The sequence below is a fragment of the Methylocaldum sp. 14B genome, from assembly GCF_002005105.1.
GTDB lineage: Bacteria > Pseudomonadota > Gammaproteobacteria > Methylococcales > Methylococcaceae > Methylocaldum.
Genome location: NZ_MSCV01000003.1, coordinates 115,344 through 225,282 on the forward strand (window position 1 = coordinate 115,344; position 109,939 = coordinate 225,282).

The 109,939-nt window shown below is 55.4% G+C and carries 114 protein-coding genes, 1 tRNA gene and 2 pseudogenes (1 of these 117 running past the window's edge); 42 read left to right on the forward strand and 75 right to left on the reverse strand.

Annotated features, from left to right (window positions below; translation table 11 throughout):
* From B2A78_RS02980 to rpsU, 9 genes are all read right to left on the reverse strand, one after another.
* Positions 1–91, reverse strand: partial view of a 4'-phosphopantetheinyl transferase superfamily protein gene (locus B2A78_RS02980; RefSeq protein ID WP_077728424.1) — the 5' end (the start) only. 896 nt of this gene lie to the left of the window's left edge; 91 of the gene's 987 nt are visible here — the first part of the coding sequence; it begins with the start codon at positions 89–91; its stop codon lies beyond the left edge, outside the window.
* A 54-nt stretch (positions 92–145) separates the two neighbouring features.
* The gene (locus B2A78_RS02985; RefSeq protein ID WP_077728541.1) at positions 146–391 is read right to left on the reverse strand and encodes an MbtH family NRPS accessory protein; all 246 of its coding nucleotides are present in this window, start codon (positions 389–391) and stop codon (positions 146–148) included.
* Positions 392–757: 366 nt separating this feature from the next.
* On the reverse strand, positions 758–1,762 hold the full coding sequence (locus B2A78_RS02990) for a FecR family protein (protein ID WP_077728425.1): 1,005 nt from the start codon (positions 1,760–1,762) through the stop codon (positions 758–760).
* A gap of 234 nt (positions 1,763–1,996) precedes the next feature.
* Positions 1,997–2,500 carry a sigma-70 family RNA polymerase sigma factor gene (locus B2A78_RS02995; RefSeq protein ID WP_077728426.1) on the reverse strand — a complete coding sequence of 168 codons (504 nt, stop codon included), beginning with the start codon at positions 2,498–2,500 and terminating at the stop codon, positions 1,997–1,999.
* Positions 2,501–2,928: 428 nt separating this feature from the next.
* Positions 2,929–3,005 (reverse strand) — tRNA-Ile (locus B2A78_RS03000).
* Between the two features lie 12 nt (positions 3,006–3,017).
* Positions 3,018–4,811, reverse strand: coding sequence for an RNA polymerase sigma factor RpoD (gene rpoD, locus B2A78_RS03005; RefSeq protein ID WP_077728427.1), 1,794 nt, complete (start codon positions 4,809–4,811; stop codon positions 3,018–3,020).
* Between the two features lie 84 nt (positions 4,812–4,895).
* On the reverse strand, positions 4,896–6,623 hold the full coding sequence (gene dnaG / locus B2A78_RS03010; RefSeq protein ID WP_077728428.1) for a DNA primase: 1,728 nt from the start codon (positions 6,621–6,623) through the stop codon (positions 4,896–4,898).
* A gap of 63 nt (positions 6,624–6,686) precedes the next feature.
* Entirely contained in the window at positions 6,687–7,136 is a 450-nt protein-coding gene (locus B2A78_RS03015; RefSeq protein WP_077728429.1) for a GatB/YqeY domain-containing protein, read from the reverse strand.
* Between the two features lie 12 nt (positions 7,137–7,148).
* A complete protein-coding gene (gene rpsU / locus B2A78_RS03020; protein WP_026609693.1) occupies positions 7,149–7,382 on the reverse strand; it encodes a 30S ribosomal protein S21 in 234 nt (77 codons plus the stop codon).
* 114 nt (positions 7,383–7,496) lie between these two features.
* Between rpsU and tsaD the strand changes: the two genes are divergently transcribed.
* The gene (tsaD, locus tag B2A78_RS03025; RefSeq protein WP_077728430.1) at positions 7,497–8,534 is read left to right on the forward strand and encodes a tRNA (adenosine(37)-N6)-threonylcarbamoyltransferase complex transferase subunit TsaD; all 1,038 of its coding nucleotides are present in this window, start codon (positions 7,497–7,499) and stop codon (positions 8,532–8,534) included.
* Between the two features lie 22 nt (positions 8,535–8,556).
* Here tsaD and plsY read toward each other — a convergent pair whose 3' ends face one another.
* Positions 8,557–9,147 (reverse strand): glycerol-3-phosphate 1-O-acyltransferase PlsY, encoded by a 591-nt coding sequence (gene plsY, locus B2A78_RS03030; protein ID WP_077728431.1) that lies wholly within the window; start codon positions 9,145–9,147, stop codon positions 8,557–8,559.
* A gap of 83 nt (positions 9,148–9,230) precedes the next feature.
* Here plsY and folB point away from each other — a divergent pair, with 83 nt between their 5' ends.
* A complete protein-coding gene (gene folB, locus B2A78_RS03035) occupies positions 9,231–9,596 on the forward strand; it encodes a dihydroneopterin aldolase (protein ID WP_077728432.1) in 366 nt (121 codons plus the stop codon).
* On the forward strand, positions 9,589–10,086 hold the full coding sequence (gene folK / locus B2A78_RS03040; RefSeq protein ID WP_077728433.1) for a 2-amino-4-hydroxy-6-hydroxymethyldihydropteridine diphosphokinase: 498 nt from the start codon (positions 9,589–9,591) through the stop codon (positions 10,084–10,086). Before folB ends, folK (B2A78_RS03040) begins: the two co-directional genes overlap by 8 nt.
* Here folK (B2A78_RS03040) and B2A78_RS03045 read toward each other — a convergent pair.
* The gene (locus B2A78_RS03045) at positions 10,079–10,810 is read right to left on the reverse strand and encodes a pteridine reductase (RefSeq protein WP_077728434.1); all 732 of its coding nucleotides are present in this window, start codon (positions 10,808–10,810) and stop codon (positions 10,079–10,081) included. The genes folK (B2A78_RS03040) and B2A78_RS03045 overlap by 8 nt on opposite strands.
* Before the next feature lie 26 nt (positions 10,811–10,836).
* On the reverse strand, positions 10,837–11,670 hold the full coding sequence (locus tag B2A78_RS03050; protein WP_077728435.1) for a dihydrofolate reductase family protein: 834 nt from the start codon (positions 11,668–11,670) through the stop codon (positions 10,837–10,839).
* 413 nt (positions 11,671–12,083) lie between these two features.
* Between B2A78_RS03050 and B2A78_RS03060 the strand changes: the two genes are divergently transcribed.
* From B2A78_RS03060 to B2A78_RS03120, 13 genes are all read left to right on the forward strand, one after another.
* Entirely contained in the window at positions 12,084–12,425 is a 342-nt protein-coding gene (locus tag B2A78_RS03060) for a hypothetical protein (RefSeq protein ID WP_077728437.1), read from the forward strand.
* 170 nt (positions 12,426–12,595) lie between these two features.
* Positions 12,596–13,624 carry a MoxR family ATPase gene (locus B2A78_RS03065; protein WP_077728438.1) on the forward strand — a complete coding sequence of 343 codons (1,029 nt, stop codon included), beginning with the start codon at positions 12,596–12,598 and terminating at the stop codon, positions 13,622–13,624.
* Positions 13,621–14,463, forward strand: coding sequence for a DUF58 domain-containing protein (locus tag B2A78_RS03070; RefSeq protein WP_077728439.1), 843 nt, complete (start codon positions 13,621–13,623; stop codon positions 14,461–14,463). Before B2A78_RS03065 ends, B2A78_RS03070 begins: the two co-directional genes overlap by 4 nt.
* 12 nt (positions 14,464–14,475) lie before the next feature.
* Positions 14,476–15,387: a hypothetical protein gene (locus B2A78_RS03075; RefSeq protein ID WP_077728440.1), complete on the forward strand. Its 912-nt coding sequence runs from the start codon at positions 14,476–14,478 to the stop codon at positions 15,385–15,387.
* The gene (locus B2A78_RS03080) at positions 15,384–16,367 is read left to right on the forward strand and encodes a vWA domain-containing protein (protein WP_077728441.1); all 984 of its coding nucleotides are present in this window, start codon (positions 15,384–15,386) and stop codon (positions 16,365–16,367) included. Before B2A78_RS03075 ends, B2A78_RS03080 begins: the two co-directional genes overlap by 4 nt.
* Positions 16,355–16,915 carry an MxaK protein gene (locus B2A78_RS03085; protein ID WP_143735051.1) on the forward strand — a complete coding sequence of 187 codons (561 nt, stop codon included), beginning with the start codon at positions 16,355–16,357 and terminating at the stop codon, positions 16,913–16,915. Before B2A78_RS03080 ends, B2A78_RS03085 begins: the two co-directional genes overlap by 13 nt.
* Before the next feature lie 2 nt (positions 16,916–16,917).
* The gene (locus B2A78_RS03090; protein WP_077728443.1) at positions 16,918–17,838 is read left to right on the forward strand and encodes a VWA domain-containing protein; all 921 of its coding nucleotides are present in this window, start codon (positions 16,918–16,920) and stop codon (positions 17,836–17,838) included.
* Between the two features lie 3 nt (positions 17,839–17,841).
* On the forward strand, positions 17,842–18,057 hold the full coding sequence (locus B2A78_RS03095; RefSeq protein ID WP_077728444.1) for a DUF2905 domain-containing protein: 216 nt from the start codon (positions 17,842–17,844) through the stop codon (positions 18,055–18,057).
* Positions 18,058–18,411: 354 nt separating this feature from the next.
* A complete protein-coding gene (locus B2A78_RS03100) occupies positions 18,412–18,732 on the forward strand; it encodes a c-type cytochrome (RefSeq protein ID WP_077728445.1) in 321 nt (106 codons plus the stop codon).
* 50 nt (positions 18,733–18,782) lie between these two features.
* Positions 18,783–20,054: an FAD-dependent oxidoreductase gene (locus B2A78_RS03105; protein ID WP_077728446.1), complete on the forward strand. Its 1,272-nt coding sequence runs from the start codon at positions 18,783–18,785 to the stop codon at positions 20,052–20,054.
* 235 nt (positions 20,055–20,289) lie between these two features.
* Entirely contained in the window at positions 20,290–20,580 is a 291-nt protein-coding gene (groES, locus tag B2A78_RS03110) for a co-chaperone GroES (protein WP_077728447.1), read from the forward strand.
* A gap of 42 nt (positions 20,581–20,622) precedes the next feature.
* A complete protein-coding gene (gene groL / locus B2A78_RS03115; protein WP_077728448.1) occupies positions 20,623–22,251 on the forward strand; it encodes a chaperonin GroEL in 1,629 nt (542 codons plus the stop codon).
* A gap of 162 nt (positions 22,252–22,413) precedes the next feature.
* Positions 22,414–23,151: a phosphoadenylyl-sulfate reductase gene (locus B2A78_RS03120; protein ID WP_077728449.1), complete on the forward strand. Its 738-nt coding sequence runs from the start codon at positions 22,414–22,416 to the stop codon at positions 23,149–23,151.
* Between the two features lie 46 nt (positions 23,152–23,197).
* Here B2A78_RS03120 and cysB read toward each other — a convergent pair whose 3' ends face one another.
* Complete coding sequence (gene cysB / locus B2A78_RS03125) at positions 23,198–24,172, reverse strand: HTH-type transcriptional regulator CysB (protein WP_077728450.1); 975 nt, start codon at positions 24,170–24,172, stop codon at positions 23,198–23,200.
* Positions 24,173–24,463: 291 nt separating this feature from the next.
* On the opposite strand from cysB, the gene B2A78_RS03130 reads away from it, so the two are divergent.
* On the forward strand, positions 24,464–24,715 hold the full coding sequence (locus B2A78_RS03130) for a hypothetical protein (protein WP_139841142.1): 252 nt from the start codon (positions 24,464–24,466) through the stop codon (positions 24,713–24,715).
* A gap of 333 nt (positions 24,716–25,048) precedes the next feature.
* On the opposite strand, the gene fdxA is transcribed toward B2A78_RS03130, so the two are convergent.
* Complete coding sequence (gene fdxA, locus B2A78_RS03135; protein ID WP_077728452.1) at positions 25,049–25,372, reverse strand: ferredoxin FdxA; 324 nt, start codon at positions 25,370–25,372, stop codon at positions 25,049–25,051.
* A gap of 218 nt (positions 25,373–25,590) precedes the next feature.
* Positions 25,591–26,091 carry a cytochrome P460 family protein gene (locus B2A78_RS03140; protein WP_240502385.1) on the reverse strand — a complete coding sequence of 167 codons (501 nt, stop codon included), beginning with the start codon at positions 26,089–26,091 and terminating at the stop codon, positions 25,591–25,593.
* A gap of 349 nt (positions 26,092–26,440) precedes the next feature.
* Between B2A78_RS03140 and B2A78_RS03145 the strand changes: the two genes are divergently transcribed.
* Together B2A78_RS03145 and B2A78_RS03150 are read left to right on the forward strand one after the other, a co-directional pair.
* Complete coding sequence (locus B2A78_RS03145; protein WP_077728454.1) at positions 26,441–26,809, forward strand: group 1 truncated hemoglobin; 369 nt, start codon at positions 26,441–26,443, stop codon at positions 26,807–26,809.
* 29 nt (positions 26,810–26,838) lie between these two features.
* Positions 26,839–27,816, forward strand: a complete 978-nt coding sequence (locus B2A78_RS03150; RefSeq protein WP_077728455.1) for an FAD-binding oxidoreductase — start codon at positions 26,839–26,841, stop codon at positions 27,814–27,816.
* A gap of 184 nt (positions 27,817–28,000) precedes the next feature.
* Here the strand turns inward: B2A78_RS03150 and B2A78_RS03155 are convergent, their stop codons facing one another.
* Positions 28,001–28,483 carry a PepSY domain-containing protein gene (locus B2A78_RS03155; protein ID WP_133717645.1) on the reverse strand — a complete coding sequence of 161 codons (483 nt, stop codon included), beginning with the start codon at positions 28,481–28,483 and terminating at the stop codon, positions 28,001–28,003.
* A gap of 296 nt (positions 28,484–28,779) precedes the next feature.
* Between B2A78_RS03155 and B2A78_RS03160 the strand changes: the two genes are divergently transcribed.
* Positions 28,780–30,090 (forward strand): dicarboxylate/amino acid:cation symporter, encoded by a 1,311-nt coding sequence (locus B2A78_RS03160; RefSeq protein WP_077728457.1) that lies wholly within the window; start codon positions 28,780–28,782, stop codon positions 30,088–30,090.
* Positions 30,091–30,124: 34 nt separating this feature from the next.
* On the opposite strand, the gene nhaD is transcribed toward B2A78_RS03160, so the two are convergent.
* Positions 30,125–31,483 carry a sodium:proton antiporter NhaD gene (gene nhaD / locus B2A78_RS03165; RefSeq protein WP_133717643.1) on the reverse strand — a complete coding sequence of 453 codons (1,359 nt, stop codon included), beginning with the start codon at positions 31,481–31,483 and terminating at the stop codon, positions 30,125–30,127.
* Positions 31,484–31,797: 314 nt separating this feature from the next.
* Here nhaD and B2A78_RS03170 point away from each other — a divergent pair, with 314 nt between their 5' ends.
* Both B2A78_RS03170 and B2A78_RS03175 read left to right on the forward strand, forming a co-directional pair.
* Complete coding sequence (locus B2A78_RS03170) at positions 31,798–33,447, forward strand: nitrite/sulfite reductase (RefSeq protein ID WP_077728459.1); 1,650 nt, start codon at positions 31,798–31,800, stop codon at positions 33,445–33,447.
* Complete coding sequence (locus tag B2A78_RS03175) at positions 33,434–33,916, forward strand: DUF934 domain-containing protein (protein WP_077728460.1); 483 nt, start codon at positions 33,434–33,436, stop codon at positions 33,914–33,916. Before B2A78_RS03170 ends, B2A78_RS03175 begins: the two co-directional genes overlap by 14 nt.
* A gap of 84 nt (positions 33,917–34,000) precedes the next feature.
* On the opposite strand, the gene B2A78_RS03180 is transcribed toward B2A78_RS03175, so the two are convergent.
* The 3 genes from B2A78_RS03180 to gpmI form a co-directional block, all read right to left on the reverse strand.
* Positions 34,001–35,323, reverse strand: coding sequence for a S41 family peptidase (locus B2A78_RS03180; RefSeq protein WP_077728461.1), 1,323 nt, complete (start codon positions 35,321–35,323; stop codon positions 34,001–34,003).
* 59 nt (positions 35,324–35,382) lie between these two features.
* Positions 35,383–36,354 (reverse strand): peptidoglycan DD-metalloendopeptidase family protein, encoded by a 972-nt coding sequence (locus B2A78_RS03185; RefSeq protein ID WP_168175330.1) that lies wholly within the window; start codon positions 36,352–36,354, stop codon positions 35,383–35,385.
* Positions 36,355–36,548: 194 nt separating this feature from the next.
* Positions 36,549–38,090 carry a 2,3-bisphosphoglycerate-independent phosphoglycerate mutase gene (gpmI, locus tag B2A78_RS03190; RefSeq protein WP_077728463.1) on the reverse strand — a complete coding sequence of 514 codons (1,542 nt, stop codon included), beginning with the start codon at positions 38,088–38,090 and terminating at the stop codon, positions 36,549–36,551.
* A gap of 283 nt (positions 38,091–38,373) precedes the next feature.
* Between gpmI and B2A78_RS03195 the strand changes: the two genes are divergently transcribed.
* Genes B2A78_RS03195 through B2A78_RS03210 form a run of 4 tightly spaced genes read left to right on the forward strand, consistent with a single transcriptional unit; the run spans position 38,374 to position 40,694 of the window.
* Complete coding sequence (locus tag B2A78_RS03195) at positions 38,374–38,685, forward strand: metalloregulator ArsR/SmtB family transcription factor (protein ID WP_077728464.1); 312 nt, start codon at positions 38,374–38,376, stop codon at positions 38,683–38,685.
* Positions 38,686–38,704: 19 nt separating this feature from the next.
* Entirely contained in the window at positions 38,705–39,154 is a 450-nt protein-coding gene (locus B2A78_RS03200; RefSeq protein ID WP_077728465.1) for a rhodanese-like domain-containing protein, read from the forward strand.
* Between the two features lie 50 nt (positions 39,155–39,204).
* Positions 39,205–39,666 (forward strand): protein-export chaperone SecB, encoded by a 462-nt coding sequence (secB, locus tag B2A78_RS03205; RefSeq protein ID WP_077728466.1) that lies wholly within the window; start codon positions 39,205–39,207, stop codon positions 39,664–39,666.
* A gap of 23 nt (positions 39,667–39,689) precedes the next feature.
* Positions 39,690–40,694, forward strand: a complete 1,005-nt coding sequence (locus B2A78_RS03210) for an NAD(P)H-dependent glycerol-3-phosphate dehydrogenase (RefSeq protein WP_077728467.1) — start codon at positions 39,690–39,692, stop codon at positions 40,692–40,694.
* An 11-nt stretch (positions 40,695–40,705) separates the two neighbouring features.
* On the opposite strand, the gene B2A78_RS03215 is transcribed toward B2A78_RS03210, so the two are convergent.
* The 8 genes from B2A78_RS03215 to secA all read right to left on the reverse strand — a co-directional run bounded on the left by B2A78_RS03215 (position 40,706) and on the right by secA (position 53,227).
* Positions 40,706–41,179: a tRNA (cytidine(34)-2'-O)-methyltransferase gene (locus B2A78_RS03215; protein WP_077728468.1), complete on the reverse strand. Its 474-nt coding sequence runs from the start codon at positions 41,177–41,179 to the stop codon at positions 40,706–40,708.
* Positions 41,180–41,187: 8 nt separating this feature from the next.
* Entirely contained in the window at positions 41,188–43,692 is a 2,505-nt protein-coding gene (locus B2A78_RS03220; protein ID WP_077728469.1) for a glycogen/starch/alpha-glucan phosphorylase, read from the reverse strand.
* 147 nt (positions 43,693–43,839) lie between these two features.
* Positions 43,840–45,249, reverse strand: a complete 1,410-nt coding sequence (ntrC, locus tag B2A78_RS03225) for a nitrogen regulation protein NR(I) (RefSeq protein ID WP_077728470.1) — start codon at positions 45,247–45,249, stop codon at positions 43,840–43,842.
* Complete coding sequence (gene glnL / locus B2A78_RS03230; protein ID WP_077728471.1) at positions 45,242–46,315, reverse strand: nitrogen regulation protein NR(II); 1,074 nt, start codon at positions 46,313–46,315, stop codon at positions 45,242–45,244. The genes ntrC and glnL overlap by 8 nt, the downstream gene beginning before the upstream one ends.
* A gap of 421 nt (positions 46,316–46,736) precedes the next feature.
* On the reverse strand, positions 46,737–48,146 hold the full coding sequence (glnA, locus tag B2A78_RS03235) for a glutamate--ammonia ligase (RefSeq protein WP_077728472.1): 1,410 nt from the start codon (positions 48,144–48,146) through the stop codon (positions 46,737–46,739).
* A gap of 166 nt (positions 48,147–48,312) precedes the next feature.
* A complete protein-coding gene (locus tag B2A78_RS03240) occupies positions 48,313–49,260 on the reverse strand; it encodes a Nudix family hydrolase (RefSeq protein WP_077728473.1) in 948 nt (315 codons plus the stop codon).
* 20 nt (positions 49,261–49,280) lie between these two features.
* Positions 49,281–50,492 (reverse strand): bifunctional glutamate N-acetyltransferase/amino-acid acetyltransferase ArgJ, encoded by a 1,212-nt coding sequence (argJ, locus tag B2A78_RS03245; protein ID WP_077728542.1) that lies wholly within the window; start codon positions 50,490–50,492, stop codon positions 49,281–49,283.
* 11 nt (positions 50,493–50,503) lie between these two features.
* Positions 50,504–53,227 carry a preprotein translocase subunit SecA gene (gene secA / locus B2A78_RS03250; protein WP_077728474.1) on the reverse strand — a complete coding sequence of 908 codons (2,724 nt, stop codon included), beginning with the start codon at positions 53,225–53,227 and terminating at the stop codon, positions 50,504–50,506.
* 177 nt (positions 53,228–53,404) lie between these two features.
* On the opposite strand from secA, the gene B2A78_RS03255 reads away from it, so the two are divergent.
* A complete protein-coding gene (locus B2A78_RS03255) occupies positions 53,405–53,872 on the forward strand; it encodes a DciA family protein (RefSeq protein ID WP_077728475.1) in 468 nt (155 codons plus the stop codon).
* Positions 53,873–54,053: 181 nt separating this feature from the next.
* Here the strand turns inward: B2A78_RS03255 and lpxC are convergent, their stop codons facing one another.
* From lpxC to mraZ, 17 genes are all read right to left on the reverse strand, one after another.
* The gene (gene lpxC / locus B2A78_RS03260) at positions 54,054–54,968 is read right to left on the reverse strand and encodes a UDP-3-O-acyl-N-acetylglucosamine deacetylase (protein WP_077728476.1); all 915 of its coding nucleotides are present in this window, start codon (positions 54,966–54,968) and stop codon (positions 54,054–54,056) included.
* A gap of 132 nt (positions 54,969–55,100) precedes the next feature.
* The gene (ftsZ, locus tag B2A78_RS03265) at positions 55,101–56,246 is read right to left on the reverse strand and encodes a cell division protein FtsZ (RefSeq protein ID WP_077728477.1); all 1,146 of its coding nucleotides are present in this window, start codon (positions 56,244–56,246) and stop codon (positions 55,101–55,103) included.
* A gap of 49 nt (positions 56,247–56,295) precedes the next feature.
* Positions 56,296–57,531 carry a cell division protein FtsA gene (gene ftsA, locus B2A78_RS03270; protein WP_077728478.1) on the reverse strand — a complete coding sequence of 412 codons (1,236 nt, stop codon included), beginning with the start codon at positions 57,529–57,531 and terminating at the stop codon, positions 56,296–56,298.
* A gap of 28 nt (positions 57,532–57,559) precedes the next feature.
* Complete coding sequence (locus B2A78_RS03275; RefSeq protein WP_077728479.1) at positions 57,560–58,342, reverse strand: cell division protein FtsQ/DivIB; 783 nt, start codon at positions 58,340–58,342, stop codon at positions 57,560–57,562.
* The gene (locus B2A78_RS03280; RefSeq protein WP_077728480.1) at positions 58,329–59,285 is read right to left on the reverse strand and encodes a D-alanine--D-alanine ligase; all 957 of its coding nucleotides are present in this window, start codon (positions 59,283–59,285) and stop codon (positions 58,329–58,331) included. Before B2A78_RS03280 ends, B2A78_RS03275 begins: the two co-directional genes overlap by 14 nt.
* Positions 59,286–60,158, reverse strand: coding sequence for a UDP-N-acetylmuramate dehydrogenase (gene murB, locus B2A78_RS03285; protein ID WP_077728481.1), 873 nt, complete (start codon positions 60,156–60,158; stop codon positions 59,286–59,288).
* A gap of 56 nt (positions 60,159–60,214) precedes the next feature.
* Positions 60,215–61,672, reverse strand: a complete 1,458-nt coding sequence (gene murC, locus B2A78_RS03290; RefSeq protein WP_077728482.1) for a UDP-N-acetylmuramate--L-alanine ligase — start codon at positions 61,670–61,672, stop codon at positions 60,215–60,217.
* Positions 61,647–62,723, reverse strand: coding sequence for an undecaprenyldiphospho-muramoylpentapeptide beta-N-acetylglucosaminyltransferase (gene murG, locus B2A78_RS03295; protein ID WP_077728483.1), 1,077 nt, complete (start codon positions 62,721–62,723; stop codon positions 61,647–61,649). The genes murC and murG overlap by 26 nt, the downstream gene beginning before the upstream one ends.
* Positions 62,708–63,907, reverse strand: a complete 1,200-nt coding sequence (ftsW, locus tag B2A78_RS03300) for a putative lipid II flippase FtsW (protein WP_077728484.1) — start codon at positions 63,905–63,907, stop codon at positions 62,708–62,710. The genes murG and ftsW overlap by 16 nt, the downstream gene beginning before the upstream one ends.
* On the reverse strand, positions 63,904–65,289 hold the full coding sequence (gene murD, locus B2A78_RS03305; RefSeq protein WP_077728485.1) for a UDP-N-acetylmuramoyl-L-alanine--D-glutamate ligase: 1,386 nt from the start codon (positions 65,287–65,289) through the stop codon (positions 63,904–63,906). The genes ftsW and murD overlap by 4 nt, the downstream gene beginning before the upstream one ends.
* Before the next feature lie 3 nt (positions 65,290–65,292).
* On the reverse strand, positions 65,293–66,375 hold the full coding sequence (gene mraY / locus B2A78_RS03310; RefSeq protein WP_077728486.1) for a phospho-N-acetylmuramoyl-pentapeptide-transferase: 1,083 nt from the start codon (positions 66,373–66,375) through the stop codon (positions 65,293–65,295).
* Entirely contained in the window at positions 66,366–67,739 is a 1,374-nt protein-coding gene (murF, locus tag B2A78_RS03315; protein WP_077728487.1) for a UDP-N-acetylmuramoyl-tripeptide--D-alanyl-D-alanine ligase, read from the reverse strand. The genes mraY and murF overlap by 10 nt, the downstream gene beginning before the upstream one ends.
* Entirely contained in the window at positions 67,736–69,250 is a 1,515-nt protein-coding gene (locus tag B2A78_RS03320) for a UDP-N-acetylmuramoyl-L-alanyl-D-glutamate--2,6-diaminopimelate ligase (protein ID WP_077728488.1), read from the reverse strand. The genes murF and B2A78_RS03320 overlap by 4 nt, the downstream gene beginning before the upstream one ends.
* Positions 69,247–70,980: a penicillin-binding transpeptidase domain-containing protein gene (locus B2A78_RS03325; protein WP_077728489.1), complete on the reverse strand. Its 1,734-nt coding sequence runs from the start codon at positions 70,978–70,980 to the stop codon at positions 69,247–69,249. The genes B2A78_RS03320 and B2A78_RS03325 overlap by 4 nt, the downstream gene beginning before the upstream one ends.
* Before the next feature lie 15 nt (positions 70,981–70,995).
* Positions 70,996–71,253 (reverse strand): cell division protein FtsL, encoded by a 258-nt coding sequence (gene ftsL / locus B2A78_RS03330; protein ID WP_077728490.1) that lies wholly within the window; start codon positions 71,251–71,253, stop codon positions 70,996–70,998.
* Entirely contained in the window at positions 71,250–72,191 is a 942-nt protein-coding gene (rsmH, locus tag B2A78_RS03335) for a 16S rRNA (cytosine(1402)-N(4))-methyltransferase RsmH (protein WP_077728491.1), read from the reverse strand. Before rsmH ends, ftsL begins: the two co-directional genes overlap by 4 nt.
* Entirely contained in the window at positions 72,188–72,646 is a 459-nt protein-coding gene (gene mraZ / locus B2A78_RS03340; RefSeq protein ID WP_077728492.1) for a division/cell wall cluster transcriptional repressor MraZ, read from the reverse strand. Before mraZ ends, rsmH begins: the two co-directional genes overlap by 4 nt.
* A gap of 440 nt (positions 72,647–73,086) precedes the next feature.
* Here mraZ and B2A78_RS25505 point away from each other — a divergent pair, with 440 nt between their 5' ends.
* Positions 73,087–73,383, forward strand: a complete 297-nt coding sequence (locus tag B2A78_RS25505; RefSeq protein ID WP_133717623.1) for a hypothetical protein — start codon at positions 73,087–73,089, stop codon at positions 73,381–73,383.
* A gap of 1,055 nt (positions 73,384–74,438) precedes the next feature.
* Here B2A78_RS25505 and B2A78_RS03350 read toward each other — a convergent pair.
* A complete protein-coding gene (locus B2A78_RS03350) occupies positions 74,439–74,696 on the reverse strand; it encodes a DUF2892 domain-containing protein (RefSeq protein ID WP_077728494.1) in 258 nt (85 codons plus the stop codon).
* Positions 74,697–74,777: 81 nt separating this feature from the next.
* On the opposite strand from B2A78_RS03350, the gene uvrD reads away from it, so the two are divergent.
* Positions 74,778–76,943, forward strand: a complete 2,166-nt coding sequence (gene uvrD / locus B2A78_RS03355) for a DNA helicase II (protein ID WP_077728495.1) — start codon at positions 74,778–74,780, stop codon at positions 76,941–76,943.
* Positions 76,944–76,974: 31 nt separating this feature from the next.
* Here uvrD and B2A78_RS03360 read toward each other — a convergent pair whose 3' ends face one another.
* Positions 76,975–77,853, reverse strand: coding sequence for a phosphoribulokinase (locus B2A78_RS03360; protein ID WP_077728496.1), 879 nt, complete (start codon positions 77,851–77,853; stop codon positions 76,975–76,977).
* 355 nt (positions 77,854–78,208) lie between these two features.
* Here B2A78_RS03360 and B2A78_RS03365 point away from each other — a divergent pair, with 355 nt between their 5' ends.
* The gene (locus tag B2A78_RS03365) at positions 78,209–79,144 is read left to right on the forward strand and encodes a LysR family transcriptional regulator (protein WP_077728497.1); all 936 of its coding nucleotides are present in this window, start codon (positions 78,209–78,211) and stop codon (positions 79,142–79,144) included.
* Between the two features lie 12 nt (positions 79,145–79,156).
* On the opposite strand, the gene panC is transcribed toward B2A78_RS03365, so the two are convergent.
* From panC to pcnB, 4 genes are read right to left on the reverse strand one after another with little or no spacing between them, the layout of a single operon-like run.
* Positions 79,157–80,008, reverse strand: a complete 852-nt coding sequence (gene panC / locus B2A78_RS03370; RefSeq protein ID WP_077728498.1) for a pantoate--beta-alanine ligase — start codon at positions 80,006–80,008, stop codon at positions 79,157–79,159.
* 32 nt (positions 80,009–80,040) lie between these two features.
* Entirely contained in the window at positions 80,041–80,844 is an 804-nt protein-coding gene (panB, locus tag B2A78_RS03375; RefSeq protein ID WP_077728499.1) for a 3-methyl-2-oxobutanoate hydroxymethyltransferase, read from the reverse strand.
* On the reverse strand, positions 80,837–81,337 hold the full coding sequence (folK, locus tag B2A78_RS03380; protein WP_240502386.1) for a 2-amino-4-hydroxy-6-hydroxymethyldihydropteridine diphosphokinase: 501 nt from the start codon (positions 81,335–81,337) through the stop codon (positions 80,837–80,839). The genes panB and folK (B2A78_RS03380) overlap by 8 nt, the downstream gene beginning before the upstream one ends.
* Before the next feature lie 7 nt (positions 81,338–81,344).
* Positions 81,345–82,646 (reverse strand): polynucleotide adenylyltransferase PcnB, encoded by a 1,302-nt coding sequence (gene pcnB, locus B2A78_RS03385; RefSeq protein ID WP_346425832.1) that lies wholly within the window; start codon positions 82,644–82,646, stop codon positions 81,345–81,347.
* Positions 82,647–82,927: 281 nt separating this feature from the next.
* On the opposite strand from pcnB, the gene B2A78_RS03390 reads away from it, so the two are divergent.
* The gene (locus B2A78_RS03390) at positions 82,928–83,125 is read left to right on the forward strand and encodes a hypothetical protein (RefSeq protein WP_077728502.1); all 198 of its coding nucleotides are present in this window, start codon (positions 82,928–82,930) and stop codon (positions 83,123–83,125) included.
* A gap of 82 nt (positions 83,126–83,207) precedes the next feature.
* Positions 83,208–83,693 carry a peptidylprolyl isomerase gene (locus B2A78_RS03395; RefSeq protein ID WP_077728503.1) on the forward strand — a complete coding sequence of 162 codons (486 nt, stop codon included), beginning with the start codon at positions 83,208–83,210 and terminating at the stop codon, positions 83,691–83,693.
* 55 nt (positions 83,694–83,748) lie between these two features.
* Here the strand turns inward: B2A78_RS03395 and rimO are convergent, their stop codons facing one another.
* Positions 83,749–85,065 (reverse strand): 30S ribosomal protein S12 methylthiotransferase RimO, encoded by a 1,317-nt coding sequence (rimO, locus tag B2A78_RS03400; protein ID WP_077728504.1) that lies wholly within the window; start codon positions 85,063–85,065, stop codon positions 83,749–83,751.
* Between the two features lie 66 nt (positions 85,066–85,131).
* Positions 85,132–86,121 carry a tRNA 5-methoxyuridine(34)/uridine 5-oxyacetic acid(34) synthase CmoB gene (gene cmoB / locus B2A78_RS03405; RefSeq protein WP_077728505.1) on the reverse strand — a complete coding sequence of 330 codons (990 nt, stop codon included), beginning with the start codon at positions 86,119–86,121 and terminating at the stop codon, positions 85,132–85,134.
* 219 nt (positions 86,122–86,340) lie between these two features.
* Here cmoB and hemF point away from each other — a divergent pair, with 219 nt between their 5' ends.
* A complete protein-coding gene (hemF, locus tag B2A78_RS03410; protein WP_077728506.1) occupies positions 86,341–87,249 on the forward strand; it encodes an oxygen-dependent coproporphyrinogen oxidase in 909 nt (302 codons plus the stop codon).
* Here hemF and B2A78_RS03415 read toward each other — a convergent pair.
* Positions 87,244–87,924 carry an ABC transporter substrate-binding protein gene (locus tag B2A78_RS03415; RefSeq protein WP_077728507.1) on the reverse strand — a complete coding sequence of 227 codons (681 nt, stop codon included), beginning with the start codon at positions 87,922–87,924 and terminating at the stop codon, positions 87,244–87,246. The genes hemF and B2A78_RS03415 overlap by 6 nt on opposite strands.
* Positions 87,925–88,023: 99 nt before the next feature.
* Between B2A78_RS03415 and hemB the strand changes: the two genes are divergently transcribed.
* Together hemB and aroE are read left to right on the forward strand one after the other, a co-directional pair.
* A complete protein-coding gene (gene hemB / locus B2A78_RS03420) occupies positions 88,024–89,052 on the forward strand; it encodes a porphobilinogen synthase (RefSeq protein WP_077728508.1) in 1,029 nt (342 codons plus the stop codon).
* A gap of 62 nt (positions 89,053–89,114) precedes the next feature.
* Positions 89,115–89,948: a shikimate dehydrogenase gene (gene aroE / locus B2A78_RS03425; protein WP_077728509.1), complete on the forward strand. Its 834-nt coding sequence runs from the start codon at positions 89,115–89,117 to the stop codon at positions 89,946–89,948.
* 2 nt (positions 89,949–89,950) lie between these two features.
* On the opposite strand, the gene B2A78_RS03430 is transcribed toward aroE, so the two are convergent.
* Positions 89,951–90,499: a gamma carbonic anhydrase family protein gene (locus tag B2A78_RS03430; RefSeq protein ID WP_077728510.1), complete on the reverse strand. Its 549-nt coding sequence runs from the start codon at positions 90,497–90,499 to the stop codon at positions 89,951–89,953.
* 93 nt (positions 90,500–90,592) lie between these two features.
* Between B2A78_RS03430 and B2A78_RS03435 the strand changes: the two genes are divergently transcribed.
* Positions 90,593–91,165, forward strand: coding sequence for a LemA family protein (locus tag B2A78_RS03435; RefSeq protein ID WP_077728511.1), 573 nt, complete (start codon positions 90,593–90,595; stop codon positions 91,163–91,165).
* Positions 91,166–91,175: 10 nt separating this feature from the next.
* The gene (locus B2A78_RS03440; RefSeq protein WP_077728512.1) at positions 91,176–92,120 is read left to right on the forward strand and encodes a GIDE domain-containing protein; all 945 of its coding nucleotides are present in this window, start codon (positions 91,176–91,178) and stop codon (positions 92,118–92,120) included.
* Positions 92,121–92,312: 192 nt separating this feature from the next.
* On the opposite strand, the gene B2A78_RS03445 is transcribed toward B2A78_RS03440, so the two are convergent.
* The 6 genes from B2A78_RS03445 to hisB are packed head-to-tail and all read right to left on the reverse strand — an operon-like array spanning position 92,313 to position 95,848.
* Positions 92,313–92,636 carry a phosphoribosyl-ATP diphosphatase gene (locus tag B2A78_RS03445; RefSeq protein WP_077728513.1) on the reverse strand — a complete coding sequence of 108 codons (324 nt, stop codon included), beginning with the start codon at positions 92,634–92,636 and terminating at the stop codon, positions 92,313–92,315.
* 1 nt (position 92,637) lies between these two features.
* Complete coding sequence (gene hisI / locus B2A78_RS03450) at positions 92,638–93,030, reverse strand: phosphoribosyl-AMP cyclohydrolase (protein ID WP_077728514.1); 393 nt, start codon at positions 93,028–93,030, stop codon at positions 92,638–92,640.
* Positions 93,027–93,791: an imidazole glycerol phosphate synthase subunit HisF gene (hisF, locus tag B2A78_RS03455; RefSeq protein WP_077728515.1), complete on the reverse strand. Its 765-nt coding sequence runs from the start codon at positions 93,789–93,791 to the stop codon at positions 93,027–93,029. The genes hisI and hisF overlap by 4 nt, the downstream gene beginning before the upstream one ends.
* Before the next feature lie 3 nt (positions 93,792–93,794).
* Positions 93,795–94,526 (reverse strand): 1-(5-phosphoribosyl)-5-[(5-phosphoribosylamino)methylideneamino]imidazole-4-carboxamide isomerase, encoded by a 732-nt coding sequence (gene hisA / locus B2A78_RS03460; RefSeq protein ID WP_077728516.1) that lies wholly within the window; start codon positions 94,524–94,526, stop codon positions 93,795–93,797.
* 41 nt (positions 94,527–94,567) lie between these two features.
* Positions 94,568–95,215 (reverse strand): imidazole glycerol phosphate synthase subunit HisH, encoded by a 648-nt coding sequence (gene hisH / locus B2A78_RS03465; protein ID WP_077728517.1) that lies wholly within the window; start codon positions 95,213–95,215, stop codon positions 94,568–94,570.
* A 39-nt stretch (positions 95,216–95,254) separates the two neighbouring features.
* Positions 95,255–95,848 carry an imidazoleglycerol-phosphate dehydratase HisB gene (hisB, locus tag B2A78_RS03470; protein WP_077728518.1) on the reverse strand — a complete coding sequence of 198 codons (594 nt, stop codon included), beginning with the start codon at positions 95,846–95,848 and terminating at the stop codon, positions 95,255–95,257.
* 454 nt (positions 95,849–96,302) lie between these two features.
* Between hisB and B2A78_RS03475 the strand changes: the two genes are divergently transcribed.
* Positions 96,303–96,593 (forward strand): nucleotidyltransferase family protein, encoded by a 291-nt coding sequence (locus B2A78_RS03475; protein WP_077728519.1) that lies wholly within the window; start codon positions 96,303–96,305, stop codon positions 96,591–96,593.
* Between the two features lie 132 nt (positions 96,594–96,725).
* Complete coding sequence (locus tag B2A78_RS03480) at positions 96,726–96,968, forward strand: HepT-like ribonuclease domain-containing protein (RefSeq protein ID WP_240502388.1); 243 nt, start codon at positions 96,726–96,728, stop codon at positions 96,966–96,968.
* Positions 96,969–97,327: 359 nt separating this feature from the next.
* Here B2A78_RS03480 and B2A78_RS26825 read toward each other — a convergent pair whose 3' ends face one another.
* The 3 genes from B2A78_RS26825 to B2A78_RS03495 form a co-directional block, all read right to left on the reverse strand.
* Positions 97,328–97,720: a Uma2 family endonuclease gene (locus tag B2A78_RS26825; protein WP_276205323.1), complete on the reverse strand. Its 393-nt coding sequence runs from the start codon at positions 97,718–97,720 to the stop codon at positions 97,328–97,330.
* Positions 97,721–97,851: 131 nt separating this feature from the next.
* Entirely contained in the window at positions 97,852–98,262 is a 411-nt protein-coding gene (locus B2A78_RS03490; RefSeq protein ID WP_077728521.1) for a type II toxin-antitoxin system VapC family toxin, read from the reverse strand.
* 2 nt (positions 98,263–98,264) lie between these two features.
* Positions 98,265–98,498, reverse strand: a complete 234-nt coding sequence (locus tag B2A78_RS03495; protein WP_077728522.1) for an AbrB/MazE/SpoVT family DNA-binding domain-containing protein — start codon at positions 98,496–98,498, stop codon at positions 98,265–98,267.
* A 573-nt stretch (positions 98,499–99,071) separates the two neighbouring features.
* On the opposite strand from B2A78_RS03495, the pseudogene B2A78_RS03500 reads away from it, so the two are divergent.
* A pseudogene (locus B2A78_RS03500) lies at positions 99,072–99,206 on the forward strand (ATP-binding protein); the annotation flags it as partial.
* A 716-nt stretch (positions 99,207–99,922) separates the two neighbouring features.
* On the opposite strand, the gene B2A78_RS03505 reads toward B2A78_RS03500, so the two are convergent.
* A complete protein-coding gene (locus B2A78_RS03505) occupies positions 99,923–100,435 on the reverse strand; it encodes a pilin (RefSeq protein WP_077728543.1) in 513 nt (170 codons plus the stop codon).
* Positions 100,436–100,801: 366 nt separating this feature from the next.
* Positions 100,802–100,888 (reverse strand): annotated as a pseudogene (locus B2A78_RS03510) (helix-turn-helix domain-containing protein); the annotation flags it as partial.
* A gap of 493 nt (positions 100,889–101,381) precedes the next feature.
* Between B2A78_RS03510 and B2A78_RS03515 the strand changes: the two are divergent.
* Positions 101,382–101,822: a DUF29 domain-containing protein gene (locus B2A78_RS03515; RefSeq protein ID WP_077728523.1), complete on the forward strand. Its 441-nt coding sequence runs from the start codon at positions 101,382–101,384 to the stop codon at positions 101,820–101,822.
* Between the two features lie 390 nt (positions 101,823–102,212).
* On the opposite strand, the gene B2A78_RS03520 is transcribed toward B2A78_RS03515, so the two are convergent.
* The 7 genes from B2A78_RS03520 to msrA form a co-directional block, all read right to left on the reverse strand.
* Complete coding sequence (locus B2A78_RS03520) at positions 102,213–102,467, reverse strand: hypothetical protein (protein WP_205780649.1); 255 nt, start codon at positions 102,465–102,467, stop codon at positions 102,213–102,215.
* Positions 102,448–102,714, reverse strand: coding sequence for an AbrB/MazE/SpoVT family DNA-binding domain-containing protein (locus tag B2A78_RS03525; protein WP_077728524.1), 267 nt, complete (start codon positions 102,712–102,714; stop codon positions 102,448–102,450). Before B2A78_RS03525 ends, B2A78_RS03520 begins: the two co-directional genes overlap by 20 nt.
* Before the next feature lie 167 nt (positions 102,715–102,881).
* Positions 102,882–103,052 carry a hypothetical protein gene (locus tag B2A78_RS25945; protein WP_168175331.1) on the reverse strand — a complete coding sequence of 57 codons (171 nt, stop codon included), beginning with the start codon at positions 103,050–103,052 and terminating at the stop codon, positions 102,882–102,884.
* A 340-nt stretch (positions 103,053–103,392) separates the two neighbouring features.
* On the reverse strand, positions 103,393–103,953 hold the full coding sequence (locus B2A78_RS03535; protein ID WP_077728525.1) for a response regulator transcription factor: 561 nt from the start codon (positions 103,951–103,953) through the stop codon (positions 103,393–103,395).
* A 5-nt stretch (positions 103,954–103,958) separates the two neighbouring features.
* Positions 103,959–105,275, reverse strand: coding sequence for an ATP-binding protein (locus tag B2A78_RS03540; RefSeq protein ID WP_077728526.1), 1,317 nt, complete (start codon positions 105,273–105,275; stop codon positions 103,959–103,961).
* Positions 105,276–105,728: 453 nt separating this feature from the next.
* Positions 105,729–106,508 carry a M48 family metallopeptidase gene (locus tag B2A78_RS03545; protein WP_077728527.1) on the reverse strand — a complete coding sequence of 260 codons (780 nt, stop codon included), beginning with the start codon at positions 106,506–106,508 and terminating at the stop codon, positions 105,729–105,731.
* 54 nt (positions 106,509–106,562) lie between these two features.
* On the reverse strand, positions 106,563–107,225 hold the full coding sequence (gene msrA / locus B2A78_RS03550; protein ID WP_077728528.1) for a peptide-methionine (S)-S-oxide reductase MsrA: 663 nt from the start codon (positions 107,223–107,225) through the stop codon (positions 106,563–106,565).
* Positions 107,226–107,351: 126 nt separating this feature from the next.
* On the opposite strand from msrA, the gene hslO reads away from it, so the two are divergent.
* Positions 107,352–108,221, forward strand: a complete 870-nt coding sequence (gene hslO, locus B2A78_RS03555) for an Hsp33 family molecular chaperone HslO (RefSeq protein WP_077728529.1) — start codon at positions 107,352–107,354, stop codon at positions 108,219–108,221.
* 96 nt (positions 108,222–108,317) lie between these two features.
* Here the strand turns inward: hslO and B2A78_RS03560 are convergent, their stop codons facing one another.
* Complete coding sequence (locus B2A78_RS03560) at positions 108,318–109,184, reverse strand: cytochrome c oxidase subunit 3 (protein ID WP_077728530.1); 867 nt, start codon at positions 109,182–109,184, stop codon at positions 108,318–108,320.
* A 39-nt stretch (positions 109,185–109,223) separates the two neighbouring features.
* Positions 109,224–109,769 (reverse strand): cytochrome c oxidase assembly protein, encoded by a 546-nt coding sequence (locus B2A78_RS03565; protein WP_077728531.1) that lies wholly within the window; start codon positions 109,767–109,769, stop codon positions 109,224–109,226.
* Between the last annotated feature and the right edge of the window lie 170 nt (positions 109,770–109,939).

A 109,939-nucleotide genomic window follows, 5' to 3' on the forward strand; every position in this document is an offset into this window, starting at 1 on the left:
CGAGATCAGAAATCAGCGGCACACACCAGACATGCACTTCGGCCGGCGACAGCCGAGGGAAATTAGGCGTAGAAATCACTGGCCGAGACATCCGTATCGCCTTCTCAGAAAGAGCATCCTCCGAACCGGAGAATTCCCACGCGCATCAAGCCTCCTTCCCCGCCGACGCGGCTTCCTGAAGGGACGCCTCCTCCATGTGTCTGCGTAAACTCAAAGGCCGCATGTCCGTCCACACATCCCTGATATAGTCCAGACACTCCTGCTTCGGACCGCTCTTGCCGACCGTTCGCCATCCTATAGGCACTTCCTTGTATTCCGGCCAAATCGAATACTGCTCCTCATGGTTGACGACCACGTGGTAAATCGTCGTATCGTCTTCATCCCAAGCCATGTTTTCGTCCTCCAGATTCGAGTTCAAGCAACCAGGATCGGTTTTCGTCGCCGAGTTTTTTGCCCCGGATATCCGTATTGACGAAAAGACAAAACCGACCCCGTACTCCGGGACGAAAGTTTTTGAGGGCGATTTGAAGCGAGGTGTGTCCGAGGAATGGATGCGCTGTGCTGCTGGAGCGTTGTCAGGTTTGGTGTAGTGCCTTCAGTAGGTCGGGAATCCTTTCCCGACACCCCAGTTCGGCAAGTGCATTTGTCGGCAAAGGATTGCCGACCTACGACTACGGCTTTGGGATAGGCGTGAGAAAGGAATTCAGGCGGCGAGGGAAGGTGCGCCAGCCCTCGGCCGGATGCGGCGGCTGAGAGCTCAGAGGGTGGGCTGGTAAAGCAAGGTCAGAGCGCCGGAAAGATTTACCGAGCTTAGTCCTAAGGTTTTCTCGATGGCGGTAAGAATATCGCGGGGCCGGGTCAGGTCGAAGGCGCCACTGACGACCCGCTCGCGGATGCGCGGATCGGCGATGATGATCTTGCCGGGGAAATAACGGTTTATCTCGTCGACCACGGCGGCGAGCGGCTGCATGTTGAACACCAAGAGTCCCTCGCGCCAGGCCGACGCCTGCCGGGCATCCACGCGGAGAACAGGGCCTATGCCGTCGATGCTGCCGGTCGCCTGCAATCCGGCGCTCAGTTCTATCGCCCGATCCTCGGCCCCCTCGGTGTAGACGCGCACCCGCCCCTCGGACACGGTGACGGTCATACGGTCATCCCGCTCGTATACGTTGAACGCGGTGCCCGTGACTTTGGCCACGCCATGAGCGGTAAGGACGATGAAGGGACGGTCTGGATCGTGTCTCACCTGGAAATAAGCTTCGCCTTCCAGGAGTTTGATCACGCGTCGTTCCGGGGAGAACTCGACCGATAAGGCTGAGTGGGTATTGAGGGAAACTCGGGAGCCGTCCTCCAGCGTAATCTCCTGCCGTTCGCCCCACTCCGTATGATAATCACTGGTCCAAAAGCGAAAAGCTCCCGGCAACCAAAGGTACATGACAAGCGCAGCAGCCAGAGATAAGCCCACGAAGGCACGGCGCGCCGGTCGCCTAGCGACCCTTTGCCCAGCTTTACGGATGAGAGGGGTCGCATCCGTCTGTTCCGACGCCAAAGTCTCTTCTCGTTCGAAGACCCGTCGGGCCGGCTCGTCCAGCAGCGCCCAAAACATTTCGATATCCGCATAAGCCTTGGCATGCAGGGAGCTACGCTTTCGCCAGTCCTCGAAACGATTGCGATCCTCGGGCGTAACCCGGCCGGAGTGGAGTTTCGAGAACCACTCGATCGCCTCGTCGGAGATCGTCGTCTCCACGGGGTTTGGATGCATAACCGCTCTTTTTATCTTGTTGTCTGCGCGACGAACTGGCGTGGCACTTGCCAGCTTTTTCGATTACAGCCGGTCAACTCCTCCTTGTCAAATGATAACGAGTTCGTTGGGAAAATAACGCTGAAAAGTACTTTGCCAGTTTGAACGCAAGTTGGTCTTACTGGGCACCATCAAGGATAGACACGTCAGAGCGGGATTTGCCGCACCCTATTCTTTCGTAGTAGAACGTCGGCGCTATCTAGTCCGCATTCTATCGCGCAGAATCTTCAACGCTTTACCGACCTGTTTTTCCACAGTACGAGGGGAGATATTCAATCGCTCGGCTATTTCGGCATGACTGAGGTGCTGGACCTTGTGCAGCAGAAAGATACGGCGGCATTGCGGAGGCAGTTCAGCGATCGATTGGCCAAGGAGGTCCAACTCTTGGCCTGCTTCCGTGATCTTGTCGGGAAGCGGTTTCGGACAGATCAGGTCCTCTTCCAGCGGCTCGTGATGAGCCTGCGCCGACGCCACGGCCTGCCGCCCGTAATCGACCACCAAATTGCTGGCGATACGAAACAGGTAAGCAGGCAGATTAACTATTTCGTCGACGGAGTTTTGCTGAATAACCCGCAAATAGGCCTCCTGGACTACATCCTCCGCAGTATCGCTGCAACCGAGACGGCGCTTGAGCAATTGCAGCAAGGGTTTTCGAGTTTCCAAGTAAGTCGACTGAATAAGCGCAACGGACGATTTCATTTATTGTTGTTCCTTAACGGGTCTTGGCGCCATCGAGGAGCAAGTACAGTTTTCAAGCCTCGAGAGGAAGATCGTGGCTGAACTATCCGAGCAAGGTCTGTGCCGAGCGCATTTCCGCGCCTGATTCGAGTGGGAATCTAGATGTAGCCTCGCAAACTAGGGCTTATGACTCACTATATGCGGCATATCACACAGCTCTACCATGCCCGGCGCTTCGCTTCTCAAGCTTTACGGTGCCTTGCAGCCGCCTCCGAGCATCTTTGGGATAGCAGTGAGGGATTAGCCTCGGTTAAACGTTTATCGGATAAGGAACAACCAAAGAGAATGGTCGTTAGAATCAGGCGGGAGCGAAAGTCCAGTCTTGAGCAGAAATTGGGCATTCGCTCAAAATGAAAAAGGCCTGCATCGCTGCAAGCCTTTGTTTTACTTGGTGGGCCCTCAAGGACTTGAACCTTGGACCAAGGGATTATGAGTCCCCTGCTCTAACCAACTGAGCTAAGGGCCCGAGAACTGGTCGTTAATCCATGTCAAGGAAACTGCGTAGTTGCTCGGAACGCGAAGGATGACGGAGTTTGCGCAATGCCTTGGCTTCGATCTGACGAATACGCTCGCGGGTCACGTCGAACTGCTTGCCCACTTCTTCCAAGGTGTGGTCGGTATTCATATCAATTCCGAAACGCATCCGCAAGACTTTCGCTTCTCTAGCCGTCAATCCGGCCAACACTTGCTGAGTCGTTTCGCGCAAGCTTGCGACGGTCGCATGCTCGATCGGAGACATCACCCGAGAATCTTCGATGAAATCACCCAAATGCGAGTCCTCATCATCGCCGATGGGGGTTTCCATGGAAATGGGTTCCTTGGCGATCTTTAGAACCTTGCGAACCTTATCTTCGGGCATATCCATGCGGACCGCCAGTTCTTCCGGCGTCGCTTCCCGTCCCATTTCCTGCAACATCTGACGCGAGATACGGTTCAGTTTATTGATCGTCTCGATCATGTGCACCGGAATTCGGATGGTGCGCGCCTGATCGGCAATCGAACGCGTAATTGCCTGGCGAATCCACCACGTCGCATAGGTGGAAAACTTGTAACCGCGTCGATATTCGAATTTATCGACCGCCTTCATTAGGCCGATGTTTCCTTCCTGGATCAAATCGAGGAACTGCAATCCCCGATTGGTATATTTTTTGGCAATGGAAATGACCAAACGCAAATTGGCTTCGATCATCTCCTTTTTGGCGAGACGTGCCTGGCTCTCGCCAACAGAGACGCGCCGATTGATTTCTTTAATATCGGCGATCGACAGTTGATTATCTTTTTCTATCTGCGCCAGTTTGCTTTGCGCACGCCTCACCTCGTCGGCATAAGAAGCCAATATCTCACCATAGCGCGCCCCCAACAGTTTCTGAAACCAATCGGGATTGCTTTCGTTACCAGCGAAAGAGGCGATGAATTCTGCGCGCGGCATTTTTGCTTTGACGACGCAGATATCCTGAATAATCCGCTCCTGCTCCCGAATCTTCTCGACCGCACTGTGCAACAGATCGGTCAACTCCTTGAAAAACTGGGGCGTTTTCTTGAACTCCATGAAACTTTCCGCAAGAGAGTCGAACGCTTTCTGCGTACGTTCATGGTGATAACCGTGCTTGTGATGTGCATTGACAGCAGCTTTGTGCTGCTTGTTGAAAAGCTCGAGCTTCTCTCTAACGAGTTCCGGGTCAGGCCCACTCTCGGTTTCATCGAGAATTTCGGTGTCGGCCTCTTCATCCAGCAAGACCTCTTCCGACTGGGCTGCCGGATCGAAAAAGTCGGAAATCAAGTCCGACAACCGAGCCTCTCCTTTTTCGACAGCATCGAAGGCCCTGATAAAATGATCCATCGCAGCTGGAAAACGAACCAACTCATTCGCCGCTTGGTTCAGTCCTTCCTCGATGCGCTTGGCGATGCTCAGCTCACCTTCGCGGGTCAGCAGCTCGACCGTTCCCATCTCACGCATGTACATACGTACGGGATCTGTGGTCCTGCCCAATTCGGCATCAACGGAGGAAGCAAGTGCCGCAGCGACTTCCGCCGCTTCGTCCTCATCTTCCTCGGTAACAACGGCAGGTTCGGGAATCAAATCTGCATCCGGCACATCCTCGTGCACCTCAATTCCCATATCATTGATCATGCAGATGATGTCTTCCATCTGCTCCGGATCGACGATATCGCTGGGTAAGTGGTCATTCACCTCGGAAAAAGTGAGGTAACCTTGCATTTTACCTTTGGCGATAAGCTCTTTAAGCTGAGATTGCTGTTGTTCCAGATTCATCAACTGACCCGCGACTGCTGTATGCCCGCAAAACAATACAGTATATTAAAAGTTTGAGAAAACAGGAAACTTAAGTTACCGGCCTCATTGACTCATGAGCACTCGCATTTCCTCCCGCTCTTCGGAACTGAGCTGCATTTTTTTCGATTTCTTGATGAGCTCATCCAAACGCTCCCGCTTGAGCTGATGACTGAAACGCATTAAAGCATCTGAGAACTCAGCTCGTATACCTTCCTTGGGCAACAAAGTATCCCACTCTATGAGGTTGGCGATAAAATTTTCCTCCGGCGCACCGCGAAAATGCTCCAGGATGCCGCCGCTAGTCGAACCCGGATTTTCATCCAGAATCCGGAGCACCTTTTCGATTAAGTATCCATTCTTATTAACCGTACGCAGCTTACTACGCAGGTCAGCCCCAACCATGGCCGCAAGTTCTGGATTCTGGACCAGAAGCGCCAAAAGGATACGTGATGCAGAGGGCTGCACTCGACCTCTTACGGATGCAACCCTTGATTCCGACGGCCCTACAAGCTTAGCCGATTTATCGGATGGTTCGACTACCCCATGCCCCGCAAGTTCCTCCAGACGTTTGTCGATCATCTCACGAAAAACACCAGCAGGTAACTTACCAATCAATGGTTTGGCTTTGTTAATCAAAGCGGCGCGTCCCTCTAAGGTGCCTAAATCAAGCCGACGCACCAAACACCTGAAGAAATAGTCAGAGAAAGGTAACGCGGTATCGAGACGGTTTAGGAAAGCATCCGCACCCTCCGATCGGACCAAGGAATCAGGATCTTGCCCCTCCGGCAAAACCAGAAATCGGATTTGCCGTCCGTCCCGTAAGAACGAAAGGCTTGCTTCGAGCGCTTTCCAGGCAGCCTTCTGTCCCGCAGAATCTCCGTCGAAACAAAAAACCAGTTCATCCGTATAACGGAAAAGCAGCTCGACATGATCAGCGGACGTAGCAGTTCCAAGCGTTGCAACCGAATTGGAAATGCCGTTTTGAGCCAAGGCGATCACATCCATATAGCCCTCGACCACGACGATGCGCTCCGGCCTCGGAGACTGCTTTAACAGCTCGTATAGTCCATATACTTCCTTGTGCTTTTTGAAAACGATAGTCTCGGGCGAATTGAGATATTTCGGCGTTTCGTCGCCCATCACCCGTCCGCCAAAGCCCACCACCCTGCCTCGGCGATCCCGAATGGGAAAGATAATACGATCCCTGAATCTGTCATAAGCCTTATCGTCTTTCATGATCATAAGACCCGCCGCCTCCAGCAGCTCCCGCGAAAACTCCGACGGTAGATTTTGCCACCCCGGAGGAGCATAACCCAAGCGATATCGCTGAGCGAGTTCGCCGCTGACCCCTCTGCGTTTCAAATATGTGATAGCTCGCGACGTTTCGGGATGGACTTTAAACTGGTGTGCATAGAATCGGGAAACAGCATCCTGCAGTTCGTAAATGGCCTTCGCCATCTTAGACTGCGGATCTACCGTCGCACTCTGGGCGTCTACCGGAATTTTCAACCCCGCCGACGCAGCGAGACTTTCCACCGCTTCGACAAAACTCAGATGGTCATAGCCCATCAGAAAATCAATGGCATTACCGTGTGCGCCGCAACCAAAGCAATGGTAAAACTGCTTATCGCGACTTACGGTAAAGCTGGGTGTTTTTTCACTATGAAAAGGACAACGAGCAGTAAAGTTGCTGCCGGCTTGCTTAAGCGGCACGCGCGCATCAACCAGATCGACCAGATCGATACGAGCGATCAGTTCTTGAATGAATTGACGGGGAATCTTGCCGGCCATCGTTTATACCGGCAGCTCAGTTCACGCTACGCCGTTCCTAAAAAACATCAAGACTACCGTGTCCTAGCCGCTTAACAGGCTTTTGACCCGCAAGCTAACCATCGACATATCGGCTCGCCCCTGCATTTTTGGCTTCAGCACGGCCATAACTTTGCCCATATCGCCGACTCCGGAAGCACCCGATTCCGCCAAAGCCTCCTTGATCAGAGACTCCACTTCCTCTTCGCTCAACGCTTGCGGCAAGTATTCCTGAATAACGCCAAGCTCCGCCTGTTCCGCAGCAACCAAATCATCCCGCCCTGCCGATTGAAATTGCGTGATGGATTCACGCCGCTGCTTGACCATCTTGTCCAGAACGGCAAGGACTTGCGCATCATCCAACTGAATCCGCTCGTCCACCTCGCGCTGCTTGATGGCGGCCATTATCAGCCGAATGACGCCCAGCCGATCTTTTTCTCCGGCTTTCATGGCGGCTTTCATATCCGCCTGGAGACGTTCTTTCAATACGCTCATCGAAAGGGGCTATCAGGTTTGCGGACGCCCTTTGCGCAAATTCTGCAGAGCAAACCGTTCGCGGGAAAGCTTTTTCAGATGCCGCTTCACTGCTGCAGCCGCTTTGCGCTTACGTTCCTCGGTCGGTTTCTCGTAGAATTCGCGGCGGCGCACTTCGGAAAGAATACCGGCCTTCTCGCAGGCACGTTTAAAACGACGGATAGCAATTTCAAAGGGCTCGTTTTCTCTAAGCTTAATCGACGGCATGTAGCTTCCCAAGATTGATGACTAAAATGACGAAATTCCCGAGGCAGGATTACCCCGCCAACTTAAAAGTGCTAATTATACTCACTACAGAGCGCAAGGTAAAAGTCAATTTGTATGTACGTACTCGGCATTGAAACATCCTGCGATGAAACGGGCGTGGCGATCTATCACGCCACCAAGGGACTTTTGGCCCATCGCCTGTATAGTCAGGTAAAAACTCATGCGGAGTATGGAGGCGTAGTACCCGAACTGGCCTCCCGTGATCACATCAAAAAACTGGTTCCGCTGATTCGGCAAGTAATCGCAGACGCCCGCATTTCCAAACGGCAAATCGACGGAATCGCTTATACAGCCGGCCCGGGATTGATCGGCGCGCTCCTGGTAGGCGCTTCCGTCGCCCGCAGCCTAGCATGGGCATGGGAAATTCCATCGATAGGGGTACATCACATGGAAGGCCATTTGCTCGCGCCCTTAATGGAGTCCGACCCACCCGATTTTCCGTTTATCGCGCTCCTCGTTTCCGGTGGCCACACCCAGCTCGTCGAGGTAGAAGGCATCGGCCTGTATCACATTTTGGGAGAATCGGTGGATGATGCCGCCGGGGAAGCCTTCGACAAAACCGCCAAGATGCTTGATCTGGGCTATCCAGGAGGTCCCGCGATCGCAGAATTGGCCGAGGAAGGCGACGAGCATCGGTTTGAATTCCCTCGCCCCATGACCGATCGGCCAGGTCTCGATTTCAGCTTCAGCGGCCTTAAAACGCATACGTTACAAACATTCGCATCCACCGCCAAAACTCGACAGGATAAAGCGGACATTGCCAAGGCATTCCAGGATGCGGTGGTCGATACACTGACGATCAAATGCCGGCGGGCGCTCAAGGAAAGCGGGCTCACCCGCTTAGTGGTCGCGGGCGGGGTCAGCGCCAACCGATCTATGCGCGACAAACTTCAGCACATGGCTAGCGAAGAAAACTGCCGGGTTTATTTTCCGCGACTCGAATTTTGCGGCGATAACGGCGCCATGATCGCATTTGCCGGCTGCCAGAGACTGCTCGCCGGCCAAACGGAGCCCCCCGAGATCAACGCTCTTCCGCGGTGGCCCTTAAGCAAGTTAGCACCGCTCGCCCTATCGCAAGAGTCAACAGCCTAAACAAGCGGCAATTCTGAAACCGTCAGGCTTTACGCCCGATCCGCGCTTCCTGTCCATGACGCAAACGCTCGATATTTCCCCGATGCCGCCAAATCAGAAACAAGACCATCACGACCGAGGCGCCAATCAACGCCTCGGAACCGGTCAAAAGCCAAACGTAGACGGGTGCCAGAACGGACGCAGCCAAAGCCGCAAGCGACGAGATACGCGAGACGAAAGCAATCGCAATCCACGTCAATAGAGCAGCCAAGCCTACCATCCATGAAAATCCCAAGAGTACCCCCAAGGCTGTGGCAACGCCTTTGCCGCCCTTAAACTGGAAAAATACCGGGTAAAGATGGCCAAAAAATGCCGCCAACCCCACCAAAGCGATCACAAGCAGGTCAGCGTCAAAAGCCTTGGCCAACAAGATCGGAACCAACCCCTTGGCGGCATCTCCTAACAAGGTAATCGCGGCTGCTTTTTTACCACCCAACCGCAGCACATTGGTCGCACCGGGGTTTTTCGAGCCCTGTTCTCGGGGATCGGGAAGGCGAAACAATCGGCTTACGATTACCGCACTGGATAGCGAGCCTAGGAAATAGGCCAAAGGAACTAAAAACCACACCGCCATGCGCTTATTATGTATCCTGGTTGCCAGTTTTGTAATTTTTATGTTACCAATTCGCGAAATAGCGAAAACCGGTCGGATTGACGATGGACATTATATTTCTACGCGGCCTTGAGATCGAGACGGTGATCGGCATCTACGATTGGGAGAGAAAGATCAAGCAAACCATCCTGATCGATTTGGAAATGGGTACCGACATCCGCGAGGCGGCGGCATCGGACAATATCGAACACACGCTCGACTACAAAGCGGTGTCCAAACGCATCATTTCTTTCGTGGAAGAAAGCGACTTCTTTCTCGTGGAAACTCTAGCCGAGAAGGTCGCTCAAATCGTTATCGATGAATTTGATGTGCCGTGGCTTAGGTTGACGCTAAACAAGAAGGGCGCGATCCGTAAAGCCAGCGATGTCGGAATCATTATCGAAAGAGGAGATAAACGAAAATATGCCTGATGTTTTCCTGAGCATCGGCAGCAATATCGAAAGAGAAAAGCACATTCCTTCCGCTTTGAGAGAGCTGGAAGAGCGTGTCGGCTCGTTGACTGTCTCCGGCGTTTACGAAAGCGAAGCGGTAGGCTTCGAAGGCGCTCGCTTTTACAACTTGGTAGCGGCCTTTTCCACCGAACTCCCGGTATCCGAGATCGCAAAGATCCTGAGCGAGATCGAAAACAATCATGGGCGTACACGAGATTGCAAAAAGTTCTCCTCGCGTACCCTCGATATCGATTTGATTCTTTACGGCGACGAGGTGCTCCAAGAAGGAAAGCTTACATTGCCGCGCGAGGACATCACCCGTTACGCCTTCGTATTGGAGCCGCTCGCGGAGATCGCGCCGAATCGAAAGCATCCGGTGATCGGCGAGACCTACGCCGAGCTGTGGGCCAAATTCGACAAGACTAGCGTCAACCAGTGGCGGGTGGGCTCGGTTTCGGATATCAGCTGAATAAACTCCTCCCGCCATCCACGACCAGCATCTGCCCGGTCACGTACGGCGCATCATCGACCAGAAACAATACCGCTTTCGCGATATCCGAAGCCTCCCCGGCGCGTTTCATAGGAATACGCGCCAAGATTTCAGCTTTCTTCGCGGGATCGGCGTCGTGCTCGGGCCATAGAATGGCGCCCGGCGCGACGCCATTGACTCGAATTTCCGGCGCCAACTCTTTGGCAAGAGCGCGGGTCATCGTCGCCAATCCGGCCTTGGCGAGACTGTAGACCGAATATTTCTCGATAGGATGATCGGCGTAAATGTCGCCGATGTTGATGATGCAACCCTTACGGTCGCGTAGATAGGGAACGGCCGACTGAGCCAGGAAAAACGGCGCCTTGAGGTTGCTGCCCAAGAGGTCGTTCCATTGAACCTCAGTGATCGCTCCAAACGGCGTAGGATAGAAACCGGAAGCGTTATTCACCAACACGTCAAAACCACCCCAAAACGCCGCCGCCTGCCGAACGAGTTCGGTCAGTCTTCCCGTTTCAAGCAGATCGCCCTGCAACAAACGAACCGAGTTCGCTCGCACGGCATTGAGCTCGTTGGCTAAAGCCTCGGCATCGGTCGCCGATCGGTGATAATGCAGCACGATGTTGTATCCGGCCGCATGCAGCCGACGCACGATTTCAGCGCCGATGCGGCGAGCCGCGCCAGTGACGAGCGCCGATTTCACCATACAATTCCCCTTGACTCCCACAGCCTCTACGAGTGATTGCTTTCGAATTGCGCGAACCACTGCCCCGCCCCCAACGGCGAGGTCGGATCGTAATACAAGGACACCAGCTTCAAGTGTCCAAACGGCCCCAATTCCGGTCCCGGCAGCAAAGTACGGAACGCCTCCCCACCCATCAACTGATGGGTGATGGTTTGAAACAGGCGCGCCAGACGTCCGTTCCGCACCATCGTATCCAACATATGGGGTCCGGCGATAAGGTAAATGGTTCGGTAACCTAGCTCGCCCAGCCTGCGCGTTAGCACGTCGCCCTCCACCATTCTGCCCTTTCCCGCCAGAATCACCTCGTAACCTTGCTTGCGCCAATAGTCCAGCTTTGCGGGGTCCGCCTGTTCTCCCGTAGCGATATAACAGGCTTGACGATGTTCTTTGATGGATGCCGGCATCGGAAAATCCAGACTGGCGCTCGCGATAATGATCGCCGGCTGAGGGCTCAGCCCCTGCTCCTCGCGCCACTTCGCGAGATCGCGAGTCGTATCCGTCAAACCGACTTGCAGAATGTTTCCCAAGCGCTTCTGCGCCAGTGAACGGAGATACCCGCCGTGAGTGATTAGGCAATCCGCCTGGCACTCCAGCTCCAGAAACAACCGAAAATCATCCGGCGTGGTCAGGCTTTTCGGAAGGTAAGTCTGACCGCTCGAATCCTCCAGCGCGATCCGCCCGTCCAGGCTGGTAAGGAAATTGGCATAGACGAACGGCGAGTCGGGCGTGCCCTGCCGGTGCAGATTCAGTTGTAGATAAAGTCCTTCTAGAACGACTTCTTCAAAGGGTGGGGGAAACAGACGAAAAACTTTCTTGGTCATTTAAAGAAAGGTGCCGTGTATAGATGCCTCGCACTGAAACGGAAGCAATTTTCGCATGCTCGATACAAAACGTCCGGAATTTCCACATGTCGAATTTCATGACGATCGAAAGTATCGCTATCCTTCGGATAAAGCCGACCGGCCCGTCGCACTCGGCAATACTGGATTGCTGCGGTATCCGTCCGCTTTGAGTCAAGATCCTTCGCCCCGATTAAAGCTGGCCGAGGAGGATTGATATGCTAAAATGCCGCGAAAATTATCACAGTCATATTAATTCAAGCCGGTATTTCGCGGCTTTTGTTTTTTGAAGGGGCTCCCGATCTACCGCGGAGGCTTGGGCGGCAATCACAACTCCCATCGGTCCGGCCCGAAGAAGAGGTTTTTAGCTTTAGCTTGGGAAGGAAAAAATACGCATGAAAATAGATCTTATATTGGCGAAGACGTTCAAGTTCGTCGTATTCGTGTTGTTTACCTTTATGACGCTCGTCTACTTCGGCGTCATGCTGCTGTTGCCGCTGGACATACTGACCCAGATTGTTCGAATTTTCCACGGCATTGGCCTGCCGACCGTTCTCGCCGCCGGACTCGGTATCTCGGCCTTGGGCTACATCGGTTATCTCGTTTCGCGCATGCCGGAACTTTACAGACTCGTCGTCGATATCGGCGTGCAACTGATCTCTTTCGGATACAGCCAAATTCAGCGCTTCGATCCGCTCATCGATTCGGGAAAGCAGACCGAGACCGGTACCGCTTAAGGAACGTCGGTTCGTACGATTACGCCATGCATTTCTAGCAAGCGATCGACCGGCAACCAACCCTGACAAAAACCCCGCAATGCGGGGTTTTTCCTTTGCGCCTTCCGATGCTGTAACCTATTGGGTCAGCTGCTGCACCTCTCCCTACTCCGTTGACCCGTTTCTGCGCTATGTCTCGATACGATAAAGATACCTTGCTCTCAGATTGGCGGCAGCGCGCCCTGAGCTTCCAGCAAGAAATCGGAAACGCCGTAATCGGCCTCGATCACGCCATCCGCCAAATCACGCTAGCGATTTTCTCCCGCGGCCACGTCATGCTGGAAGGCGACGTCGGAGTGGGTAAAACGACTTTACTTAGAGCAGTCGCTAGGGGACTGGGCGGCGCTTACGAACGAATCGAGGGCACAATCGACCTGATGCCCAACGATCTCATTTACCATACCTATATCAACGAGGTAGGCAGGCCGCAGGTCGATCCGGGCCCCATCCTCAAGAACGGCGAGCAGCTTTCCGTTTTCTTCTTCAACGAGGTGAACCGGGCCCGCCCTCAAGTGCATTCATTACTGTTGCGGGTCATGGCCGAACGCAGCATAACGGCCTTCAACCGAGAGTATTTTTTCCCGCACCTCCTGGTTTTCGCCGATCGCAATCGGGTCGAGAAGGAAGAAACCTTCGAAATTCCCTCGGCGGCACGCGATCGTTTCCTGATGGAACTGCACATCGAAACGCCACAGGACCCGGCTATGCAGCGTGCCTTGATGTTTGACCCCCGGTTTCACGACACCGATCGGCTGATAGAGGACGTACAGCCAGGCGTTCTGCCCTACCGCGACATTGCGGATATCGCCCGTGTCATTCAAGTCGAGATCAAGGCCAGCGACGCATTGCAACAATACGCGCTCGATCTCTGGCAGGCGACTCGGCGACCTCAGGATTACGGCATCAAAATGGACGGCGTGGACATGCGGCAATTGGTCCTGGCCGGCGCCAGCCCCAGGGGAATGAGCATGATGATGCGGGCGGCCCGGGTCTCGGCTTGGCTGAATGATCGGACCAGCCTGATCCCCGAGGACATTCGGCAGGTCTTCGTAGACACCACCGCTCACCGGGTCTTCTTCAATCCGGTTTATGAACTTCGCCGAAGCGATCTGGTCGGTGAACTCATGAGCGGTATTCTGCAACGCGTCGCGGCGCCTTGATCCCCGAGTTTCATTATCACGTTAATTGGCGCTCACCGGGTGTCCATCCCGGCCACCACCGTAGCGCACGGCAGGGCGGCGGCTACGAATTCGCCGGTCATACGCTATTAACATCCAATCCGGACCCGCGAAATCTGGATATACGCGCCACACTGCACGATCCTTTCGAGCAGCTCATGGTGCGAACTTTTCGCCAAAGGAGCGCGATTCCCGTTTATGTAGTCGCCGACCTTTCGGCATCGATGGGTTTCCGGGGCACGAGATCGAAGACCGAACTGTTGGCCGAATTCACCGCTTCGGTGGCCTATACCGCCTACCGCACCGGCGACTTCTTCGGCTTTATCGGCTGCGACAGCACGATACTCCAGGACATGCTCCTGCCGCTGCGCTGGCATAAAGGCGCCGCGCCGGAACTGTTGGAGAACCTCAAGAACCTCCGCCCTCGGGGCAGATCCTCCGACGGGCTGAACGAGGTCGTACCGTATCTCGGGAAACGGAAAGCCTTAGTATTTCTCGTTTCGGATTTTCATTTAACCCTGGATCGCCTCGATACACTGCTCAAGGCCCTGGTCCGCCATGATGTGGTGCCGGTGGTTTTATGGAACAGCGCCGAATTCGATCGGCTACCTTCGTGGGGTCTCGTTAATTTCGAAGACCCAGAGACCGGTGCCCGGCGGCGATTGCTCATGCGACCCGCGCTACGAGAGAAGATCAGTGCGTCGTTCGAGAAGCGCCGCGAGGAACTGGGGCAGATTTGCGCGCTTCATGGTCGAGAGCCGTTCTTCCTGATCGACCGTTTCGACCCGGACGAGCTGACCCGTTATTTTTATCGAACCTGAACGATGCGCCCGATGTTTAAACTGCTTTTCGGCTTGAGCCCGGCGCTTCTACTGGCCCCTGCCCTCGCCTGCTCCGCCGAATTGACGCCTCGCATCGAGCCGTCGGCACCGCGGAATTTCGGCTATGTCATGGGAGACCTGATCGATTATCACGTCCTCATCACGGTACCCGAAAGCTATGCTTTGGAGACCGAATATCTGCCCAAGCCCGGCGCGCTCGATGAATGGCTGGATCTCCGCACCGTCAGTTGGACCAAGACTAACGCTAAAGACGTAGCCCATTACCGACTGCGGCTGACCTATCAGGTGTTCAAAGGCGTACGGCAACCGGAAAAATTGACCATCCCGTCACTGCCGGTCCGTTTTCAGGGACAAGCCCCGCTAGAAGCGCGAACGCCGCCGTGGTATATCACGATCGCACCGATCATTCCGCCCGACATTGCAGACGAAAAAGTCGAAATCCGCGAATCCGTGGTACCGGAGCCGCTTCCGATCCTGTCACACCGCCTGAGGCTTATCGCCTATCTCGCCGGAACCCTGGCCGTACTGCCGCTTCTCGCATGGCGTTACGGCAAGCTGCCGTTCTTTACAAAGACAGCCCCGCCGTTTGCGCGCACCATGCGCGATCTCAAGAAGCTCAGCCGTAAACCGGCCGATGCCGATGCGTACCGGACCGCGATCAAGCTCCTGCACCGAGCCTTGGACGACACCGCCGGTTTTCGTCTGTTTGCCGGGGAATTGGAATCCTTCCTGGCAGACCATCCGGCCTTCGCCGAGCTTCGAGACGAGCTTAACCATTTCTTCGCCCTGTCCCGGCAAGTCTTTTTCACCGCCCCCGATGCACCGATACCAGCGGATTCCCTGTTTTCCCGGCTTGAAGCCTTATGCCGCCAGTGTGTCCTTGCTGAACGGAGGAGTGTTTGAGCATCGGGCTTTCCGCACCTTGGGCACTGATTCTCGGCATTACCGCCCTGATTCCTTTATTAAAGCGCGGGCAAGCCGCGATTTCCTATCCCTCCATCTCGATGCTCCCGAGCGATCCGCTGTCGACGATGCTCGATCGACTGCTGCGGTCTAGCGCCGCCGCTGCAGCGCTTAGTCTCAGCCTGGGCATCGCGGGTCCTTACTTGCATGAGCAATGGGTGGAAAGAGTCGGGACCGGGGCCCACATCGTGCTTCTGCTCGATAGGAGCAGCAGCATGAACGAGAATTTCTCCGGCAGCTATATGGGCGGTCGCGCGCAGGAAACCAAAGGCGCCATAGCCCGCAAGCTGCTGGCCGAATTCGTCGCCCGACGGGAGCACGATCTGTTCGCCATGATCGATTTCTCGGCTGCACCAATCTACGTCATGCCTTTCACTCAAGATCGGCCGGCGATCTTAGCGGCTATCGAAGCGACCAGCGGTCGCGGTCACGGAGTAACCAACATCGCGCCCGGATTGGCGATGGCGCTCGATTTTTACAGCGGAAAACCGTTCACCGGGTCCCGAATCGTTCTGCTGGTCTCGGACGGAGCGGCGCGCATCGAAGAGGAAACCCGCGACCAGCTACGGCAATGGTTTCAGGAAACGCAGGCGACCCTTTACTGGATTTACCTCCGAAATCCAAGGAGCGGACGCCTTTCGGAGAAGCCGGTCAATCCGGGCGAAAGCACGACGCCGGAATATTTTCTACATCAATATTTCCAAAACCTTGGCGTCCCCTATCGGGCTTTCGAGGCGGAAAATCCGGAAGCGCTGCAGCGCGCAATTCTAGAGGTCGAGCAGTTGGAAAATCTTCCGCTGCACTACCTGGAAAAACTGCCGCGAAGGGACATCTCCGGCTACTGCTATGCCGCTGCTCTCGCATTTCTGGCACTGCTCCTGAGCGCCAAAGCATTGGAGGTGAAGTCGTGGCCCGTTTGATGCGAATGTGGCGCTCGCCGATGCTGATCTGGGGTCTTCTGGCAGCCCTCCTGGCCGGAGTCGTTTACGAAAGTTATGCCGTTTTCAGAATCGCCCGCCAAAACACTCTAATCTCCCAGCCGGAAAGGGTCGAGGTCGACGACAAAACACCGCCCGTTCTGGTACTCGCCAAAGCCCATCGGCTCGAACGATCGGGCGAGACGCAGGAAGCCCTGCGCCTTTACACCACCATTCTCGAACGCGGCGACGAGCACCTTCGCGAGCAGGTTCATTACAATCTTGGAACACTGTATCTTCGAGAGGCCGCCCAACTGTGGAACGCCAAAGGCGTATTGGAATATGTCCGTGTCAACACGCTGGTCGCCCTGGCCAAGGAACAGTTGCAGAAGACTCTTCGGCTGAATCCGGCTAACTGGGATGCCCGTTTCAATCTCGAATACGCACATAGGATTACCCCGCCGGCCAAGGAGCGGGAAAAGGCGGATTGGCACGGAGCGAAACCCAGTGTATTCGCTACCGTGCCCACGATTCCGGGTGGTGCGCCGTGAGGATGCGGCTCGTTCGCCGGGACTGGCGCACGACGGCGCTGTTCGTTGCCACCGTGCTCGTGGCGCTGACCTTTGCCGATCCGAAACTCCCGCTGCCGCTTCGGGTCTATCGCTATGCCTTCGTCATCGACATCACGCAAAGCATGAATGTCCGCGATTACCATGTCGCAAACATGCCGGCGGACCGGCTCAATTTCGTCAAGGAATCGATCCGGCAGGCGGTGCATGATCTTCCGTGCGGCTCGGAAGTCGGGCTCGGACTTTTCACCACTCAGAGCGTTCAATTACTGTTCGAACCCATAGAAGTGTGCGAACACCTGCGCGTGATCGACGATGTGCTCGGCCATGTCGACTGGCGCATGGCCTGGGCAGCCAACAGCTTTGTCGCTCAAGGCGTTTATGCCGCTATCCGGGACGTAAAAAACCGAGATCCCGGCATTCGGCTGGCGCTCTTCACCGACGGCCAGGAAGCACCGCCGCAAACAATACGACCGACATTTTCCGGAAAACCGGGAGAAATCGCTGGCTTGATCGTGGGTGTGGGCGGATTGCATCCGACCACAGTGCCGAAATACGATCGCGAAAACCGGCTCATCGGTTATTGGGAAAACACCGATATCGCGCAAATGCCGGAATCCAGCACAGCCTACGAAACAACCGAGACCGTACCCCGACCGCCGCGCGAAGGCTATTATCTTTCCTGGCTGGACGAAAACCATCTACGCGAACTGAGCGCGACAACCGGCCTCCGCTATCATCGCCTGGAAACGCCGGAAGGTCTCATGGACGCATTACGCGCCCCGGAATTCGTCGAGCGCCGCACGACCAAAACCGACATTCGGTGGCTGCTAGGCATCGCAGCACTCTTGCTGTTCGCGACGGTCTACTTGATTGATGGTGGCGAAGCGTCAAAGAGGACTTGAGCGATGTCTTTCGGGAAAATTCTCATCTACGTCGGTATCGGCCTGTTTCTGCTCGGATTGGTCCTATCCTACGCCCCGGGACTGTTCGGCTGGTTCGGAAAGCTTCCCGGTGATATCCGGATTCAGGACGAGAACCGGTACATATTCATCCCCATCACCTCCATGATCATCATCAGCCTCGCGCTGACTCTGCTGATCAACCTGTTCTTTCGTCGCTAGCCGGCGTCACAACCGCCGAGCTCGCGTCCATCGTCGCAGCTTCATCTAGCCGCGTGAACACCAGCACGGGTTTCCGCTAATGCCATATCAACTTATTGTTTTATTAGCATATTCTGTAACTCCTTTGGTCACGACCCGGTACGTTAACCCAGTATTCGGGAACAAGAATCCGCCCAGAAAGCGGCCGCGGCATGGAAATTTCAGTACATCCCGTAGGGTTACCGAAACACACCCGAAACCTGCCCCCCACCAAGGGCGACAGAGAAACGTCCCGTCGCGCGGGGAAACTTAAGTGACCGCGCGACGGCAAACGAATTGGCCAAACCTCATTAACGTCACCGAGCGAGGTAACACATGCGTAAATCGTTTTACCCCCTAAGAACGTGTTTCGTATTGATTACTGCCACGGCCACTCCACTAAGCGCCTTTTCCGAGCCTCCCGCCGGACGTCTCCTTGCCGCGCAATGCGCGCAATGTCACGGAACCGACGGTTCGGGCTACGAGTCGCTGGCAGGGGAGTCTGCCGACGAGTTGTATGACGAGCTGATCGAAAGAAAGTACCGCCCGGTCGAGGACATCATGGACAGGCAAGCCCGCGGTTATACCGATGATCAACTACGGTTGATCGCCGACTACCTTGGCTCGCTTCCGCGAGCCTCGTCCTCGGACGACTAGCCTCCTACCGCAGGACCAATGACGCCAACTCCCGACAGGAGAGACTAAATATGACTGCTTTCAACAGACGGCAATTTCTAAAACTCGCCGGCGCAACCTCGCTTGTTGCGGCCATACCCAGAAGTTTGAGCGCCGCGACACCGCTCTCGAATCGAGTCGTCATCATCGGCGGAGGCTTCGCTGGCGCAACGGCCGCCAAATACCTCAAACATTGGGACAATACCATCGATGTCACCCTGGTTGAGCCCAACGCCACACACTACGCCTGTATTTTGTCCAACCTGGTCATCACCGGCGCCATCTCGATGAACCGGATCAACCTAAGCTACGACGGTTTAAGAAATCGAGGCGTCAAGATCGTCCAAGCCATGGCTGCCGCCATCGACCCGGTCGGTAGCAAGGTGGGTCTGTCGAATGGCGCCACACTAGACTACGAGCATCTGATCCTTGCGCCCGGCATCGACTTCATCAACCCGAATCCGGCCGGAGCCGAACGTCTGTACGACCCGAACCTGACGCCCCACGCCTGGAAAGCCGGGCCCCAGACTACCCTGCTCAAGAATCAATTGGCGGCCATGCCGGACGGTGGCGTGTTCGTCATGAACGTCCCCAAAGCGCCCTATCGCTGCCCACCCGGCCCATATGAGCGTGCATGTATCGTCGCCGCTTATCTGAAGCGCAAGAAGCGACGTTCGAAGATCATCGTGCTGGATGCGAACCCAGACATCGTGGCCGAGCCGCATACATTCGGCACGGCATTCAGCCAGACCTATGCAGGAACGCTCGAATACCACGCCAACGTAGGCATTACCCAAGTCAATTCATCGCTCAAGACAATAGACACCACGATCGGCACGTTGTCGGCGGACGTGCTCAACATGATTCCCAACCAGAAAGCCGGACAGATCGTCTTCGACGCCGGCGTGGTCAACGATCCGACGGGCCGATGGGCGACGGTCGATCCGCTGACTTACGGTTCAACCGTCTACGAAAACATCTATGTGATCGGCGATTCTCAGGCAACGGCACAACCGAAGTCCGGCCACATGGCGAACTCCCAGGCCAAAGTTTGCGTCGACTCGATCATCCGCGCGTTCGTCGGCGAAACACCGGACCCGCAGCCGACGACCAATTCGGCCTGCTTCAGCCCCATCACCGAGACCGAAGCGTCGTGGTTGACTGCGGTTTACCAATACGATCCGACAACGCACAGCATGAAGCGCGTCGAGGATTCGTTCGGCGAAGCGGCGGAGCCGTCGTCGGAAAATTACGAGCACATGTTCCATTGGGCCGACAACATCTTCGCGGATTCGTTTAGGTAGGGCGGCGACCCGCTTTCCACAAGACCGGCCACGCGAGGCCATAAAACCGAAGGCCAGCCTAACGCTGGCCTTCACCTTTTCTGAAATGCTAGCTCGATTCGGTAATCAAAATTTCATATTGCGCCCCTTGAAAACTAAATCCGCATCGCTATATTGTTAGCAGCTCTCGACAGAGAGTGCTAACACTACAGTGTTTTTTTGAGGTTCAAACTTCTTCAAGGAGAAAACAGTCATCATGAAAATTCGTCCCTTGCATGACCGTATCGTCGTAAAACGCTGGGAAGAAGAAAAAACATCCCCGGGCGGAATCGTCATTCCCGACACCGCAAAGGAAAAGCCGATCAAAGGCGAAGTGGTTGCTGTAGGAAACGGAAAAGCCCTGGATAACGGTCAAGTGCGCGCACTGGATGTAAAAGTCGGTGACAAAGTCTTGTTCGGCAAGTATGCCGGTACCGAAGTCAAAATCGACGGCACCGAATATCTGATGCTGCGCGAAGACGACATCATGGGCGTATTCGAAGCCTGATCCACGACCTAACGTTCAGACTGATTTTGGAGGAATTAACTGATGGCAGCTAAAGAAGTCCGTTTTTCCGATGACGCCCGTCAGCGCATGCTGGCCGGGGTTAACGTTCTGGCCGACGCAGTGAAGCAGACCCTGGGCCCGAAAGGCCGTAACGTCGTGCTGGAAAAGAGCTTCGGCGCACCGACCGTCACCAAAGACGGCGTTTCGGTCGCAAAAGAGATCGAACTGAAAGACAAGTTCGAGAACATGGGCGCTCAGATGGTGAAGGAAGTCGCCTCGAAGACGTCCGACGTCGCCGGCGACGGCACCACCACGGCAACCGTCCTGGCTCAGGCCATTGTCCGCGAAGGCTTGAAATCCGTAGCGGCGGGTGCAAACCCGATGGATATCAAACGCGGCATCGATCAGGCGGTCGGCGTGGTCATCGAAGAGCTGAAGAAACTCTCCAAGCCCTGCACCGACAGTAAAGCCATCGCCCAGGTCGGCACCATCTCCGCCAACTCCGACGAGAGCATCGGCAAAATCATCGCCGACGCGATGGACAAGGTGGGCAAGGAAGGCGTGATTACCGTTGAGGAAGGTTCCGGTTTGGACAACGAACTGGATGTTGTCGAGGGTATGCAGTTCGACCGCGGCTATCTCTCGCCCTATTTCATCAACAGCCAAGAAACCATGAGCGTCGAGCTCGAAAACCCGTACATCCTGCTGCACGACAAGAAGATCTCCAACATCCGCGACTTGCTGCCGCTGCTCGAAAAAGTGGCGAAATCCGGTCGTTCGCTGTTGATCGTCGCCGAGGATGTCGAAGGCGAAGCGTTGGCGACCCTGGTAGTCAACACCATGCGCGGCATCATCAAGGTTTGCGCCGTTAAGGCGCCGGGCTTCGGCGATCGCCGCAAGGCCATGCTGGAAGACATCGCCATCCTGACCGGTGGCCGCGTCATTTCCGAAGAACTGGGCCTGAGCCTCGAAAAAGTCGACCTGGGCGATCTCGGCAGTGCGAAGAAGATCCAGATCAACAAGGAAAACACCACCATCGTCGACGGCGCCGGCAAAGCGGAAGACATCAAGGCTCGCGTCGAGCAGATCCGCAAGCAGATCGAAGACACCACCTCGGACTACGATCGCGAGAAACTGCAAGAGCGCGTGGCCAAGCTGGCCGGCGGCGTTGCCGTGATCAAAGTCGGCGCAGCCACCGAAGTCGAGATGAAAGAAAAGAAAGCCCGCGTGGAAGACGCGCTGCACGCAACCCGCGCTGCGGTTGAAGAAGGCATCGTTCCGGGCGGCGGCGTCGCTTTCATCCGTGCTCAAAACGCGCTGAAGGATCTGCAGGGCAAGAACCACGACCAGACCGTGGGTATCGCCATCCTGCGCCGTTCGATCGAGGAGCCGCTGCGTCAAATCGTGACCAACGCGGGCGAAGAAGCTTCGGTCGTCCTGAACCGGGTTCAGGGAGGCGAAGGCACCTTCGGCTACAACGCTGCGACCGGTGAATACGGCGACATGATTCAGATGGGTATCCTGGACCCGACCAAGGTCACCCGTTCCGCGCTGCAGAACGCCGCGTCCGTGGCCGGTCTGATGCTCACCACGGAAGCCATGGTGGCCGAACAGCCGAAGAAAGAAAAAGGAGCCGGCATGCCCGGTGCCGGAATGGAAGACATGATGTAATCGGTTGCTTCCACGACCGAGAACACCAAAGCCCCGCCGAAAACGGCGGGGCTTTTTCGTCTGATCTTATCCCGTTTTTCTATATCAAAAGTTGTTTTTAGAATTTTTAGGATTGAATCTCGTGTGTTACCTTATCCGTCACGGTTTCTACCCCGATACGACATGAGTACTCAATTCTTCGATCTCGATCAGCTTAAAGGCGAATTGGCCGGAAAAAATCCCCGCGCGATTCTCAAGGCGGCGCTGACATGGTTCGACAACATCGCCATTTCCTTCAGCGGCGCCGAAGACGTGGTATTGATCGACCTAGCCAGCAAGCTCAAGCCGGGCATTCAGGTCTTCACCTTGGATACCGGTCGCTTGCATCCCGAAACCTACAGATTGATCGAGACCGTTCGGGAGCGCTACCCCATTCGGCTGGACGTTCTTTCGCCGGATCGCGTGCAACTGGAAACTTTAGTCAGAGAAAAAGGCTTATTCAGCTTCTACAAAGACGGCCATCACGAATGTTGCAGCATCCGCAAGGTCGAGCCGCTTCGCCGGAAGCTTAGTCAGCTGGACGCCTGGATTACCGGTCAGCGACGCGACCAAAACCCGACTCGGGAAAATTTGGCCGAGATCGAGCTTGACGAAGCTTTTTCCACGCCCGACCATCGCCTGATCAAATTCAATCCGCTCGCGAACTGGTCGTCGGCGCAGGTGTGGGATTACATCGAAGCCTACGACGTGCCCTTCAACGAACTGCATCGTAAAGGTTTCGTCAGCATAGGCTGCGAACCTTGCACTCGGCCGATTCTGCCCAATCAGCATGAGCGCGAAGGCCGGTGGTGGTGGGAAGATGCCGGGAAGAAGGAATGCGGCCTACATGCCGGGAATCTGAAAACAGCTGAAAAAGCTTGAGGATCAACACCGGCCTTGGCGCATCACCAAGCCGGGCATGCGAAAACTAGCGCACCGGCAGCGCGATATTCTCGAACAAGGCATCGACGTCTTTTTGTTCCCGCTGGGTCATGGCTTGTTCCACCAATTCCCGCGTCAGATGCGGCGCGAATAAGCGGATGAACTCGTAAATGAATCCGCGGATGAACATATCCCGCCGCAGCCCGATCTTCGTCGTGCTCAAACCGAACATATGACTGGCATCGAGCGGAATCAGATCGGCGTCCGCGACAGGGTCGTAAGCCATCTTGGCAACGATTCCGACTCCCAAACCGAGCCTTACATAGGTCTTGATCACGTCCGCATCCACCGCAGTCAAAGCTAACTGGGGATGCAGATTTGCCTTCTCGAACGCCTGATCCAGCTGCGAACGTCCGGTAAATCCGAAGACGTAAGTCACGATGGGATACTCGGCGACATCCTGCAAAGTTAGCTCCGCCTTTTCCGTCAATGGATGCCCCTGCTGTACCAAGACACAGCGATTCCACTGGTAACACGGCAGCATGACGAGATTCTCGAAGAGCTCCATCGCTTCGGTGGCAATCGCCATATCGACAACCCCGCGCGACGCCAATTCGGAAATCTGCATCGGCGTGCCCTGGTTGATATTGAGCTTGATCCCGGGGTAACGACGCATGAACTCCTTTATGGCGGGAGGAAGCGCATAGCGCGCCTGCGTGTGCGTAGTGGCGATGGACAGCGAACCGACCTTATTGTCGCGGTGTTCCTGCGCGATATTCTTTATATCCTGGACCTTGCCCAAAATTTCTCCGGCAATCGCCACAATCTGCTTGCCGGCTGCGGTAATCTCCGTCAGGTGCTTGCCGTTCCGCGCGAAAATCGGAAGCCCCAGTTCATCCTCCAAAAGCCGGACTTGCTTGCTAATTCCGGGCTGCGACGTGTAGAGGCTGTCCGCCGTCGCAGAAACATTCAATTCGTGCTGCGCAACTTCCCAGATATAGCGTAATTGCTGCAATTTCATGGCGTCTTCGGCGTCATCCCGAGTGAACGAGGGAAACAAAAATTATACTCTTTTCAATAGCATCATTTCGCAAAGCTCAACTCTAAGGCTGAATTAATCGCGAAAAGCTACCAACCTCGAGCAGCCCCGAATTTCGGCAAATACTCTATCTCTAGGTAAGATCTGCGAGGACTGCTAAACGCCTGTCGCCGTTGCCGGTATCGTTTCCGACGAACCGGTTCCCGCTCCACCTCAAAACCGACTCGAAACTGCGGAGCGCTTGTATTTCGGGTGCCTCAGGAACAGGAATTCTTGAAAGCATGGGTCGAGTCGGACCTCCGTTGCGGTGAAGCTGGACAAGTGGGATACGATGCCGTGGCAGGCCATCGGAGCATCGAATTCCGATCGGTGACCGTAACCACCGTAAAAGGCGAAGGCAAGGAGTACATCGACCGCGGCCATGCGGTCATTTACCGCGGCACCTACGAAAAGTTTCGCGACGAGGACGGATACATCTTTCCACGCGGGGAGCGGATCGCGGCGTGCGAACGCACTTCCGCATGATTACCGAAGATCCTTATGAAGACGATTTCATCGGGATCGAGCCGTATATCTTACAAGACCCCGCAGCCTGGTGCGCACATCCCGGCACGCGCCGCCCAGTTCAGTTTTCCAAGAGCGGACGACAAATCTTGAGCGATTGTGAAAACAGCAGCGGCAGCTGCTGAAACGTGTTCGGTTCAAGACCGACTGTTCACGACAAAAAGGCGCTGCTGACTTCAACAGCGCCCTCGACAGCGGAGATTGAGACTTTTCAGTTGAGGCGACGAAAAGACGAATTATCGAACCCGATTGAACTCCCCGCCGTATAACTCATCGCTAGCCACGACCTTCCGATTATTTTTCGAGATATTGCATCTTGTCCGGTTTGCCGTTCCACTCGTCCGCATCTTCCAAAGCTGGCTTGACTTCCGTGATGCTTGGCCACACTTTCGAAAGCTCCGCGTTCAATTGGATGAATTGTTCCTGGCCCTCCGGAACTTCATCTTCGGAATAAATCGCGTTCGCGGGGCATTCGGGCTCGCATAAAGTGCAGTCGATACATTCATCAGGATCGATGACTAGAAAATTCGGCCCCTCGTGAAAGCAGTCGACCGGGCAAACATCGACGCAATCGGTAAATTTGCACTTGATGCAGTTTTCGGTTACTACGAAAGTCATTTCAAATTTTCCTGTAAGCTGTATGGGTTACCAGATAACAGCCTGTTTCGCTCGTTATTGGACTCGGCTCTATGCGTGCAGTTTCACCGCCCCGCCAAACCCGTTCCAATCTATCTTGCAAGCAGCAGTGACGGGCAGCCTCTTGAAATTAAGAGGCGCATTTTACATGCACCTGGGGCAATTCCCAAGCAACCCCCGCCGATATCGTCTTTTCCGGTTCAAGGCAAATTGATCGGTCCCGTGAATACCCAATCGTTCTGTTGAACAGTCGTGTGGCAGCCGACGCATTCCTGTGCAAAATTCGCGTCCTTGCCATAAGGTTCCTGCTTCTCTCCCAGCCAGCGGGCAAAACCCCAGCCGCCCGTTGAAGCATACTTGGCTGAATCCTTGATCATGAACTCGGCATGGACGAATTCACCCGGCACCATGGCCGTGGGATATTTGGGATGGTTTTTTTGCTTTACCACCAGCTTGGCCAGCACCGCTCCATCTGGCCAAGGATTGGTATTTCCGGCTCTCGCCGCAGCAATAGCGACATCATTACCTAAAATGGCACGGAGCGTACTGGTTTCCGGACGCTGAGAAACAGCGATTAGCCGCCAATCTTTATAATTCTGCGGGATCGTAATCCCATTCGGAGCCGGTGCTACATTGGACTGTTCCGCCCAAGCAAACGTCGCGATGACCGCGGCCCCCAAGATCATCATAATTCTTTTCACTGCAAAATCTCCTCTGAGAGTCGTAAAACTTGCCCCCTAGCGAAGACGAACACACGTTATCACCGGCACTTCACTCGAATAAGGTAAATCCAGCGCTACCGATCGTCGAACCTTGCCAAGGTGTTGCGTCTAGCGGATGCCGGGGACAAAGGCAGCCGATTTTCGGTCTTTTTGTCCAAGCCTGCAATCCGCAAACCTAGGCCGATTGACAGAGTAGCGTACCGTCTCTTAATATTCATCGAGCACGCATATTAAGTGCAATAAACGCGATTTACGCGTTTTTTTATGCGCGTAAAGATGCATTAATGCTACATGATTGACAGAAACCCATAGTTTTGGAGAACTCTAAATGAGCCAAAGTCTTTTTGAAAAGCTGGGGGGCGAAGCTGCCGTAGACGCTGCCGTCGATATTTTTTACCGCAAGGTCTTGAGCGACGACCGAATCGCCCATTTCTTCGAAAGCGTCGACATGGAGGCACAAGCGGCCAAGCAGAAAGCATTCTTGACCATGGCATTCGGGGGTCCCCATCACTACTCCGGTCTCGACATGCGGCGAGGCCACGCTCATCTTGTCAAGAACGGATTGAACGACGCTCATTTTGATGCGGTGATGGAAAACCTGGCCGCGACCATGCAGGAACTCAAAGTTCCGGAAGAACTTATTGCCGAAGCTGCGGCCATCGCCGAAAGTACTCGGAACGACGTTCTCGGTCGATAACCCGCGGTTTATTCTGGGGAAGGGTCTCGATGCCGAATATCCGCTACGATGGACAAATCTATTCGCTACGCGACGGTCAGTCCGTTCTTGAGTGTTTGACCGAGCACGGCGCATCCGTGCCGTTCGGTTGTCGCGCCGGTATTTGCCAAGCCTGTCTGATGCGGGCGGAGGTCGGGCGTCCACCGGAAGCTTCGCAAAAAGGACTGAAGCCGACGCTAAAAGCCAAGAATTACTTTCTGGCGTGTATTTGCAATCCGGAAGAAACCCTTTCAGTCTCGTTGCCTGGCAACGAGCTTTCCAGGACCCCCGCGACGATTGTGGGCATGGAGCTTCTAAACGCCGAGATCATGCAGGTCAGCCTGAAAGCCCACGAACAGATCGAGTATCGGGCCGGTCAATTCATCAACCTGTATCAGGGCGAGAATCTGGCGCGAAGCTATTCCGTCGCCAGCCTACCGACCGAAGATCCTCATATTCATATCCACGTACGGCGAGTACCACAAGGGAAAGTGAGCAATTGGGTGCACGACGCCTTGCGCCCGGGCGACACGATCGACATTCAAGGTCCAGGCGGCGATTGCTATTACCTACCCGGATCGCCCGAACAAGGCCTGCTGCTGATCGGCACGGGCAGCGGACTGGCGCCGCTGTACGGCGTCGTTCGTGACGCTCTCGCCCAGGGCCATATCGGACCGATCAGGCTCTTTCACGGCAGCCGGACTCCGAACGGTCTCTACCTAACCGATAAACTGCGAGAACTTACCAGAGCCTACTCCAATTTCGAGTACACAGCCTGTCTTTCGGGCAGCCACGTTTCGAAAGAATTCGCAAGCGGAAGGGTTCACCAGATCGCGTTGAATGAGGTGCCCAACTTGACAGGATGGCGAGTTTTTCTGTGCGGACACCCGGAAATGGTGAAAGCCGCTCAAAAGAAAGCCTTCCTGGCAGGCGCATCCATGAAAGACATCGTGTGCGACGCGTTCACGTCACGTGTGATTCCCAGCTGATCGAAAAAACTCGGAGCCTAGCGGGTCCCGGGTTTGGCGTCGGCAGGAACGTGAACCGCCGCGACCATCCCTGCCCCTGATATCGACGGAGACGTGAGATGTGGAGGCTACCTTCAGGCCGCTCCCGTCGAGTAGATGTTGCTCAGGGTGGTGCGAAACCGACCGAGCGTAAAAAATACCTTCCTCAGTCATCATCTTCCTCGATGGTCACCTGAGTGCCATCCGCCGAAACAAAAACCTCGATCTTCTTGTTCCTTTCGTCCCGTCCCTCGAACTCGTATCCGGCGGGGCCAATTCCCTTAGTGACCGATTCGACCTCGTCCGGTTTGAAATTGGGCAGCCTCGCTTTCAATGCTTCACGCGCGACGATGGGGACCTCCTCCAACGGAATCTCGGTCTCGGCCTCGACCAATGTCCCTTCGGGCGTCACCTCAACCTCTACTTTACGATTCGATGAATCACGTCCCTTCAGTTCGTAAATGGCCTGGCCCTTTTCCGTTTCCGTCTCAGCTTTCTCCCATTGGACTCCAGGCACCGCCTTGTCTGCCGTTGCTCTTACGGCTGGCGGCACTTGATCCAAAGGAACCTTCTTCTCGCCTGAACTCCCGGAGCCGTCACAACCGGTAAGACTGACGAGACACAATAAACCGAAGGTGATAAATCTCATGATTCGAACCCTCCTTGTCCGTCCGATGAATAGAAATGCGCCGCTCATCGCCTTGGCTATTTGGGCAGTGAGCAGCCTCTCGTTCGAGTGATGTAAGCAACAAGCGCGAGTACCGTCAATTGGGACAAATCCCTAACGCAGAACGGCCGAAACCACGCCTGAAGACCGCGCCATGCCGAAATGGGCACTAGTCCCAGGCCCCCTGGACTATCGGAAATGTCGCCTTAAGCTACGCCGACCGCCTTAGTCTTGAACGATGCGATAACATCCTCTCTTTCGATCAACAGAAACTGAACATGAAAGCAAAACGATGGCCCCTGTCGATACGCGTACTGATAGGCGTCGCGCTGGGAGCGTTACTCGGCGTCGTCGGTGGCGATGAAGCTTATCTTTGGGGCCTTCGAAACGACCATCTCGGGCAGCTCGGAATGCTCGTGATCCGACTCTTGAAAGCGCTTGCCGTGCCGCTCATTCTATTTGCGATTCTCGATGCATTTGCGCGAACCCATATATCCGCAAGAAGCGGAGGACGGCTGGTGACGATTTGCCTCATCAACGTTTCGGTCGCTTGCATGATCGGCTTGCTGCTGATGAATGCGATAGAACCCGGGCTGGCATGGCAGGACAGGATCGAGCAACTCACCGCCCAACTTTCCGGAAATTCCGCTCTGGCGAGCTCAAACGCGGTCCCGGCGGCAACCCTCAACCCATTGAAGAACCTCGGCGCCTATATCCCTCAAAGCCTGATCGAACCGCTTGCCGGCAATAACGTGATCTCGGTAGTTCTGCTCGCCTTGCTATTCGGCGCCGCCCTACGCTGGCTTAAAGATCGCCAAGGCGAGAGCGATATCGCAGACATTCGACCGTTGGAAGGATTTGTATCCTCGGCCTATCAGATTCTAGCCAAGGTGCTTTCTTGGGTTGTCGAAGCCGTTCCGTTCGCAGTCTTCGGCCTCGTAGCTCAAGTCGTCGGAAAAACCGGTCTGGAAATCTTCGCCGATTTAGGCGGGTTTCTCGGTGTTATAAGCCTTGGCCTGGCTTTGCACGGCCTCGTTTATTATCCCTTGGCGGCATGGCTGGCGGGTGGAAAGCCACCGCACATTTATCTGAAGCAAGGCGCGGATGCCATCATGACCGGCTTATCGGCAAACAGCAGTTTGGCGGCCATGCCCGTTACCTTGCGGTGCCTGAGGACCATCGGCGTCTCGGACTCATCTGCGCGCATCGCGGTTTGCGCCGGAACAAATCTTAATAACGACGGCATCACGCTGTACGAGGCTATGGCGGCACTGTTCCTGGCACAGGCATTGGGTTACGGGCTTGGAGCCGGACAACAAGCCATTATTGTGCTCTCGGCGCTTATGGCGGCTATCGGCGTCGCCGGAATTCCGGAAGCGGGATTGATTATCCTTCCACTGGTGCTGAGTGCGTCAGGTTTGCCGGAGACAATCGTAGCCGCAGCGATACCTCTGATCGCGCCGGTCGACTGGATCCTCGCGAGACTCCGGTCCGGGGTAAACGTGCTCGCCGATATGCTCGTGGCGATCTTGCTCGATGCTTGGGAAGGACGCGGATCAGACCGCGAAAAAAAGCGTAGCCGCGGATAACGGCTACGCCTTGTTTAAATGAGCCGAAGCGGCGTTAGCCGTTGATCCAATAGTGGGTCAAAATGCTCGCGGCATAGCCGGCGATAATGGCCGGCGTCCAGCGCAGATGGCTGAAAAAGGTATACATGCCGCGCGACGTCCCCATGAGGGCCACACCCGCCGCCGAACCGATGGACAGCATGGTTCCGCCCACGCCGGCGGTCAAGGTCACGAGCATCCACTGATAAAGGTCCATATCGGGATTCATGCTCAGCACCGCGAACATGACCGGAATGTTGTCGACGATGGCCGAAAGCACGCCGATCAGAATATTTGCCGTCGTCGCCCCGAGTCCATCGTACATCGCCTCGGAAACCAGTTCCAAATAACCGATGTAGCCCAAACCGCCCACAGCGAATACCACGCCGAAGAAAAACAGCAGGGTATCCCATTCCGCATCGCGAACATTGGCGAATACATCGAACCTCCCATTCTCGGCGCTGTACAACAGTTTCAAGCGGTATCCATAGAACATCAGAAAGGAAAGTCCCACCATCATGCCCAGGAACGGCGGAAGATGCAGAAATTGCTTGAAGCTAACGGCGGTCACGATGGTGAGAGCGAACAAGCCGCAAACGATTAGGGCGCCGTCCTTCATCTTGACCTGCTCCTCATCGGGGAAACTGGGTGCTTCGTCCGGTATGGCGAAGTGCATGAAGGCGGCGGGCACAGCGAAGTTTACCACCGACGGAATGAACAGCTCGAAAAAGTCGAAGAACTCCGCCTTGCCGGCCTGCCAGACCATTAGCGTGGTGATATCGCCGAAGGGGCTGAACGCGCCGCCCGCATTAGCCGCGCTCACCAAATTGACAAAACCCAAAGCTACGAAGCGTGGGCTATTTGCACCGACAGCCATCACCACAGCACCCACCAACAGCGCGGAAGTCAGGTTGTCAGCTACCGAGGACAGGAAGAAAGTGATCACCCCGGTGATCCAGAAAAGCTTGCGATAACCGAATTTACGGCTCACCAGCCAGGAACGCAGGGCCTCGAACACATTTCGGTCGGCCATGGCATTGATGTAGGTCATAGCGACCAACAAGAACAGAAACAGCTCGGCATACTCGCGGAGATCGTGCTCGAAGGCCTTGTGCACCTTCTCCGATGGAACGCTGTTGCTGGCGGCCAGATAAGCCACATGCGCCCAAATGATGCCGGCGGCAAGAATGACCGGCTTGGATTTTCGCAAATGGGTAAACTCTTCGGTCATCACGAACCCGTACGCGATGATGAAGACCAAGACGCAATAAAGGCCCCGTTGGGTACCGGTCAGCCCCAAGACCTCCGATCCTTCGGCCGATGCCAAACCGGGCACAAGAAATAGCAGCGAAAGTAAAACGAATGCGCGTAACAAAGCTAAGCCCTCTTCGGTGTTTTTGAAAAACGTCTGTGCCACTGCCGTCAAGCAGCACGACCCCCCAGTCAAAACAGCCCTGCATTATATATATAGAAGGGCTAGCGAATGAATAACCAAGCACTTTTTCCGCACTTCGGTTCAGGTGCACTTGTGACGGAAGAACGGCGTTTACAGGCAGAGTCGATATGAAGTAAATTCATAGATATATCCAGTTTTATTATTTTTTCCTATTAACGGCTCCATGTTATAGTTTTTCCCTACTGAATTACTCAGGCTTTTCTCTCGCCTAGGCAGACGGATTTCTTCCATATATGTACCAGTACGACAATTACGACCAGACCTTAGTGAATGAGCGCGCCGCTCAATTCAGGGGTCAAACAGAGCGGTTCTTGAAGGGAGAACTCAGCGAAGATCAGTACCGGCCTCTTCGCTTGATGAATGGTTTATACATCCAAAAACACGCGCCGATGCTGCGCATTGCCATTCCTTATGGCCTGCTCTCGTCGCGCCAACTGCGGATGTTGGCTCATATCGCGCGAACCTATGACAAGGGTTACGGCCACTTCACGACGCGACAGAACATTCAGTTCAATTGGCCGAAACTCGAGGACGTGCCGGATGTTCTGAGCGAACTCGCTACGGTACAGATGCATGCGATCCAGACGAGTGGCAACTGCATCCGCAACGTCACCAGCGATCATCTTGCGGGAGTCGGCGGAGACGAACTCGAGGACCCACGCCCTTATTGCGAAATTATCCGGCAGTGGTCCACCCTCCATCCGGAATTCAGCTTTCTGCCGCGCAAGTTCAAGATTGCCGTCAATGGTGCGGCAAAGGATAGAGCCGCAACCCAGCTACACGACATCGGTTTGCAGCTCGTCAAGAACGATCGGGACGAGATAGGTTTCGAAGTTCTGGTAGGCGGCGGCCTCGGGCGCACACCGATCATCGGCGTGACAATCCGCCCGTTTCTCGAGAAAAAGCACCTGCTGTCTTATCTGGAAGCGATTCTCCGCGTTTACAACCGCTTCGGACGTCGCGACAACAAATTCAAGGCGCGAATCAAGATCCTGGTCAAAGAGCTGGGAAAGGAAAAGTTTACCGAAATGGTCGAAGCCGAGTGGGCTGCAATAAAGGACGACCTGCTCCTGGATCTTGAAGAAATCGAGCGGATCAAGACGTTCTTCCAACCACCGCCTTACGTGACGCTAGCCGACAATCCCTTGTTAGCGGAAAAAACCGCCCACGACAGCCAGTTTGCCGCTTGGTTCCGCCATAACACCTTCCCTCATAAAATGCCGGGTTATCGGGTTGTCTTCGTGTCCCTGAAAACGCCGGGAAAACCCCCAGGAGATCTCAGCGCAAGCCAAATGGACGTAATTGCCGATTTAGCCGACCATTACAGCTTTGGCGAAATTCGAGTCACCCACACCCAGAATCTCGTTCTGGCCGACGTTAAACAGGCGGATTTGCACGACTTATGGCAGCGCCTTAAATCTCTTGAACTGGCGACACCCAATATCGGCACGGCGACGGATATCATCTGCTGCCCCGGCCTCGACTTTTGCTCATTGGCAAATGCGACATCGATTCCTATCGCTAACGGCATTCAGCAGATCTTCGACAATTTGGACTATCTCTACGATCTAGGCGATATCCGGATCAATGTCTCGGGTTGCATGAACGGTTGCGGACATCATACCGTCGGTCATATCGGCATTCTGGGCGTCGATAAAAAAGGGGAAGAGTGGTACCAGATTACCCTGGGCGGCTCATCCGGAAAGGATGCTTCCCTCGGTGAACGCCTAGGTCCCTCCGTAGCCAAGGACCAGGTTTGCCATGCGATAGAAGCCATCTTCCAAACTTACCGAGAGCATCGACTGGAAGACGAGGCATTTCTTGAAACGGTTAGACGTATCGGTATGCGACCATTCCAGGGGCGAGTTTATGGAGATAATTAAAGACGGCCATATCGTCGCAAACGACTGGCGGCACTTGAGCGACGACGAAGCCTTGCCGGAACAGGCTGTAACGGTTTCGCTGCTCCGCTGGAAGAACGAAAGGGATCGCCTGCTCGCTTGCAGCGTCCCCTTGGGGCTGCGCCTAAACAGCGACGACAGTCTCGAAGAAATTGCAGATGATCTTAAGTACTTCTCGATAATCGTCTTGGAATTTCGCCAGTTCACAGACGGCCGAAGCTTTTCTCTGGCTCGGCTTTTGCGGGAACGTTACGGTTTTAACGGCGAGCTTCGCGCCCGCGGCGATTTTCTCAGGGATCAGATGTTTTTTCTGAGTCGGGTAGGCGTAAACGCCTTCGAACCGAACGGCTCCGCGAATGCGCAAGAACTGCTGCCCGCATTGCAGGAGTTCACGGTGAAATATCAAGCCGCCGTAGACGTTAAAGAACCACTTTATCGGCGGCGTAAATAGCTGGGAAGCTCGGGCAACTCAAATACGTTCGACAAACAATACCCCCGGTCAAGCCGGGGGTGTGCTTCAATTCTCCGACACGGCCTAGTTCTTTTTATGGCCGTATCTCATGATATTGATACCCTTTAGAAGATTAAGGGCTTCGTTCAGCGGATAATCCTGCAGGGCCAAGGCCTCTTCACTCTTATCCCCTGCTTTGGTTTCGTCCTTCTTGAGCGGTTTCTCGGCTCCATTCTCGAGATGGTTTACCAAATCGGCTTCCTTGATCGGAGAAAACTCCGATTGGGCGGCCATTTCCAACTTCACCTTCGAGATCGGTACGTCCGGCGCGATGCCCTCCGCTTGAATGGAGCGTCCGGAAGGCGTGTAATAGCGCGCCGTGGTCAGTTTGACCGCGCCGCCATTGCTGGTCGGTAAGATTGTCTGCACCGAACCTTTGCCGAAGGTCTTTTCGCCCATGATGATGGCGCGTCCATGATCCTGCAAAGCACCGGCCACAATCTCCGAGGCCGAAGCGGAGCCGGAGTTTATCAGCACTACGATTGGAGCACCGTTCAGAACGTCATTCGGAGTCGCACTGAACCTCATCTTGGCGTCTTCGACACGACCATCGGTATAAACGATCAGGCCACTCTCCAGGAAGGCATCGCTAACCGCCACCGCCGCATTGAGAACTCCGCCGGGGTTATTGCGAAGATCCAGCACAACGCCCTTCAAGTCGCCTTTCTTTTTGAGCTCGCTGATGGCTTCGATGACATTGTCTCCAGTCTTGGACTGAAAGCTCGTAATGCGAACATAGCCGTATCCTTCCTCAAGAAGCCGGCTCTTTACGCTTTTGACCTTGATGACGTCGCGTACGATTTTAACCTTCAGCGGCTGCTCGACACCCTCGCGAACTATGGTCAACACGATCTCGCTACCCGGCTCGCCACGCATCATTTTAACCGCGTCGTTCAGGCTCATGCCTTTTACCGGCTTGTCGTCCAACCGGATAATGAGGTCGCCGGCTTTTATGCCAGCCTTCTGCGCGGGGGTATCGTCGATAGGCGCGATGACCTTCACGAAACCGTTTTCCATTCCGACCTCGATACCCAAGCCGCCGAACTGTCCGGTAGTACCGACCTTCAGCTCGTTATACTGCTCCTGATCCAAATACGCTGAATGCGGATCGAGACCAGCGAGCATTCCGCGAATGGCGTCTTCCAACAATTTCTGGTCCGTTACCGGCTCTACGTAATCCTGGCGTATGCGTCCATAAACCTCCGAAAAGGTTTTCAATCCTTCGAAGGGGATTGCATTTGTATCGCCACTGGCCTCCCGCTCGGCGAGGACGCTACTGCCCGTACTGATCAAAATGCCGAGCAGAACGCCAAAGATAAGAACCAGAAAATTTCTTTGTCGCAACATAGATTTTCCTACAACCAAAAACGCCCTGGATAAGGCCTCATAAATCAATCCGTAAAAAGTCAGTCTTTGTGACTGCACCATAACATAGGATTCACCGGTCTTCCTTTTTCGCGAATGCCAAAATAAAGTCCGGACTCCGCACGACCGCCGCTGGCACCGACTGTAGCGATGATATCACCGCCGTTCACCGAGTCCCCGACATTCTTATACAAACTCTGATTGAAAGCGTAGAGACTCATATATCCCTCGCCGTGATCGATAATGGTCAACAAGCCATAGCCCCGCAACCAATCGGAGTATGCCACCCTCCCCGCCGCAACGGCATGCACCGGCGCGCCCTCCGGTGCTCGTATAACGACACCATCCCAACGGCCACTCGCTCGCGGACTGCCGAACGACTCAAGCAGTGAACCCTTCGTCGGATATGTTAACTGACCATAAAGGGCGGAAAAGGGTCCTTTGCTGGCTGACCGATCTCGCGCCGAGTCGTCCGACAAAGGGCGAATGGCGGCAACCAGATCTTGCAGGCGCTCTTCATCCTCCTGGAGCCGCCTCAGCTGGGTGTCCTTATCCTGAAGGCTATGTTCCAAGTCGGCCAAAACCTCGCGTCGGGATTGTCGGAACTTATCCAACTCGAGGCGATCTTTTGCTACCTGCTCACGAGTGGATTGAAGCTTCGCCGCTTCGGCCGACGCTTGCTGCTGCAATTGCGAAACGGTTGTTAAATCCTTTTGCATCTCCCTCAGCAGCGAGAATCGAGCTTGACTCAGATAATTGTAATAAGCCAGCACGCGACTGAGCTGGCGTGGGTCTTCCTGATCCAACACCAGCTTCAGCCAATCTTGCCGGCCGGCGGCATAGGCCGCACGAGCTTGTCCTGTCAATGTTTTATATTGCGCTTTCACTGCCGCCCGCAACTCACTGCTTTGGCGTTCCAAATCGTTCAAATGCCGCAATTGGGCTTGCGCTTGAATCTCGAGCTCTTTAAGCCGTTTTGCCAGACGTCCGTAGTCCCGCTCGATACCGCTCAATTGCCCGATCAGAGCTCGTCTGCGCGACTCTAGAGCGTCCCTGGACTTCTGGACCGTCTTAATACGCTCCCGAACCGTAGTTAGTTCATCCAAACGATCCTTTGGTTCCGAGACCGCCGCCGCGAAAGGCATTTTGAATGCTAGAGCCAGACAGAAAACTCGCGCGACTCGGTGACAGGACAAAACGGCAAACCTCAAATCAGCAACGATCGCCCCGTCATATCCGCCGGCTTTTCAAGCCCGATAATCGCGAGCAATGTCGGCGCGACATCGGGCAGACCGCCTCCGTCGCTTAACCTACCGGCTTTGCCTTTATACACGAGCGGCACGGGATTAACCGAGTGCGCGGTCTGAACTTCGCCGGTCGAAGGATCGATCATTTGCTCGACATTGCCATGATCTGCCGTAATCAGCATTTCGCCCCCGACCTTGTCGAGAGCCTCGACGACTCGACCCAATGCCTCATCCAAAGCCTCTACCGCCCGAATCGATGCGTCCAGGTTACCAGTATGACCAACCATATCCCCGTTGGCGTAGTTACAGATGATGACGTCGTACTCGCCGGACTCGATCGCCTTGACCAATTCTTCCGTCACTTCAGGAGCACTCATTTCCGGCTTCTGATCGTAGGTCTTGACCTTGGGCGACGGCACCAAGATGCGCGTTTCTCCGGGAAAGGGCGTTTCTACTCCGCCATTAAAGAAAAACGTAACGTGAGCGTACTTTTCAGTCTCGGCCAACCGCAACTGCCTTAGACCATGCTTCGACAAGACTTCGCCCAGGCTGTTGGTCACGTCTTGCGGCGGATAAGCGACGGGAAACGTAAAGTCTTGGTGATATTCCGTCAATGTAACAAACCCACCCAGCTTCGGAACGACCTCGCGTCGAAACCCCACGAAATCGGCCTCGTTGAGTGCGCGCGTCAGCTCTCGGGCGCGATCGGCCCGAAAATTCATGAATATCACGACATCGCCGTCCTTGAGAGTAATCGGCGCTTCACCGTCCGGAACGATTGAAGTCGCTTTGACGAACTCGTCGGACTCACCCCGCTCGTAAGCCAGCGTCAAGCCCTCGATCGCCGTTTCCGTGCGGTAATCGGCTTTTCCTTGCACGATAAGGTCGTATGCCTGCTGGATACGGTCCCAGCGATTATCGCGATCCATCGCGTAAAAACGGCCAATAATGGATGCAATCCGCCCTGCCCCCAGTTCTTCGAACTTCGAATCCATTCTGCGTATCGGGTCGCCTGCGCTCTTGGGTGGGGTATCTCGCCCATCCAGAAAGGCATGCACATAGACCTTTCTCAGCCCCTTCCTAACCGCGAGCTCCGCCATTGCATGAATGTGAATTTCGTGGCTGTGAACGCCGCCGGGCGACAGCAGTCCTAAAATATGGAGTGCCTTATCGTTCCGAAGGGCCTTGTCCACGGCTTCGCGCAGAACGGGATTGGTGTAAAACGAACGGTCCCTAGCCGCTTTACTGATCAACGTAAAATCCTGATTGATAAGTCGACCCGCCCCTAAATGCAAATGTCCCACCTCGGAATTGCCCATTTGATCGTCGGGCAAGCCGACGACTTCACCGGAGCAATCGAGCAATGTATGCGCGCAAGTATTCCACAGCTTCGTCCATGTCGGGGTTCTTGCAAGAGCGATAGCGTTATGGTCTTTGGTTTCGCTGTAACCAAAACCGTCCAGAATGATGAGGACAACAGGTTTAGGACGATTCAACTTCAAAGTATAATCTCCCTCTCGGTTTTTGCGCGTTTGCCTGGCAATAAAGGCATTGTTGCTTCCCGCAGAAAAAATCAGTATGTCCCAATGGCCAAGCGGCTGCTTTCGCGGAAAGGAAAAGACCTCGAACTCAATATCGCCGGATAAATATGAATTTGAGAATGAGGCGCCATGGGCTTAGGCAAAGGGAAAAACGGAGTAGTATTTTAACTTTTTTTTGCAACCCCGTGTTGCTCGAGCAATCGCGGCTAAAGAGCGCACAAACTCTTACAATGCGAAGCCTCCGATGACCAAACCAAACGAGATACTGATTACGGAAGATGCCGATATCGCGCAGGCTGCCTATTGCCTGAAAGCCATGTCCCATCCGCTGCGACTCAAGATTTTATGCACCTTGGGGAACAATAAAGTCAGCGTTCAGGACATCGTCGAGCAGGTCGGCACGACTCAGAGCAATATCTCTCAGCATCTGGGCATTCTGCGCGATAAAGGTATTCTCGCCTGTAAGAAAGACGCTAACCGCGTGTACTATTACGTTGACGACGAGCGCACACTGCAGCTGATCAAGCTGATGAAAGAAGTATTTTGTCATCATTAGTTGGAGCCGAATTTTCTCTATGACTGTCACACCCGACCGCCTGTTGGAATTCCTGGGCAATCACTGGATCATGGCCAGCGGTTTGCTCATTGTTACGATTTTGCTGATTCAGGATTTTATCGACAGCGCCTTCCGTAAACACAAAGTAATCTCGCCGACGGAAGCCGTAAACCTGATGAATGATGAAAACACCATCATTATCGATGTCCGCGAACCGCACGAACATGCCAACGGCCATATCGAAAATGCGAAATTCATTCCCTTGGGCAAACTCGAGGAACGAGCACAGGAATTGGAGGCATACAAACAAAATCCCGTTATCGTAACCTGCCAGTCCGGCACGCGATCTCCCCAGGCCTGCAAGAAACTGACCGGTTTAGGCTTCACCCGAGTGTTTGAAATGAAAGGCGGCATGCTCGCATGGGAAGACCAAAAATACCCCGTCGTTAAGAAGCGGAATAACAAGTAATTCGCCCTCTCCCGATTTTTCCAAGCTTACGAAACAAATAAGGATTATCCATGGCCGAAGAAACCACTCAGCCAGAAAGACAGTTCGTCCTGCAAAAGATTTACGTTAAGGACGTCTCTTTCGAGACGCCGAATTCGCCGGAGGTATTCACGCTCAAATGGGAACCGAAGGTCGAATTCAACCTGTCGAGCAATGCGCAAAAGCTTCAGGAAAATCTGTACGAGGTCAGTCTCACCACGACGGTAACCGTTAAACTCGGCGAAAAAACCGCTTATTTGGTGGAAGTCTGCCAAGCGGGGATTTTCGCGATGGCGGGCTTCGACGACCAAGAACTCGGCCCTCTGATCGGTAGCTACTGTCCGAACGTTCTCTTTCCGTATGCGCGCGAGGCCGTTTCCGATCTCGTGACCAAGGGCGGTTTCCCGCCCATGCTCCTTGCCCCCATCAATTTCGACGCCTTGTACATGCAGCAGATGCAACAGCAGCAGGGCTCCGCCCCCACAAGCCATTAACGGGATAGTCCGCAATCGCCCACATGACAGCTGTATCAGTTCTCGGCGCGGGCTCATGGGGCACAGCCCTAGCCCTTTTGATAGCCCGCAACGGCCATCCCACTGTGCTTTGGGGGCATCGCCCCGAACATTTGGCCAAACTCAACGCCGCCCGGGGCAACGAGCGCTATTTACCCGGTGCGCGCTTTCCCGACAACCTCCGGGTCGTCGCGAATCTGGAAGAAGCCGTTAAGACCGCGGAAATTCTCGTAGTTGCGGTGCCCAGCCATGCATTTAGAAACCTCCTGATGGACCTGGCACCGCATCTCACCCCGGAATCCAAGATCGCATGGGCCACGAAAGGTCTGGAACTGCAAAGCGGAAAGCTTTTGCACCAAGTCACGGAGGACGTTCTGGGACCCGACATTCCCGCCGCCGTGCTGTCCGGCCCAAGCTTCGCCCGCGACTTGGCCGCCAATCTCCCGACCGCCATTACGGTAGCGTCACGGGAGATCGAATTCGCCAAAATGCTGGCGGGGCTGCTTCATAACAACCGATTCCGCGCATACACCACCGAAGACATCATCGGCGTTCAGTTGGGCGGGGCGACCAAGAACGTACTGGCTATCGCCGCCGGGGTCGCCGACGGCCTGGGCTTCGGCGCCAACTCCCGTGCGGCGCTGATAACCCGCGGACTCGCAGAGATGATGCGCTTGGGTTTGGCATTGGGTGGCAAACCGGAAACCTTCATGGGACTTGCCGGTGTCGGCGATCTCATTTTGACCTGCACCGACAATCAATCTCGAAACCGGCGCTTCGGCCTCGGGCTCGGCAAAGGGCTCCCGCGAGAGCAAGTCGCGGCCGAAATCGGCCAAGAAATCGAAGGGATTCTTACTACGAAGGTTATTTACCAGCTGGCGCAAAGTCTCGGGATCGAGATGCCGATTACCGAACAGACCTACAAAATCCTTTACGAAGGGCTCGCGCCTTTAGAGGCCGTCAACAATCTACTCCTGAGAGAACAGAAGCCGGAAGCCTTGGCCGGTTGAGCCTGCTTCGGTCAAACCCGTTCAATCGCTCCCGAAAAGCCGTTCTGCCGCCATGCTTCGTAAAGCACCAACGCTACGGTATTGGACAGATTCAGGCTGCGGCTTTCCGGTTTCATAGGCACGTAAAGAAGGCGCGGCTTCGGCAAGGAAGCCAGCAAGGTTTCCGGCAATCCCCTGGACTCCGGACCGAACAGCAAGGCGTCATTCGGGCGGAAGTCGGCATCCGCGTAGCAGCACCGCCCTTTGGTGCTGAGCGCGAACAGCCGCTCCGGCCGAACCCGTTCCAAGAATTCATCCAGTCCCCCGTATTCCCGCACATCTGCCCATTCCCGATAATCGAGGCCGGCGCGCCGCAACCTGGCGTCATCAAGCCGGAAGCCCAAGGGATGGATGAGATGCAGCCAAGCGCCCGTGTTGGCGCAGAGACGGATGATATTCCCTGTGTTCGGCGGTATTTCCGGCTCGTAAAGGACGATGTGGAACACGTTAGGACTTATTCACACCGAGGGCGGATCGGCTCCAGTTTCCAAATGTCGCGGTTGTACTCCGAAATCGTGCGGTCGGTGGAAAACTTGCCGCCAGCAGCGCAGTTTAGGATGCTCATTCTTGCCCACTGCTCTTGATCGAGGTAAGCAGCGGCCGCGCGCCTCTGGGCTTCTACGTAACTTTGAAAGTCGGCAGCCGTCATCCAAGGATCGTGCGGGCTTTTTATGGCATGGATGATGGGATCGAAAATTCCCGGTTCGAATTGGTTGAAGTGCCCGCTTTCCAAGAGATGCATCACCCGGCGCAGGTCGTCATTGCCGTTTATGACGGACTCGGGATCGTATTGGCCTCGCTTCGCCTCCACCTCCTCGGCGGTGAGGCCGAACAGGAAGAAATTCTCGGCCCCCACTTCCTGACGAATCTCGATATTGGCGCCATCGAGAGTACCGATAGTCAGCGCCCCATTCAGCATGAACTTCATGTTGCCGGTACCGGACGCTTCCTTACCCGCGGTCGAAATCTGTTCGGAAAGATCGGTGCCGGGACAAATGTATTCCATCGCAGTCACCCGGTAATTGGGCAGGAAGGCCACCTTGAGCAGCTCGCCGGCCGCAGCATCGCGATCGATCACGTTGGACACATTACTGATCAATTTGATGATTCGCTTCGCCATGGCATAGCCCGGTGCCGCCTTGCCGCCGAATAGGACGCACCTCGGCGTCCAATTGGCCGTATCGCCGCGCTTAATGCGGTCATAGAGGTGAATGACATGAAGTACGTTGAGCAACTGGCGCTTGTATTCGTGTATCCGTTTAACCTGAACGTCGAACAGCGCATCCAGTTCGATATCCACGCCCAGCTCCGCTTTCTTATAGCGTAAGAGACGCTCCTTGTTATGGCGCTTGATTTCCCTCCAGCGTTGGCGAAACGCAGAATCATCGGCATATGCGGCCAGCTTGCCGAGTTGGGACAGATCGGTCAACCAACCCTCGCCTATCGTTTCCGTGATCAACGAGGCAAGCTTGGGATTACACCCGGCCAGCCAGCGGCGAGGCGTAATACCGTTGGTCTTGTTGTTGAACTTATTCGGCCACAGTTCGTAAAAATCGCGAAACAGCCCTTGCATGAGCAGATTGGAGTGAAGCTCCGCCACCCCGTTGACCGAAAAGCTCCCGACGATGGCCAGGTAAGCCATGCGAACCTGTTGCTCCCAGCCTTCCTCGATCAGGGACATCCGCGCCAATCGGTCCAGATCGCCCGGCCAGCGGTTGGCGACCTCACCCAAGAATCGTGCGTTGATGTCGAAAATGATTTCCAGCAACCGCGGCAACAATTGCCGGAACAGGCGCACCGGCCATTTCTCCAAGGCTTCCGGAAGCAGTGTGTGATTGGTATAAGCCATGGTACGCGAGGTGATGGCCCAAGCCTCATCCCAATGCAACCCATGCTCGTCCATCAAAAGGCGCATCAGCTCGGCTACGGCAATACTCGGATGGGTGTCGTTGAGCTGAAAACAATTCTTTTCCGCAAACCGACTGAAGTCCTCGCCATGCACCAGCACCCATTTGCGGATGACGTCCTGAAGACTGGCCGAAGCCAAAAAGTATTGCTGGCGTAGCCTCAACTCCTTTCCGTTCTCGCTTGCATCATTGGGATACAACACCATGGTGATGTTTTCCGCCATGTTCTTGGAACGGACCGCTTCGGTGTAATCTCCGGCATTGAAGTCTTGTAGATCGAATTCATCCGTGGCAGCCGCTTTCCACAGGCGCAGCGTGTTAACCGTACCGTTCTTGTAACCGGGAATCGGGATGTCGTACGGGACTGCGAGCACATCGTGGGTATCCACCCAGCGCCTCCTCGGGTGGGATTCGTCGCCGCCATAAGTATCCGTCCGCCCGCCGAAACGTATCCGCACCGTCAGTTCCGGACGCTCCAGCTCCCAGACGTGGCCGTTCCGCAGCCAATGATCGGGCTCCTCGACCTGATGGCCATCCTCGATGTTTTGCCGAAACATGCCATATTCGTAACGGATGCCGTAGCCCATCACCGGCAACTGCAGCGTCGCACAGCTATCTACGAAACAAGCAGCCAGCCGACCCAGCCCGCCGTTACCCAATCCGGCATCTTGCTCGCTCTCGACGATCTCCTCTAGATCCAGCCCCAGGTCGTGTAAAGTTTCGTGCAGAGGATCGTCGATCCCGAGATTGAGCGTGGCGTTACTCAAGGTCCGCCCCATCAAGAATTCCATGGATAAATAGTAAGCACGCTTGCAGTCCGCTTCCTCATAGGCGTAATGCGTATTCTTCCACCGCTCCATCAAGCGGTCGCGGACCGTCAAAGCGACCGCCGTGTAGGCATAGTGCGCGGATGCGCAGTACTTGTCGCGGCCGAGCGTGTAGCTGAAATGACGGCGGATGTCCACGGCCAAATCCTTGGCCTTCAACCCCAAGGCAGGCAGCTCGGTCAACCACGGTTTTCGCTTACTATTCACAAGACTTCGGTTTGGCATAGTCGGTCCGCTTATTTGGCAATTTCAGATTGGGCACGAAAAGCTCGTCGTTCCTCTGCGGCTGTCCGCAGACGACAAAGCCGGAAAGGGGCGATTATCGCATCAAAGCCGGAGCTGTTGACGATAAGCTTGCCGGTACTCGATTTCTTACACGTCCAGACTCAGCTCGCTGATCTTTCGTGTCAATGTATTGCGGCCGTAACCTAATAACTTTGCTGCTTCCTGGCGACGCCCGCGGGTGAATTGTAACGCCGTGGCGATCAAAATCCCTTCGGCTGAATCTATAGCTTCCTTTGCGACATTTCTATCCCCACGCCTCAAGCGCTTATCGACCCATTGCCGGAAACAATCTTCCCAACTGTCGACGACAGTAGAGGTACTCGCCTTAACACTCAGTAATTCCGGCGGCAGATCGTCCAGATGAACCTCCTTGCCCGCCGCCATAACCGTGATCCAGCGACAGGTATTCTCCAACTGACGCACGTTGCCCGGCCAATCGAGCCGACAAAGATAGTCCTCCACATCCGGCAACAAGACTTTTGTTTCCACCTTCAGCTCTTGACTGGCCTCCTTGAGGAAATGGTTCAGCAATAAAGGAATATCCTGGCGACGCTCCCGCAAGGGCGGGAGGTGAATGCGGATGACGTTCAATCTGTGGAACAAGTCCTCCCGGAAACGGCCTTCGGCGACAAGCGTATCCAGATTTTGATGAGTGGCGGCAATAATGCGGACGTCCACCTTGACCGGTGCGTGCGCACCAACGGGAAAAAACTCGCCGTCGGCCAACACGCGCAACAAACGGGTCTGCAAATCCGCAGGCATATCGCCGATCTCGTCCAAGAACAACGTGCCTCCGTCGGCTTGTTCGAAACGCCCGGCGCGGCGAGCCTGCGCGCCGGTAAACGCACCGCGTTCGTGGCCGAACAATTCGGATTCCAGCAGATCGCGGGGGATCGCCGCCATATTGAGGGCGATAAAAGGCTTGTCGGCCCGTGGACTATGGCGGTGCAGCGCCCGCGCAACCAACTCTTTCCCGGTCCCCGATTCGCCGTTGATCAGAACGGTGATGTGGGAGCGGGCGAGTCGCGCGATGGCGCGAAAAACCTCTTGCATGGCCGGCGCCTCCCCGATGATTTCGGGCGTTTCCTCGGCCACCTCGGGCGGACCTTGCTCTTGCCGCGCGCGCTGACTTTGTGCGCATGCACGCTGCACCAGATCAACGGCATCGTCCACATCGAACGGCTTCGGCAGATATTCGAACGCGCCGCCGTGGAATGCCGAGACCGCGCTCTCCAGATCCGAGTGCGCCGTCATGATGATGATGGGAAGTTGCGGATGCTTGATCTGCAGCTGCCGCAAAAGCTCCAGCCCGTCCATGCCCGGCATCCGAATATCGGTCAATATGGCATCGGGCTTGCCCTGATCGAGAGCATCGAGCAATCCGCCGGCGTTCGAAAAACAGCGCGCGTGTATCGATGCCTTTTGCAAGGCCTTTTCCAAGACCCAGCGGATCGAGCGATCATCATCAACCACCCATACTTGGGCTGAACTACTCATGGTCCTTCTCCAACGGCAGGAAAATAGAAAAAACCGTGTTGCCCGGGGAACTCGAGCACTCGACCAATCCACCATGCTGATTGATCAAGGACTGTGCGATCGACAGGCCTAAACCGGTACCGTCAGCGCGCCCGGTTACCATCGGGTAAAAAATCTGACCGAGCAACTCCGGCTTAATACCCGGACCATCGTCGATGATGTCGATCTTGACGGCCATCGGGTTGCGCCTATGACCAATGGTCACCTGGCGATGGATGCGCGTGCGAATCAGGATGTGCCCTTTCTTCCCTACCGCCTGCGCCGCGTTGCGCACGACGTTCAAGATCGCTTGAATCAGCTGATCGCTATCGCCATTCACCAACGGCAAACTCGGGTCGTAGTCTCTTTCGATGACGACGCTTGGAGGAGCCTCCACCTGCACCAACTGACGCACTCTCTCCAGTACCCGGTGGATATTGAGCCGGCTTTTCCGCGGCGGTTTGTTGGGCTCAAGCATCCGGTCGACCAGCGATTGCAGGCGGTCGGATTCCTCCATGATAATTTTCGTATACTCCCGCATCTCTTCTTCGACCAACTCCCTGTCGAGCAACTGCGCCGCACCGCGCAGACCGCCCAAAGGGTTCTTTATTTCGTGGGCCAATCCCCGCAACAGCATGCGAGCGGCGTTCTGCTGCGCCAGAAGCTGCTCTTCCATGGAGATGCGCAAATGCCGATCCACCTGTTCAATCTGCACCAATGCGGCGACCGGTTTATCCTGCTCCAGCATCGGCGTGATCGTGAAATTGACCGTAATAGCTTGAGACGGAAGACCCAACGACAAATTTCGCTTGGTCAACGATTCACCCTGTTGCAAGGTTCGTTTCAAATCTTTCTCGATGTTCTGATCGTATAGAAAGAAAAGCTCTTTGGCCCCCGAACCCAGAACCTGTCGTGCACTCACTGCGAACAACATTTCCCCGGCCACATTGATATAAATCAGGCGGTACGCGGGATCGAAAACCAACACGGCGTCCGTTAAATGATCGAGGATGCGTTGATATAGTGGAATGGGATCTGGGTTATTCATTACGATTTGAAAAGCAAGATGGAGGCCAATTGTCCATGCAAGCTGCGCTTGATTGTAGGTGCCTCAAGACCTATAGAACTCAGCAGCGGACACTCGCGGCCACAGAACCTCAGGCAATGCGCACCATCTTGGTGCATATTAGACCGATTTGCTGAAACATCTGTTCCATTTGAAGTTATTTCGGAATTTACCAATATAGATAATCCAACACTCGACAAAGGCGCTACCGCCCGAGCCAGTCACTTTTGAGCTCACATTCGCCCTTTCGGACTTGTCACTGGGATAGACAGCCTTGTTCAGCCGAATGAATCGCCAGACTACTCTTTACGCGAGCTCTCTATAGCGTCTCGGATTCGGAAAATACCCGAACAAAAAAAACGCCCCATAAAGGGGCGTTTTCAGATTCGGGCCGAATAGCCGTTTAGAGGCTGTAATACATATCGTATTCAACCGGATGCGTGCTCATGCGCAGACGGGTGACTTCCTGCATCTTGAGGTCGATGTACGCATCGATCGCATCATTGGTGAAGACGCCGCCGCGAGTCAGGAATTCGCGATCCGCACTCAATGCATCCAGCGCCATATCAAACGCATGACAAACCTGCGGAATGCTCTTCTCCTCTTCCGGCGGCAAATCGTAAAGATCCTTGTCCATGGCGTCGCCCGGGTGAATCTTGTTTTGGATACCGTCGAGACCGGCCATCAGCATGGCTGCGAAAGCAAAATATGGATTGGCGGTGGAATCAGGGAAACGAACCTCAATGCGGCGCGCTTTCGGATTAGTGACATACGGAACGCGGATCGATGCCGATCGGTTGCGGGCGGAATAAGCCAACATGACCGGCGCCTCGAACCCCGGCACCAAGCGTTTGTAGCTGTTGGTGGACGGGTTGCAGAAGGCATTCAAAGCTCTCGCATGCTTGATAATGCCGCCGATGTAAAACAGCGCCAACTCAGAAAGGCCGCCATACAAATCACCGGTAAACAAGTTCACGCCACCCTTGGACAGTGATTGATGAACATGCATTCCGTTGCCGTTGTCGCCGACCAGCGGCTTCGGCATGAAGGTCGCGGTCTTGCCGTAAGCGTGAGCGACATTGTGTACCACGTATTTGAGGGTAAGCACCTCATCCGCCTTCCGGACCAACGTACCGAACTTGACGCCGATTTCGCACTGTCCGGCGGTCGCCACCTCGTGGTGATGAACCTCGACGATCAGCCCCATTTCTTCGAGCGTATTGCACATGGCCGCGCGCAAGTCCTGCATGGAGTCAACGGGCGGCACCGGAAAATAGCCGCCTTTGATGCCGGGACGATGGCCGATGTTGCCGTCTTCGTAAACTTTTTCGGTGTTCCAACTGGCTTCTTCGGAATCGACTTTATAGAACGAACCCTGCATGGAAACGCCCCAGCGCACATCGTCGAATACGAAGAATTCGTTTTCTGGCCCGAACAGCGCGGTATCCGCGATGCCCGTGGATCTCATGTAAGCTTCAGCACGTTTGGCGATGGAGCGAGGATCGCGCTCATAACCCTGCATGGTAGAGGGCTCGACGATATCGCAGCGCAAAATCAGGGTTGGATCGTCGAAAAACGGATCGATAACCGCCGTCGTCGGATCAGGCATCAGGATCATGTCCGACTCGTTGATGCTCTTCCAGCCCGCAATAGACGAACCGTCGAACATCTTGCCGTCTTCGAACATGTCCTCGTCCACACTGTGCGCCGGAATGGAAACATGCTGTTCCTTGCCCCGAGTGTCGGCAAACCGCAAATCAACGTATTTGACCTCCTTTTCCTTCATCAGCTGAAGTACATCTTGTGGCGTCATTCTTTATCTCCCGAATATTAGGGTTGTAAAAATCTCAAGCGGGTAATTAAACAAAAATTGTACCAATAGAAAAACGCTGTTATCTCCCGGAATTACAATAGTGCAACAACTTGTTCGCAAAACAAAAACGCACCATTAATGTGCATACGACCCATTTCAGTGCCGTTTACGGAAGAAATCCGCGAATTCCCGCCACGCCCTGAGCCCCATGGGACTTTGCAACGTCCACATCCGCTGGAGACACCCCCCCCAAAGCGAAGACCGGAATATTTACCTGATCCACCAACTCGGCAAAAGTTATCCATCCTAGCGGCACGGCATGGGGGTGGGTGGGCGTGGACAGCACAGGGGCAAGAACGGCCAGATCGACGCCGATTCGCTCCGCGTGCTTCAGTTCACCGAGATTGTGACAAGATGCGGCAACCCACCGGGCTTTCTCCAATGGCCGTTCACTCAAGCTCATCAGTCTTTGTGCCGTAAGATGAAGCCCCGCGGCGGACGTCCCGACCACCCAGCACGGATCCGCATTCAGAAGTAGGATCGCGCCCCGTTCCCGGCAGTACTCCACAGCATAATGCGCCAACGCCTCGTATTGGTGCACACCCAATCGGCGCGCCCGTAATTGGATCAAACCGGCTCTGCGCGACACCAGATGGTGCAAACGCTCGCGCAAAAGCGCCTCATCGCCCGATTCATCGTCCAGAATCGCATACTGATCGGGAAGTCTGGCAGCCGTTACGATGGGGCGATTCGCGGCCGGAAATGCGAAGCCGGGCAATTCGTCTGGCGAAACCCAACGAATCGGCTGTCCCTGCATGCCGATTGGCGTCCCCTCGAACCGGTCCACCCGCCACACATCCAGCAGTACGCAACGCTCCGGATAAGCGTGACGAATCCGAATCAAGGGCGATGCCTCTATCACTTCGAGGTTAAGCTCCTCGCGGATTTCTCTGGATAAAGCTTCCTTTGCGGTTTCGCCGGCTTCCAGCTTGCCTCCCGGAAACTCCCAAAGATCCCCTTGATGGACGTGGGCGAGGCGCCGCGCAATGAGAATTTGGCCGAGTCCGTTCCGGATGACACCGGCGGCTACATGCAACTCGGAGCAACCGCTCACCGGGATACGTTCAGCCTCGACTAGGTTCGATATTCCGCGTTGATGCGGACGTAATCGTAAGAGAGATCACACGTCAGGACACGCTGATGCGCGCTCCCCCTCCCCAGCACAACGCGAATCAGGATGTCATTCTCAGACATCACGGCTCTCCCGGCCTCCTCGGTGTAGCTCATGGCGCGTCCTCCATTTTCCACGATCAGCACGTTCCCCAACCATATAGAAACGCCCGATATATCGAGATCGGCGCAGCCTGAACGACCGATCGCAGCCAAAATCCGGCCCCAGTTCGGATCGCTGGCGAAAAAAGCGGTTTTGACCAGAGGCGAATGGGCGATAGTCTTGGCCACATTCCGCGCTTCGGTTTCATCCCTGGCCTCTTGGACCTCTATCCGCATCACCTTGGTGGCGCCTTCGCCGTCCCGCACGATGGCTTCAGCCAAGTCTTCACAAACCTCCCGAACCGCTCGGGCCAGGAGAGGGAAATCCACGCTTTGCCGGCTAAGTTCGGGATTACCGGCTCCGCCCGTTGCGAACAGAACGCAGGCGTCGTTAGTCGAGGTATCACCGTCCACCGTGATCAAATTAAAAGAGCCGTCGACGGCGTCGCTCAAGCAAGCCTGCAAACTAGCCGGTTCAACCTTCGCGTCGGTGGCAATGAAGGCCAGCATGGTGGCCATATCGGGGTGAATCATGCCGGCGCCTTTGGCGATGCCAGTGACGGTCACCGATACTCCAGCCAGATTGACAGTCCGGCTTGCACCTTTAGGCCGCGTATCGGTCGTCATGATGGCCCTTGCCGCGCGCGTCCATCCCGCCTCATCCAAGGCGCTCAGGGCTTTGGGCAAAGCCGATTCGATCTTTTCCACCGGAAGATATTCGCCGATTACACCGGTCGAGAAAGGAAGCACCTGCTCGGCCGCCGCGCCGGTCAGCCGGCCGAGCGTCCGGCAGGTCCGACGAGCATCGTCCAGCCCTCGCTGGCCGGTTCCGGCATTGGCATTCCCGGAATTGACCAAGAGCCAGCGTGGATGGTGTCCGAGATGATCTCTCGCCACGATCACCGGCGCGGCGCAAAAGGCATTTCGGGTAAAAACGGCCGCACAGGTAGACCCTTTGGCTGCTTCGATCACCACGATATCGTCACGATCGCTCTGCTTGATGCCGGCACAGGCCGCACCGAGCCGAACGCCTTTTACGGTTGCCAGGGTCAACTCTTCGCTCAAGACGCTCATACGCGGCGATTTCAATCCAATTTGCCGTGGCAGTGCTTAAATTTCTTCCCGGAACCGCAAGGGCAAGGCTCGTTACGGCCCACTTTGGCGACGTCCCGGATATAAGGCTGTGCGGGCCGTGGTTTAACCGGCTTTTCCTCGACCTCCGCCTCTTCAGGTTCCGCAGTCAGTGCGTGTGCCTCGGCATGTTCGAAATGCATTTCTTGAGGTACGGCGCGGCGCTGTTCCTCCATGACATTGACTTCTTCTTCGCTGTGCACCTGAACCTTGGATACGATGCCGATCACCTCGTGTTTAATCCCGTCCAGCATGGAGGTGAACATCTCGAACGCTTCGCGCTTGTATTCCTGCTTCGGATCCTTCTGCGCATAACCGCGTAGATGGATGCCCTGGCGCAGATGGTCCATGGCCGCCAAATGCTCTTTCCAGGCGTTATCGAGAACTTGCAGCATCACCGTTTTCTCGAAATGACGCATGACCGATTCGCCTATAACGGCACTCTTTGCCTGATAAACCGCATCCAGCTGATCGATGATTTTCTGGAGCAGGCGGTCCTCATCCAGCCGCGAATCTTCATCCAGCCATTGTTGCGCCGGCAGCTTCGATCCGAGTTCCCGCAATAGCGTGTCTTCCAGACCCTTGACGTCCCACTGCTCTTCAAGGGTGTGCGGCGGAATGAACTGGGTGAATATCTGGCCGACAACGTCCCGACGCATGTTCGTGATCGCCTCGGAAATATCGTCCGCCTCCATCAGTTCGTCACGCATGTGATAAACCACCTTGCGCTGATCGTTGGCGACGTTGTCGTAATCCAGCAACTGCTTGCGGATGTCGAAGTTGCGCGCTTCAACCTTGCGTTGAGCGCTCTCGATCGCCCGTGTCACCCATGGGTGTTCGATCGCCTCGCCTTCCTTCATTCCCAGCTTTTGCATGAGCACGGCCACCCGATCGGAAGCGAAAATCCGCATCAAGGGATCTTCCAAGGACAAATAAAACCGTGATGAGCCGGGGTCACCCTGCCGTCCGGACCGTCCCCGCAACTGGTTATCAATGCGCCGAGATTCATGCCGCTCCGATCCGATGACGTGCAAGCCGCCTGCTTCCACAACCTGAGCGTGACGGACTTTCCACTCCTCTTTCAAGCGAGCGACGGACCCCTGATCGCTGGGATCGATAGCCGCCAAATCCTCTTCCAGGCTGCCGCCGAGAACGATGTCGGTGCCGCGGCCCGCCATGTTGGTCGCAATAGTGACCGCACCGGGCTGACCGGCTTGCGCAATGATATGAGCTTCCTGCTCGTGATGCTTGGCGTTCAGCACCTGATGCGGAATGCCTTCCTTACGGAGGAAAGTCGCCAAGAGTTCCGAGTTTTCGATGGATGTAGTCCCCACCAGCACCGGTTGGCCGCGTTTCACGCACTCGCGGATATCCTCGATGATGGCGCCGTATTTCTCACGAACGGTGAGGTAGACGAGATCACCGAGATCTTGGCGGACCATGGGCCTATTGGGCGGAATGACGACAACTTCGAGGCCGTAAATCTGATGAAACTCCGGGGCCTCGGTATCGGCCGTACCGGTCATGCCGGCCAGTTTTTCGTACAGGCGGAAATAGTTCTGAAACGTGATGGAGGCCAGCGTCTGGTTTTCGTTTTGAACCGGAACGTTCTCCTTAGCCTCGATCGCCTGATGCAGCCCTTCGGACCAACGACGTCCCGGCATCGCGCGGCCAGTGAACTCGTCCACGATGATCACCTGGTTTTCCCTAACGATATAGTCGACATCCCGCTGGAACAGCGCGTGAGCCCGCAATCCGGCATTGATGAAATGCATGAGTCTGATGTTGACGGCGTCGTACAGACTTTCGTCTGCATTGATCAATCCCTGCTGAACCAGCAACTGCTCGATGCGCTCGTGCCCCTCCTCCGTGAGGTAGACTTGCCGGGATTTTTCGTCGACGCTGTAATCGCCGCGAGCGCCTTCTTTTTCCTGACGCTTGAGATGAGGAATAAAGGCGTTGATCTTATGGTAAAGGTCGCTGCGGTCCTCGGTCGGCCCCGAAATAATGAGAGGCGTCCTGGCTTCGTCGATCAAGATGGAGTCGACTTCGTCGACGATCGCAAAATATTTTTCCCTCTGCACCCTCTGGTCGCGGGAAAATGCCATATTGTCCCGGAGGTAATCGAAGCCGAACTCGTTATTGGTACCGTAGGTAATGTCGGCCGCGTAGGATTCCCGGCGCTGCTCCGCGTTCAGACTGCTGACTATGACGCCCACGGAGAGTCCGAGGAAGTTATAGAGCTTGCCCATCCATTCGGAGTCTCGGCGCGCCAAATAGTCATTGACGGTGACGACATGTACGCCTTTACCGGGCAGTGCATTCAGATAAGCGGCCAGGGTGGCGACCAGCGTCTTGCCCTCGCCGGTTTTCATTTCCGAGATCTTCCCGTCATGGAGCACCATCCCGCCTATCAACTGAACATCGAAGTGGCGCATGTTCAGAACGCGGCGAGATGCTTCCCTGACGGCGGCGAAAGCCTCTGGGAGTAACGCATCGAGCATCTCACCCTCGTTCAGGCGGTCTCTGAATTCTTGGGTTTTCCCTCGTAACGCCTCATCGGATAGATTCTGGAACTGAGGTTCCAGCGCGTTGATCTTCTTGACGAGTTTTCTTTTTCTATTGATGATTCGCTCGTTGCGACTGCCAACGATTTTCTTTACTAGCTTGCCTAGCATTGCGGTTTAATTCCGAGTCCAAACGAAAAATAATCCAACGATGATACCGCAAAACCATGGTATTTATAATGAGTCGAGGGCCATATCAGACGTTGGCGAGAAATTGAGGCAAATTCGAACAGGTTTGCTGGGTTCGATTCGGCTAACCGCGACTACCATGGAGGGCTGATTTCGAAGATGCGCCAACCAGAATCCGTTGCCGGTCTATTTCAAGGCGCCGCGATCCAAGGGCTCCTGATCCAGGTAGAAAAACACCGCCGCGTACTCGATGTGGCAAAAAGAGCACTGCCAGGCTTTCTTGCGGACCATTGTGTAGACTGCGTGGTCAAGCCGGACCGCCTGATTCTTTACGTGGACTCGCCGGCTTGGGCCTCACAAATACGCTTTTATGCCTTGCACCTCTTATCCAAGGTTCAGCAATCGACCGGATACCGGTTCAACGATTTACTGATTCGTAACGCACTGCCTGCCGCAGCAAGACCTCTCGACAAACCAGTTCTCGCCTTGCCATCCGGCTTCGCCGCCGAGGTACTGAAAAATAGCGCATTGTCGACATCTTCCGGGGAACTTAAGGAAGCGCTGCTGCGGCTGAGCGCAACAGTGCAGGCACTGAGGAACGCCGACCCCGGAAAAGAAAATCAATAAAAAACAGCGTCGAAAATTCAGCCGACAGAGATCGTTTGCCCCTGGACTGATGCCCAAATTACGGGCACGCGAGAGAAGTCCAACCCGGCGGCTGGATAAGAATCGGCTTCCCTGCCGCATTTCGATAAGGATTTAACACCGATCGTTCGCCTGGACCTGACCAGTCCAGAGAGAAAAGGAATCAGCCAGCGGCCTGCGCCGCCCTCATGAAATAAATCGGCAGAACGTCGTCTTCCATGTAAGTCACCGATTCCCAGGCATCCCTTTGCTTGAGCAGCTCCATCAGCAGTCGATTGTTCAAACCATGGCCGGATTTATGGCCGGTAAACGAACCGATCAGACTGTGTCCGAGGAGATAAAGGTCCCCGATCGCATCCAGAATCTTGTGTTTTACGAACTCGTCGGCGTAACGCAACCCATCTTCGTTCAAGACGCGGTAGTTATCCACCACTATCGCATTATCCATGCTGCCTCCCAGGGCCAGCCTGCGTTTGCGCAAGGCTTCGATATCGCGCATAAAGCCAAAGGTCCTCGCTCGACTCACTTCCTTAACAAAAGATGTCGATGAAAAATCGATGCTGGCCGTTTGCACATCCTTGCGAAAAGCCGGATGTTCGAAATCGATCGTAAAGGTAACTTTAAAGCCGTCATAAGGCTCAAAACTAGCCCACTTATCACCGTCTTCAACCCTAAGTTTGCGCTTTATCCGAATAAAACGCTTCGGTGCGTTTTGCTCCTCCACGCCCGCCGACTGAATGAGAAACACGAATGGGCCGGCGCTGCCGTCCATAATGGGTACCTCCGGCGCGCTCACATCGACATAGGCATTGTCGATTCCGAGCCCGGCGAACGCCGATAGGAGATGCTCGACGGTGGAAATCTTCACGTCCCCCTTGACGAGGGTTGTCGATAGGGTGGTTTCGCCGACATTTTCCGGCCTTGCCTCGATGATGACGGGTTCAGGCAAGTCCACGCGCCGGAATACAATACCCGCGTTAGGAGCAGCCGGACGGAGGGTCAGATAGACCTTCTCTCCGGTGTGCAACCCGACTCCGGTACCTCTAATAACGTTCTTTAGTGTTCTTTGCCTGATCATTCGACTCACCTATCTTGTCTGACTATCCCCAAAAATCCCTCATATAGCCCTGCACAGTTTAAACCGCCCAAGCATACGAACTACGCAGGGCTCAGACCAGTGGGGGCGGACCGAAGCGTCCTCGCTACTTTCTCAATCGGCCTGACGGCGCAAGAACGCCGGAATATCTAAGTAATCGAGATCCATATCCTTCTTCGCTTCCGCCCGAACATCATGCTTGGGCTGCTTGCGAATTACAGTCGGACGCTGCAATTGATCATAATCGATCTCACCCGTGTGCTTATGCACCAACTTGATCGTCGCTTCGTTCGCCTGCCGCTGGTTGTTTAGTCCCGTCGCCACCACCGTAACGCGCACTTCATCGTCCAGCTCCGGATCGATGGCCGTACCAATCACGACGACCGCGTCATCCGAAGCGAAGTCTCTTATGGCGTCGCCCACCTCGCTGAACTCGCCGATCGAGAGAGTTTGGCAGGCCGTAACGTTGACCAGAACGCCACGCGCGCCCTGAAGATTGATGTCTTCGAGCAAGGGACTGGCGATGGCTTTTTCGGCTGCCTGGCGGGCACGGTGCTCGCCGGTACCCACACCGGTACCCATCATCGCCATGCCCATCTCGGACATTACCGTACGCACATCGGCGAAGTCCACGTTGATGAGCCCCGGCCGGGTAATGAGATCGGCGATGCCCTGCACCGCGCCGAGCAGGACATCGTTCGCGGCAGCGAAGGCATTGATCAAGCTGACGTCTTTGCCCAATACCGGCAACAGCTTCTCGTTCGGAATCGTAATCAGCGAATCGACGAATTGACCGAGCTCCTCGATGCCTCTTTCCGCCACGCTACGCCGTTTCTTGCCTTCGAACGGAAACGGTTTGGTGACCACGGCAACCGTAAGAATACCCGCTTCCTTGGCAATCTCGGCAATCACCGGAGCCGCTCCAGTCCCGGTTCCGCCGCCCATGCCGGCGGTAATAAACACCATGTCCGCACCTTCCAGAACTTCCATGATGCGATCGCGATCATCCAAGGCGGCCTGTCGGCCGATTTCCGGATTCGCTCCCGCTCCAAGCCCCTTGGTCAGTGCATTTCCCAGCTGAATGACCGACTTGGCCCGAATGTTCTTCAAAGCTTGCGCATCGGTATTGGCGCATATGAATTCAACGCCCTCGACATGGCTGTTGACCATGTGGTTGAGAGCATTTCCACCACCGCCCCCGACGCCAATTACCTTGATAACCGCGTTTTGGCTATAAGAATCCACTAGTTCGAATTGCATTGTTTCCACCCCGTCTTAACTGCATTTCCACTCCGGGGAATTTTCGATCCTAAAAATTACCCGTGAACCAACTCTTCATCCTTGCCCACAACCCTTTAAAGCCCGTTCCCAAGGGCATATACCTCCCCGCCAGCGTCTGGTGCTGCTTGCCGAATAGAAGCAGTCCGACGCCCGTCGCGTAAATCGGATTTCGAACCACATCGGTCAGACCGGTGACATACTGCGGCAAACCCAGGCGTACCGGCATGTGGAAAATTTCTTCCGCCAACTCCACCAATCCCTCGACCTTGGCGCTGCCGCCACTCAGCACAATTCCCGCCGCGATCAAGTCCTCGAAACCGCTCCGACGCAGCTCTTGCTGCACCAGCAACAGCAGCTCCTCGTAGCGAGGCTCGACGATTTCAGCCAAATTCAAGCGGGAAATCTGGCGCGCCGGCCTGTCGCCGATACTGGGCACCTCGATGGTGTCCTCCAGCTTGGCCAATTGGGTTAACGCACAAGCGTGTTTGATCTTGATTTCTTCGGCGAACTGGGTCGGCGTCCTAAGCGCCACCGCGATGTCGTTGGTTACCTGATCTCCGGCAATAGGAATGACGGCCGTATGGCGAATGGCTCCGTCGGTGAATACGGCCACATCGGTGGTTCCTCCACCGATGTCTACTAAGCATACGCCGAGATCCTTCTCATCTTCGGTCAGCACCGCCGTGCAAGACGCAAGCTGTTCCAGGATGATGTCCTCGACGTCCAGGCCGCAGCGACGAATACATTTGATGATGTTCTGCGCCGCACTGACCGCGCCGGTTACGATATGCACCCGTGCTTCGAGACGGATTCCCGACATGCCGACCGGTTCCTTGATACCTTCCTGCCTATCGATCACGAACTCCTGCGGCAGGATGTGAAGGATTTTCTGATCCGCCGGGATGGCAACCGCGCGCGCCGAATCGATTACGCGATCCACGTCGCTCTGGGTTACTTCCTTCTCCTTGATGGCGACGATGCCGTGCGAATTCATGCTGCTGATATGGCTGCCCGCGATGCCCGCATAGACCGACTGAATCCGGCATCCCGCCATCAATTCGGCTTCCTCGACGGCACGCTGGATCGATTGAACCGTGGTCTCCAGGTTGACCACCACACCCTTTTTCAGGCCGCGGGACGGATGGGTACCGATACCGACCACCTCGATTTCACCGTCCTCGTTTATCTCACCGACGATGCAAGCCACCTTGGAGGTACCGATATCCAAGCCAACGATGAGATTCCGATCTGATTTTCTAGCCATTGCAATGAATCTTTGTTTTTAATTCACGTCAGGTATATATCCTGCTCCGAATTCGGCCGCGCGCGATGCAATCGGGTTGGGCCAGAGAAACAAGATCCGCTTGGGATTGCGGTCTGAAAATCACTGCAAACCCGTTCGGATAGCGCAAGTCCACTTTCTGGAGCGCCGCAATTCGCGCTTCGCCCAAGCGCGGCAATAACGTCAGCAAACGTTCCAGCGCAAGAGCCGGATCTTGTTTTCCGAACTCGATTTCCACGCCACTGGCCAGACGAGCGCTCCACGCCCGCCGCCCCGTGAGCTTCAAGGAATCGATTCGCATACCTTTCTGCTTTAACTTCCCGTTCAATAGATAAAGCATGCTCAAAAGCTGCTTTTCCTGTCCCGGTGGGCCGTCGAGGATCGGCAACTTCACATAGGACTGGACGTTTCCGGGCGAAAACCGCCCCCCGCGATCGTTGATCAGCCCACCGTCGCTGGTGCGGGCAACCGGTTTTTGCTCAACGACTTTCAGCAGCAAGGTATCGGGCCAGAGCCGAGCAACCTGAACGCTGTCTAACCAAGGAAATGATTTGGCGGCTTCTTCAATGCCATGCGTATCCACTAGAAAATATCCGACCTGGGTCAACGGCAGCAAAGTCCTCGTGAACTCTGCCGCATCGAGATTCCGAATCTCCCCCTCCACGCGCACATAACGTATGGGCATGAAACCCTTGATCTGCCCGAGATCGACACTCATGGCAGCCAGACCGCAGAGAGCCACGACCCCAAAAAAGAACAATGCCCTGACGGGCACCGCTTTAGGCCTCGGCATCGCCCTCTCCGCGACGCGGGAAGCTCGTTTCCAATATTCGCCACGTCAAGTCCTCGAACGATAAGCCCGCCACTTTCGCCGCCATCGGAACCAAGCTGTGGTCGGTCATGCCGGGAACCGTGTTGACCTCGATCAACCACGGCTGGTTATCTTGATCGACCAAAAGATCCACCCGAGCCCAGCCGGTCACGCCGAGCGTATCGCAAGCTTGTAGAGCCAATTTCTGGAGAGCGGCCTCCTCTTCACGGGGAAGTCCGGCCGGACAGTGATAACGAGTGGTCTCGGCGCGATATTTGGCATCGAAATCGTAAAAAGAATGGGGCGTTTCCAAGCGAATCAACGGCAACGGCTCGCCGTCGAGCACGCCGGCTGTATATTCCCGACCGACAATCCAAGCCTCCGCAAAAACCGCGCAATTATAGTGTGAAGCGCGTTCCCATGCTTCCATTAATTCGATTTTATTTTCGGCCCGCCCCATTCCGATGCTGGAACCCTCTTGAGCGGGTTTCACGATGACCGGGAATCCCAGCAGATCGGCGCACCGGTCTACGTCCTCCGGCCCTTGAAGTTTCATCCAGCGCGGCGTCGGCAATCCCGCTCCGAGCCAGCACAGCTTGGTCCTGAGCTTGTCCATGCTCAAGGCCGACGGCAGGACACCGCTTCCGGTGTAGGGCAGTCCCAAGGCTTCCAGAGCCCCTTGAAGAACGCCGTCTTCGCCACCCCTTCCATGGATCACGTTGAACACGCGGTCAAAATGTTGTTCGAGCAGCGGCTGTATCGGATTTCTCGTTACATCTATGCCGACCGCATCGATGTTATTTTTCAACAAGGCCGCCAAAACCGCCTGACCGCTCTTCAAAGAAATTTCGCGCTCCGCGGCGGCACCGCCCATCAACACGGCAACACGTCCAAATTCAGCCGATTTCAGGATTCGCTTGCTCATTCAATCTCTCCTCGTCGATTTTTCGCCCACGATCCGAACTTCGGGAATCAAGTGCTGCCCGAATGTCTGCTCAACGGTCGTCTGGACGAACCCTATCAGAGCCTCGATATCGGCCGCCCTGGCCGCACCCGTGTTAATGATGAAATTGGCGTGTTTTTCGGAAACGCATGCATCGCCCATGCGATACCCCTTGAGCCCGCAGGCTTCGATAAGGCGCGCAGCATGATCGCCCACCGGGTTCCGGAACACCGAGCCGCAATTCGGCAGATTGATGGGCTGCGATGCGCTTCGTTTAGCCAGCAACGCCCGGATTCGTTCGCGGCTGGCAACCGCATCACCAGACTGAAGCCGGAGCTCACAAGCCAAAAACCATTCGTTCTCTGGACCCTTCACGCTGCGGTAGCCAACGAGAAAGTCGCCCCCGCTGCGGTCCCGCAACGTACCGGAACGGTCGACCGTCACCACCCGCGCCACCAGGGGCCATGTCTCGCCGCCGAATGCCCCGGCATTCATTGCAAGGGCGCCGCCCATGGTGCCCGGAATTCCCGCCAGGAATTCGGCGCCGGTCAGTTCCTGTTCCGAACAAAATCTGGCCACGTGAGCGCAAGGCACGCCCACCTCGGCATAAATGCGTCCGGAACCTGAACGCCGGAGTACTCTCAAACGATTTCGGGTACAGATAACCGTACCTCTGATTCCGCCGTCCCGAACCAGCAGATTACTGCCCAGGCCCAGCCAGAAAACCGGTTCATTGGGAGGCAGCGAACGCAAAAACAGAACCAAATCGTCCGCGTCGGCCGGCAAGTAAAAGCGATCGGCCGGTCCACCGACGCGCCAGGAGGTGTGGTTCGCCAGTGGCTCGTTATAGCGCATCTCGCCCCTTAAACCGAGCGAACTGACCGCGCTTATCCCATCTTCGCAGACCGCAGTCACTGGATTGCTCCGACCGGCATGTCGGTCAAGCACAACGGCAATTCGACAGCAACTTGCCCGATGCTTCCGGCCCCGAGCGTCAAAACGACATCGCCCGGCTCGACTATGCCCGGAAGGATTTCAGCCAGGTCGCTTACCTTTTCGACGAAAACCGGATCGATCTGGCCTCGCACCCGGATCGCCCTCGATAATGCCCGCCCGTCCGCGCCGATTACCGGCGCTTCGCCGGCGGCATAGACATCGAGTAGCACCAGAACGTCGGTTTTGGACAGAACCTGCACAAAATCCTCGAACAGATCGCGCGTCCGCGTATAGCGATGCGGCTGAAACACCAATACCAGCCGCCGGTCCGGCCAGGCTTGGCGCGCCGAGTCGAGGGTCGCCGCAATCTCTCGCGGGTGATGCCCGTAGTCGTCGACGAAAGTGACGAAGGAGCCGCCGAAAGGTACCTCGGCATTGATCTGAAAACGCCGTCCAATACCCCGAAATCCCAGCAAAGCACGCTGTATGATCTCGTCGGAAATACCCAATTCTCCAGCGATGGCAATTACTGATAATGAATTCAATATGTTATGCCGCCCCGGGAGATTTAGGCTCACGTCGAGCGGTTCATCGCACCCCGACCTAAGCACCGAAAAATGCGAACGCAATCCGTCTTGACGGATATTCACGGCCCGGATGTCGGCTTCCGGACTGAAGCCGTAGGTTTTCATCGGCTTACTGATTTCCGGCAGAATATCCCTGACGCCCGGATCGTCCAGACACAGCACGGCCAGACCGTAGAACGGCACATGATGCAAGAATTCGACGAAGGCCCTCTTCAGTCTGCTGAAATCACCGCTATAGGTCTCCATGTGGTCCCGGTCGATATTGGTGACCACGGCAATCATGGGCTGCAAATATAAGAAAGAGGCATCGCTCTCGTCCGCCTCGGCGACAAGATAGGAGCCTTTGCCGAGCTGAGCGTTGGTGCCTACGCTGTTGAGGCGCCCTCCGATAACGAATGTAGGATCGAGTCCGGCTTCGGCAAGTACGCTGGATGTCAGGCTGGTCGTCGTGGTCTTGCCGTGGGTGCCGGCTACGGCGATGCCGTAGCGGAACCGCATCAGTTCGGCGAGCATCTCCGCCCGCGAAATGACCGGAATTTTCTGGGAACGTGCAGCATCGACTTCCACGTTGGATCGATTGACGGCGCTGGATACGACCACGACCTCGGATTCCGCGATATGCACGGGCGCATGACCGAAGAATATTTTCGCGCCGAGTTCAGCCAAGCGCCGTGTATTGGCATTTTCATTAAGATCCGAGCCCGAGACCTGATACCCGAGATTTAGAAGAACCTCGGCAATGCCGCACATGCCGGTGCCGCCGATCCCGACGAAGTGAATCCGACGGATGCGGTTCATGCCGTATTGTCCCGCGATTTGCTCAGGCAGCTTCACGGTCGACCTCATTCAGGCAGATTTCGGCTACCACCTGGGCCGCATCCGGCTTCGCCAGGGCCGATGCGCGCTCCGCCATGGCCTTCAGTCGGGCCGGTTCCTGCATCAGGGCGGTGATTTCTTCGGCAAGACGCTCCGCGGACAGCTCGGCCTGAGGAATCAGCACGGCCGCTCCATTATCGACGAGGTACCGGGCATTGTGAGTCTGATGATCGTCTATGGCGTATGGATACGGAACCAAGATCGACGGCAACCCCGCCGCGGTCAGCTCACTGATCGTCATCGCTCCCGAACGGCAAACCACCAAATCTGCCCAGGCGTAAGCCTCGGCCATGTCCTCGACAAATGCTTCGATCCGCGCCGACAGTCTCAATTGTGCGTACCGGACCGCTGTTTTTGCCCGCATCGCCTCTCCGGTCTGATGAAAAACGCGAATCGGCATCTCAACCCTCGCGAGGGCCTCCGGCACGATCTCGTTCAAAGCCCTGGCGCCTTGGCTACCTCCGAGAACCAAAATCTTAAGGGGCTCGTCCCATCCGGCCCCGATTTCTCGTTTAAGAAAAACAATTTCTTGCCGTACCGGATTTCCGGTACAGAGCGCTCCCAACTTGGGTGCGAAACTATCGGGAAAAGCTTCCAATACCACTTGCGCCCTCCGGGCGAGCCAGCGATTGGTAGTTCCTGGAATGCGGTTTTGCTCATGAAGCACCAAGGGGATACCCAGCAGACGCGCCATAAGCCCCCCCGGCCCCGAGACGAATCCCCCCATCCCGAGAACCACGCTCGGCTTGACGCGACGCAAAATGAACAATGCCTGCAAGCAAGCTTTCGTCAGCATGAACGGAAAACTCAACTTGGCTAACCAGCCCTTGCCGCGCAAACCTGACACCGACAACCATTCCACGGGGATACCGGCCGCCGGCACGACTCGCGCCTCCAACCCGGACCGAGTCCCCATCCAGACTACCTCGTGCCCCCGCGCCAAAAGCTCCCGCGCGACCGCCAAGGCCGGATACACATGACCGCCGGTACCGCCGGCCATGATCATCAGACGTGCGCCCATTTGGCCCTAACCCTGGGCGCCGCGGCATAAGCCTCGAGGGCTTCGCTCCGAACCCGAAATAAAAGTCCTAATGCCGCACACATAACCATCATGCTTCCGCCGCCGTAACTCATCAGCGGCAAGGTCAGTCCTTTCGTGGGCAACATGCCCATATTCACTCCCATATTGATAAACGATTGAAGTCCAAACCAAATACCGATGCCGTAAGCAACGAACGCACCAAAGCGGTTCTCAGCCCGGTCGGCCAGCTGACCTATTACGAGCGCACGCCAAACAATCAGCATAAACAGCGAGATAACAGCGGTGGTACCGACCAATCCCAACTCTTCGCCAATGATGGAAAAGAGAAAGTCGGTATGCGCCTCCGGCAAATAAAACAGCTTTTGCACGCTCGAACCCAAACCCACCCCGGTCCACTCGCCGCGACCGAACGCGATCAGGGCCTGGGTAAGCTGAAAACCGGTATCGAGCGGATGTTCCCAGGGATTGGTAAAACTGAGTACGCGCTTCAAACGGTATTCAGCGCTGTAAATCAGCCCAACCCCGGCAAATGTCATTAGGCCGAGCAGTACGCCGAACTGCCATAATCTCGCACCACCCAGAAACAACATGCCCAGTGCCGTCGCCATGACTACCGCAGTCGCACCGAAGTCGGGCTCCATGAGCAGCAGTAATGCACCTATGGATAGCAGCGCCAGAGGCCGGATCATTCCTTGAACCGAGTCGCGCACCGTGCGGAGATGACGGTGGATATAGCTTGCCGTATAAATGACGGCGATGAGCTTGAATACCTCGGAAACCTGAACCCGTATGCCGAATAAGTTGATCCAGCGCGAACTCCCGTTCACGACCTTGCCGACGCCGGGCATCAAAACCACGACCAGTAGAACGAGCCCAAACAGGAACAAGCTCAACGACGATTTCTGCCATGACTCTAACTTGACCGAGGCGACGGCGCAACCGGCGCAAAGACCGAGAGCGATGTGGACTAGCTGGTGTCGGGGGAAATAAAAGCTGTCCTCGGCGAGTTTCTCCCCGAGGTGCAGAGAGGCCGAGGCAACCATTACGAAACCGAGGAGCAGAAGCCCTAAGGACGCAACCAATAAGACAGTGTCCAAATAAAAGCGCCGGTCCCCCCAATGCAGCACCAACCCGCGCCCGCGGACTGTCACTTTCGCCCTCATGGCGAAAGCCCCATGACTTCTTCCGTGAACACCCGTCCCCTTTCCTGATAGTCCTTGTATTGATCGAGGCTGGCACATGCCGGAGCCAGCAGAACCGAATCGCCACGCTGCGCCAAGGACCGTGCAGCCCGGACCGCCTGACGCATATTTTCGACGCGGACCGTGGGAACGACATCTCTCAACGCCGTTTCCAACAACGGGGCGTCTTTGCCCATCAGCACCGCCGCCCGCACCTTTTCGGCGACTACGGGTCTGAGTACGGAGAATTCTGCATCCTTACCATCCCCCCCCGCAATCAGTATTGCCTTTGTATGCAACCCGGCCAAGGCCGCCATGCACGCACCGACGTTGGTGGCTTTGGAGTCGTTAATCCACGTGACGCCGTCGATTTCCGCCACCGTTTGCATCCGATGCGCCAGCCCCTCAAACTGTTCGAGCGCATTGATCATGGCCGCTTGCGACAAGCCGATCGCTTCTCCCAGCGCGACGGCAGCTAGGGCGTTGGATACATTATGGCGTCCTTGAATACCGATTTTCTCAGTCCGGATCAGCGGCTCGCCGTGACTTGTCAGCCACTCCGCTCCGTCGGCGACCGAAATGCCGTAATCGACACCCGACTCCCGCAAGCCGAACCACACACAGCGTCGATCCGGTTCCACCATCGCCGCAACCATAGGATCGTCGCGATTCAGCACCATTACGCCCTGCCCGCGAAAAATTCGTCGCTTGGCATCGGCATAAGCCTGGATGTCCGGATAGCGATCCATATGATCGGGGCTGATGTTGAGAACGGTCGCTGCGTCCGGCCTTAAAAGCGAGGAACGCTCCAACTGAAAGCTCGACAGCTCTAGAACGTAAAGCTCCGCTCGGTCGTCCAGAAGCTCCAGCATCGGTGTACCGAGATTCCCCCCCACTCGCACATTCCTGCCGTCGGCTTCCGCCATCAGGCCGACTAGTGTCGTTACGGTACTTTTGCCGTTCGCTCCCGTGATCGCCAGAATGGGCGCTTTCGCCATGCATGCGAAAAGATCGAGATCGCCGAATACCGGTATCTTCCGCCGTTGAGCCTCCTTGATTTTCGGCTGGTCCAACGGCACGCCCGGGCTAACGATCAAATGGGTAGCGGCCGAGAATGCCGCACTGTGAAGGCCGCCCAGAAAGACTCCGGCGTCGGGGCAAGTCTCGCGCAATTCTGCCAGACACGGGGGCCATTCCCGAGTATCGGTCACCGCAAATTCGATACCTTGGCCTGCCAGAAAACGCGCTACCGAAAGACCGGTCTTGCCCAACCCGAAAATCAGAACACGCGCGGAGCGGCGGTCCAATCCGAGTTTGTCCAATGGATTTACGGCATCAAGATAAACCTCTGCGTTTGCCGCCATCTTTCACCTCAACTTCAAGGTCGCGAGTCCAATCAAGACCAGAATCACGGTGATGATCCAAAAGCGTACGATCACGCGCGGTTCCGGCCATCCCTTTAACTCGAAATGATGATGAATAGGTGCCATGCGAAAAATACGGCGACCGGTGAGCTTGAATGAAATGACCTGAAGCATCACCGATAAGGTCTCCATGACGAACACGCCGCCCATGATCATCAGCACGATCTCTTGCCGGACCAAAACAGCGAGTGTTCCGAGAGCGGCGCCCAGCGCCAGGGCACCAACATCGCCCATGAAGACCTGAGCCGGATAAGCGTTGAACCAAAGAAATCCGAGCCCGGCCCCCACCAAGGCGCCGCAAAATACCACCAACTCGCCCGCCTTGGGTATAAACGGAATGCCTAGGTATTCGGCAAAGTTCACGTTGCCCGAGACGTAGGCAAAGATGCCGAGAGCACCGCCCACGAGCACCGTCGGCATGATGGCGAGACCGTCGAGGCCATCGGTCAGGTTCACCGCATTACTCGAACCTACGATCACGAAATAGGCCAGAATTGGATAGGCGAAACCCAAGTTCAGCACAACCTGCTTGAAGAACGGCACAATGAACTGAGTCTCGGTCGAGACCGTGGCAGTGCCATAAAGAAACACCGCTGCCGCCATACCGACCACGGACTGCCAAAAGTACTTGTGTCGTGCGGCCAAGCCGTCGCTATTGCGCAGTACCAGCTTTTTGTAATCGTCGACGAAACCCACCAGGCCGAATGCCAGCGTGACCAGCAAAATGACCCACACATAGCGATTGCTGAGATCGGCCCAAAGCAGGGTGCTGATCGCTATCGACACCAGAATGAGCGCCCCGCCCATGGTCGGGGTTCCGGCTTTGGAAAAATGGCTCTGCGGCCCGTCGCTCCGGATACTCTGTCCGACTTTATATTTACTGAGGTGTCGGATCATCACCGGTCCGACAATGAATGAAATGATCAGGGCGGTTAACACGCCCAAAATGGCTCGTAACGTCAGATACTGAAAGACGCGAAAAACGTCGAAGTACTTTTGGAGAGCCTCTGCCAGTATCAGCAGCATAGATCGCTCCGCTCCCGCAATGCCTCTACTACCCGCTCCATATGTTGACTGCGTGAACCTTTAATCAATAACACAACGTTCTCGTTAATCTGCTGTCGTATTTGTTCAATCAACTGGTCCTGCTCTTGGCAATACAGAGCACCTTCGCCGAAAGACTCCGCCGCCCGGTCCGCATTCGGGCCCACGGCAAATAACCGAGCCACGCCCATCGCTTTCGCTTGGCGGCCGATCTCGGCGTGCAACTCCGCGCTCGCCTCACCCAGTTCGCCGAATGCGCCCAAGGCAACCCAGTGCTCGCCCGAAAGCTGCCGTAGCACATTTAGAGCGGCCCGAAAGGAATTGGGATTGGCGTTGTAGGCATCGTTAATCAACAAGGATCCTCGAATGCCGTTTGCCGGCTCGACGCGCCCCGGCACCGGAACAACGCGGGAAAGCCCTGTCCGTATCTGTTCGATATCGAAACCCAGTGCGTAAGCCACCGCTGCCGCCGCTAGCGCATTCGTCACGTTATGATTTCCAGCCAAGGACAAAGCCAGAGGATAACGGCCTCCTTGATATAGAAGATCGAAGGACGAGCGGAACTTACCGTCGCTTATGCCCGTTCGTATGGAATCCGCATCGGCGCGTACCACAGCATCGGGGCCGAAGCCGAAACTGATGACCTCCCGGGAGCCGGCCATTTCGCGCCAGCGTCCGAAAAAACGATCGTCCGCATTGAGCACGGCGGTACCGTCCGGCCCGAGTGAAGCAATCAATTCTCCTTTTGCTGACGCCACGCCCTCGAGCGAGCCGAAACCTTCCAGATGCGCCGCTCCGGCATTGGAAATTACGGCGACGTCCGGTTTCGCCAATCCGGCGACGTAAGCAATCTCGCCCGGATGATTCGCACCCATTTCTATTGCTGCAAAACGGTATTCGTCCGCCAGCCGCAACAACATCAAAGGAACACCGATATCATTATTGAGGTTGCCCTGCGTCTTGAGCACCGGTGCGGCAACTCCCAGGATGGCCGCAATCATCTCTTTGACGGTCGTTTTTCCGTTGCTGCCGGTGATGCCGACTAAACGACCGGTCCAACGATCGCGGCAAGCCGCCGAAAACTGTCCGAGCGCTATTCGTCCGTCTTCGACCCTCACTTGTGGCAATTCGCAATCGGTCCAGCGCTCGACCACTGCTCCACAGGCACCCGCCGATTTCGCTTGGGCGACGAACTCGTTGCCGTCGAACCGGGCTCCGCGAATAGCCAGATAGAGATCACCGGGCTTCAAAGAGCGGGTATCGATACTTAGATTCTCGAATGCCACATCGTCGCCATGCCGCTCACCGCCGACAATCGTGCTGAATTCGGAAAGACGCATCTTCATCTCGGCAACTCCAGTGCGGAAAGGATTTCCATTACCACTTCGCGATCACTGAAAGGATATTTCTGGCCTTGAATTTCTTGGGTGTCTTCGTGTCCTTTTCCAGCTACCAGAACGATGTCGCCGACAGCCGCCCGTCCGAGTGCCCAGGCGATGGCTTCACGGCGATCGCGGATCGTGACGGTATTACCGAGACGACAACCGGACCGAATATCCCGGATGATCTGGTCACCATTCTCGGAGCGGGGATTGTCATCGGTCAATACGACGCCGTCGGCCAGATCTTCTGCGACGGCACCCATCAGCGGCCGCTTGCCGCGGTCGCGGTCGCCGCCACACCCGAAAACCACCCACAACTTTCCTTCGCAATGCCGACGCAAGCTCCTCAAAACACTGGCAAGGGCATCGGGGGTATGGGCGTAATCCACGACAGCGGTCCGCCCTCGCTCGGAAAATCGTTCCATGCGTCCGGGCACGGGGCGAACATTCTTGAGCAGTTCCGCTGCTTCGGGCAATTCGCAATCCAAACCAAGCAAAACGGCCAAGGAAGCAGCCAGATTTTCCACGTTGAAATCGCCGTAGACCGGTGCGAACACATCGGCAAGCTGCTGACGATACCGTGCCTGAAAAGCGATTCCTTGCGAATCTTGATGTACGACGCTTACGGAGACCACGGCTCCAGATTCGATTTTTCGCTCGCGCGAACTAAAAGCGACCAATTTTAGATGAGATGGTGCCCGGCTCAAAATGGCGTCGGCGATCGGATCATCGGCGTTGAAAACCGCGAATTCGAGCCCCGGCCAAGCCAGAAGACGTAACTTTGCTTCCAGATAGGCATCCATCGTACCGTGGTAATCCAGATGATCACGGCTGAAATTCGTGTATAGCGCCCCCTTGAAACGGACGCCGTTGAGTCGACCCTGAACCTGGCCGTGGGACGAGGCTTCCATGGCTATGAACTTGACGTCTTGGCCGTGCAGGCGAGCCAAAAGATCGTGAACTTCGATGGCGTCCGGCGTGGTGTGGTGAGTAATCTCGAGTGAGCCGGGCACCCCCCAGCCCAGAGTTCCGATTACGGCAGCCGGCGCTTTAGCCGAAAGTGCATCGGCGAGGAAGTGGCTACACGAGGTTTTGCCGTTGGTGCCGGTAATGCCGACAATGTCCAAGAACGCGGACGGCTCGCCGAAAAAACGATCCGCGATAAAGCCGATTTTTTGGTCGAGCGACTCGACCGGCATGCAGGGCATTCCGGCAATACCCCTTGCCAAAACATCGCCGTCATCCGCGGGATCATAAATGATGGCCGAACAACCTTGCCGAATCGCCTGTTCGGCATGGTGCATGCCATGCGAACGGTGTCCCGCCAGCGCCACGAAAAGATCGCCTGGACGAGTGCGCCGACTGTCATGACTGAGTCCGCCGACCTCAACCGAACGCGAAACGGGAGCATCGACAAAGCCGGACAATAAGGCATCCAGCCTGTGCGCCCGAATCTGTGTTTCGACGGTCGTCATGCGGGCTCATCCTGCTGCGCGGCGAGGATTGGCATGATATCTCCCTGATCCGGGGCGATGTTCAACAATCGCAAAGCCCCCTCCATGACACGCGAGAAAACAGGCGCGGCCACCGCTCCGCCGTAATACTCGCCTGCTGACGGCTCATCGATCATGACCACCATGACTAGGCGTGGCTTGCTTGCGGGCGCCATTCCCGCGAAAACCGACAAATAACGCGAAGATGAGTAGCCGCCCACCCCGCTTTTCTTGACCGTCCCGGTCTTGCCGGCCACGCGAAAGCCTGGAATGGCAGCCTTCAGCGCGGTCCCTTCACGGGTCACGACTTGCTCCAGCATTGCGCGCACGCCGCCAGCGGTCTGGGCCGACATGATCCGATGCAATTCGGGTGAGTTGTTTCGCTTGACCAGACTTACCATGGGCATCACCCCGTCATTGGCCAAGGACAGGTAAGCTCTCGCGAGCTGTAACGTCGAGGCGGATACGCCATAACCAAAGGACAAGGTCGCCTGTTCGAACGGACTCCAGCCTTGATAGTCCGCAAGGCGACCATTGGCCTCACCGGGAAAACCGGTCTCCAAAGGTTGGCCGAAACCTAGATTGTTATAGAACGCCCAGAACTTTTTCGAAGGCAAGTTGAGCGCGATCTTCGTGACGCCCACGTTGCTCGACTTTTGAAGGACATGCGCAACATCGAGAACGCCATAGTTGTGGATATCCTTGACGATGTTGTGTCCCACGCGCATCGTACCCGGCGCCGTATCGATCACGGTATCGGGGCGGTACAGTCCGAGCTCCAGGCCCAGGGCCACAACAAACGGTTTCATCGTCGAACCCGGCTCGTAAATATCGGTGATCGCCCGGTTGCGCGACGCACTGCCCTTGACCTGAGTACGGCTGTTGGGGTTGTAGGAAGGCTGATTGACGATCGCCAACACTTCACCCGTCTGAGTATCCAGCAACGCCAAAGAGCCGGAGCGCGCTTGATGCTGAAGTACGGCTTTCTTGAGTTCTCGATACGCTAAATATTGCAGGCGCTGATCGATGCTCAGAGCAAGATCCTTGCCGGGTACCGGCGGCCTGATGCTTTCCAAGTCTTCGATGACGCGCCGCTTGCCGTCACGGATTATCCGCTTGGCGCCCTCCACGCCCTTCAGCCAATCGTCGTAGGCCAATTCCATCGCCTCTTGGCCCTTGTCATCGATATTGGTAAAGCCGACCAGGTGAGCAGCCACTTCTCCGGTGGGATAGTACCGACGATATTCGCGCTCCGAATAAACACCCGCGATGCCCAGCGCAATCACCTGGTCGGCCAATTCTGGGCTTATCCTTCGCTTCAGATAAGCGAAACTGCGATGCTCGTCGCTTCCGACGTGTTTCTCGAGCGCGCCGGACGATAGGCCTAGAAGATCCGCCAAGGCTTTGCGCTTGTCCGCCGGAATCTGTGCCTCGCGGAACTCCTTCGGATTGACCCAGATGGATTTGACCGGCGTGCTGATGGCCAGCAACTCTCCGTTACGATCAAAAATCCGCCCCCGGTGCGCCGGCACCGGTAATATCCCGACGTGACGCAGATCGCCTTGACGTTTTAAGAATTGTCGATCCAACACCTGTAGGTAAACGGCGCGTCCGATCAAACCCGTCATGGCGACCAGCATAACGATCAACAGAAAATACCAGCGACCGCTGTAGTCTGCCTCATTTACCGGCCTGGGTTGGATAATCAACATATTTCGGCGCGACGTCTAAGGTTTGATATAAATGATTGATTCTCTAGCAGGCAACATCATGCCCAAGCGGCCGTGCGCCAGCCTCTCGATACGGCTATGCTCGGCCCACGTATTTTGCTCGAGCTGCAACTGTCCCCATTCCTCGTCATAGGCGTCCAGCTCCTGCTCGAGCTGCTGAACCTCGGCGAACAACATCCTCGAGCGATACTTGGTGTACACAACACCCAAGGCAGAGGCCACGGCCACCACAAGCAACATCAGCAGAAATCTCATGATTGGATGCGCTCCGCCACGCGCAGGACCGCACTTCGAGCACGCGGATTGCTTCGAACTTCCTCCGGCTCCGGCATGCGAGCTTTACCGATGCGCTTCAGCCTTCCAGGCTCGGTAGGGTGCAAGGAAAAATGCGAGAGCACCGCCCCTCCGCGCTCCTCATCACGCATAAATCGCTTCACGATCCGGTCCTCCAATGAATGAAAAGCTATGACCACCAACCGCCCGCCGGGCTTTAGTACATCCATGGCTTGCCGCAGTCCCTGCTCAAGCTCCTCCAGCTCTCTGTTTATGAAGATGCGGATCGCCTGGAAACTCCGCGTCGCCGGATGTTTGCCTCTTTCTCGCGTGGGAACGGCCTTTTCGATGAGCTCGACCAATTCACCCGTGGATACGATCGGGCTTTTCGAGCGCCTCTCGATGATCGCCCCGGCGATGCGCCGGGCATAACGCTCCTCGCCGTAATCCCGAAGCACGCTGACCAGCTCGCTCTCGGACGCACCCGCGAGCCATTCGGCCGCCGTCATGCCTCGGCCGGTATCCATGCGCATATCCAAAGTACCGTCGCGCATAAAACTGAATCCCCGGCCCGCCTCATCCAACTGAGGCGAAGACACGCCTAAATCCATCAACACTCCGGCGACATGACTTGACCATCCGCGGAGCTGTACAAATTCGCGCAGACTCGCAAAACTGCCGTATTCGAGGGCAAACCGCGGATCCGTCATAAGCCGCTGGGCCTCTTCGGAGGCTACGGCTTCGGGATCTTTGTCCAAAGCCAGCAGTCTTCCTTCCGGCCCCAAGCTCTCGAGGATTGCTCCACTATGTCCGCCACGCCCGAACGTGCAGTCGACATACAAGCCGTCAGCCTTCAGTGCCAAACCATCCAGCACCTCACGCAGCATGACCGGCCGGTGCGCCCGATCTTCCTGACTCACAGCGCCAAAGATCCCAACTCGGGCGACAAGTCCTCCAGGCTCTCCAGGCGCTCCTCTTCGATCCACTCGTCACGAGAGGCATTCCAGGAATCCTCGTCCCAAATCTCGAATTTATTACCTTGACCGATCAGCGCCACACGCTTTTCCAATCCGGCGAACTTCCTCAAAGGCTCGGGAACCAGGAACCGTCCCTGGCCATCCATCTCACACTCGGTGGCATGGCCGATCAACAGGCGCTGCAAACGCTTTGCCTGTTTATTTAGAGAAGGAAGCTTCACCAGCTTGCGCTCAATCTCTTCAAACTCGGGAAGCGGGTAGAGCATGAGGCATTTGTCCAGACCGACCGTAACCACCAATTGGCCGTCACAATTCTCATGCAACTCCGCTCGATAACGCGTAGGCATGGCCAGACGACCTTTTTCGTCGAGATTGATGGAGTTAACGCCTCGAAACAAGAAATCCCCCTACTTCCATTGGGCTCCATTTTTTTCCACTTATTACCACCTGAATGGAATATAGAAATCATCTGCAACCAAGTCAAGCAAGATCCTTGAATATTTTTTCGGGGCAATGGCATAGTCGAAACCAACCTCGACGAAGGCGCCTCGACTGGAAGGTTCTTTTTAATAATCAACAATTTGTTACATACACCGAGAGAGCCTTCGGTGCTCGATGAACTCGACGAGAAACCGTGAATCAGCGGATTGTCAGTTTTCACTGCGCGAGCGCGGCAAAAACGGGCTTGATCGGCGATCCAACCCGAAGGTCGATATTGCTCGAAACCCGTCACGCCAAACTCGTTGATCGGTTGGGATACGCGCCATGAAGGGAATAGAGTTCTGTCGTGGATAGAGGCAATGCCTCTATCCATCGAAAAATTTGCAGATGAAGTTGAATGAAATCGGCGTCGCTGGCGGCGACTAGATCAGACAATGACGAAAAAGATCATTCCGGAGTGGAGAAGCTTTTCCGAGGAATAGGCCTAACGACCACCATCCCCCGGAAAATTACAAAAATCGATCATGCACGAATCGGAAAACATCGCCCCAGGGCTGCAAAAGCCCCGGAGAAAGCAAACTCATTTCGTCGCCTTCTTCATAAATCCGATGCTCCCCTCTTTATTAACGTTTGCGTAGTTGTTGATACAGAAACCAATCGAAAAGGCTACGGAAGCCACAAGCAAGCCAGTTAACAGAAGCTCAACCCAAGTCATCACAATCATTTAAACCTCCCGCGGGTATCAACCGACTAATGATCGCCAGCGGTTCCATCATATTACGCCACTTTACGTTTACAATAATCAAAATTATATAAATATTGATTCCTCACAAGAAACTATAATGATCGATAGATGCAAACGTTGACCAAGCTTCTTTATATTAAGAATCGCTTGCCCCTGAACGACAACGCGGCACACGCGAAACGACACCGAAGGCTAATTTCCGGCGAGCAGAGGAAATGGATTGATAGCTCTACCCCCTGGAAGATAGAGGCCATAGTGAAGGTGGCTCGGCGTAGTGCGAGCGTTACCCGTATTCCCTACGTAACCCAAAAGATCGCCTGGCCATACGATATCCCCTACCCGGATCGGTGCCACACGTTCGAAATGAGCGTAATAGTGAACCTGACGGCCGGGCCCCAACACCGAGACGACATTCCCGCCTAATCGATTCTGTCCGACTCTCATAACAATCCCGTGCGTAGTCGAATGGACAGGGGTTCCTTTGGGAGCGAAGATGTCAATCCCCTCATGCGTTCGGCCGCCGCTTCTTATCGCTCCCCATGTATCTTGCAGATTTCGTGGTTTAACACCGGCGACGGGAACCGGCAGAGTGGTCGGAGGGTTTTCAAACAGAAGCCGGACAACAAAGACGGAATCTCGCACTATAGATCCCGGAAGGAGACTCGGAACCCCAAATAGAAAAAAAACAGCGATAAAGCCTTTAAGGATACGCAACATGCAACCCCAATAAATTCATCGTTCGTTATTAAATCTCCACGTAAAATTCTTACGTGAAGTTCAGCTCGAAACTTAGACTGATTACGATGAATTCTTTCCCGAATTGTCTATCGTTGGAGACGGGAGGAGACGGACTCAGCAGCGGACTCAAGCGCCGGCGAGTTACCGAACATGACTATTCAAAGACAACTTGGCGCTGCGCGCGACAAGGCAGAAGGCGAGTATTTCGGCGCTTCCCTGCGCCGTGTAGCACTGGGACCGACGAGGTCCAGTCGATGAAAGCCGGTTTAATGATCCGTCTGAGAACTGGTGGAACTAGCTTGCTCTTCAGTCGGATCTACCGTGTTCTTACCGAGCCCGGAATAGACGGGGCACCAGCGAAGACGAGCAGAAGCCAATAGAATACCGCCTACGATCAACAGCGGGATATTGGCCAGAAATACCGAGACTAGCGCCAGTGCGGCGCCGACACCGTAACGGATTTTCTGGTCTTTAAGCCCGACGTTGAGCTCGCGTTTAGTCATTTTTTTTATATCGAAACTCATCGCTAACCTCCTCTCTCAAAGAGAGTGCGATTGTGCAAGCTTCATATCAATCGCGCAAGCTGATTCCATTAAAATAGCACCATGGACATTACCCCGATTATCGATCCCCTGAATCCGGCTCAGCGAGAGGCGGTAACTTCGCCCACTCCGGCCCTTCTGGTATTGGCCGGCGCCGGAAGCGGCAAGACCCGCGTACTCGTACATCGCATCGCCTGGTTGATGCAGGTGGAAGGCACGTCGCCCCACGGCATCCTGGCGGTCACCTTCACCAACAAAGCGGCGAGCGAAATGCGCGGACGTATCGAAAGTCTGCTGAACATATCCGCTCAAAACTTATGGGTCGGCACCTTCCACGGACTCGCGCACCGCCTGTTGCGCCGTCATGCCAAGGAAGCGGGATTGCCAGATGCCTTCCAGATCCTCGACTCGGACGACCAGCATCGGCTCATCCGTCGTCTGCTCAAGAGTCTCGACCTGGACGAGGCCCGCTGGCCGCCACGCCAAGTACAATGGTTCATCAATGCCCACAAAGAAGAAGGACGCCGAGCCCGTCACCTGCCGGAGTCGTACGATCCATTCCAAAAACAGATGCAGCGCATCTATCTGGCTTACGAGGAACTCTGCGAGCGGTCGGGCCTGGTCGATTTTGCCGAATTGCTGTTGCGCGCCCACGAATTCCTGCGGGATACACCCGAAGTGCTGGATCATTACCAGCGCCGTTTCCATCACGTACTAGTAGACGAATTCCAGGACACCAACCGAATTCAGTACGCCTGGCTGCGGCTTCTCACCCGCGAGCGCGAGAATCTGTTCGTCGTTGGCGATGACGATCAGTCCATCTACAGCTGGCGCGGTGCGAAAGTCGAGAATCTCCATAAATTTCAGAAGGATTATCCAAGTCACCGTCTGATTCGGCTGGAGCAGAACTACCGTTCCACCAGCAACATATTAAATGCCGCGAACGCCCTCATCGCGAATAACGAAGGCCGACTCGGAAAAACCCTATGGACCGACGGCGGCATCGGCGAGCCGATTTCGGTATATGCCGCCTTCAACGAGCAGGAAGAGGCTTATTTCGTGGCCGAGCGGATAAAGCAGTGGGGGCAAGAAGGTAACGCCCGCCGAGATGCGGCAATCCTTTACCGCTCCAACGCTCAATCCCGCCAGTTTGAAGAGAAATTGCTGGCCATGGGAATTCCCTATCGGGTCTACGGCGGACTTCGCTTCTTCGAACGGGCGGAAATCAAGGACGCTCTCGCTTATCTCCGCCTTATCGCCAACCGCCATGACGACCCCTCCTTCGAACGAGTCGTCAATACGCCCGTGCGCGGCATCGGCGCCAAGACACTCGACTTGATCCGTGATTTAGCCCGCTCGGAGCGCTGCTCTCTTTGGCAGGCGGCGGAAATGCTCTGCCGCGACGCCGCGCTGCCCACCCGCGCCAGGAATCCCTTAGCCGGCTTTCTGCAACTGATTGAGACCATGACCCGAGACACGGCCGAGCTTTCTCTTTGGGAACAGGTGCAGCATGTTATTCCCACCTCGGGTCTCCGAGCCCATTATGAAAAGGAAAAGGGCGAACAGGCCGAAGCGCGAATCGAAAACTTGGACGAATTGGTCAACGCCGCCCGCCAGTTCGAATACGAGCCGCAACTGGATACGGAGCTTTCAAAGCTCGACCAGTTTCTGTCCCACGCTGCGCTGGAGGCCGGGGAGAATCAAAGCGACGAGTTCGAGGACTGCGTTCAGCTCATGACCCTGCATGCGGCCAAGGGACTGGAGTTCGACCTTGTGTTCATCGCTGGACTCGAGGAAGGATTGTTTCCCAGCCTGCAATCGCTGGAAGAACCGGGACGCCTGGAAGAAGAGCGCCGCCTTTGCTACGTCGGCATCACCCGCGCGAAGCGCAAACTTTACCTCACCTATGCCGAAGCCCGGAGGCTGTACGGCAAGGAAACCTATCCCCGCCCCTCGCGTTTCCTACGGGAGATTCCGTCCGAACATCTTCAGGAAGTCCGCATGCGCGGAAGCATCGGCCGACCCATGATTTCCTCGCAGCCGTCAACCAGCACCACCGACAATAACGGTATTTTTAAGCTGGGACAGCGTGTTCGCCACGCAAAATTCGGGGAAGGCGTTATCCTTCAGTACGAGGGGGAAGGCAATCAAGCCAGGGTTCAGGTGAATTTTGCCGAATCCGGAGTCAAGTGGCTGATGCTCGCATACGCGAATTTACAGCGGCCTTGAAAAAGCCGCCTTGTCGCATGTTCGGCCTCGGTCAAGCATTTTTCTTCTCTTCCATCATCCGCTCGAGAATGGGGCGGAAAATGATTTCCATGGCCAGCCCCATCTTGCCGCCGGGCACGACGATCGAGTTGTAGCGGGACATGAACGAGTCCTTGATCATCGACAAAAGATTTTGGAAATCTACGTTGAACTTGCGTGGATTCTTGAAGCGGATAATCACGAGGCTTTCGTCCGGCGACGGAATGTCACGTGCGATGAATGGGTTCGAGGTATCGACCAGAGGCACTCGCTGAAAATTGATATCCGTCTGGGAGAACTGCGGAGTGATGACCTTCACGTAATCGTACATGCGTCGCAGAATCGTATCGGTCACGTCCTCCGGCTTGTAGCCGCGTTCCGCAGTATCCCTGTGGATTTTCTGAATCCATTCCAGATTGACGATGGGGACCACACCCACCAAGAGGTCCGCGTATTGCGGAATATTCACGACCTCGTTCTTCACAGCGCCGTGCAATCCCTCATAAAACAGTAAGTCGGTTCCCTCGGGAATATCGCCCCACGGCGTGAAGGTACCCGGTTTGTACCCCCCCAGACGCTGGCCTTCTTCCTCGTTGTGGATGTAATAGCGACGCTTGCCGGTGCCAGTTTCGCTGTACTGCCGGAACAAGCTTTCTAAATCCTCGAGCAAGTTCGCCTCGACGGCGAAGTGACTGAAATGCCGGCCCTCCGCTTGAGCATTGGCGATATGGCTACGCATTTCGGCACGGTCGTAACGGTGAAAACTGTCACCCTCCACCACCGCCGGCTCAATGTTCAGCCGAAAGAACAAATGCTCGAACGCCTGTTTTACGGTAGTCGTACCTGCACCCGACGAACCGGTGACAGCGATGACGGGATGTTTCTTGGACATGAGAGCCTCCTCCTATTTCGTTATTCTAACCGCACGGGCGCATGTATGGACCACGAGGCCACCCTAAATTCACGGCAGACTGCATCCAACCCGATGCAAGCGGCGACGACGCAGTACGGGCAAAAAGCGATATCGACCAACCACCTCATCACCGCCGCCCCCTGAAAACGCCTAATTCAACCATAGTGCACGGAACGACGGTGGCAGACTGCCGCCACGTCGAAGCTCTGCGCTACCCTTGCTGAATTTAAGATCACGACTGAACACCGGCCTGAGGATATTGCATAAGAAGAATCAATGAGTCCATACTTTCAAGATAAATAATTCTTTATAGATTGCCTGTTGGCGCGAAAGCATGAACATTACACTTCGGCAGTTAAAAGTCTTTGAGAGGGTGGCACGCCGCCTGAGCTTCACCCGCGCGGCGGAGGAGCTTTATCTGACGCAACCTGCCGTTTCGATGCAAATCAAACAATTCGAGGATGTCATCGGTTTGCCGTTATTCGAGAGGTTGGGCAAAAAAATTTACCTGACCCGGGCCGGGGAAGAACTATATCGGCTGAGCCGCACCATCTCGTTGCAATTGGAAGAAGCCGAACAACTGATCGAGGAACTGAAAGGCACGGAAGGCGGGCGTTTGGCCGTATCGGTTGCCAGTACCGTTCATTATTTCGCTATCCGCCTTTTGGCCGATTTTTGCCGGCGTTATCCGAAAGTTAAGGTCAGCTTTAAAGTCACCAACCGCAAAGGGCTGCTCCAGCAACTCGACGACAATGAGGCCGACATCGTACTGATGGGGCAGCCGCCGGAGGATCAGGACTTGACGGCAGAAGCATTTATGGACAACCCCTTGGTCGTCATCGCCCCCGCCAATCATCCGTTGGCGGGCCAAAAGAGCATTCCGTTGAGCGAACTGAATCATGAAACCTTCCTCATGCGGGAGCAGGGATCCGGCACCCGCAATGCGGTCGAGCGCTTCTTGTCGGAAAAGGGCGTGCAAATTTCCGCCAGCATGGAAATGAACACCAACGGCGCCATCAAACAGGGCGTGGAAGAAGGACTCGGGCTTGGCATTGTTTCAATACATACCGTAGAACGCGAACTGGAAGACGGCCGGGTGGTCGTTTTAGATGCGGAATCGTTTCCCATCATGCGCCAATGGTACATCGTGCATCGGGCCGGCAAACGCCTGTCCGCAGTGGCACGGGAGTTCGAGGAATTCGTCCGAACCGAAGCCGGCCGATTCGTCAATAGCGACATCATCACGACCGCCTTGAACGGAAAGAATTAGCGCTCCCATTCATTAGGAGCGCGTCAGCCGAACGTTATCGATCAAGCGAGTTTTGCCCAGCCAGGCCGCTGCCAGTATGACGAGATGGGAATCGTCCTGTCCTGCCGGTACCAGATCGGATTCGCGCCGGATGCTGAAATAATCCGGACGAAATCCGGCGGCTTGCAAGGTTTCGATCTGCTGCCGTTCGATACGGTCGAAATCGCTATCGCCCCTGCAAATTGCCTCCGCCGCGAGGCAAAGGCAGCGATACAAGATAGCCGCCTGTTCCTTCTGCTCGCTCGTGAGATACGCATTTCTAGAACTCATCGCCAATCCGCTCGGCTCTCTGACGGTCGGGACGGCGCGAATGCGCACGGGAAAATCGAGATCCGCCACCATACGGCGGATTATCAACAGCTGCTGATAATCCTTCTCGCCGAACAGCGCGATATCGGGCTGCACCAGGTTGAAGAGCTTGCTGACGATAGTGGCGACGCCTCGGAAATGTCCCGGCCGGAACCGACCGCAGAGTTCATCGGACAAACCCGGCACCTCGACGAAAGTTGTAACCCCCGAACCCGTGGGATACAGCTCGGCCACCGAAGGCATGAACAGGAGATCGACTGCCGCGCTGCGAAGCTTTTCCGAATCTTCCGCGGGCGTTCGCGGGTAGGCATCGAAATCTTCGCCGGGAGAGAATTGAGTCGGATTGACGAAGACGCTCACCACAACCTTATCGGCGAGTTGCTTCGCCTCGCGGACAAGATGCACGTGCCCGGCATGCAGGTTTCCCATGGTCGGCACGAAAGCCACGGAAAGATCTTTCGAACGCCATTCCCGCACGGCTTGGCGCAAATCGCTTATGGATTCGATAATGAGCATGACGAGCCTTGGATTATCCGCCGAAAGAACCGCTAAAAACTGTGGTCCAACGCCGGGAACCGGCCGGATCTCACATCGTCTGCGTAATTGCGGATAGCCGACGGAATATCCTCGGCGCCTTGAAGAAAATTTCTGGAAAACTTGGGGCGCTTGCCCGGCGTGATGCCGAGCATATCGTACAGTACGAGAATCTGGCCCCCACAGCCCGGACCCGCACCTATGCCGATCGTCGGGATATCGAGAGCCGCCGTAATCTCGCCGGCCAAGGTCGCCGGCACACATTCGAGCACCAACACACTAATACCCGCTTCCTGAAGAATCAAGGCATCCTCGAGGATTGCCTGTGCGGCTTTTTCTTCTTTTCCCTGCACGAGATAACCGCCGACCTGATGAACCGATTGAGGCAGCAGCCCCAAGTGACCGCAAACGGGAATATTCTGCTCTACCAAGGCACGAACGATCTCGACCCGCTTCCGCCCGCCTTCGATCTTGACCATATGTGCCCCGCCACGTATCAACCTAGCGGCGCTATCGATCGCCTGCGCCGGACCGGAATAACTGGCGAACGGCATGTCCGCCGCCAATACGGCGCGGCGAATTCCGCGCGCCACGCACCGGGTATGGTAGACCATATCGTCCAAGGTCACCGGCAACGTCGTCGGCTCGCCTTGCACGACCATTCCCAACGAATCGCCGACCAAAACCAGATCCACGCCGGCATCGTCCATGAGTTTGGCGAAGCTGGCATCGTAAGCGGTAAGAGCCACGATTTTTTCATCGCGCCGTTTCATCGCCGCGAGATCCGGAATAGTCAAAGCCTTGGCCGCATCATACATGCTCGATTACCCTCAATCCTCGTTGCGGACACTTCCGAACCAGATCAGCCAATCGCCCCTTGCCGGGAATCTCGAGCTCCGGCGCGATCTCCTCGAGCGGATACAGCACGAACTCGCGGTCCGCGATTCCCGGATGAGGGACGGTCAGCACTTCGCTCGCTATGATTTCGCACCCGTACAGCAACAAATCCAGGTCCAGCGTCCGAGGTCCCCAGCGTTCGCCCTTGCGCACCCGCCCGTGAGCCGTCTCTATGGCCTGAAGTTCGCGCAACAACTCCAGCGGCCCCAATGTCGTTTCGACCGACATTACGGCATTGATGTAATCGGGCTGATCGCCCGGTCCCATGGGCGCACTGCAATAAAGGCTCGAAAAAGCCAACTCCCGGATACCCTCTATCTTACTAATAGCCGAGCGCGCCGACTTGATGGTTTCGATGGGATCGCCCAAATTGGCGCCCAGACCGATATAGGCCGCCGTTTTATCGAATGGCACAACATGATCAGACGGAAACATTGGCAGAAGATTCAGAGCGCGATTTGCGTTTACGCGACCGCGATCTGCCGGAGCGGCGCCGGCCGGGACTCGTCATGGCTTTCCGCTCGGCTTCGTCGGCCTGCTGGAATCGAGTCCACCACTCGGCGAGCGACGGCTCGGCCTCTCCGGTCTCGGCCCGGAGCAACAGGAAATCGTAAGCGGCACGAAAGCGGGGATGGGTCAACAAACGAAACGGCCGTGAGCCGACAATCCGTTCAAAACGCGGCTGCAAGGCCCAAACCTCCCGAGCCGGTAGACTGACCGTCCGGGGCAAAGCGGTATGACGAACTTGCCGTGCAATCACCTCACCCGCAGCTTCCTGATAGGCCAATATATCGCTTTCTCCGGCCTTGATTCGGGCTTGCGCGCCCGCCCGAACCGGTTCCCACAACAAGGCCGCGAACAGAAAATATGGCGCTACCGGTTTTCCCTCTTGCACTCGCTGATCGGTCCGTTCCAAGGCTTTGGCCAAGAATGTCAGCGGAAACCCCTGCTGCTCCTTGGCCAAACACCGCTCCGTCTCGGGAAACAGTGCCGCGAACAAACCGTAGTGCCTGAGCTGTTCGAAAGTCTGTACCGCATAACCGGACAAGAACAGCTTAAGAACCTCTTCATAAAGACGAGCCGGCGGAATTTCCTGTAGCAGACTCGAAAACCGTTTGATCGGATCGGCGCAGCTCGGATGAATGGTAAAGCCGAGTTTGACGGAGAAGCGTAACGCCCGCAGCATCCGTACCGGGTCCTCCCGATAACGTTGCTCCGGGTCGCCGATTAGTCTCAGCATACCGGCCTTGTGATCCTCCATGCCGCCGACGTAATCCACCACGGAAAAATCATTGATGTTGTAATACAACGCATTAACCGTGAAATCGCGGCGGAAGGCGTCCTCTTCGATGGTTCCATAGACGTTATCCCTAAGGATGCGGCCATTCTCGATGATGCGCCCCCCGTGACTCTCCTCGCCTGCGAGCCCTCGAAAGGTTGCCACTTCGATAATTTCCTCGCCGAAATGCACATGAGCGAGGCGAAAACGCCGACCGATCAAACGGCAATTGCGGAAAATCGCCCTGATCTCTTCGGGATGCGCGCTGGTTACCACGTCGAAATCTTTCGGCTCGCGCCCCAAAAGCAAGTCGCGTACGCAACCGCCGACCAAATAAGCCTGATACCCGGATTTCTTCAGGCGATAAAGCACCTTTAGCGCGTTATCGCTGATCATCGATCGGGAAATCATGTGTTCAGATCGCGGATAAATCCTAACGCTCACCGCTGCCTCCGGCTTGGGCTGCGGCAATTTGAACAACCTTTTGACGAAGTTGAAGATTGGCAGAGGAGTATCTTGTTCGTTAGACCTAAAAGAAGCCGGAATGTTACCTTAGGCGGCGGGCACACTCAACGTGCCGGACCCTCGATCTGCTTCCGTATCACAACAGCGTCGATCGGCTCAGATCATCAACACCGATTTTTGAAAAATTACGGATTCAAACGAGTAAGATCGGTTCTAAGAAGAAAGTTCACTCATCCAGAGTATTTCGAGGAGTCGTGCTTATGTTTGAGAACTGGTTCAGCCAGATGAACGAGTTCATCCTCTCTCATCCGCACTGGATCGCGAAACTGGATTTTCTGCTGCGGGTGAAATGCGGGATTTTGACAGCATTGATGGGGATTTTCGTGTATCTCATCTACAAGGAACAAAGCAAACCCGCCGGGAAACCCAAAAAATCTCCTTATCGCTTTGTCGCTTGATCTAAATCGGAAAAACGCTGTCTATCATAGTGAAAACTCGTTATGATGGGAATTTCAACCACCGCGACAGCAAGGGTATCTCATGCAAGTATCACCCCGCAAAGTGGTCCATATCCACTACACCCTCACCAGCGATGACGGCGACATCCTCGACAGTTCCAAGGATCAAGGTCCATTGGCCTATATTCACGGCATGGGCAACATCATTCCCGGACTGGAGAATGCGTTAACCGGTCGCGCCGTGGGCGACAAGCTCAAGGTCAGCATTCCGCCGGAAGAAGCGTATGGCTTGCGAGACGACGACCTTATTCAGTCGGTACCGAAAACGGCCTTTGAAGAGGGACAAGAGATACTGCCTGGCATGCAATTTCAAGCGCAGTCTCCGGAAGGTCTTCAGCTGCTTACGGTAATCGGCGTAGACGATGACGAGGTAGTCCTGGACGGCAATCATCCGATGGCCGGCCTTACTTTGAATTTCGAGGTTGAAATCACGGACGTTCGCGATGCTACGCCCGATGAGTTGGATCACGGCCACGTACATGGCCCGGGCGGACATCACCACGGCTGATTCGATTCGCAGAACGAGGCGGCTATCTTTCTTCGCCGGATAGCCGCCTACAAATCTAACGGTTTGCGAGACGCGCCCACGAATCGTGGTCGTCGGCATCCTCAAGAACCACCTCGACCCAGTCGCCGACCTTCAAATGGGTCGCGCCATCGATAAATACTTGGCCATCGATTTCAGGAGCATCGGCCCGGCTGCGAGCGACCGCTCCCTCCTCCACAACCTCGTCGACCAAAACGATTTCCTGCAACCCGATCTTCGACTGCAGCCTATCAGCGCTGATTTGAGCCTGAACCTCCATAAACCGCGCGAGGCGTTCTTCTTTCACGGCTTCCGGCACAACATCGGATAACTCGTTGGCAACCGCGCCCTTGACGGGCGAATAGGTAAAGCACCCGACCCGGTCGAGCTGGGCTTCTTGAAGAAACGCCAACAGCTGCTCAAAATCCGCCTCGGTTTCCCCCGGAAAGCCGACGATGAACGTACTGCGAAGCGTGATTTCCGGGCAGATGTTCCGCCACTCGGCGATCCGGGCCAAGACATCCTCTGCGGCTGCCGGACGCTTCATCAGCTTCAGAATTCGGGCGCTGGCGTGCTGGAACGGAATGTCCAGATAGGGCAGGATTTTTCCCTCCGCCATGAGCGGGATCACTTCATCCACGTGGGGATAGGGATAAACATAATGCATCCGCACCCAAACCCCGAACTCCCCCAGAGCCTTGGCCAAATCATAGAAGCGGGTCTTGAGCGGACGCCCGCCCCAGAAGCCGGTTCGATACTTCAAATCGATGCCGTAGGCGCTGGTATCTTGCGATACGACGAGCAGTTCCTTCACTCCAGCCGAAACTAGGCGCTCCGCTTCCGCCATCACGTCGCCGATGGGGCGGCTGACCAGATCACCGCGCAAGCTCGGAATAATGCAAAACGTGCAGCGATGATTGCAGCCCTCGGAGATCTTCAGGTAAGCATAATGGCGAGGCGTTAGTTTGACTCCTTCCGGCGGCACCAGATCGACAAAAGGATCGTGAAGAGGCGGCAAATGCTCATGCACCGCCTCGACAACCTCTTCATAGGCATGGGCGCCGGTAACCTTCAGCACTTGAGGATGGCGGGATCGAATCTCGCTCTCGCGAACGCCCAGACATCCCGTAACGATGACCTTACCGTTCTCTTTCAAAGCCTCGCCTATGGCGTCCAGGGACTCCTCGACCGCGGCATCGATGAATCCGCAGGTATTCACAACGACAAGATCAGCGTCCTTATATGTCGGAACGAGGCTGTAACCTTCGGCACGCAACTTGGTCAGAATGCGTTCACTATCTACCAACGCCTTGGGACAGCCAAGGCTGACAAAACCGATACAGGGTGTTTTCATGAAGAAATATGCGAGGGAGGAACAAAGGATAGAGGGATAATTTTACGCCAGCGGTGGTTTCCGATTCTAAGGGCTCTCGGCGATGAACACCGCCCGCACCGGCGCGGGCAAGCCCTCGATCGTCAGTTCCGGGTTGGCCGGGTCCAGGAAATCGGACAAAGACTGAAAGCGCATCCAGTCCGTGGAGCGTTGCTCGTCCGCTGTGGTCCTCGTCACATCGACAACCCGACCGTTTCGGTAACCGCATCGCCTTAGCCACGATAACAAGGTAGCGCAGGACGGAATGAACCACACATTGCGCATCTGCGCATAGCGATCCTCGGGCACCAAAACCTGACCCAGCCCACCGTCGACGACCAAAGTCTCCAAGACCAATTCACCGCCGGATCTGAGACAGCCCTTGAGCTCCAAAAGATGATCGAAAGGCGAACGGCGATGGTAAAGCACCCCCATCGAAAAAACGGTGTCGAAGGCACGAAGATTGAGCGGAACATCCTCTATACCCAAGGGAAGCACATGAACCGGAAAATCGCCGGCAAAATGCTTGATCGCCAGAAATTGCGCGACACTTAAGAGTGTCGGATCAACTCCGATCACCAACTCGGCCCCGCATCCAATCATGCGCCAGGCGTGGTAACCATTTCCACAGCCGACATCCAACACGGTTCGGCCTTCAAGCGGCTGAATATGATCTTTCAGCCTGCGCCATTTAAGATCGGAGCGCCATTCAGTATCGATATGAATGCCATGAATGGCATATGGACCCTTGCGCCACGGATGAAGCCTGAGCAGCAGACTCTCGATACGGTCCCGCTGTTCTTCGTTGCATCCCCCATCGACAAGGATGCTATCGGCATTCAAATCGACCACGGACGCATCGATTTTTGGCAGGCCATCGAGTGCGGCCTGCCAAGCCGGCCAATCGCCATGCCGCGCGGAGCTAAAAACCGCGTCCAACCGAGTCGGCAACCGGTCTAGCCAAGTACGCAAGTACGGCTGCCCAAGCACCGAAAACAGATCCGAATATACCTTCAGGCTCAAATTACAATTGGACATTCTCGTTCAATGGGTTGCCGCCATTCTTTGGGGCGCCGCTTACCTTGTTGGTTTCCGTTTCCCCTTCGGGACTCATAATGTTTTCGAGGCAACAACATCCCTATTCCACCGTGCTACAATCTCGTCGTCCATTTAGAAGAAGAAAGCCGCAAAGCGCTCGAGCCGAACAACATCCCGGAGACTCCCATCCACACTCGACTTTTACGGGAAGATCGCCGAATGAACACACCCGATATCTTACAAGTTAAAGCTTATCTTCAAGACCTCCAAGACAAAATCTGTCTCGCCCTGGAAAACGAGGAACCAGACGCACGATTTTTGGAGGACCTTTGGCAATACAATGGCGGCGGCGGAGGAAGAACCCGCGTATTGACCGGCGGAAAAACGTTCGAGCAAGGCGGCGTCAATTTCTCCCACGTGTTCGGCAGAAATCTGCCACCCTCCGCCACTGCGCATCGGCCAGAACTCGCAGGCCGGACATTTCAAGCCGTAGGCGTATCCCTGGTCATTCACCCTCTGAATCCATATGTCCCGACCTCTCATGCCAATATCCGTTTTTTCCTCGCGGAGAAGGAAAACGAAACGCCGGTATGGTGGTTTGGCGGCGGCTTCGATCTCACACCCTATTATCCCTTCGAAGAAGATGCGATTTATTGGCACACTGTAGCCCGGGATGCCTGTCTTCCCTTTGGCGAAGATATTTACCCCAAGTTCAAGCGCTGGTGCGATGAATACTTTTTTCTCAAACACCGCAATGAAACCCGGGGCATCGGAGGATTATTTTTCGACGATCTCAATGAATGGGGGTTCGATCGCTGCTTCGATTTTTTGCGCAGCGTCGGAGATCATTACATCAAGGCTTATGTTCCGATCGTCCAAAAACGGAAGGATGTGCCCTACGGCGAACGGGAGCGCGAATTTCAGCTCTATCGCCGCGGACGATACGTCGAATTCAACCTGGTTTATGACCGAGGAACTTTGTTTGGATTGCAATCGGGCGGCAGGACAGAATCCATTCTAATGTCTCTGCCGCCGATCGCGCATTGGCGCTATAACTGGAAGCCGCAGGAAGGTAGCGCCGAAGATAATCTGTACAAGAATTACCTGAAACCTAGAGACTGGCTATGAGCCTCTTTTATCGCCGCCGCCCGCTGCCCCGAGCGGCTCTTTCATGGCGGTAGCGTTGCGCTCTGCCAGGTGTGAAATCAATTGATCGAGGGAGCCGGTACGGGCAACCTCATCGGTAAAGCTGGCACGATAGTTCTGTAGCAAACTGATGCCCTCGATCAATACGTCGTACACTTTCCAATCGTTTTTGGTGAACACCATTCGATAGTTGACCGCCACGGGTTGAGCGCCCGCCTGGAGAATTTCGGTACGGACCATAACCTTCTTGTCCTCCGGCTTCATCTGCAGCGGCAGATAACGGATTTTCCAGTTGGCGTATTCGGTAAAGGCGGTGGTATACGTACGCACAAGCAGCATCCGGAATTCCTTTTTAAAACGTTCTTTTTGCTCGGGCGTCGCCGTCTTCCAATACTTTCCTAAAATCAACATCGACACACGATCGAAATCCACATGCGGTTCGATGATGCCATCAACGAACTGAGTAGCTTTCCTGAAATCGCCCTTGTATTCCGGCTTTTGCAGCGTGGTTTGCAGCTCGTCGGCACTGTGCTGGATAACCTGCTGTGGAGGGAGTAATCCTTCCTCCGCCCACGCTGCCGCTCCCCAGAAGCTTAACAGCAACGACAATGCAACGGCCCAACTTGCCAGGCCGAAGGAAGACTTAGTAAATTTCATTTAAAAACTCCTGCTGACTTTTTAATATTCTTATCATAACTCGGCGGCATGCACTAAACTACCGAGTTCCTCTGTGTCCCACGCAATAAACCGGCCACCATGTCGTTAAATAATAGCATTTCTTACCCCAATGTTCGCTTGCGCCGAATGAGACGGAATGAATTCAGCCGGCGCTTAGTGCGGGAAACACAGCTTTCCACCAATGATTTGATTTACCCTCTTTTCATCTTGGAAGGCGAAAATCGGCGGGAACCGGTCGCTTCTATGCCCGGCGTCGAGCGACTAAGCATCGACTTGCTGTTACGCGAAAGCGAAAAGGCTTTTCGGCTTGGCATTCCCGCCATCGCACTCTTTCCCGTAACGTCACCCGACAAAAAAACGGATGACGCACGCGAGGCTTACAATGCTGAGGGTTTGGTGCAACGAGCGGTACGCCTACTGAAACGACAGCTGCCGGAACTGGGTGTCATCACCGATGTCGCTCTAGACCCTTTCACGACTCACGGCCAAGACGGGCTCGTAGATCAAAACGGCTACGTGGTCAACGACGAAACCGTCGAAGTACTCGTGAAACAGGCGCTGTCCCATGCGGAAGCCGGCGCCGACATCGTGGCGCCTTCGGACATGATGGACGGGCGCATCGGCGCAATCCGGGACGCATTGGAAAAGAAAGGATTCGTACACACGCGTATTCTCGCCTATTCCGCCAAGTACGCCTCCGCCTTCTACGGACCTTTCCGAGATGCCGTGGGCTCGGCGGCCAACCTGGGGAGCGGCGACAAATACACTTACCAGATGGATCCCGCCAATTCCGATGAGGCCCTGCGGGAAGTCGAGCTCGATTTGGCGGAAGGCGCGGACATGGTCATGGTCAAACCGGGATTGCCTTATCTGGACATCATCCGCCGCGTCAAAGACCGCTTCGGCGTCCCTACGTTCGCCTATCAAGTCAGCGGGGAATACGCCATGCTCAAAGGCGCGTCACAAAACGGCTGGCTCGACGAGCGCAAGACCGTGCTCGAATCTTTGCTGGCGCTCAAGCGCGCCGGATCGGACGCCATTCTGACCTATTACGCCAGGACCGTTGCCGAATGGCTTCGCGAAGACGCCATGAGACAGAGCACCTAAACTGCGCAAAGGCTGAAACCTAAAACTGTCTTCATCAAGATTTCCGCCGGATTCACCTAGTCATGCTGCCAGCAGATCGTTATGCCGTCTTCGGTCACCCCATCGGCCACAGCAAATCGCCCCGTATTCACGCGCTTTTTGCAGAACAGACCGGAGAGCGCCTGACCTATACCGCGCAAGACGTTCTGCCGGAAACGTTCGAAATCCGCGTGCGAGACTTTTTCGCCGGTGGCGGGAAAGGCTTGAATTGCACCGTTCCCCTCAAGGAACTCGCCTGGAAAATTGCCGATTCCAAAAGTGAGCGCGCGGAACGCAGCAAAGCCGTCAATACCTTGGCCTTACGTCCGGATGGAACGATTTACGGGGACAACACCGACGGCGTCGGCTTGATGCGAGACCTTACGGTCAATCTCGGACTTTCCTTGGAAAACCGCCGAGTCCTTCTTTTGGGCGCGGGCGGCGCAAGCCGCGGCATTATTGGTCCACTGTTGGAGCGAGGTCCGTCTTGCCTGGTGATCGCCAACCGCACACCCGACAAAGCGGTCCGGCTGGCAGAGGAGCTTGGGGATCTCGGCCCGATCGCCGGATGCGGCTTTTCAGACTTGGGCACGGAATCCTTCGATCTCGTTCTGAACGCCACCGCCGCCAGCCTGATTGGCGAACTGCCGGATCTGCCGAAGAATATTCTCCGAGCCGGCGGATGTTGCTACGATCTCGCCTATGGGACGGAGCCCACACCGTTCGTCCGATGGGGAAAAGATGTGGGGGCCGATGTCAGCGTTGACGGCATCGGCATGTTGGTCGAACAAGCGGCCGAGGCGTTTTTTATCTGGCGGGGCATACGGCCGGAAACGCATCCCGTGATCGACATTCTCAATCGGGAGCGTGGTCGCTAGTGCTAAGCGCCAAGCAATCTGGCATCGCTCAGATATTGATTCTTCAAACGCACGTAACCGTCCTTGGAAAAACTTAAATATTCCAGCTCGGCCTCCTTGAGCGGGCGTGCCTGTTTCGCCGGCGATCCCACGTAAAGAAAACCGCCTTCCAAACGCTTGCCGGGCGGCACCAAAGCCCCCGCACCGATCATTACCCGGTCCTCCACGACGGCACCGTCCATGATCACCGCACCGATGCCGATCAGACATAGATCACCGATGGTGCACCCATGCAGTACCGCCCGGTGCCCCACGGTGACACCCCGCCCGACGATCAAGGCATTGCCCTCTTCGTTGTAGCGGCTTCGTTGGGTGACGTGCAGCACGCAGCCGTCCTGAATATTGGTTTCGTCGCCAATCTCGATTCGGTGCACATCGCCTCTCGCGACCACCATCGGCCAAATGGAGACGTCGTTGCCCAATGTCACGTCACCGATCACCAGCGCACTGTCGGCAATGTAAGTTCCTGTTCCCAATTTCGGCTCGACACCGTTATAAATCTGAATCGTCACCTTACGACACTCCGATTGATCAAATGATGCGCCGGGCCCGCCGTCTATACTTCTCCAAGCCCTGATTCAACTTCAAGAACGCGAGGAGAGATTATGAGCGTAGGCGGTTTCATTCTGGTCGGCACGATCTTGTTCGTGATCGTGTACGCCATCTTGATCTACAACCGGCTGGTCAATTTGAAGCATGATACCGCAAAAGCGTGGTCCAACATCGACGTGCTGCTCAAACAGCGTCACGACGAATTGCCAAAACTCGTCGAAACCTGCAAGCAGTACATGCAACACGAGCGGGACACGCTGGAAAAAGTAATGCAGGCCCGTGCCGGGATCTCTGCGGCCCGAGAGTCCGCCAATCTGCATGCCCTCGGGGCGGCGGAAAGCCAGCTGCGGCAAGGATTGATGCAGCTCTTCGCGGTAGCGGAGAGTTACCCCGAACTGAAGGCGGACGTTTCCTTCCGGGCACTGGAGTCCCGGATAACCGGACTGGAAAACGCGATTGCCGACCGGCGCGAGTTCTACAACGAGAGCGTCAATAACAACAATGTCCGGCTGGAAGAATTTCCGGATGTGATCATTGCCCGGTTATTCAACTTCAGACCCTTCGAATTGCTGGAATTCACGGAAGAAGAAAAACGCGATGTGGATCTAAAGGCGCTGTTCGGCTGAGGCGAAAGCCGTGCTATTTCGCGACCTCATCCTCGAATCCTCTCCACAGCACTTCTGGCTGGCGACAGGGCTTGTCGCCCTGACCGGGGTAGCCTTCTTCTTTCTCGCATTCCGCTGGCTGCATCGCGCTCGCCTGATCGCCGACACGCCCACAGCCAAGGTCCGGTCGGCAGCCCAGGGTTACGTCGAACTCGACGGTCGAGCCCAATTGATGGATGGCGAGCCGATCCATGCCCCGCTTAGCGGCGCACGCTGCGTTTGGTACAGTTACAAAGTTGAAAAGCAAGTGACCGACTATGAAGACGGCCACCGCACGACACGATGGCAAACCATTGAGAGCGGCGTTAGCGAGGCCATCTTCCACCTGGAAGACGACACCGGACGGTGCATTGTCGATCCCGAAGGCGCGGAGGTCATGCCGTCCATTCGACTCAAATGGCGCGGGCAGCTCGCGCGACCAGGATACGCACCGCTGCAAACCGGATTTTGGGATTCACTGTTCTCGTCCGGACCGTATCGCTACACGGAATACCGCATCGAGGCAAACGATCCGCTTTATGCGATCGGTCAGTTCGTGTCTCTCGGAAGTTCCGAAGGCACCAGCTTCCATAACGAGGTAGGCGATCTGTTAATCCGCTGGAAGAGAAACCGTTCCGAGCTTCTCAAGCGCTTCGACAAGAACGGCGACGGCGAGATCGATGCGGAGGAGTGGGAAATCGCCCGGCAGCACGCCGAGCGTGAAGTCATGGCATCCTGGCGCAAAAGAACGAAGCAAACCGAGTTCCACCTGATGAAAAAGCCCGGTTATGGCCGTCCTTATCTGCTATCGGTCGTTCCACAGGGCACATTAACCAAACGATATCGCCGCAAGGCCTGGATCGCGGTGCTTGGCTTCCTGATCGCGGGCAGCTCAACGACCTGGGCGTTGCATCTGCGTTTCGGCTCGATTCCATGAACGTCCGGCGGAGCGTCGGCAAGGGATTGCCGACCTACTTCGACTGGGTACGGGGCGGTTTTCCAATGCCCGCCGCTATACCGCGATGAAAAACGCTTTAGATTTCGTAGGTCGGCAATCCCTTGCCGACAAAGCTCCTCAACGACCTACGAATTTCCCTATCCTTACCACTGAACTTCGGTGAAAAACGCTCTAACCGGACTTGTCGTCGCGTCCTGCTTTTTCTTCGAGCCCCGAGAGACCGAACCGCCTCTGCAATTCGGCCAATACCTGATCCGGACTCAACCCTTGATGAGCGAGCAATACCAGGCTGTGAAACCACAAATCCGCAACTTCGTAGACAATCTTGTCGAGGTTTCCGTCCTTGGCGGCCATTACGGTTTCGGTGGCCTCCTCGCCGATCTTTTTCAAGATAGCGTCGAGCCCTTTGGCATAAAGACTCGCCACATAGGATTTTTGCGGATCCTGAGATTTCCGTTCCTCGAGCACCCTAGCCAACTCCTTCAACACGTCCATATCAGCGCTTATACATCGTTTCCGGAGATTTCAGGACAGGTTCCACCGTCTCCCAGCAGCCATCCCGCAGCACCCGAAAAAAGCAGTGATGCCGTCCGGTATGACAGGCGATTCCGCCGGCCTGTTCGACCGCGAGCAAAATCACATCCTCGTCGCAATCCAGGCGAATTTCCAGAACTTTCTGCCGATTCCCGGATTCCTCGCCCTTCCGCCAAAGCCGATTCCGCGAGCGCGACCAGTAGACCGCGTAGCCTTCCTCGGCGGTAAGCCGCAAAGCTTCCCGGTTCATCCAGGCGAACATGAGGACCTGCCCCGTGGCCGCCTCCTGCGTAATGACGGGAACCAGCCCTTCGGACGTCCAGCGGATTTCGTCGAGCCACGCCAGCTCCGTCACAGCCGCACCTCGATGCCTTGAGCCGCCAAGTATTCCTTGGCCTGCCGAATGGTGTATTCGGCGAAATGGAAAATGCTGGCTGCCAGCACCGCATCGGCTTTGCCCTGCAAGATCCCGTCGGCCAGGTGCTGCAAATTGCCGACACCGCCCGAGGCGATCACCGGAACGGATACGGCCTCGCTGATTGCGCGAGTCAGTTCCAGATCGAACCCTTGTTTGGTGCCGTCGCGGTCCATGCTGGTCAAGAGGATTTCGCCGGCTCCGTAAGCCACCATGCGACGCGCCCACTCGATGGCATCAAGGCCGGTCGGCTTGCGCCCGCCGTGAGTAAAGATCTCCCACCGCTTTGGATCTTCGGACACCTGCTTGGCATCGAGAGCGACGACGATACACTGAGAGCCGAAACGCTCCGCCGCTTCGCGCACGAACTCCGGCCGGGCGACTGCGGCGGTATTGATGCTGACCTTATCGGCGCCGGCGTTCAGCATGCGGCGGATATCTTCGAGCGTTCGGATGCCGCCTCCTACCGTAAGGGGGATAAACACTTCGCCCGCCACTTGCTCCACCACGTGCACCATCGTGTCGCGATTGTCCGAACTGGCGGTAATGTCGAGAAAAGTCAGTTCGTCCGCGCCCTCCCGGTCGTAACGCCTAGCAATCTCGACGGGATCTCCCGCATCTTTGATATCGACGAAGCGGACGCCCTTGACCACGCGTCCATTGTCGACGTCCAGGCAGGGGATAATGCGCTTGGCAAGCATGGATCAGTATTCTTCCGCTACTTTACGGGCTTCGGCAAAGTTAAGGGTGCCCTCATAAATAGCGCGGCCGGTTATGGCGCCCATGACGCCGTCGCCAACCACACTGCCCAGGGCGTGAATATCCTGAATACTCCGGATGCCGCCCGACGCAATCACCGGAATGCGTATGGAGCGAGCCAGCCTTGCGGTTGCCTCGACATTGACGCCCTCCATCATGCCGTCCCGGCTGATGTCGGTGTAAACGATGGCTTCAACGCCATCGTCCTCGAATTTTTGAGCCAAATCGATCACATCGTGATGCGACAACTTCGACCAGCCGTCTATCGCTACTTTGCCGTCCTTCGCGTCCAGACCGACGATAATATGGTTCGGAAACTCCGCCGCGACCTCCCGCACGAAATGAGGCGCACTGACTGCCTTGGTACCAATGATGACGTAATCGACGCCGGCGTTCAGGTAACCCTGAATCGTCTCTTCATCCCGGATTCCACCGCCCACCTGGATTTGTACATCCGGATAAGCTTCGCGTATGGCGTGGATAACCTCCGCATTGCGCGGAATCCCCGCAAAGGCACCGTCCAAATCCACCAAATGAAGGCGCTTCGCCCCTTCCGACACCCATTTCCCCGCCATCGCCACCGGGTCGTCGGAGAAAACCGTATCGTCTTCCATGCGGCCCTGCCGCAAACGGACACACTTGCCATCTTTCAGATCGATAGCAGGTATCAAAAGCATAAAAAAATCCTCAGTAACGGATAGAGTGAATGATCGGTGCCTTATCGCCCCGGGTCCCAGTTTAGAAAATTAGCCAGCAATCGCAATCCGGCTTCCTGGCTCTTTTCAGGATGAAACTGAACGGCAAAGATGTTTTCGCGCGCCAGCGCCGAAGCGAAGGGTTCCGAATAGTCGGTGGTCGCCGCAACGTTTCGGGAATCAGTCGGTCGCGCGAAGTAGCTGTGAACGAAATAAAACCAACTGTCGGACGCGATGCCTCGCCATAACGGATGATCGGCCTCCTGCTGGCTGACGCGGTTCCATCCCATATGTGGAATTTTCAAGGGCTGACCGGCAGCGTCTGCCACTCCATCGGCGAAGCGTACGACCCGGCCGGGAATCAAACCCAGGCAAGCTGTTCCGCCGTTTTCCTCGCTTTCCTCGAGCAAGGCCTGCATCCCCAGGCAAATACCTAAGAGCGGTTTCGAGGCCGCCGCCCGTTCGATGATGGTTACGAGGTCCCGATCAGCCAATGCATTCATGCAATCGCGGATCGCCCCGACCCCCGGGAATACGACCCGGTCGGCATTGAGAATTGTTTCGGGATTGTCCGTGACAATCACGGCGGTTTCGGAGTGGGCGTGTTGAAGCGCCTTGGCTATGGAATGCAGATTTCCCATCCCATAATCGATGACTGCAACGGAAGACATGGATAAAAGCGAATCGGGCGAGAGTTCCGTATAAGTTTTCTAAATCATTCCTTTAGTCGAAGGGACGACATCCTGCATCCTGGTATCCGGTTCTATGGCCATTCTCATGGCACGACCGAAAGCCTTGAACACGGTTTCGGCAATATGGTGGGCATTTTGTCCCTTCAGATTATCGATATGTAAGGTGACTTTTGCGTGATTGACGAATCCCCGAAAAAACTCGAGAAACAGATCGACATCGAATTCGCCTATCCGGGCACGCGGAAAAGTTACGTCGTAAGATAAACCTGGCCGCCCGGAAAAATCAATCACGACGCGCGACAAAGCTTCGTCCAGGGGAATATAGGCATGACCGTAACGCCGTATCCCCTTTTTGCTCCCCAAAGCTTTTTCCACCGCCTGGCCCAGCGTAATGCCGATGTCTTCCACCGTGTGGTGGGCATCAATGTGCAGATCGCCTTTCGCACGTACCTCAAGGTCGATCAATCCGTGCCGTGCCACCTGATCCAACATATGGTCGAGGAAAGGAACGCCGGTTTCGAAAACACCCGTGCCGACTCCATCCAGGTTCAGACAAACCCGCACTTGGGTTTCCAGTGTATTGCGGTCAACATCGGCGATACGGCTAATCATGAACGGCAAGAGATCTTCTGAATAATAAATCGGCCCTTAATGATATAACGGCCACGCGGTCTTGCTAAGCCCGATTCACGACAATGGACGCCCCGCTCCGCATGTAAGCCAAAGCTTACACAATTTTCAGCATTTTCCGACTTAGTCTGAAACGAATTTTCTGCCACACTCATTCAGTCGCCGACAAGGAGGTAAGGACAGCTATCCTCTAGGGATAACCACCAGGACGTGACTTGATAGCCAACCAAGCAGGCGATAACCCCGGGTGCATGGAGCGCATCCGGGGTTTTTGTTTTTCGCTCACAGAGAATTCGGATCAAGGAGCTCAAAGGTGGCAAAATATACATAATATATAGATGACCTCTTAAGCCCAGTCAAAGGGCGTCAGTTGGATGAACAACGCCTGCGCTACGGGTTAAACGCTCCACAAATTACAAGCGTCTAGCCTATTCACATGAAACCCTCCGAGGCTCTGCAAGCGCATCGTGAAGATATCCGTCGGTTGGTCGACCGAAGCCGTGCCCGAAATGCCCGCGTATTCGGCTCTGTTCTGTACGGCGAGGATACCGATCGGAGCGATCTCGACATCCTGATCGATCCCCTTCCCGGAACGACGCTGCTTGATCTCGGTGGACTGCAGATCGCGCTTGAAGAGTTACTCGGCGTGCCGGTCGACCTGCTTACGCCCGGAGACCTCCCTGCGGAAATCCGGAGCAAGGTTCTCCAGGAGGCCGCCCCGCTGTGAGCGACGACAAACACCGACTTCGTGCGGCTGATTACCTGGGTCATATGCTTGAAGCCATCCGGCTGGCACGCGAATACACCAACGGAGTGACAAAGGAGAACTTTTTCGCTGATCCGTAAGACGCAGCAGGCGGTGATACTGAATATTCTGGTCATTGGCGCGGCGGCCACTAAATTGGTCAACGAATATCCGGACCTCGCTGCCGAGCATTCCGAAATACCCTGGAAACCGATGCGAGGTATGCGAAACAGAATGGCCCACGGCTATTTCGAGATCAATCTGGAAGTCGCATGGGATACCATTCGTGAGTCTCTGCCAAAGCTTGAGCAACAACTGCTGGACTTGAATCGGCAGTTGAAGAAAAAGCCTGGATAATGTTTCCCGAACCTAGGACAAACACCCCGCCATCGGCGCTTTGGTTGACGACGCATTACCTTGGAGTGAGGATCGACTTGCCGAACGGTTCCCGGCACCCTGATTGGTCCGGCGTTCCGCAAAATTACGAAAGCCTGCCGCTCTTCACGCGAAAGCCACCGGGAAGTGACTTGATAGCCAACCGAGAGGGCGAAAACCTGGATGCACGGAACGCTCCGGGTTTTTATTTTTTTCTTGTCAAAATTCCGGTCGCGGCAAGCGGCGAACCAGGTCATCCCAAGCCACCGCAACATACGGCCACACGCCAACGCGGGTTTCGCCCGAAAGCTCCTGAACGTCCGGCTTACCATATTCGCCATTTAGCAGCCGACATACGGTAACCATCCGATCCGTTGGATGCACCAGCCAATATTCCCGCACACCGGCGCGCCTCTCACTCCGCGTCGGTCCAGCCTCGATTCATCACACACAACCATAACGTCTGGCTGCACCACGGTATCGATAGCTTCGCCCGATTCGTCAGCCTTGGGCAAACGGACATCTACCGGCGCGATTAAGGCGCGACAAGGCTTGCCTTCCAGGGCATTGCTCAATTGCCGGTAAATCTCCCCGGCTATATCCTGATGCTCCAGATTCGGGGCGGGCGCCATGAGATAGGCCCTGCCGTCGATCAGTTCATAGCGGACACCTTCCGGCCAGGATAGATAATCGCCGTAGGTATGACGTTCGGAATCGCGAAGTGCAAGCCCCATGGGCGGCCTCCTTCGTTGGGAACATTCAAAATCTCAGGCTGATATTACCGCATCCCAGGGCAAACATGCGGACGCCAAAGCCGCAGTGCAATCGCCTTTATCTCGCCCCCATATCCAGGCAAGGCGGACGGTCATGGGGTCAGCCAGTTTTCCACTTTGAGGCCGGGTACTCTGCGGAACTCATTCATGTTGTCGGTTACCAGTACGAGTCCCAGCGATAGCGCATGTGCCGCAATCAGGCAATCATTCGCTCCAATCGGTGTGCCGGCTTTCTCCAATGTCGCTCGCAAGTCGGCATAGCTCCAATCAACTCCATCTTCCAACGGAAGTACCTCAAGCGCCGCAAGCAGCTGTTCAATCTTGTGCGACAAGGTTGGCGAACCTTTCTTAGCAGCGCCATAGCGTAGTTCGCAAGCGACGACAATGCTGGTGCAGATGGCGATTTCCCCTACCGCTGAGATTCGATTCACCACCGCACCGGCCGGGTACTTAAGAACGCTGGACAGGATGTTGGTATCAAGCAGATAGCAATAATCGGCCATGCTCAAAGATCCACGGGATCCGGGGGAAAGTCTTCGATTTCCGGAAATTCCTCGTCCAGCGGCTCCCACGTGGCGAGGAGCGCCAGCAACGAGCGACGCTGGACAGGTTCGACAATCAGTCGATCCCCTTCCTTGCGGATGATGGCTTCATTACCCGGAAGCTCGAATTCGCGGGGAATCCGCAGCGCTTGATTGCGACCGTTCTTGAACAAACGGACATGGCGTTCAATATACATGACAGCCCTCCTATCGGATAATTGGCCTATGCTAGGCATAGGCTAGCAAATTGATCCTAAGGGGGCAACTCTCACGGACAGGATTGGATGGGTTTTGTCCATTGATGAATTTTTGTGCCGTCCAGCTTCAGTGGTCAACATGAAGTACATACCTATCACCTGGACAGGATGATAACGTTGCTCATCAGGTCATGAGCGCTCGCATGCCCTCTTTAGAACTGAAGATTTGCAATTTTTTGAGAATGCTGATTCTATCGACAGCGTAGAACTATGGACCAGAAGCTGACTAATCAGTGATTCTTCTTGCGCGAACATTAAAGCGCCTAACTCGGGCTGTTACAGTTCGTGCTGAATATCTTTGACCTTCCCGATAAAGTCGGGCAACGCCTTCTTAACAGTGTTCCAGAACATGTAGGGCGCAATAGGGTACTCCCGTATTGCGCCGCATAAATAAGCTTCCCATACGGCGCAATACGCTGAAACTATTGCGCCCTACGCGGGCTCATCAGCCGGCGCTACGAGCGGGGAGCGGGGAGCGGGGAGCGGGGAGCGGGGAGCGGGGAGCGGGGACCGATGATCCTGACCAGCAACCAGAGCTTCGGCGCCTGGGGCGAGGTGTTCGGCGACCGGGTGATCGCTACGGCGATCCTCGACCGGCTATTGCATCATGCGGTGACACTCAATATCCGCGGCAATTCGTATCGCTAAAAAGAGAAGTTGAAGGCCGGTCTCGTCCGCCCGGAAGAGACCAATGCGTGAACCGGGTGGGGAAATTTCAATTCCCGCACCTGGGGAAAATTGGGCTCCCCTTGATACCGGTGGTGACACCCCGGCTATATCTGATGTTTCAGACTCGGGGCGGGCGCCATGAGATAGGCTCTGCCGTCGATCAGCTCGTAGCGAACATCCTCCGGCGAGACAGATACTCGGCGTAGGTATGATGTTCGGAATCGCGAAGTGCAAGTCCTATGGGCGGCCTCCTTCGTTGAGAACATTCAAAATCTCAGGCTGATATTAACCCATCTTGGGGAATAGTTGCGGGCCACCCCTATTCCGATACAAGTAGTGATCATCCATCGCGAGTTCTTTTACCCAGAACCGACCGATGGCGCTGCCAAGAAGTGGCCTCACTAGAATGGGAGAGAAAATCGATCACAAAGTTCGATTGGACAGGATGCATTCCATAGCCTCCTGGCTGGCTTTCCGATGTCGATTCTACAGCGAAGGTCGGACTCGGTTTCACCATTTTCAGCGGCGGGCAAAAAACAATAGGAGACACCGTTCTCTTGGGGCTTGATGGATACAACAAAAAACTACCTATGGAAAAACCGCCCATCAGTTGACCTGCGGGCGGTTTTCAGTATGTTGTGGGCATGGGCGCATGCCCACGCTACCTGACTCAAATCAAAGCCATAGCGCCAATGCTACTTACAGGACCCAGGCAAAAACTTCTTAATTTCGTTATCCACTGCCTCGCATTTCCAAGCGGCTATCTGTTTGCCTTGGTCTGAATTTGCCGCACTCACGTTAATCGCGTTTGCCATAGCCGTATCCGAATACGGGGTTAGCTTAATCGACTTACCATCAATATTTGCATCATTAAATCCTTGCGCCTTCACCGTGACAACACCATTCGCGTTCGTCGTAATCGACTTGACATACTTCGAAGGACCGGCGCCGGCTTCATCAGTGTTAGCCTCACAGCCCCAGCTGTTTGCCACCCCCAAACTAGACCCCGCCATTGACTGAACTACTTCACTTATCGTGGTGCGACACTGCGATGCAGCCAATACCACTTCGGACATTTTGGCTTTCTTCGTATAGTCCTGATAAGCAGGTAACGCCACTGCCGCCAAAATACCGATGATTGCCACGACAATCATCAATTCGATCAAAGTAAAACCACCTTGCTGTCTCAGATTGATATTCGTATTCATCTCGAGCTCCATTACGTTAAAGGATGGGTTGGACAAGAAGCTTTATTGCTCTCGGCCAACACAGTGCACAGCCCATGCCAGCCTCCCCTAATGCCGCTCGAATGCGGTATTTCCGATTTACAAAGTGGAAATAGAGTCCTTGAATATGTATATCCAAAGTCCAAAAGTGACGAATAACGTCACTCGAAGATTGCCGTTTCTGTCGGAGGAGCTTTTCGAACGGTCTCAATATCTCTGAAGATTGACTCGGCAAGCACTCCACACCCATCCGGCTTGGACTGAAAGATCGTTCGGTACGGAGGGAGTTGATAGATAGGCAAAGAGTGAGCAGTTGAAAAGCTCAGTAGATGAGGGACGGAGCAGAACCTACTCCCTCACCGGCCTCTTATCCAGCTTCCGCTGCAAAGTCCTGCGATGCATCCCCAGCGCCCGCGCTGCGGCGGAGATGTTGCCGCCGAGAAAGTGTCAGGCTTTCATTTTTTGCTTTCTACCAAACCGCCTTATCCGAATGAGCGGAAATTGGCTGTGGCGCGCCATAGCCTACCCGCCCATTGCACCGCACGCCCCCTCAAGGCAATCATCGGGCTCACGGGGCTCGCCATAGATCGCCCAAATCCATACGGCGCATTACGTTAAGGAGGCTCTGATTAACTCTCCGTTCGGAAGGGGTGCGACCCCAGCGACCGTTTGCGATTGGGGAAATGACTTGCGTCACGGTTTAAACCGAAAGACCCTCACCCAATCCAATGTTGTCGGCTTTCCTGCCCGACACCCTCCGGGCGAGTTCCAATCGCAAACGGTCGTCCCGGGAGCGCCGGCACGACTCTTCCACTCGCCCAAATTTGCTCCCGGCAAATTTATCCCAGAGGGAGAGGGCTTGTTCAGAGATTCCTTGAATTTGCTAACATGCATTATGCGGCAACGCCTACAGCATGGAGATACCACAATGAAGATCGCAAAAGATCTTTACGCCCGGGATTTTTACGCTTGGACGCAGCAAAGCGCTCGTCTTATCAGAGAAGGGCGTTTTGGCGAACTTGATTTAGAGCATCTTGCCGAGGAAATCGAAAGCATGGGAGCCAGTGAACGAAGAGAATTGATTAATCGTTTAGGATTGTTGCTGGCTCACTTGCTTAAATGGCACTATCAGCCGCTTTATCGCGGCAAAAGCTGGGAACTAACCATTAAAGAACAGCGTCGGCGTTTAAAACGGTTGCTTACCGACAATCCGAGTCTTAAACCCTATGCCGAAACCGTCTTGAGCGACGCTTTTGGAGACGCCGTTTTAATGGCCGCCAAAGAAACCGGACTTGACGAATCTTCTTTTCCGCAAAGTTGCCCCTACTCGCTGGAGCAGGCTCTAAGTTCTGAGTTCTTGCCAGAGTAGCAGAAATCATTCGCTCTGGCTTAGAAATAAGGGTCAGGCTTTTGTTTCTTGCTTTCTGCCAACCCGCCCCTTCCGAATGGGCGAAAAGAGGATGTGGCGCGCCATAGCCTACCCGCGCATTGCACTGCACGACCGCCTCATGGCAATCATCGGACTCACGGGTTCCGCTGTCGATGCCCAAATCCATACGGCGCATTACGTTAATGTCAGAACAGAGACAACGACCACGGGCGCGGCCGGATCAGCAAATGCATCTTAAATCACGACCGGTTCGACCTCCGAGAGCCCTTGGGCGCGCTTGATCAACTTCTCATCGAAGGTGCCGAATCGTTCCGCCGACGCACTGCTCGTCAGGTGCAGCGCGTCGGCGAAGTCTAATCCTTGTTCGAATCAGGCGAGCGCATCGGCGACCTCGGTTTGATTTTCCAACGTAACATTCGGCAAGCCGGCGACGGCACGGAAAGATTTGGCGATCGCTTTCCGCTCCAATCCGTAACAGTATCGGAGCACCCACTCGGCTTCAAGTACGACGGTTTTCGGCAGGAAGATTGGCTCCGAGTCAAATACCGCGATGGCGCGTGCGGTCTGCCCCGGATCGTCGTTGACGAGGAGCCTGACTATGTCATTAGTATCGACCGCAAGCATGGCGTTCCAGCGTGCCTTGTGCAATGGCTTTTTCCATGTCTTCGAGGGTCTTCGCCGGACCTGCATACCCGGCGATGCCGATCACGTCTTGCAGGCGCGTAGGTTGGAAAGGCTTTGCCGGGCGCAAGAGGACGCCTTCCGGTCGGTCCTCGACGATAAGTTCCATTCCGGGTTGCCAGTGGTGCGACTCACACACCGACTTCGGCAGAATAATCTGGCCTTTCGACGACAGTTTGGTCGTTTCCACGAAGTTCTCCAGGCTAATAGTAAGATTTGGTAAGACAACTATACCGACTCTCTTAATGGCGCGCATCGAGTAACGCCCCTTGTTGTTAAACTGAAGGCAAGAGGATTCAGCAGGCAACCGTTGCATTCGATACTCACAAATTCGTCTGAAAGCTCAAAGAAGCCGGCCTACCTGAAAGCCAAGCCGAAGCGATTGCAGACGCCTTCGAAGAGGCGCAAGGCTAAGCAGAACTTGCCATAAAACGCGACATGCCAGGGGTGGAACGGCGCATGATCGTCCAACTCGGCGGACTGGTCGTAGTGGCTACGTCGGAAGAGATTTTCTGACGATTTGAGCATTTTCCGATGTGGTGTAGCGACCCAAGTTGCTGTAGGTCGGAAATTCTTTCCGCCACATCTGTTACGTCGGCAAAGGATTGCCGACCTGCGGCTTATTTCCGGTGTCAGGGGCGGTTTCCCGATCCACGCCGCTATCACCGATGAAAAACGATCTAGGCGACATCGATTCGTAGGTCGGCAATCCCTTGCCGACAAATCCGCTACATCGAACCGAAAAACGCTCAAACAACTGGATAGCGGCCCCGAGAACAGGGCTGCAAAGCTTTAACAAAAATAGAAATCCCGGTTCAAGACCCCAGACACGGAAGCGTGGGAACGTTGAAAAACGCCGCCGATAACGTCACTCCCTCACCGGCCGCTTATCCAATTTCCGCTGCAATGTCCTGCGGTGCATGCCCAGCGCCCTGGCGGCGGCGGAAATGTTACCGCCGTGCTCGATCAAGACTTTTTGCAGGTGCTCCCATTCCAGGCGCCGAACGGAGAGCGGCTTTTCCTTGATTTCGACGGAGACGTCGCCTTGATCCTTATGGAGGGCCGCGACGATCTCGTCGGCATCGGCAGGCTTGGTGAGATATTGGATCGCGCCCAGTTTTATGGCTTCGACGGCCGTGGCGATGCTGGCGTACCCGGTTAAGACGACGATACGAGTGTTGGCGTCGAGATTGTGGAGCCGCTTGACCAAAATCAGCCCGGAATCGTGGCCGATCCGCAAATCGATCACAGCATACTCGGGCTCGATTTGTTCCGCCAGCGCGGTGCCGGTCTCAAGGTCTTGAGCGGCGTGCACCTCGAATCCGCGCTTCTCGAGGGCTTGCTTCAAAACTCCGCAGAACGTAGGGTCGTCATCGACCAGTAACAGACTGGGACGAGGGGTATCGGATGAGGATTTTGCATTGTTCATAGATCTTAATTCGGACGCAGCAATGGAAGTTCGATGCGCGTGCAAGTGCCGCCTTCGACACGAGGTAACATCTCTATTCGACCGCCCAAGCGCTCGATAGTGGCAAATGCCAAGAATAGCCCGACCCCCAACCCATGTTCTTTAGTCGTGATCGGCGCCTTTCCCAGACGCTGGGATAGCGTAGGGGCAATGCCAGGTCCCTGGTCGAGGATCTCCAAAGTCGCGCGCTCGAAGCTCCAGCGGGCGCGCAGCTTTATCCCACGCGGCGAAACATCGGCGGCATTGTTGAGAATATTAACTAAAGCGTGGGTAAGGGTATCCTCGGCCAAAATGCACGGCGGAGGCAAAGGCCCAACCTTTTCGTATTCCAACTCGGCGTTGAGACGCTGTTTCCGCCAGCTATCCACCGTTTCCTCCAGATAGTTCGTCAGCGGCATTACGTGGCCCGATTCGGCTCTGATTGCACCGGCCGACGCCGACATGACCGAAAGGGCCTTTTTGCAGCGGACCACCTGCTCCCGCAGGATTTTCATTTTTTCCAACAAATCGTCTTGCTTGGCGCCTTCACATTCGCTCTCTATTTCATGAATCAGGATCGCCATGGTTCCCAGCGGGGTGCCCATCTCGTGCGCCGCACCGGCCGCCAGCGTCCCCAGCGCAACAACCCGCTCGTTCCGTAAAGCCTGCTCGCGAGCTTCAGCCAAGCGGCGTTCACGCTCTCTCAGTGTTTTCGCCATCTCTACGACGAAGTAAGCCACGAGAACGGCACTGAATACGAACCCGAACCACATGCCGAACGCGTGCAGTTCAATGCTGTGGTCCTCCATCAGGGCCTGAACGGCGGGCGGGGCGTCGCCGTGCAAAGTTACGGCTTGAATGTCGGGAAGCGGCTGGTAAAAGCCGATGAGTATGGTGTAACACCCGGAAGTGAAGATCACCATATACCAGGTATAAAACTGGGGCAGCACGGTAGCCGCGATAATCAGCGGAAGCAGGAAAAACCAGGCCATGGGATTGGTGGCGCCCCCGGTGAAATAGAGAATCGCGGTAATCGCCAGGACGTCGAATGAAAGTTGCATGAACAACTCCATTTCGGCGACCGGGCGGGGATTGCTGAGCCTCAACCACGTCCACCAGTTGAAGGCGCCTAGCGCCGTCATGATGGCTGTAAGAGGCACTTCGCTAAGCGGTATCTCCAATCCGTAGACACTGATCAGAACGATAAGCGCTTGCCCCGTAATCATGAGATTGCGCAAAACGAACAGCCAGCGAAGGTTTTGACGAGCGTCGGTTTCCGTGTCCGCCGGAGTGGGAATGTTCATGAGCGGGTTTGAGTTCATGGAGCGGATTGTAAATGGCCGACTTTGTTGGGCGAATGCGACAATTTGTCACATTTTTGATTACTAATGTGACTGCTAGTATTAGATCGTGGTTTCTGATGCCTAAGGAACCGGCAAGACGGTAGCAGGCCGACGATCAGATGCTATCTGTAGCTGTGCGCTATAGCCTCCTCATTAAGGCAGAAGACTAGCTCTTCTGCCTTTTTTATTTTCCGATGGATTGTTTCCTTTCAACACGCGAATCCTTGGATTGCGCGACAATTTGTCACATTTCGCGTACAAGTTTCACTGCTAGAATGTTAATCACTCGTTAGGAGCTGCTCCTAGCTGAGACCAGACGCACGTTTAGTGCTCACAATCCTCCTCTTGACGTGCAGGGATCTTTCTCCCTGCACTTTTCTTTTTGCGCGAACGCGCATCGCCCGGGATGCCGGATCAACCACCGCAACGAGGGTTTTTACCCATTGCCTGTGCGTTTCGATACATTTCCAGGGCTTTGGGCATGTTTTGTTTAAGCTCTTGCATGCGAGTAGCATGAGACGGATGAGTCGAAAGAAACTCTATCGGCTGCCCACCGCCCGCTTGTTCCATATTGATCCAGAGATCGATGCTTTGTTGCGGGTTGAAGCCTGCTTTGGCCATCAGCTCCAATCCGAGCAAATCGGCCTCGCTTTCCTGTAGACGACTATACGGCATAAGAACACCGTATTGGGCGCCTAAGCCCAATACCCCCATCATCACTTGGCCCGTCTGAGTAGTCGGATTGGTTATCGCTTGGATGACATTCAGCCCTTGTTGCACGGCCACCTGCTGGGAAGCTCGCTCATTCGAATGCCGAGAAAGCACGTGCGCGACCTCATGCGCAATGACTGTCGCGAGCTGATCCTGATTCCGGGCGACCCGAAGTATGCCGGTATGTACACCGATTTTCCCGCCGGGCAGTGCAAATGCGTTGGGCGATTCGTCTTGAAACACCGTGACTTCCCATTCCCCCCCTACCTCCTTAACAACCGGCCCGGCTACACACACAACGTATTGATTCGTTTGCGGACTTTGATCGATGGGCAATTTTTGTTTCATGTTGACAAAGGCCTGTGCCCCCATGGCCGCCATTTGGTCCTCTGGCATTATCATGAACTGGGTGCGCCCCAAAGGTGAGGTCGCACAAGCTGAAAGGCCCAATGTGAAAAATGCAATCAACAGAATTCTTTTCATGGAAACTCTTAATATTGTGAGACGCCCGATAATAGCCAAAGGAGTTAAGTGCTATCAATCGGTGTCGGTGTGTACGCTCGCGCCAAATTCAGTAGGGCAATTTATTCCGGTACCGCCTAAACCGCAGTATCCGCCGGGATTCTTGGCCAGATATTGCTGGTGATAGGGTTCCGCATAGAAAAATTCGGGAGCCTCGCGGATTTCGGTGGTGATTCGCCCATATCCTTTTTGGCTCAAGGCTGCTTGATAAGCATCGCGGGCAACGATAGCCAGTTCTTTCTGGCGTGGCGTATAGGTGAAAATGACCGAGCGGTATTGCGTCCCGATGTCGTTGCCCTGGCGCATGCCTTGTGTAGGGTTGTGAGACTCCCAAAATAGTTTCAGCAAATCTTGGTAATGGATCTTATTAGGATCGTAGACTACGCGTACGACCTCGGCGTGACCGGTCATCCCGCTACATACTTCTTCGTAAGTGGGATTAGGCGTAGCTCCGCCAGCGTAGCCGACTGCCGTTACGTAAACGCCGGGCGTCTGCCAGAATTTCCGCTCCGCACCCCAAAAGCAGCCAAGACCGAAAACCGCAATTTCCGATCCTTCCGGATATGGCGGCTCCATCCGATGTCCATTTACAAAATGCAACTCCGGAACCGGCATCTTTTCCACTCGGCCGGGAAGAGCGGAATCGTCATCAGGCAGCGAAAGCTTTTTCGTAAACATGGAATTTACTCTTCGGTGATCTGTCAATCAGAAGCCGCATGAATATCGCTAGCAGAACCTTGTAGACTAGCAGTTTCTGCCTATTAAAAGGCAAAGTGACATTCCTTAAAACTTTTTGGTTAGACGATGAGTGAATTCGACAGTTTCCAAAGGTTCTTGTTTGAAGATCTCGGGATACGAGGCGAACTCGTACGGCTCGACGCGAGTTGGCAAGCCGTGCTCGAACGCCATCCTTACCCTCCTGCCGTCTCGAGCCAGTTGGGACAAGCACTTGCTGCCGTGCTATTGCTATCCGCCACCATCAAGTTCAAGGGGTCTTTGATTCTTCAGGCTCAAGGCCACGGACCGCTGAATACTTTAGTGGCGCAGGCAACGCACCAAAGAACTATTCGCGGACTCGCACACTGGCGCGGCGAAGTAACGGGAGAAACGCTGTCCGACATCTACGGTCCGGGGCACTTGGTGTTGACGGTCCAGAACGAGGATTCCGAACCGTACCAGGGTATCGTCGCTCTCGAGGGAGACGATCTGGCCGGCGCTATCGAAACCTATTTTTCACGCTCGGAACAACTGGCGACCCGACTTTGGTTAGCGGCCGACGAACAGCGCGCAGCAGGGTTGCTCATCCAGGAACTGCCTGCCAAACAACGCGATCGCGACGATTGGACGCGCGTCGAATACTTGGCGGATACGGTTACCGAGGGGGAGTTGCTGAATTTACCCAGTCAAGAACTGTTGTATCGCCTCTTTAATGAAGAATCGGTACGGCTTTTCGACTCGGAACCGATCTCCTTCCGCTGTGGATGCTCGCGGGAGCGCATCGAATCCGTCCTGCTCACCTTGGGGAATCACGAGGTGGAATCGATTTTGGAGCAAGAGGATTCAGTCGAGGTTGGCTGCGAATTCTGCAACCGCCGTTATCATTTCGATCGCGTCGATATCGGCGGCTTATTTACCAATGAAATAAGACTCCCGTCTTCCTCGACTCGACAATGACCGGCCTGACATCTTTATTCGAATTTCCGGGCGGATAGACAAAAGGAGCGCTACCCAAGGAGAGTAGCGCCCCTTTTGGTAAAAAGCAGTGGCGGGTTACAGCCAGTAGACGAAAATGAAGAGCCCCAACCACACCACGTCGACAAAGTGCCAATACCAGGCGGCCGCTTCAAACGCGAAATGGTGTTCCGGGTTGAAGTGTCCGCGTATGCTCCGGAGCAAGACGACCGTAAGAATGATGGCACCGATGGTCACGTGCAAACCGTGGAACCCGGTCAGCATGAAGAACGTCGAGCCGTAGATTCCAGAGCCCAAGGTCAGCCCCATTTCGGTGTAGGCCTCGTGGTACTCGACCCCCTGCAGGATCACGAACAGAAAACCTAGGGCAACCGTAGCAATCAGACCTTTGATCAATTGTCCGCGATTATTCGCCAGCAATCCCCAGTGCGCCCAGGTAACGGTTCCGCCACTGCTCAACAGGATCAGAGTATTCAGAGCCGGAACACCCCATGCGCCCATGGGTTCGAACTCGCCGCCCACCTGTCCCGGTCCGTTGGTCGGCCACATCGCCTGAAATCCCTGCCACAAGTCTCCAGTCGCTCCGGCAGAGAAATTACCTTCTCCGCCCAACCACGGCACCGAGTAGATACGTGCGTAAAAGAGCGCGCCGAAGAACGCGGCAAAGAAGAATACTTCCGAGGTAATGAACCAAATCATCCCCATTCGAAACGAACCGTCCACCTGCTGGTTATACAACCCGGCGACGCTTTCCTTTATCACCGAGCCAAACCATCCGGCCATCATGAAGATCACGATGCCCGCTCCCAGCACCATTAGGGTTCCACCGATGCTCGATCCGTTAAGGTAATTAGCAAATCCCACGAGCAAAGTCGTCAGGCCGATCGATCCCACGATGGGCCAGTTCGCTTTGTGCGGTAGATAGTACGCGTCTTTCGTAGCCATTACATTCCCCTGCTTTTGAAATTGTTGATCTTTCTCTCGTCAGTTCTGGTTCTTGTCGGTGATATCGAAGAACGTGTAGGAAAGGGTCATATCCTTCACGTTTTCCGGAATGGACGGATCAATCACGAATCGAACCGGCATTTCGCGCAATTTGTGCGGTTCGAATTCTTGCTCGGAAAAACAAAAGCACTCGGTCTTGTTCAGGTATTCCGTGGCCACGCCGGGAGCTACGCTGGGAATGGCACGCCCGACCATTTTGTTATCGGTCGTATTTTCGGCATAGAACTTGACCGTGTAATACTGCCCCGGATGTATCTTCATCTTGTTTTTTTCCGCACGGAAAGCGAGCGGCATGTTCTCATTGACCGAGGTGATGAATTCGATCGTCAGTTCCCGCGATTGATCGACTACATAAGCGGCGTCCGCGACCGCCTCCGTTTTCACTTTTCCATTCAGTCCCGTAACCTCGCAGAACACGTTGTACAGCGGAACCATGGCGAAGCCGAAACCGAACATTCCGACAGCCACTAAGACGATTGACCAAATCAATCGCTTATTGACTTTTCTGCTTTCTGAATCGTTCACTGACCGGATGACGTAGTAATTAATTTAAGGATCGCACCGATGTAGAGCATCAGCGCGATAATCGCGATGACGACCGCCAACAGTACGTTCTTTTTTCGAATATCCATAGCGTTAAACCACAGTCCCCGCCCTAGAGGCGGGGACCGCTTCGTTTCCTATTTGATCTCGGG

What these genes read in the sequence shown, in the direction of transcription:
- B2A78_RS02985 (WP_077728541.1), bottom strand. Translation starts at nt 391, where the DNA reads ATGGCTTGGGATGAAGACGATACGACGATTTACCACGTGGTCGTCAAC.
- B2A78_RS02990 (WP_077728425.1), bottom strand. Translation starts at nt 1,762, where the DNA reads ATGCATCCAAACCCCGTGGAGACGACGATCTCCGACGAGGCGATCGAG.
- B2A78_RS02995 (WP_077728426.1), bottom strand. Translation starts at nt 2,500, where the DNA reads ATGAAATCGTCCGTTGCGCTTATTCAGTCGACTTACTTGGAAACTCGA.
- rpoD (WP_077728427.1), bottom strand. Translation starts at nt 4,811, where the DNA reads ATGAATCTGGAACAACAGCAATCTCAGCTTAAAGAGCTTATCGCCAAA.
- dnaG (WP_077728428.1), bottom strand. Translation starts at nt 6,623, where the DNA reads ATGGCCGGCAAGATTCCCCGTCAATTCATTCAAGAACTGATCGCTCGT.
- B2A78_RS03015 (WP_077728429.1), bottom strand. Translation starts at nt 7,136, where the DNA reads ATGAGCGTATTGAAAGAACGTCTCCAGGCGGATATGAAAGCCGCCATG.
- rpsU (WP_026609693.1), bottom strand. Translation starts at nt 7,382, where the DNA reads ATGCCGTCGATTAAGCTTAGAGAAAACGAGCCCTTTGAAATTGCTATC.
- tsaD (WP_077728430.1), top strand. Translation starts at nt 7,497, where the DNA reads ATGTACGTACTCGGCATTGAAACATCCTGCGATGAAACGGGCGTGGCG.
- plsY (WP_077728431.1), bottom strand. Translation starts at nt 9,147, where the DNA reads ATGGCGGTGTGGTTTTTAGTTCCTTTGGCCTATTTCCTAGGCTCGCTA.
- folB (WP_077728432.1), top strand. Translation starts at nt 9,231, where the DNA reads ATGGACATTATATTTCTACGCGGCCTTGAGATCGAGACGGTGATCGGC.
- folK (WP_077728433.1), top strand. Translation starts at nt 9,589, where the DNA reads ATGCCTGATGTTTTCCTGAGCATCGGCAGCAATATCGAAAGAGAAAAG.
- B2A78_RS03045 (WP_077728434.1), bottom strand. Translation starts at nt 10,810, where the DNA reads ATGGTGAAATCGGCGCTCGTCACTGGCGCGGCTCGCCGCATCGGCGCT.
- B2A78_RS03050 (WP_077728435.1), bottom strand. Translation starts at nt 11,670, where the DNA reads ATGACCAAGAAAGTTTTTCGTCTGTTTCCCCCACCCTTTGAAGAAGTC.
- B2A78_RS03060 (WP_077728437.1), top strand. Translation starts at nt 12,084, where the DNA reads ATGAAAATAGATCTTATATTGGCGAAGACGTTCAAGTTCGTCGTATTC.
- B2A78_RS03065 (WP_077728438.1), top strand. Translation starts at nt 12,596, where the DNA reads ATGTCTCGATACGATAAAGATACCTTGCTCTCAGATTGGCGGCAGCGC.
- B2A78_RS03075 (WP_077728440.1), top strand. Translation starts at nt 14,476, where the DNA reads ATGTTTAAACTGCTTTTCGGCTTGAGCCCGGCGCTTCTACTGGCCCCT.
- B2A78_RS03090 (WP_077728443.1), top strand. Translation starts at nt 16,918, where the DNA reads ATGCGGCTCGTTCGCCGGGACTGGCGCACGACGGCGCTGTTCGTTGCC.
- B2A78_RS03095 (WP_077728444.1), top strand. Translation starts at nt 17,842, where the DNA reads ATGTCTTTCGGGAAAATTCTCATCTACGTCGGTATCGGCCTGTTTCTG.
- B2A78_RS03100 (WP_077728445.1), top strand. Translation starts at nt 18,412, where the DNA reads ATGCGTAAATCGTTTTACCCCCTAAGAACGTGTTTCGTATTGATTACT.
- B2A78_RS03105 (WP_077728446.1), top strand. Translation starts at nt 18,783, where the DNA reads ATGACTGCTTTCAACAGACGGCAATTTCTAAAACTCGCCGGCGCAACC.
- groES (WP_077728447.1), top strand. Translation starts at nt 20,290, where the DNA reads ATGAAAATTCGTCCCTTGCATGACCGTATCGTCGTAAAACGCTGGGAA.
- groL (WP_077728448.1), top strand. Translation starts at nt 20,623, where the DNA reads ATGGCAGCTAAAGAAGTCCGTTTTTCCGATGACGCCCGTCAGCGCATG.
- B2A78_RS03120 (WP_077728449.1), top strand. Translation starts at nt 22,414, where the DNA reads ATGAGTACTCAATTCTTCGATCTCGATCAGCTTAAAGGCGAATTGGCC.
- cysB (WP_077728450.1), bottom strand. Translation starts at nt 24,172, where the DNA reads ATGAAATTGCAGCAATTACGCTATATCTGGGAAGTTGCGCAGCACGAA.
- fdxA (WP_077728452.1), bottom strand. Translation starts at nt 25,372, where the DNA reads ATGACTTTCGTAGTAACCGAAAACTGCATCAAGTGCAAATTTACCGAT.
- B2A78_RS03145 (WP_077728454.1), top strand. Translation starts at nt 26,441, where the DNA reads ATGAGCCAAAGTCTTTTTGAAAAGCTGGGGGGCGAAGCTGCCGTAGAC.
- B2A78_RS03150 (WP_077728455.1), top strand. Translation starts at nt 26,839, where the DNA reads ATGCCGAATATCCGCTACGATGGACAAATCTATTCGCTACGCGACGGT.
- B2A78_RS03155 (WP_133717645.1), bottom strand. Translation starts at nt 28,483, where the DNA reads ATGAGATTTATCACCTTCGGTTTATTGTGTCTCGTCAGTCTTACCGGT.
- B2A78_RS03160 (WP_077728457.1), top strand. Translation starts at nt 28,780, where the DNA reads ATGAAAGCAAAACGATGGCCCCTGTCGATACGCGTACTGATAGGCGTC.
- B2A78_RS03170 (WP_077728459.1), top strand. Translation starts at nt 31,798, where the DNA reads ATGTACCAGTACGACAATTACGACCAGACCTTAGTGAATGAGCGCGCC.
- B2A78_RS03175 (WP_077728460.1), top strand. Translation starts at nt 33,434, where the DNA reads ATGGAGATAATTAAAGACGGCCATATCGTCGCAAACGACTGGCGGCAC.
- B2A78_RS03180 (WP_077728461.1), bottom strand. Translation starts at nt 35,323, where the DNA reads ATGTTGCGACAAAGAAATTTTCTGGTTCTTATCTTTGGCGTTCTGCTC.
- B2A78_RS03195 (WP_077728464.1), top strand. Translation starts at nt 38,374, where the DNA reads ATGACCAAACCAAACGAGATACTGATTACGGAAGATGCCGATATCGCG.
- B2A78_RS03200 (WP_077728465.1), top strand. Translation starts at nt 38,705, where the DNA reads ATGACTGTCACACCCGACCGCCTGTTGGAATTCCTGGGCAATCACTGG.
- secB (WP_077728466.1), top strand. Translation starts at nt 39,205, where the DNA reads ATGGCCGAAGAAACCACTCAGCCAGAAAGACAGTTCGTCCTGCAAAAG.
- B2A78_RS03210 (WP_077728467.1), top strand. Translation starts at nt 39,690, where the DNA reads ATGACAGCTGTATCAGTTCTCGGCGCGGGCTCATGGGGCACAGCCCTA.
- B2A78_RS03220 (WP_077728469.1), bottom strand. Translation starts at nt 43,692, where the DNA reads ATGCCAAACCGAAGTCTTGTGAATAGTAAGCGAAAACCGTGGTTGACC.
- ntrC (WP_077728470.1), bottom strand. Translation starts at nt 45,249, where the DNA reads ATGAGTAGTTCAGCCCAAGTATGGGTGGTTGATGATGATCGCTCGATC.
- glnL (WP_077728471.1), bottom strand. Translation starts at nt 46,315, where the DNA reads ATGAATAACCCAGATCCCATTCCACTATATCAACGCATCCTCGATCAT.
- glnA (WP_077728472.1), bottom strand. Translation starts at nt 48,146, where the DNA reads ATGACGCCACAAGATGTACTTCAGCTGATGAAGGAAAAGGAGGTCAAA.
- argJ (WP_077728542.1), bottom strand. Translation starts at nt 50,492, where the DNA reads ATGAGCGTCTTGAGCGAAGAGTTGACCCTGGCAACCGTAAAAGGCGTT.
- secA (WP_077728474.1), bottom strand. Translation starts at nt 53,227, where the DNA reads ATGCTAGGCAAGCTAGTAAAGAAAATCGTTGGCAGTCGCAACGAGCGA.
- B2A78_RS03255 (WP_077728475.1), top strand. Translation starts at nt 53,405, where the DNA reads ATGCGCCAACCAGAATCCGTTGCCGGTCTATTTCAAGGCGCCGCGATC.
- lpxC (WP_077728476.1), bottom strand. Translation starts at nt 54,968, where the DNA reads ATGATCAGGCAAAGAACACTAAAGAACGTTATTAGAGGTACCGGAGTC.
- ftsZ (WP_077728477.1), bottom strand. Translation starts at nt 56,246, where the DNA reads ATGCAATTCGAACTAGTGGATTCTTATAGCCAAAACGCGGTTATCAAG.
- ftsA (WP_077728478.1), bottom strand. Translation starts at nt 57,531, where the DNA reads ATGGCTAGAAAATCAGATCGGAATCTCATCGTTGGCTTGGATATCGGT.
- B2A78_RS03275 (WP_077728479.1), bottom strand. Translation starts at nt 58,342, where the DNA reads ATGCCGAGGCCTAAAGCGGTGCCCGTCAGGGCATTGTTCTTTTTTGGG.
- B2A78_RS03280 (WP_077728480.1), bottom strand. Translation starts at nt 59,285, where the DNA reads ATGAGCAAGCGAATCCTGAAATCGGCTGAATTTGGACGTGTTGCCGTG.
- murB (WP_077728481.1), bottom strand. Translation starts at nt 60,158, where the DNA reads ATGCGCTATAACGAGCCACTGGCGAACCACACCTCCTGGCGCGTCGGT.
- murC (WP_077728482.1), bottom strand. Translation starts at nt 61,672, where the DNA reads ATGAGGTCGACCGTGAAGCTGCCTGAGCAAATCGCGGGACAATACGGC.
- murG (WP_077728483.1), bottom strand. Translation starts at nt 62,723, where the DNA reads ATGGGCGCACGTCTGATGATCATGGCCGGCGGTACCGGCGGTCATGTG.
- ftsW (WP_077728484.1), bottom strand. Translation starts at nt 63,907, where the DNA reads ATGAGGGCGAAAGTGACAGTCCGCGGGCGCGGGTTGGTGCTGCATTGG.
- murD (WP_077728485.1), bottom strand. Translation starts at nt 65,289, where the DNA reads ATGGCGGCAAACGCAGAGGTTTATCTTGATGCCGTAAATCCATTGGAC.
- mraY (WP_077728486.1), bottom strand. Translation starts at nt 66,375, where the DNA reads ATGCTGCTGATACTGGCAGAGGCTCTCCAAAAGTACTTCGACGTTTTT.
- murF (WP_077728487.1), bottom strand. Translation starts at nt 67,739, where the DNA reads ATGAAGATGCGTCTTTCCGAATTCAGCACGATTGTCGGCGGTGAGCGG.
- B2A78_RS03320 (WP_077728488.1), bottom strand. Translation starts at nt 69,250, where the DNA reads ATGACGACCGTCGAAACACAGATTCGGGCGCACAGGCTGGATGCCTTA.
- B2A78_RS03325 (WP_077728489.1), bottom strand. Translation starts at nt 70,980, where the DNA reads ATGTTGATTATCCAACCCAGGCCGGTAAATGAGGCAGACTACAGCGGT.
- ftsL (WP_077728490.1), bottom strand. Translation starts at nt 71,253, where the DNA reads ATGAGATTTCTGCTGATGTTGCTTGTGGTGGCCGTGGCCTCTGCCTTG.
- B2A78_RS25505 (WP_133717623.1), top strand. Translation starts at nt 73,087, where the DNA reads ATGAAATCGGCGTCGCTGGCGGCGACTAGATCAGACAATGACGAAAAA.
- B2A78_RS03350 (WP_077728494.1), bottom strand. Translation starts at nt 74,696, where the DNA reads ATGAGTTTCGATATAAAAAAAATGACTAAACGCGAGCTCAACGTCGGG.
- uvrD (WP_077728495.1), top strand. Translation starts at nt 74,778, where the DNA reads ATGGACATTACCCCGATTATCGATCCCCTGAATCCGGCTCAGCGAGAG.
- B2A78_RS03360 (WP_077728496.1), bottom strand. Translation starts at nt 77,853, where the DNA reads ATGTCCAAGAAACATCCCGTCATCGCTGTCACCGGTTCGTCGGGTGCA.
- B2A78_RS03365 (WP_077728497.1), top strand. Translation starts at nt 78,209, where the DNA reads ATGAACATTACACTTCGGCAGTTAAAAGTCTTTGAGAGGGTGGCACGC.
- panC (WP_077728498.1), bottom strand. Translation starts at nt 80,008, where the DNA reads ATGCTCATTATCGAATCCATAAGCGATTTGCGCCAAGCCGTGCGGGAA.
- panB (WP_077728499.1), bottom strand. Translation starts at nt 80,844, where the DNA reads ATGTATGATGCGGCCAAGGCTTTGACTATTCCGGATCTCGCGGCGATG.
- B2A78_RS03390 (WP_077728502.1), top strand. Translation starts at nt 82,928, where the DNA reads ATGTTTGAGAACTGGTTCAGCCAGATGAACGAGTTCATCCTCTCTCAT.
- B2A78_RS03395 (WP_077728503.1), top strand. Translation starts at nt 83,208, where the DNA reads ATGCAAGTATCACCCCGCAAAGTGGTCCATATCCACTACACCCTCACC.
- rimO (WP_077728504.1), bottom strand. Translation starts at nt 85,065, where the DNA reads ATGAAAACACCCTGTATCGGTTTTGTCAGCCTTGGCTGTCCCAAGGCG.
- cmoB (WP_077728505.1), bottom strand. Translation starts at nt 86,121, where the DNA reads ATGTCCAATTGTAATTTGAGCCTGAAGGTATATTCGGATCTGTTTTCG.
- hemF (WP_077728506.1), top strand. Translation starts at nt 86,341, where the DNA reads ATGAACACACCCGATATCTTACAAGTTAAAGCTTATCTTCAAGACCTC.
- B2A78_RS03415 (WP_077728507.1), bottom strand. Translation starts at nt 87,924, where the DNA reads ATGAAATTTACTAAGTCTTCCTTCGGCCTGGCAAGTTGGGCCGTTGCA.
- hemB (WP_077728508.1), top strand. Translation starts at nt 88,024, where the DNA reads ATGTCGTTAAATAATAGCATTTCTTACCCCAATGTTCGCTTGCGCCGA.
- aroE (WP_077728509.1), top strand. Translation starts at nt 89,115, where the DNA reads ATGCTGCCAGCAGATCGTTATGCCGTCTTCGGTCACCCCATCGGCCAC.
- B2A78_RS03435 (WP_077728511.1), top strand. Translation starts at nt 90,593, where the DNA reads ATGAGCGTAGGCGGTTTCATTCTGGTCGGCACGATCTTGTTCGTGATC.
- B2A78_RS03445 (WP_077728513.1), bottom strand. Translation starts at nt 92,636, where the DNA reads ATGGACGTGTTGAAGGAGTTGGCTAGGGTGCTCGAGGAACGGAAATCT.
- hisF (WP_077728515.1), bottom strand. Translation starts at nt 93,791, where the DNA reads ATGCTTGCCAAGCGCATTATCCCCTGCCTGGACGTCGACAATGGACGC.
- hisA (WP_077728516.1), bottom strand. Translation starts at nt 94,526, where the DNA reads ATGCTTTTGATACCTGCTATCGATCTGAAAGATGGCAAGTGTGTCCGT.
- hisH (WP_077728517.1), bottom strand. Translation starts at nt 95,215, where the DNA reads ATGTCTTCCGTTGCAGTCATCGATTATGGGATGGGAAATCTGCATTCC.
- hisB (WP_077728518.1), bottom strand. Translation starts at nt 95,848, where the DNA reads ATGATTAGCCGTATCGCCGATGTTGACCGCAATACACTGGAAACCCAA.
- B2A78_RS03475 (WP_077728519.1), top strand. Translation starts at nt 96,303, where the DNA reads ATGAAACCCTCCGAGGCTCTGCAAGCGCATCGTGAAGATATCCGTCGG.
- B2A78_RS26825 (WP_276205323.1), bottom strand. Translation starts at nt 97,720, where the DNA reads ATGGGGCTTGCACTTCGCGATTCCGAACGTCATACCTACGGCGATTAT.
- B2A78_RS03490 (WP_077728521.1), bottom strand. Translation starts at nt 98,262, where the DNA reads ATGGCCGATTATTGCTATCTGCTTGATACCAACATCCTGTCCAGCGTT.
- B2A78_RS03495 (WP_077728522.1), bottom strand. Translation starts at nt 98,498, where the DNA reads ATGTATATTGAACGCCATGTCCGTTTGTTCAAGAACGGTCGCAATCAA.
- B2A78_RS03505 (WP_077728543.1), bottom strand. Translation starts at nt 100,435, where the DNA reads ATGAATACGAATATCAATCTGAGACAGCAAGGTGGTTTTACTTTGATC.
- B2A78_RS03515 (WP_077728523.1), top strand. Translation starts at nt 101,382, where the DNA reads ATGAAGATCGCAAAAGATCTTTACGCCCGGGATTTTTACGCTTGGACG.
- B2A78_RS03520 (WP_205780649.1), bottom strand. Translation starts at nt 102,467, where the DNA reads ATGCTTGCGGTCGATACTAATGACATAGTCAGGCTCCTCGTCAACGAC.
- B2A78_RS25945 (WP_168175331.1), bottom strand. Translation starts at nt 103,052, where the DNA reads ATGCTCAAATCGTCAGAAAATCTCTTCCGACGTAGCCACTACGACCAG.
- B2A78_RS03535 (WP_077728525.1), bottom strand. Translation starts at nt 103,953, where the DNA reads ATGAACAATGCAAAATCCTCATCCGATACCCCTCGTCCCAGTCTGTTA.
- B2A78_RS03540 (WP_077728526.1), bottom strand. Translation starts at nt 105,275, where the DNA reads ATGAACATTCCCACTCCGGCGGACACGGAAACCGACGCTCGTCAAAAC.
- B2A78_RS03545 (WP_077728527.1), bottom strand. Translation starts at nt 106,508, where the DNA reads ATGAAAAGAATTCTGTTGATTGCATTTTTCACATTGGGCCTTTCAGCT.
- msrA (WP_077728528.1), bottom strand. Translation starts at nt 107,225, where the DNA reads ATGTTTACGAAAAAGCTTTCGCTGCCTGATGACGATTCCGCTCTTCCC.
- hslO (WP_077728529.1), top strand. Translation starts at nt 107,352, where the DNA reads ATGAGTGAATTCGACAGTTTCCAAAGGTTCTTGTTTGAAGATCTCGGG.
- B2A78_RS03560 (WP_077728530.1), bottom strand. Translation starts at nt 109,184, where the DNA reads ATGGCTACGAAAGACGCGTACTATCTACCGCACAAAGCGAACTGGCCC.